Source organism: Streptomyces cinerochromogenes (assembly GCF_014648635.1).
Taxonomy (GTDB): Bacteria; Actinomycetota; Actinomycetes; order Streptomycetales; family Streptomycetaceae; genus Streptomyces; species Streptomyces cinerochromogenes.
Window position 1 is genome coordinate 281846 of sequence record NZ_BMRM01000004.1, and the last position, 114191, is coordinate 396036.

General features: G+C 72.4%; 102 protein-coding genes, 10 tRNA genes, 1 other RNA gene and 1 pseudogene (2 of these 114 running past the window's edge). 57 read left to right on the forward strand and 57 right to left on the reverse strand.

Features of this window, described 5'->3' with window-relative positions:
• A protein-coding gene (locus IEZ20_RS10325) for a M24 family metallopeptidase (protein WP_189296723.1) crosses the window boundary here: on the reverse strand, positions 1–769 show its 5' portion. The gene continues 74 nt to the left of window position 1, outside the view; 769 of the gene's 843 nt are visible here — the first part of the coding sequence; the start codon lies at positions 767–769; its stop codon lies beyond the left edge, outside the window.
• Positions 770–973: 204 nt separating this feature from the next.
• Here IEZ20_RS10325 and IEZ20_RS10330 point away from each other — a divergent pair, with 204 nt between their 5' ends.
• The 5 genes from IEZ20_RS10330 (at position 974) to IEZ20_RS10350 (ending at position 4844) form a co-directional block, all read left to right on the forward strand.
• Positions 974–1939: an ABC transporter ATP-binding protein gene (locus IEZ20_RS10330; protein WP_189297040.1), complete on the forward strand. Its 966-nt coding sequence runs from the start codon at positions 974–976 to the stop codon at positions 1937–1939.
• Positions 1929–2840: an ABC transporter permease subunit gene (locus IEZ20_RS10335; protein ID WP_189296725.1), complete on the forward strand. Its 912-nt coding sequence runs from the start codon at positions 1929–1931 to the stop codon at positions 2838–2840. Before IEZ20_RS10330 ends, IEZ20_RS10335 begins: the two co-directional genes overlap by 11 nt.
• On the forward strand, positions 2837–3748 hold the full coding sequence (locus IEZ20_RS10340) for an ABC transporter ATP-binding protein (RefSeq protein WP_189296727.1): 912 nt from the start codon (positions 2837–2839) through the stop codon (positions 3746–3748). The genes IEZ20_RS10335 and IEZ20_RS10340 overlap by 4 nt, the downstream gene beginning before the upstream one ends.
• A gap of 10 nt (positions 3749–3758) precedes the next feature.
• Positions 3759–4478, forward strand: a complete 720-nt coding sequence (locus IEZ20_RS10345) for an ABC transporter permease subunit (protein ID WP_103813629.1) — start codon at positions 3759–3761, stop codon at positions 4476–4478.
• Between the two features lie 279 nt (positions 4479–4757).
• A tRNA-Ser gene (locus IEZ20_RS10350) sits at positions 4758–4844 on the forward strand.
• A 66-nt stretch (positions 4845–4910) separates the two neighbouring features.
• Here the strand turns inward: IEZ20_RS10350 and IEZ20_RS10355 are convergent.
• The 10 genes from IEZ20_RS10355 to IEZ20_RS10400 all read right to left on the reverse strand — a co-directional run bounded on the left by IEZ20_RS10355 (position 4911) and on the right by IEZ20_RS10400 (position 15409).
• Entirely contained in the window at positions 4911–5324 is a 414-nt protein-coding gene (locus tag IEZ20_RS10355) for a hypothetical protein (protein ID WP_189296729.1), read from the reverse strand.
• A 68-nt stretch (positions 5325–5392) separates the two neighbouring features.
• Positions 5393–6190: an HAD family hydrolase gene (locus tag IEZ20_RS10360; RefSeq protein ID WP_189296730.1), complete on the reverse strand. Its 798-nt coding sequence runs from the start codon at positions 6188–6190 to the stop codon at positions 5393–5395.
• Entirely contained in the window at positions 6187–7464 is a 1278-nt protein-coding gene (serS, locus tag IEZ20_RS10365) for a serine--tRNA ligase (protein WP_189296733.1), read from the reverse strand. The genes IEZ20_RS10360 and serS overlap by 4 nt, the downstream gene beginning before the upstream one ends.
• A 614-nt stretch (positions 7465–8078) precedes the next feature.
• Positions 8079–9011, reverse strand: a complete 933-nt coding sequence (gene pheA, locus IEZ20_RS10370) for a prephenate dehydratase (RefSeq protein ID WP_189296735.1) — start codon at positions 9009–9011, stop codon at positions 8079–8081.
• A gap of 141 nt (positions 9012–9152) precedes the next feature.
• Positions 9153–10433, reverse strand: coding sequence for an iron uptake transporter deferrochelatase/peroxidase subunit (gene efeB / locus IEZ20_RS10375; RefSeq protein ID WP_189296737.1), 1281 nt, complete (start codon positions 10431–10433; stop codon positions 9153–9155).
• 8 nt (positions 10434–10441) lie between these two features.
• A complete protein-coding gene (locus tag IEZ20_RS10380; RefSeq protein ID WP_189296739.1) occupies positions 10442–12472 on the reverse strand; it encodes a copper resistance CopC/CopD family protein in 2031 nt (676 codons plus the stop codon).
• Positions 12473–12485: 13 nt separating this feature from the next.
• Positions 12486–12950: a copper chaperone PCu(A)C gene (locus IEZ20_RS10385; protein WP_189296741.1), complete on the reverse strand. Its 465-nt coding sequence runs from the start codon at positions 12948–12950 to the stop codon at positions 12486–12488.
• Entirely contained in the window at positions 12947–13600 is a 654-nt protein-coding gene (locus IEZ20_RS10390) for an SCO family protein (protein WP_189296743.1), read from the reverse strand. Before IEZ20_RS10390 ends, IEZ20_RS10385 begins: the two co-directional genes overlap by 4 nt.
• 104 nt (positions 13601–13704) lie before the next feature.
• Complete coding sequence (locus IEZ20_RS10395; RefSeq protein ID WP_189296745.1) at positions 13705–14424, reverse strand: YcnI family copper-binding membrane protein; 720 nt, start codon at positions 14422–14424, stop codon at positions 13705–13707.
• A gap of 130 nt (positions 14425–14554) precedes the next feature.
• A complete protein-coding gene (locus IEZ20_RS10400; RefSeq protein WP_189296747.1) occupies positions 14555–15409 on the reverse strand; it encodes a hypothetical protein in 855 nt (284 codons plus the stop codon).
• A gap of 200 nt (positions 15410–15609) precedes the next feature.
• Between IEZ20_RS10400 and IEZ20_RS10405 the strand changes: the two genes are divergently transcribed.
• A complete protein-coding gene (locus IEZ20_RS10405; RefSeq protein WP_189296749.1) occupies positions 15610–16053 on the forward strand; it encodes an ATP-binding protein in 444 nt (147 codons plus the stop codon).
• A 13-nt stretch (positions 16054–16066) separates the two neighbouring features.
• On the opposite strand, the gene pdxR is transcribed toward IEZ20_RS10405, so the two are convergent.
• The 3 genes from pdxR to IEZ20_RS10420 form a co-directional block, all read right to left on the reverse strand.
• On the reverse strand, positions 16067–17437 hold the full coding sequence (pdxR, locus tag IEZ20_RS10410; protein WP_189296751.1) for a MocR-like pyridoxine biosynthesis transcription factor PdxR: 1371 nt from the start codon (positions 17435–17437) through the stop codon (positions 16067–16069).
• A gap of 61 nt (positions 17438–17498) precedes the next feature.
• The gene (locus IEZ20_RS10415; RefSeq protein WP_189296753.1) at positions 17499–18983 is read right to left on the reverse strand and encodes an aminopeptidase P family protein; all 1485 of its coding nucleotides are present in this window, start codon (positions 18981–18983) and stop codon (positions 17499–17501) included.
• 258 nt (positions 18984–19241) lie between these two features.
• Positions 19242–20624 (reverse strand): PP2C family protein-serine/threonine phosphatase, encoded by a 1383-nt coding sequence (locus IEZ20_RS10420; protein ID WP_189296755.1) that lies wholly within the window; start codon positions 20622–20624, stop codon positions 19242–19244.
• A gap of 611 nt (positions 20625–21235) precedes the next feature.
• Here IEZ20_RS10420 and IEZ20_RS10425 point away from each other — a divergent pair.
• Together IEZ20_RS10425 and IEZ20_RS10430 are read left to right on the forward strand one after the other, a co-directional pair.
• On the forward strand, positions 21236–21901 hold the full coding sequence (locus IEZ20_RS10425) for a bifunctional DNA primase/polymerase (protein ID WP_189296757.1): 666 nt from the start codon (positions 21236–21238) through the stop codon (positions 21899–21901).
• Between the two features lie 199 nt (positions 21902–22100).
• Complete coding sequence (locus IEZ20_RS10430; RefSeq protein WP_229896002.1) at positions 22101–22604, forward strand: hypothetical protein; 504 nt, start codon at positions 22101–22103, stop codon at positions 22602–22604.
• 380 nt (positions 22605–22984) lie between these two features.
• Here IEZ20_RS10430 and IEZ20_RS10435 read toward each other — a convergent pair whose 3' ends face one another.
• The 3 genes from IEZ20_RS10435 to IEZ20_RS10445 all read right to left on the reverse strand — a co-directional run bounded on the left by IEZ20_RS10435 (position 22985) and on the right by IEZ20_RS10445 (position 25816).
• Entirely contained in the window at positions 22985–23947 is a 963-nt protein-coding gene (locus IEZ20_RS10435; protein WP_189296759.1) for a DUF5926 family protein, read from the reverse strand.
• Positions 23948–24082: 135 nt separating this feature from the next.
• Positions 24083–24751 carry an ATP-binding protein gene (locus tag IEZ20_RS40690; protein WP_373303921.1) on the reverse strand — a complete coding sequence of 223 codons (669 nt, stop codon included), beginning with the start codon at positions 24749–24751 and terminating at the stop codon, positions 24083–24085.
• A 237-nt stretch (positions 24752–24988) separates the two neighbouring features.
• Positions 24989–25816: a glycerophosphodiester phosphodiesterase gene (locus IEZ20_RS10445; RefSeq protein ID WP_189296761.1), complete on the reverse strand. Its 828-nt coding sequence runs from the start codon at positions 25814–25816 to the stop codon at positions 24989–24991.
• Between the two features lie 224 nt (positions 25817–26040).
• On the opposite strand from IEZ20_RS10445, the gene IEZ20_RS10450 reads away from it, so the two are divergent.
• Positions 26041–27468 carry a S1C family serine protease gene (locus tag IEZ20_RS10450; RefSeq protein ID WP_189296763.1) on the forward strand — a complete coding sequence of 476 codons (1428 nt, stop codon included), beginning with the start codon at positions 26041–26043 and terminating at the stop codon, positions 27466–27468.
• A 68-nt stretch (positions 27469–27536) separates the two neighbouring features.
• Positions 27537–27627, forward strand: a tRNA-Ser gene (locus IEZ20_RS10455).
• A 201-nt stretch (positions 27628–27828) separates the two neighbouring features.
• On the opposite strand, the gene IEZ20_RS40695 is transcribed toward IEZ20_RS10455, so the two are convergent.
• Together IEZ20_RS40695 and IEZ20_RS10465 are read right to left on the reverse strand one after the other, a co-directional pair.
• Complete coding sequence (locus IEZ20_RS40695; RefSeq protein WP_189297044.1) at positions 27829–28041, reverse strand: STAS domain-containing protein; 213 nt, start codon at positions 28039–28041, stop codon at positions 27829–27831.
• 299 nt (positions 28042–28340) lie between these two features.
• The gene (locus IEZ20_RS10465; protein WP_189296765.1) at positions 28341–28805 is read right to left on the reverse strand and encodes a site-specific integrase; all 465 of its coding nucleotides are present in this window, start codon (positions 28803–28805) and stop codon (positions 28341–28343) included.
• Between the two features lie 481 nt (positions 28806–29286).
• On the opposite strand from IEZ20_RS10465, the gene IEZ20_RS10470 reads away from it, so the two are divergent.
• From IEZ20_RS10470 to IEZ20_RS10490, 5 genes are all read left to right on the forward strand, one after another.
• The gene (locus tag IEZ20_RS10470; protein WP_189296767.1) at positions 29287–30657 is read left to right on the forward strand and encodes an ice-binding family protein; all 1371 of its coding nucleotides are present in this window, start codon (positions 29287–29289) and stop codon (positions 30655–30657) included.
• A gap of 162 nt (positions 30658–30819) precedes the next feature.
• The gene (locus IEZ20_RS10475) at positions 30820–31506 is read left to right on the forward strand and encodes a DUF5819 family protein (RefSeq protein ID WP_229896003.1); all 687 of its coding nucleotides are present in this window, start codon (positions 30820–30822) and stop codon (positions 31504–31506) included.
• Positions 31496–32689: an HTTM domain-containing protein gene (locus IEZ20_RS10480; protein ID WP_189296769.1), complete on the forward strand. Its 1194-nt coding sequence runs from the start codon at positions 31496–31498 to the stop codon at positions 32687–32689. The genes IEZ20_RS10475 and IEZ20_RS10480 overlap by 11 nt, the downstream gene beginning before the upstream one ends.
• Before the next feature lie 342 nt (positions 32690–33031).
• Positions 33032–33116, forward strand: a tRNA-Ser gene (locus tag IEZ20_RS10485).
• 216 nt (positions 33117–33332) lie between these two features.
• A complete protein-coding gene (locus IEZ20_RS10490; RefSeq protein ID WP_189296771.1) occupies positions 33333–34595 on the forward strand; it encodes a cell envelope integrity TolA family protein in 1263 nt (420 codons plus the stop codon).
• Between the two features lie 59 nt (positions 34596–34654).
• Here IEZ20_RS10490 and IEZ20_RS10495 read toward each other — a convergent pair whose 3' ends face one another.
• The gene (locus IEZ20_RS10495) at positions 34655–35539 is read right to left on the reverse strand and encodes a bifunctional DNA primase/polymerase (protein WP_189296773.1); all 885 of its coding nucleotides are present in this window, start codon (positions 35537–35539) and stop codon (positions 34655–34657) included.
• Between the two features lie 369 nt (positions 35540–35908).
• Here IEZ20_RS10495 and IEZ20_RS10500 point away from each other — a divergent pair, with 369 nt between their 5' ends.
• From IEZ20_RS10500 to IEZ20_RS10525, 6 genes are all read left to right on the forward strand, one after another.
• Positions 35909–36220 carry a hypothetical protein gene (locus tag IEZ20_RS10500; RefSeq protein ID WP_189296775.1) on the forward strand — a complete coding sequence of 104 codons (312 nt, stop codon included), beginning with the start codon at positions 35909–35911 and terminating at the stop codon, positions 36218–36220.
• A gap of 291 nt (positions 36221–36511) precedes the next feature.
• Positions 36512–37423 (forward strand): bifunctional MaoC family dehydratase N-terminal/OB-fold nucleic acid binding domain-containing protein, encoded by a 912-nt coding sequence (locus IEZ20_RS10505; protein ID WP_229896004.1) that lies wholly within the window; start codon positions 36512–36514, stop codon positions 37421–37423.
• On the forward strand, positions 37420–37812 hold the full coding sequence (locus IEZ20_RS10510; RefSeq protein ID WP_189296777.1) for a MaoC/PaaZ C-terminal domain-containing protein: 393 nt from the start codon (positions 37420–37422) through the stop codon (positions 37810–37812). Before IEZ20_RS10505 ends, IEZ20_RS10510 begins: the two co-directional genes overlap by 4 nt.
• Positions 37809–38975 (forward strand): lipid-transfer protein, encoded by a 1167-nt coding sequence (locus tag IEZ20_RS10515; RefSeq protein ID WP_189296779.1) that lies wholly within the window; start codon positions 37809–37811, stop codon positions 38973–38975. The genes IEZ20_RS10510 and IEZ20_RS10515 overlap by 4 nt, the downstream gene beginning before the upstream one ends.
• A 170-nt stretch (positions 38976–39145) precedes the next feature.
• Positions 39146–39706, forward strand: coding sequence for a SigE family RNA polymerase sigma factor (locus IEZ20_RS10520; protein WP_189296781.1), 561 nt, complete (start codon positions 39146–39148; stop codon positions 39704–39706).
• A 207-nt stretch (positions 39707–39913) separates the two neighbouring features.
• The gene (locus IEZ20_RS10525) at positions 39914–41569 is read left to right on the forward strand and encodes a long-chain fatty acid--CoA ligase (RefSeq protein WP_189296783.1); all 1656 of its coding nucleotides are present in this window, start codon (positions 39914–39916) and stop codon (positions 41567–41569) included.
• Here IEZ20_RS10525 and IEZ20_RS10530 read toward each other — a convergent pair.
• Positions 41556–42794: an MFS transporter gene (locus tag IEZ20_RS10530; protein ID WP_189296785.1), complete on the reverse strand. Its 1239-nt coding sequence runs from the start codon at positions 42792–42794 to the stop codon at positions 41556–41558. The two genes, IEZ20_RS10525 and IEZ20_RS10530, sit on opposite strands and share 14 nt — an antisense overlap.
• 137 nt (positions 42795–42931) lie before the next feature.
• On the opposite strand from IEZ20_RS10530, the gene IEZ20_RS10535 reads away from it, so the two are divergent.
• Positions 42932–43516, forward strand: a complete 585-nt coding sequence (locus IEZ20_RS10535; protein ID WP_189296787.1) for a TetR/AcrR family transcriptional regulator — start codon at positions 42932–42934, stop codon at positions 43514–43516.
• Positions 43517–43618: 102 nt separating this feature from the next.
• Here IEZ20_RS10535 and IEZ20_RS10540 read toward each other — a convergent pair whose 3' ends face one another.
• Positions 43619–48385 carry a hybrid sensor histidine kinase/response regulator gene (locus tag IEZ20_RS10540; RefSeq protein ID WP_444545256.1) on the reverse strand — a complete coding sequence of 1589 codons (4767 nt, stop codon included), beginning with the start codon at positions 48383–48385 and terminating at the stop codon, positions 43619–43621.
• Positions 48386–48734: 349 nt separating this feature from the next.
• Positions 48735–49205 (reverse strand): SSI family serine proteinase inhibitor, encoded by a 471-nt coding sequence (locus tag IEZ20_RS10545; protein ID WP_189296799.1) that lies wholly within the window; start codon positions 49203–49205, stop codon positions 48735–48737.
• Between the two features lie 387 nt (positions 49206–49592).
• Between IEZ20_RS10545 and IEZ20_RS10550 the strand changes: the two genes are divergently transcribed.
• The 5 genes from IEZ20_RS10550 to IEZ20_RS10570 all read left to right on the forward strand — a co-directional run bounded on the left by IEZ20_RS10550 (position 49593) and on the right by IEZ20_RS10570 (position 54155).
• A tRNA-Ser gene (locus tag IEZ20_RS10550) sits at positions 49593–49683 on the forward strand.
• Positions 49684–49888: 205 nt separating this feature from the next.
• Positions 49889–49961 (forward strand) — tRNA-Arg (locus tag IEZ20_RS10555).
• Positions 49962–50563: 602 nt separating this feature from the next.
• Positions 50564–51739 (forward strand): glutathione-independent formaldehyde dehydrogenase, encoded by a 1176-nt coding sequence (locus tag IEZ20_RS10560; RefSeq protein ID WP_189296800.1) that lies wholly within the window; start codon positions 50564–50566, stop codon positions 51737–51739.
• A gap of 305 nt (positions 51740–52044) precedes the next feature.
• On the forward strand, positions 52045–52983 hold the full coding sequence (locus tag IEZ20_RS10565) for an SRPBCC family protein (protein WP_189296803.1): 939 nt from the start codon (positions 52045–52047) through the stop codon (positions 52981–52983).
• On the forward strand, positions 52980–54155 hold the full coding sequence (locus IEZ20_RS10570) for a zinc-dependent alcohol dehydrogenase (RefSeq protein ID WP_189296804.1): 1176 nt from the start codon (positions 52980–52982) through the stop codon (positions 54153–54155). Before IEZ20_RS10565 ends, IEZ20_RS10570 begins: the two co-directional genes overlap by 4 nt.
• 106 nt (positions 54156–54261) lie before the next feature.
• Here the strand turns inward: IEZ20_RS10570 and IEZ20_RS10575 are convergent, their stop codons facing one another.
• From IEZ20_RS10575 to IEZ20_RS10585, 3 genes are all read right to left on the reverse strand, one after another.
• A complete protein-coding gene (locus IEZ20_RS10575; RefSeq protein WP_189296806.1) occupies positions 54262–55392 on the reverse strand; it encodes a catalase family protein in 1131 nt (376 codons plus the stop codon).
• Between the two features lie 52 nt (positions 55393–55444).
• Positions 55445–56797 (reverse strand): Dyp-type peroxidase, encoded by a 1353-nt coding sequence (locus tag IEZ20_RS10580; protein WP_189296808.1) that lies wholly within the window; start codon positions 56795–56797, stop codon positions 55445–55447.
• 152 nt (positions 56798–56949) lie between these two features.
• Complete coding sequence (locus IEZ20_RS10585) at positions 56950–57540, reverse strand: hypothetical protein (RefSeq protein ID WP_189296810.1); 591 nt, start codon at positions 57538–57540, stop codon at positions 56950–56952.
• A 402-nt stretch (positions 57541–57942) separates the two neighbouring features.
• Here IEZ20_RS10585 and IEZ20_RS10590 point away from each other — a divergent pair, with 402 nt between their 5' ends.
• The gene (locus IEZ20_RS10590; RefSeq protein WP_189296812.1) at positions 57943–58620 is read left to right on the forward strand and encodes a GAP family protein; all 678 of its coding nucleotides are present in this window, start codon (positions 57943–57945) and stop codon (positions 58618–58620) included.
• Positions 58621–58693: 73 nt separating this feature from the next.
• Here IEZ20_RS10590 and IEZ20_RS10595 read toward each other — a convergent pair whose 3' ends face one another.
• A complete protein-coding gene (locus IEZ20_RS10595; RefSeq protein ID WP_189296814.1) occupies positions 58694–59185 on the reverse strand; it encodes a MarR family winged helix-turn-helix transcriptional regulator in 492 nt (163 codons plus the stop codon).
• Between the two features lie 87 nt (positions 59186–59272).
• On the opposite strand from IEZ20_RS10595, the gene IEZ20_RS10600 reads away from it, so the two are divergent.
• From IEZ20_RS10600 to IEZ20_RS10640, 9 genes are all read left to right on the forward strand, one after another.
• Positions 59273–59638, forward strand: coding sequence for an HGxxPAAW family protein (locus IEZ20_RS10600; RefSeq protein ID WP_189296816.1), 366 nt, complete (start codon positions 59273–59275; stop codon positions 59636–59638).
• Positions 59639–59854: 216 nt separating this feature from the next.
• Complete coding sequence (locus tag IEZ20_RS10605; RefSeq protein WP_229896014.1) at positions 59855–60712, forward strand: BRO-N domain-containing protein; 858 nt, start codon at positions 59855–59857, stop codon at positions 60710–60712.
• A gap of 126 nt (positions 60713–60838) precedes the next feature.
• Positions 60839–61714, forward strand: coding sequence for a DUF2797 domain-containing protein (locus IEZ20_RS10610; RefSeq protein WP_189296820.1), 876 nt, complete (start codon positions 60839–60841; stop codon positions 61712–61714).
• A gap of 93 nt (positions 61715–61807) precedes the next feature.
• On the forward strand, positions 61808–62548 hold the full coding sequence (locus IEZ20_RS10615) for a response regulator transcription factor (RefSeq protein WP_305809402.1): 741 nt from the start codon (positions 61808–61810) through the stop codon (positions 62546–62548).
• A complete protein-coding gene (locus tag IEZ20_RS10620) occupies positions 62545–64197 on the forward strand; it encodes a sensor histidine kinase (protein ID WP_189296821.1) in 1653 nt (550 codons plus the stop codon). The genes IEZ20_RS10615 and IEZ20_RS10620 overlap by 4 nt, the downstream gene beginning before the upstream one ends.
• Before the next feature lie 14 nt (positions 64198–64211).
• Positions 64212–65660 carry a bifunctional glycosyltransferase family 2/GtrA family protein gene (locus IEZ20_RS10625; RefSeq protein WP_189296823.1) on the forward strand — a complete coding sequence of 483 codons (1449 nt, stop codon included), beginning with the start codon at positions 64212–64214 and terminating at the stop codon, positions 65658–65660.
• Entirely contained in the window at positions 65657–67846 is a 2190-nt protein-coding gene (locus IEZ20_RS10630) for an ArnT family glycosyltransferase (RefSeq protein WP_189296825.1), read from the forward strand. The genes IEZ20_RS10625 and IEZ20_RS10630 overlap by 4 nt, the downstream gene beginning before the upstream one ends.
• A 70-nt stretch (positions 67847–67916) precedes the next feature.
• A complete protein-coding gene (locus IEZ20_RS10635) occupies positions 67917–69323 on the forward strand; it encodes an MFS transporter (RefSeq protein ID WP_229896005.1) in 1407 nt (468 codons plus the stop codon).
• A gap of 37 nt (positions 69324–69360) precedes the next feature.
• Entirely contained in the window at positions 69361–70119 is a 759-nt protein-coding gene (locus IEZ20_RS10640; RefSeq protein WP_229896006.1) for a TetR/AcrR family transcriptional regulator, read from the forward strand.
• Positions 70120–70202: 83 nt separating this feature from the next.
• Here IEZ20_RS10640 and IEZ20_RS10645 read toward each other — a convergent pair whose 3' ends face one another.
• From IEZ20_RS10645 to IEZ20_RS10660, 4 genes are all read right to left on the reverse strand, one after another.
• The gene (locus IEZ20_RS10645; protein WP_189296829.1) at positions 70203–70673 is read right to left on the reverse strand and encodes a PPOX class F420-dependent oxidoreductase; all 471 of its coding nucleotides are present in this window, start codon (positions 70671–70673) and stop codon (positions 70203–70205) included.
• 49 nt (positions 70674–70722) lie between these two features.
• Positions 70723–71544, reverse strand: coding sequence for a YceI family protein (locus IEZ20_RS10650; protein ID WP_189296831.1), 822 nt, complete (start codon positions 71542–71544; stop codon positions 70723–70725).
• 100 nt (positions 71545–71644) lie between these two features.
• A complete protein-coding gene (locus IEZ20_RS10655) occupies positions 71645–74134 on the reverse strand; it encodes an MFS transporter (RefSeq protein WP_506004954.1) in 2490 nt (829 codons plus the stop codon).
• Between the two features lie 85 nt (positions 74135–74219).
• The gene (locus IEZ20_RS10660; protein WP_189296835.1) at positions 74220–74714 is read right to left on the reverse strand and encodes a MarR family winged helix-turn-helix transcriptional regulator; all 495 of its coding nucleotides are present in this window, start codon (positions 74712–74714) and stop codon (positions 74220–74222) included.
• A gap of 204 nt (positions 74715–74918) precedes the next feature.
• On the opposite strand from IEZ20_RS10660, the gene IEZ20_RS10665 reads away from it, so the two are divergent.
• Positions 74919–75113, forward strand: a complete 195-nt coding sequence (locus IEZ20_RS10665) for a hypothetical protein (protein ID WP_189296837.1) — start codon at positions 74919–74921, stop codon at positions 75111–75113.
• A 3-nt stretch (positions 75114–75116) separates the two neighbouring features.
• Here the strand turns inward: IEZ20_RS10665 and IEZ20_RS10670 are convergent, their stop codons facing one another.
• The 9 genes from IEZ20_RS10670 to IEZ20_RS10710 form a co-directional block, all read right to left on the reverse strand.
• Positions 75117–75830: a hypothetical protein gene (locus IEZ20_RS10670; protein WP_189296839.1), complete on the reverse strand. Its 714-nt coding sequence runs from the start codon at positions 75828–75830 to the stop codon at positions 75117–75119.
• 182 nt (positions 75831–76012) lie between these two features.
• The gene (locus IEZ20_RS10675; RefSeq protein ID WP_189296841.1) at positions 76013–76954 is read right to left on the reverse strand and encodes an RNA polymerase sigma factor SigF; all 942 of its coding nucleotides are present in this window, start codon (positions 76952–76954) and stop codon (positions 76013–76015) included.
• Positions 76955–77291: 337 nt separating this feature from the next.
• The gene (locus IEZ20_RS10680; protein WP_229896015.1) at positions 77292–78128 is read right to left on the reverse strand and encodes an RNA polymerase sigma factor SigF; all 837 of its coding nucleotides are present in this window, start codon (positions 78126–78128) and stop codon (positions 77292–77294) included.
• Positions 78129–78341: 213 nt separating this feature from the next.
• Positions 78342–78644 carry a Dabb family protein gene (locus tag IEZ20_RS10685; RefSeq protein ID WP_189296845.1) on the reverse strand — a complete coding sequence of 101 codons (303 nt, stop codon included), beginning with the start codon at positions 78642–78644 and terminating at the stop codon, positions 78342–78344.
• A 10-nt stretch (positions 78645–78654) separates the two neighbouring features.
• Complete coding sequence (locus IEZ20_RS10690; RefSeq protein ID WP_189296847.1) at positions 78655–78834, reverse strand: hypothetical protein; 180 nt, start codon at positions 78832–78834, stop codon at positions 78655–78657.
• A 156-nt stretch (positions 78835–78990) separates the two neighbouring features.
• A tRNA-Ser gene (locus tag IEZ20_RS10695) sits at positions 78991–79075 on the reverse strand.
• Between the two features lie 45 nt (positions 79076–79120).
• A complete protein-coding gene (gene tadA / locus IEZ20_RS10700) occupies positions 79121–79552 on the reverse strand; it encodes a tRNA adenosine(34) deaminase TadA (protein ID WP_229896016.1) in 432 nt (143 codons plus the stop codon).
• A gap of 95 nt (positions 79553–79647) precedes the next feature.
• Positions 79648–80178, reverse strand: a complete 531-nt coding sequence (locus IEZ20_RS10705) for a tRNA adenosine deaminase-associated protein (protein ID WP_189297061.1) — start codon at positions 80176–80178, stop codon at positions 79648–79650.
• A 314-nt stretch (positions 80179–80492) separates the two neighbouring features.
• On the reverse strand, positions 80493–80738 hold the full coding sequence (locus IEZ20_RS10710; RefSeq protein WP_189296851.1) for a hypothetical protein: 246 nt from the start codon (positions 80736–80738) through the stop codon (positions 80493–80495).
• A 97-nt stretch (positions 80739–80835) separates the two neighbouring features.
• Between IEZ20_RS10710 and upp the strand changes: the two genes are divergently transcribed.
• A complete protein-coding gene (gene upp / locus IEZ20_RS10715; RefSeq protein WP_103817752.1) occupies positions 80836–81471 on the forward strand; it encodes a uracil phosphoribosyltransferase in 636 nt (211 codons plus the stop codon).
• 170 nt (positions 81472–81641) lie between these two features.
• Here upp and IEZ20_RS10720 read toward each other — a convergent pair whose 3' ends face one another.
• Positions 81642–82286, reverse strand: coding sequence for a LytR C-terminal domain-containing protein (locus IEZ20_RS10720; RefSeq protein ID WP_229896007.1), 645 nt, complete (start codon positions 82284–82286; stop codon positions 81642–81644).
• 98 nt (positions 82287–82384) lie between these two features.
• Entirely contained in the window at positions 82385–82681 is a 297-nt protein-coding gene (locus tag IEZ20_RS10725; RefSeq protein WP_004943146.1) for a type II toxin-antitoxin system VapB family antitoxin, read from the reverse strand.
• A 113-nt stretch (positions 82682–82794) separates the two neighbouring features.
• Between IEZ20_RS10725 and IEZ20_RS10730 the strand changes: the two genes are divergently transcribed.
• Entirely contained in the window at positions 82795–84441 is a 1647-nt protein-coding gene (locus tag IEZ20_RS10730) for a helicase HerA-like domain-containing protein (RefSeq protein WP_189296853.1), read from the forward strand.
• Positions 84442–84460: 19 nt separating this feature from the next.
• On the opposite strand, the gene IEZ20_RS40340 is transcribed toward IEZ20_RS10730, so the two are convergent.
• The 5 genes from IEZ20_RS40340 to IEZ20_RS10750 all read right to left on the reverse strand — a co-directional run bounded on the left by IEZ20_RS40340 (position 84461) and on the right by IEZ20_RS10750 (position 87433).
• On the reverse strand, positions 84461–84586 hold the full coding sequence (locus IEZ20_RS40340; protein ID WP_256464691.1) for a hypothetical protein: 126 nt from the start codon (positions 84584–84586) through the stop codon (positions 84461–84463).
• A 53-nt stretch (positions 84587–84639) separates the two neighbouring features.
• Positions 84640–84960 (reverse strand): hypothetical protein, encoded by a 321-nt coding sequence (locus IEZ20_RS10735; RefSeq protein WP_189296855.1) that lies wholly within the window; start codon positions 84958–84960, stop codon positions 84640–84642.
• 94 nt (positions 84961–85054) lie between these two features.
• Positions 85055–85747, reverse strand: coding sequence for an HdeD family acid-resistance protein (locus IEZ20_RS10740; RefSeq protein ID WP_189296857.1), 693 nt, complete (start codon positions 85745–85747; stop codon positions 85055–85057).
• A gap of 134 nt (positions 85748–85881) precedes the next feature.
• Positions 85882–86502, reverse strand: coding sequence for an HhH-GPD-type base excision DNA repair protein (locus tag IEZ20_RS10745; protein WP_189296859.1), 621 nt, complete (start codon positions 86500–86502; stop codon positions 85882–85884).
• A 208-nt stretch (positions 86503–86710) separates the two neighbouring features.
• On the reverse strand, positions 86711–87433 hold the full coding sequence (locus IEZ20_RS10750) for a siderophore-interacting protein (RefSeq protein ID WP_189296861.1): 723 nt from the start codon (positions 87431–87433) through the stop codon (positions 86711–86713).
• 84 nt (positions 87434–87517) lie between these two features.
• Between IEZ20_RS10750 and IEZ20_RS10755 the strand changes: the two genes are divergently transcribed.
• The 9 genes from IEZ20_RS10755 to IEZ20_RS10795 all read left to right on the forward strand — a co-directional run bounded on the left by IEZ20_RS10755 (position 87518) and on the right by IEZ20_RS10795 (position 98270).
• Positions 87518–90034, forward strand: coding sequence for a penicillin acylase family protein (locus IEZ20_RS10755; RefSeq protein WP_189296863.1), 2517 nt, complete (start codon positions 87518–87520; stop codon positions 90032–90034).
• Positions 90027–90614, forward strand: a complete 588-nt coding sequence (locus IEZ20_RS10760) for a GNAT family N-acetyltransferase (protein ID WP_189296865.1) — start codon at positions 90027–90029, stop codon at positions 90612–90614. The genes IEZ20_RS10755 and IEZ20_RS10760 overlap by 8 nt, the downstream gene beginning before the upstream one ends.
• On the forward strand, positions 90611–91087 hold the full coding sequence (locus tag IEZ20_RS10765; RefSeq protein WP_189296866.1) for a cupin domain-containing protein: 477 nt from the start codon (positions 90611–90613) through the stop codon (positions 91085–91087). Before IEZ20_RS10760 ends, IEZ20_RS10765 begins: the two co-directional genes overlap by 4 nt.
• Entirely contained in the window at positions 91084–91848 is a 765-nt protein-coding gene (locus IEZ20_RS10770) for an SDR family NAD(P)-dependent oxidoreductase (RefSeq protein WP_189296868.1), read from the forward strand. The genes IEZ20_RS10765 and IEZ20_RS10770 overlap by 4 nt, the downstream gene beginning before the upstream one ends.
• 67 nt (positions 91849–91915) lie before the next feature.
• A complete protein-coding gene (locus IEZ20_RS10775) occupies positions 91916–93970 on the forward strand; it encodes a copper resistance CopC/CopD family protein (RefSeq protein ID WP_373303922.1) in 2055 nt (684 codons plus the stop codon).
• A 112-nt stretch (positions 93971–94082) separates the two neighbouring features.
• Positions 94083–94544, forward strand: coding sequence for a hypothetical protein (locus IEZ20_RS10780; protein WP_189296870.1), 462 nt, complete (start codon positions 94083–94085; stop codon positions 94542–94544).
• Positions 94545–94561: 17 nt separating this feature from the next.
• The gene (locus IEZ20_RS10785; protein ID WP_189296872.1) at positions 94562–96076 is read left to right on the forward strand and encodes a hypothetical protein; all 1515 of its coding nucleotides are present in this window, start codon (positions 94562–94564) and stop codon (positions 96074–96076) included.
• Between the two features lie 239 nt (positions 96077–96315).
• Positions 96316–96777 (forward strand): hypothetical protein, encoded by a 462-nt coding sequence (locus IEZ20_RS10790; RefSeq protein WP_229896008.1) that lies wholly within the window; start codon positions 96316–96318, stop codon positions 96775–96777.
• Positions 96778–97004: 227 nt separating this feature from the next.
• Positions 97005–98270 carry a S53 family peptidase gene (locus IEZ20_RS10795; protein ID WP_189296874.1) on the forward strand — a complete coding sequence of 422 codons (1266 nt, stop codon included), beginning with the start codon at positions 97005–97007 and terminating at the stop codon, positions 98268–98270.
• A 132-nt stretch (positions 98271–98402) separates the two neighbouring features.
• On the opposite strand, the gene IEZ20_RS10800 is transcribed toward IEZ20_RS10795, so the two are convergent.
• Complete coding sequence (locus IEZ20_RS10800; protein ID WP_229896009.1) at positions 98403–98780, reverse strand: STAS domain-containing protein; 378 nt, start codon at positions 98778–98780, stop codon at positions 98403–98405.
• Positions 98781–98934: 154 nt separating this feature from the next.
• Here IEZ20_RS10800 and IEZ20_RS10805 point away from each other — a divergent pair, with 154 nt between their 5' ends.
• A complete protein-coding gene (locus tag IEZ20_RS10805) occupies positions 98935–99414 on the forward strand; it encodes an ATP-binding protein (protein WP_189296876.1) in 480 nt (159 codons plus the stop codon).
• A 119-nt stretch (positions 99415–99533) separates the two neighbouring features.
• Positions 99534–99638: pseudogene (locus tag IEZ20_RS39595) on the forward strand (phosphotyrosine protein phosphatase); the annotation flags it as partial.
• 336 nt (positions 99639–99974) lie between these two features.
• On the opposite strand, the gene IEZ20_RS10810 reads toward IEZ20_RS39595, so the two are convergent.
• Positions 99975–100062 (reverse strand) — tRNA-Ser (locus tag IEZ20_RS10810).
• Between the two features lie 120 nt (positions 100063–100182).
• On the opposite strand from IEZ20_RS10810, the gene ffs reads away from it, so the two are divergent.
• From ffs to IEZ20_RS10840, 6 genes are all read left to right on the forward strand, one after another.
• An RNA gene (ffs, locus tag IEZ20_RS10815) (signal recognition particle sRNA small type) lies at positions 100183–100281 on the forward strand.
• Between the two features lie 54 nt (positions 100282–100335).
• Positions 100336–102588: a DNA polymerase III subunit gamma and tau gene (locus tag IEZ20_RS10820; RefSeq protein ID WP_189296878.1), complete on the forward strand. Its 2253-nt coding sequence runs from the start codon at positions 100336–100338 to the stop codon at positions 102586–102588.
• Positions 102589–102761: 173 nt separating this feature from the next.
• Positions 102762–104021 (forward strand): phosphoribosylamine--glycine ligase, encoded by a 1260-nt coding sequence (gene purD, locus IEZ20_RS10825; protein ID WP_189296880.1) that lies wholly within the window; start codon positions 102762–102764, stop codon positions 104019–104021.
• Between the two features lie 278 nt (positions 104022–104299).
• Complete coding sequence (locus IEZ20_RS10830; RefSeq protein WP_189296882.1) at positions 104300–106648, forward strand: hypothetical protein; 2349 nt, start codon at positions 104300–104302, stop codon at positions 106646–106648.
• Positions 106649–106923: 275 nt separating this feature from the next.
• Entirely contained in the window at positions 106924–108423 is a 1500-nt protein-coding gene (locus tag IEZ20_RS10835; RefSeq protein ID WP_189296884.1) for a N,N-dimethylformamidase beta subunit family domain-containing protein, read from the forward strand.
• A gap of 70 nt (positions 108424–108493) precedes the next feature.
• Positions 108494–109393, forward strand: a complete 900-nt coding sequence (locus IEZ20_RS10840; RefSeq protein ID WP_189296887.1) for a phosphoribosylaminoimidazolesuccinocarboxamide synthase — start codon at positions 108494–108496, stop codon at positions 109391–109393.
• Positions 109394–109599: 206 nt separating this feature from the next.
• Here the strand turns inward: IEZ20_RS10840 and IEZ20_RS10845 are convergent.
• From IEZ20_RS10845 to IEZ20_RS10880, 8 genes are all read right to left on the reverse strand, one after another.
• Positions 109600–109672: transfer RNA gene (locus IEZ20_RS10845), tRNA-Gly, on the reverse strand.
• Positions 109673–109695: 23 nt separating this feature from the next.
• Entirely contained in the window at positions 109696–110310 is a 615-nt protein-coding gene (locus IEZ20_RS10850) for a response regulator transcription factor (RefSeq protein WP_189296889.1), read from the reverse strand.
• Complete coding sequence (locus IEZ20_RS10855; protein ID WP_189296890.1) at positions 110307–111551, reverse strand: sensor histidine kinase; 1245 nt, start codon at positions 111549–111551, stop codon at positions 110307–110309. Before IEZ20_RS10855 ends, IEZ20_RS10850 begins: the two co-directional genes overlap by 4 nt.
• A gap of 16 nt (positions 111552–111567) precedes the next feature.
• Positions 111568–112356, reverse strand: coding sequence for an ABC transporter permease (locus tag IEZ20_RS10860; protein WP_189296892.1), 789 nt, complete (start codon positions 112354–112356; stop codon positions 111568–111570).
• A complete protein-coding gene (locus IEZ20_RS10865) occupies positions 112353–113291 on the reverse strand; it encodes an ABC transporter ATP-binding protein (RefSeq protein WP_189296894.1) in 939 nt (312 codons plus the stop codon). The genes IEZ20_RS10860 and IEZ20_RS10865 overlap by 4 nt, the downstream gene beginning before the upstream one ends.
• Positions 113292–113440: 149 nt before the next feature.
• A tRNA-Gly gene (locus tag IEZ20_RS10870) sits at positions 113441–113513 on the reverse strand.
• 80 nt (positions 113514–113593) lie between these two features.
• Positions 113594–113665: transfer RNA gene (locus tag IEZ20_RS10875), tRNA-Gly, on the reverse strand.
• A 218-nt stretch (positions 113666–113883) separates the two neighbouring features.
• A protein-coding gene (locus IEZ20_RS10880) for a histone-like nucleoid-structuring protein Lsr2 (RefSeq protein ID WP_189296896.1) crosses the window boundary here: on the reverse strand, positions 113884–114191 show its 3' portion. It continues 10 nt past the right edge of the window; the window shows 308 of its 318 coding nt (coding positions 11–318); the start codon falls outside the window, past its right edge; the stop codon is at positions 113884–113886.

Genomic DNA, 114191 nt, shown 5'->3' on the forward strand with positions numbered 1-114191 from the left:
GGGAGTCGGTGACCACCAGGATCTCCTCGAACTTCGCGCCCGTCCCCCGGAAGCCGAGGTGCGGTTCGACCGCCCACAGGCCCGGCTGCGGCGGATGGTCCGAGAAGCGGTACGGCGACCACAGCGGCGACCAGCCCTCGCGGTGGCCGTGCAGCGCGTCGGCGGCCAGCCCCTTCAGGGACTGCGTGCCGAACCCGAACAGGTGCGGTGACCAGCGGCGCTGCTTCACTCGGTCCACCTTGTGGGCGATCACCCCGAAGGGGTAGGCGCGGTGCCGGTTGGCGTAGCCCTGGCGGACCATGAGCCGGTCCACGTCCTGGTAGATCTTCCGCAGCGGGCGCCGCTCGCGGACCTCGCGCAGGATCAGCTCGCGGTGCGCCTCCAGGTCGGCCATCAGCCGGTCCTGCACCGGGTTCACGCCCAGCGAGCCCGAGTAGCCGATGTCGGCCGTGCACCCCTCGTACACCGGCGCCATGTCCAGGATGAACGGCATCCCGGGCTCCAGGGCGCGGTCGGTCGGGAAGAACTGCAGCGGGATGCGGAAGCCGGCGAACGCGGTGCGGTCCCCGAACCAGGCGAACGGGAGGTGGAACCAGTCCCGGACCCCGCGCTCGCGCAGCCACTCCCGCTGCATCCGAGCCGCCTCACGCTCCGTCACGCCGGGCTCCAGGCGGGCCGCGACCGCCTCCGCGCACTCGTAGGCGAGGCGCTGCACGGTCCGGAATCCCCGCAGCTCCGCCGAGCGCTCCCTGGTCGACGTCGTCGCCATGCCACCTCGCCCATCGTCGCCGTACGTGCTCGTAACTTGACATCGCCGAATCTCGCATTTGTTAGACCTGGCGTCAATAGGCCTGCCCGTACCTCTCAGGGAGGGGGTTCCTCAGGGAACCCCTACACCTGGAGTCTGATCCGAAGACGGCTCTCCGGTCTGACGACGGACGTGGTCCGGATCACTACCTTCGAAGGCGTGACTGTGATCGCGACCGAAAGCCTGAGCAAGCGGTTCCCCCGGGTGACCGCGCTCGACCGGCTGTCCGTGGACATCGGGCCCGGTGTGACCGGACTCGTCGGGGCCAACGGCGCCGGCAAGTCCACCCTGATCAAGATCCTGCTGGGGCTGTCCCCCGCCACGGAGGGCCGCGCCGAGGTGCTCGGCCTGGACGTCGCCGCCGAGGGCGCCGCCATCCGCGAGCGCGTCGGGTACATGCCGGAGCACGACTGCCTGCCGCCGGACGTCTCGGCCACCGAGTTCGTCGTCCACATGGCCCGCATGTCCGGCCTGCCGCCCGCCGCCGCCCGCGAGCGCACGGCCGACACCCTGCGCCATGTCGGGCTGTACGAGGAGCGCTACCGCCCCATCGGCGGCTACTCGACCGGTATGAAGCAGCGGGTCAAGCTCGCCCAGGCGCTGGTGCACGACCCCCAGCTGGTCTTCCTGGACGAGCCGACCAACGGCCTCGACCCGGTCGGCCGCGACGAGATGCTCGGCCTGATCCGCCGCATCCACACCGACTTCGGCATCTCGGTCCTGGTCACCTCGCACCTGCTGGGCGAGCTGGAGCGCACCTGCGACCACGTCGTCGTCATCGACGGCGGCAAGCTCCTGCGCTCCAGCTCCACCACCGACTTCACCCAGACCACGACGACCCTCGCCGTCGAGGTCACCGACAGCGACACCCACCCGGACGGCACCCGCGCGGTCCGCGACGCGCTCCACGCGCGCGGGGTGGACACGCACGCGGAGGCCGGCGGTCTGCCCGGCGCCGGACACATCCTGCTGCTGACCGCCACGGGCGAGGAGACCTACGACCTCGTCCGGGACGTGGTCGCCGACCTCGGCCTCGGCCTGGTGCGCATGGAACAGCGCCGGCACCACATCTCCGAGGTGTTCACCGGCAGCGACGAACAGCGGAAGGAGGCCGTCGGCCATGGCGGTTGACCAGCCCACGCCGGCGATGGCCGGCGCCGACCAGTCCCGCATCCACGACATCGGCTACCGCGGCTACGACGGCCCCCGCCTCGGCCGCGCCTATGCCCGCCGCTCCCTGTACTCGCAGTCCCTGCGCGGCGCCTACGGCCTCGGCCGCTCGGTGAAGTCCAAGGTGCTGCCGATGCTGCTCTTCGCGGTGATGTGCGTGCCCGCCGCCATCATGGTGGCCGTCGCCGTGGCCACGAAGGCCCACGAACTGCCCGTGTCCTACACCCGGTACGCGATCATCATGCAGGCCGTGATCAGCCTGTACGTCGCCTCGCAGGCACCCCAGGCGGTCTCCCGCGACCTGCGCTTCAAGACCGTACCGCTGTACTTCTCACGGCCCATCGAGACCGCCGACTACGTCCGCGCCAAGTTCGCGGCGCTCGCCTCGGCCCTGTTCGTCCTCACCGCCGCCCCGCTGCTCGTGATGTACGCGGGCGCGCTGCTGTCCAAGATGGGCTTCGCCCACCAGACCAAGGAATTCGCCCAGGGACTGGTCTCCGTGGCCCTGCTCTCGCTGCTCTTCGCCGGTATCGGACTGGTCATCGCCGCGTTCACCCCGCGCCGCGGCTTCGGCATCGCCGCCGTGATCGCCGTCCTCACCATCTCCTACGGCGCGGTCTCCACCCTCCAGGCCATCGCCTACACCCAGGACAGCACCGGCGCCATCCCGTGGATCGGTCTGTTCTCGCCGATCACGCTGATCGACGGCGTGCAGTCCGCGTTCCTCGGCGGCAGCTCGGCCTTCCCCGGCGGAGTCGGCCCGTCCCACGGCGAGGGCGCCGTCTACGTCCTGATCGTCCTCGGCCTGATCGCCGCCTGCTACGGCCTCCTGAACCGTCGCTACCAGAAGGTGGGACTGTGACGACCCTCAGCATCGACCACGTCTCCCGCTGGTTCGGCAACGTGGTCGCCGTCAACGACATCACCATGACCATCGGCCCCGGCGTCACCGGCCTGCTCGGCCCCAACGGCGCCGGGAAGTCCACCCTCATCAACATGATGGGCGGCTTCCTCGCCCCCTCCACCGGCACGGTCACCCTCGACGGGAAGCCGGTGTGGCGCAACGAGGCCATCTACCGGCACATCGGCATCGTCCCCGAGCGCGAGGCGATGTACGACTTCCTCACCGGCCGCGAGTTCGTCGTCGCCAACGCCGAACTGCACGGCCTCGGCGACAAGGCCGCGCAGCGCGCCCTCGCCACGGTCGAGATGGAGTACGCGCAGGACCGGAAGATCTCCACGTACTCCAAGGGCATGCGGCAGCGCGTGAAGATGGCGAGCGCCCTGGTCCACGACCCGTCGCTGCTCCTGCTGGACGAGCCGTTCAACGGCATGGACCCGCGCCAGCGGATGCAGTTGATGGACCTGCTGCGCAGGATGGGCGACGAGGGCCGCACGGTGCTGTTCTCCTCGCACATCCTGGAGGAGGTCGAGCAGCTCGCCCGGCACATCGAGGTCGTCGTCGCCGGACGGCACGCGGCCAGCGGCGACTTCCGCCGGATCCGCCGCCTGATGACCGACCGCCCGCACCGCTACCTGATCCGCTCCAGCGACGACCGCGCCCTCGCGGCGGCGCTGATCGCCGACCCCTCCACGGCCGGCATCGAGGTCGACGTGACCGAGGGCGCGCTGCGCATCCAGGCCGTCGACTTCGGCCGCTTCACCGCCCTGTTGCCGAAGGTCGCCAGGGACCACGGCATCCGGCTGCTCACGGTCTCGCCGTCCGACGAGTCCCTGGAGTCCGTCTTCTCGTACCTGGTCGCGGCGTAGGAGGCCGAAGATGTACGACCCCACCGTCGCCCGGCTCACCTACCGGGCCCTGCTCGGCCGCCGCCGGGCCCTCATCCTCGGCGCGCTGCCGCTGCTGCTCATCGTGATCTCCGTGGCCGTCCGCGCCCTGACCGGAGCCGACGACCAGACCGCCTCGGACGTCCTCGGCGGCTTCGCGCTCGCCACCATGGTGCCGATCATCGGTGTCATCGCGGGCACCGGCGCGATCGGCCCGGAGATCGACGACGGCTCCGTCGTCTACCTGCTGTCCAAGCCGCTCAAACGGCCCACGATCATCTTCACCAAGCTGATCGTCGCCATCGCCGTCACCATGGTCTTCTCGGCGGTGCCGACCCTGATCGCGGGCCTGATCCTGAACGGCAACGGCCAGCAGATCGCCGTCGCCTACACGGTCGCCGCGCTGGTCTCCTCCATCGCCTACTCGGCGCTGTTCCTGCTGCTGGGCACGGTCTCCCGGCACGCGGTGGTCTTCGGGCTCGTCTACGCGCTGGTCTGGGAGGCGCTGTTCGGCTCCCTGGTGCCGGGGGCACGCACGCTGAGCGTCCAGCAGTGGTCGCTGGCCGTCGCCCACAAGATGGCCGGCGGGGACCTGGTGACCTCCGAGGTGGGCCTGCCGACGGCCACCGTGCTGCTGGTCGCGGTCACCGTGCTGGCCACCTGGTACGCGGGGCAGAAGCTGCGGTCGCTGACACTCGCGGGCGAGGAGTGACGGGCGCCGGGTAGCGGTCGCCTGTCTGTTCGTTTTATTCGGTGGCGCCCAACTCCGGGGCCGGGCAGAGTGGTTGTGCACCATCCGCCGGGATCGTCCCGGCGTCACCGACTGGGAGCGGAGGTGGGCGATGTCCATGCACGGCAGTACGCCCAGCTCCCGACAGGGCAGTCCGAGGCCGGCTCCGGAGTGATCCGCTACCCCTCCGTGGAGCCATGGGAACTGCCCGGGGCGGTCGCTTCGAGCACGCGATGTCGCTCTCGCGTGGACCGCCCACCCGGAGGATTGGCCGAGTGGTAAGGCACCGGTTTGCTCAACCGTGGTCGGGTCGAAAGGCCCGCGCACGTTCGATCCGTGCATCCTCCGCGAGACGTTGTCCCTGAAACCCGGCAGGGCTGTCGTGGTCACCCCGGCCATCCCGACCCGCCCCGGTCACACCGTCCCGGTCACACCCCGCGCGTCGGCGATGGCGTCCAGTTCTCTCATGGCCTCCGCGTGAGCGCTCAGCGTGCGGTGGACCGTGCCCGTGGTGACGAGGACCGCACCGGCCACGGAGACCGGGAGCGAGAGGCCGAGGAGGGCCAGGGCCTCGGGCCAGTCGCGTTCGTCGGCGCAGTAGTCGCCCCGCAAGCGGCCCTCGTTGGCGGTGCCGCGGTCGGTGAAGAGGCGGGACTCGCACTGGACGGGGTACTCGTCGCCCGGCTTGCGCTCCACGTCGTACGGCGTGAGCAGCAGGACGGCGCACCAGGCCCACATCAGCCCCGCCACGGCGAGCAGGCCGATGCCCCAGGCGCGTATCCGGCTCGCGCGGTCGCGGAAGTCGAGGTCGTAGTCGCGTGATCGCATGGCCGCCGAATGTAGCAACCGGCGCGGACCGCGCTCGTCCGGGGAGCAAGCCCGGACGCGGCGGCCCGCTAGCCGAGGAGTCGCTCCAGGACCACGGCGATCCCGTCCTCCTCATGGGACGAGGTCACCTCGTCGGCCACGGCCTTCAGCTCCTCGTGGGCGTTGGCCATGGCCACTCCCCGGGCCGCCCAGGCGAACATCGGGATGTCGTTGGGCATGTCGCCGAAGGCGATCGTGTCGGCGGCCTTCAGACCCAGCCGGCGGGCGGCCAGCGACAGACCCGTGGCCTTGGACAGGCCGAGGGGCAGCAGTTCCACGATGCCCGCGCCCGCCATGGCCACCGAGACGAACCCGCCGGCCGTCTGCCGGGCCGCCTCGGCCAGCTCGTCGTCGCCGAGCGTCGGATGCTGGATGTAGATCTTGTTCAACGGGGCCGACCAGAGATCGGAGGCGTCCGTGAACGGGGTCGCGGGCAGCGTGCCGGTGACCGCGTAGCCCGGGCCCACCAGCACCTCGCCGTCGAGGCCGTCCCGGCTGGCCGCCAGGTACAGCGGACCCACCTCGGCCTCGATCTTGGCCAGGGCCACGCCCGCCAGCTGCCGGTCCAGGGTGACCGAGGTCAGCAGGCGGTGCGACCCGGCGTCGTAGACCTGGGCGCCCTGGCCGCAGACGGCGAGGCCGTCGTAGCCGAGGTCGTCCAGGATGTGCCGGGTCCAGGGGACCGCGCGGCCGGTGACGACGATGTGCGCGGCGCCCGCCGCGGTGGCCGCCGCGAGCGCGTCACGGGTGCGCCGCGAGATCGACTCGTCGGTGCGCAGCAGCGTTCCGTCGAGGTCGGTGGCGATGAGCCCGTAGGGGAAACTCACCGGGACACCGGCTCCAGGACCTCGCGGCCGCCCAGGTACGGGCGCAGCACCTCGGGGACCCGGACGGAGCCGTCGGCCTGCTGGTGGTTCTCCAGGATCGCCACGATCGTGCGCGGTACGGCGCACAGCGTGCCGTTGAGCGTGGCCAGCGGCTTGACCTGCTTGCCGTCGCGGACCCGGATGGACAGCCGGCGGGACTGGAACTCGGTGCAGTCCGAGGTCGAGGTCAGCTCGCGGTACTTGCCCTGGGTCGGGATCCACGCCTCGCAGTCGTACTTGCGGGCGGCCGAGGCGCCGAGGTCACCGGAGGCGACGTCGATGACGCGGAACGGCAGCTCCAGCGAGGTCAGCCACTGCTTCTCCCACTCCAGCAGGCGCTGGTGCTCGGCCCGGGAGTCCTCGGGGGCGACGTACGAGAACATCTCGACCTTGTCGAACTGGTGCACGCGGAAGATGCCCCGCGTGTCCTTGCCGTGCGAGCCGGCCTCGCGGCGGAAGCACGGGGAGAAGCCCGCGTACCGCAGCGGCAGCCGGTCGGCGTCGATGATCTCGTCCATGTGGTAGGCCGCCAGCGGGACCTCGGAGGTGCCGACCAGGTACAGGTCGTCCTTGTCGAGGTGGTAGACGTCCTGGGAGGCCTGGCCGAGGAAGCCGGTGCCGGCCATGGACTGCGGGCGGACCAGGGCCGGGGTGAGCATCGGCGTGAAGCCGGCGGCGGTGGCCTGGGCGATCGCGGCGTTCACCAGGGCCAGCTCCAGCAGGGCGCCGACACCGGTGAGGAAGTAGAAGCGGGAGCCGGAGACCTTCGCGCCGCGCTCGACGTCGATGGCGCCGAGCAGCTGGCCCAGCTCCAGGTGGTCCTTGGGCTCGAAGCCCTCCGCCCCGAAGTCGCGGATCGTGCCGTGCGTCTCCAGCGTGACGAAGTCCTCCTCGCCGCCGACGGGCACGTCGGGGTGGACGAGGTTGCCGAGCTTGAGGAGCAGCTCCTGGGTCTCGGCGTCGGCCGCGTCGCGCTCGGCGTCGGCGGCCTTGACGTCGGCCTTCAGCTGCTCGGCGCGCTTGAGCAGTTCGGCCTTCTCGTCGCCGGTGGCCTTGGGGATCTGCTTGCCGAGCTGCTTCTGTTCGGCGCGCAGCTCGTCGAAGCGGACGCCGGAGGACCTGCGCCGTTCGTCGGCAGACAGGAGGGCGTCGACGAGCGCGACGTCCTCTCCACGGGCGCGCTGGGACGCGCGCACACGGTCGGGGTCCTCACGGAGCAGGCGAAGGTCAATCACGTGACCAAGGCTACCGGTGCGGGGTCGCGGCTCACGAATCACTATTCCGGGGTGTTCGGATTCGCGACTTACGGTCCGTTATGCGCTAATTGCCGCGTGTACTGATCGTCAAGGCGGGACTCGCGACGGGACGCGTGGCGGGAGTCGCGTGGGCCCGGCGGCGGGCGTCAAGGGAAAAGTGTCTCACTCCCTGGGACGGAGCGGGCCCCGGGCGCCCGGTTGACCGGATTCCCTTGTGGGGAACGGGATTTGGCGGCCCGGTTGTCCACAGAAATCCACACCCTCCGAAGAGTTATCCACAGGCTGTGGGGACAGTCTGTGGACTTTGGAATTGATCACTCCGGAAAGCGTGAACAGACTGAAGAATTCCCGGGTCAAACCCGAGCGACACCCACGTTCGGGTGGAAAACGGTCGCCCCAAAAGATGAACCAAAGGAAACGGGTGGACGAAGGGTGGCCCAGGGGTCGGTGGCCGCAGCGGGGGGCTTCGGGGCGATTTGTCGACCGGATGACCCCGCCCTGTCGACTTGTCCCCAGGTCGAGAAGCGGACCTGTGGATAACTTCTGTGGATAACGTTCGTCTGCAGGTACGACCGGTTCCGACGGGCTTCTGGCTAGAAGCGGCCGTCCTGGCAGCGCGCCACCCAGTCCGCCGCCGCCATGAATTCCTCGTCCGAGGTCCCCGGCAGCGTGGGACGGGCCTCGCCCGGTGCGATGTCCGCGCGCGGGTAGGAGCCGAGGAAGCGCACCTGGAGACAGATCCGCCGCAGCCCCATCAGCGCCTCCGCCATCCGCCGGTCGGAGATGTGTCCCTCGGCGTCGATGCAGAAGCAGTAGTTGCCGATCCCGGCGCCGGTCGGCCGGGACTGCAGCAGCATGAGGTTGATGCCGCGTGAGGCGAACTCGCCGAGCAGGTCGCGCAGGGCGCCGGGGTGGTCGTCGCGCTGCCACAGCACCACCGAGGTCTTGTCGGCGCCGGTGGGCGCGGCCGGGCGGGCCGGGCGGCCGACCAGGACGAACCGGGTCTGCGCGTTCTCCGCGTCGTGGATCCCGGTCTCCAGCGCCTCCAGGCCGTACCGGGCGGCGGCGAACTCGCCCGCGAAGGCGGCGTCGTAGCGGCCCTCCTGGACCAGGCGGGCGGCGTCCGCGTTGGAGGCGGCCGACTCCCAGGTGGCGTCCGGGAGGTGGGCGCGCAGCCAGTTGCGCACCTGGGGCTGGGCCGCCGGGTGGGCGGAGACCGTCTTGATGTCCGTGAGCTTCGTGCCGGGGCGGACCAGCAGCGCGAAGGTGATCGACAGCAGCACCTCGCGGTAGATCGTCAGCGGTTCGCCCGCGACCAGTTCGTCCAGGGTGGTGGTGATGCCGCCCTCGACGGAGTTCTCGATCGGCACGAACGCGGCCTCGGCCTCGCCGGCCCGCACCGCGTCCAGCGCGGACTGCACCGACACGTACGGGATGAGTTCCCGGGTGGCCGCCTCCGGAAGCGTGCGCAGGGCGACCTCCGTGAAGGTGCCCTCCGGGCCGAGATAGGCATAGCTCGCTGGCATGTCCCTCACCCTAATGGCCGCGGGAGAGAGCGTCGCATGTGTCTCAGGAATGCCACTCGACCGGGTGGTTTGAAGCCGGTTCACCCTGCGGCGGCCGGCTTCACCCCTTCCCCGGTCGGGTCCCGCCTTCAGCAGCCGGCTTCAGCCCTCCAGCAGCCGCTGCCCCACGTACTCGCCCTCCGCCGCCCCGCCCGGGACGGCGAACAGGCCGCTCGACTCGTGCCGGGTGTACTTGGACAGCGCGTCGCCCCGGTCGAGCTTGCGCTGCACCGGGACGAAGCCGCGCAACGGGTCCGCCTGCCAGCAGATGAAGAGGAGACCGGCGTCCGGCGTACCGTCCGGGTCGATGCCGTCGTGGTAGGAGAAGGGGCGCCGCAGCATGGCGGCACCGCCGTTCTGGTCGGGCCGGGTGATCCGGGCGTGCGCGTCCAGCGGGACGACGTAGTTGCCCTTGGCGTCCGCCTTCTCCAGGTCCATCGGGGTCGTCTCGTCACCGCCGGACAGCGGCGCCCCGTCGGCCTTGCGGCGCCCGATGACCGCCTCCTGGGCCGGCTGCGACAGCTTCTCCCAGTCGTCCAGGAGCATGCGGATCCGGCGTACGACGGCGTAGGAGCCGTTCGCCATCCAGGCGGGCTCGCCCGAGGCGGGTACGAAGATCCGTCGGTCGAAGTCGGCGTCGGCGGGCTTCGGGTTGCGGGTGCCGTCGAGCTGGCCCATGAGGTTGCGGGCCGTCATGGGATGGGCGGTGGCGCCGGGGCTGCGGTTGAAGCCGTTCATCTGCCAGCGCACCCGTGCGGCCGAGCCGGCGTCCTTCTGGATCGCGCGCAGGGCGTGGAAGGCGACCAGGGCGTCGTTCGCGCCGATCTGCACCCACAGGTCACCGTCGCTGCGGGACTTGTCGAGCCGGTCGGAGGAGAAGTCCGGCAGCGGGTCGAGCGCGGCCGGCCGCTGCTTCTCCAGTCCGGTCCGGGTGAAGAAGCTGTGGCCGAAGCCGAAGGTGAGGGTCAGCGAGGACGGGCCCGCGTCCCGGGCCACATCGGTGTCGTCGTGCGGGGCCGCCTCGCCCGCCATCAGCCGCTCGGCCGTCGCCGACCAGCGGCGCAGCAGGGCCGCCGCCTCCTTGCGGCCCGAGCCCGCCGCCAGGTCGAAGGCGACGAGATGGCCGCGCGCCTGGAGGCCCTCGGTGATGCCGGGCTGATGTTTCCCGTGAAACATCGCCCGGTCGGAGCCCACCGAGGCCAGCGGGACGGCGCCGGCGGGTGCGGCCGCGTACCCCACGGCACCGCCGGCCGCGCCGAGCACGAGGCCGGTGGCGCCGGCGGTGCCGAGCAGGGCGCGCCGGGAGATGCCGCCCGGACCGGGGACGGGACGCGTCACCGGGGCCTCGGGCGTGCGGGCCTGGGGGAGGGACTTCTCGGGCATGGTGGGGTTCAGCCGATCTGCGCGTTCTTGGAGACGGTCGCCTGGTCGATGTCGGAGGTGCGGACCGTGACGGCGATCTTCCAGTCGCCGGCCATGGGGATCTGCACGTCGTTCGCCGACCAGTGGCCGGTGGCGATGTGGTCGGGGTTCACGGGGAGCGGGCCGATCTTCTTCGCCTCCAGGGTGAAGGCGACCTTCACCTCGGGGACGTCGAAGGCCCGGCCGTTGGGCCGCTGGACGTAGACGTGCATCTCGTTGCCGCCCACGCGTGCGGGGTCGAGGTCGATGCTGACGACGCCCTTGCCGTCGGTGCCGCCGGTGTCGAACGGCATGTCCAGGGTGAGCGCGCCGGAGGCCGCGGAGGTGCCGGAGCCGGTCGACGCGGAGGTGGCCGCCTTGGCCTCCTGCTCGGTGCGGCCCGGTTCGGTCTGGGTCAGCGCGGTGGTGACGGCGAGCAGCACGAGGGCGACGCCGGCCTCGGCGAGCACCGAGCGGCGCAGGCCGAAGCGGTTCGGGTCGGCGTCGCGCAGTCGCTTCTCCCGGGCGGCGTCGACGGCCGCGCGCTGCCGGGCGAGCTGGGCGGCACGCCGGGTGTCATCGGAGCCCGAGCCCGAGCCCGAGCCAGAACCGGAGCCCGAGCCAGAACCGGAGCCGGAAGCGGATCCGGTGCCGGTGCCGGGGCCTTTGCTCTTGCCCTCGCCCGTGTCGTCACCGGTCGCCTTCGAGACGGCGACCTGCTCCTTGCGTGCCTGCGCCTGCTCCCTCCGGTCCTGCGCCTGGGCCTTCTTCCCCTTCCCGGAGCGGGCGACCGGGTCCGTGAGCCGGCCCGTCCAGCGCCGGGACACGCCCGCGATGCCGACCAGCACCGCCACCAGCCCGATCTTGACCAGCAGCAGCTGTCCGTAGCGGGTCCCGGTGAACGCCGACCAGGAGCCGAGCTGCCGCCAGGACTGGTAGACGCCGGTGACGACGAGCGCGAGGACGGAGCCGAAGGCCACCCGGGAGAAGCGCTGTACGGCGGCGGCCTCGACCGGGGTGTCGGCGGGCGCCCGGTACAGCGCGGTCAGCAGGGCGGTGAGACCGCCCAGCCAGGCGGCGACGGCCAGCAGGTGGACGATGTCGACCGGCATGGCGAGGCCCGGCCGGAGCCCGGTGGAGGCGTGCTCGGCCATGGCCCAGCTGGCGGCGAGCCCCGCCGCGACGACGATCCCGCCGACGGCGAGCCCGAAGGTCAGGTCGCGCTTGTCCTGGCCCTCCTCCCGGCGGGTGTAGGCGCCGAAGAGGACGGCGACGAACAGCGCGGCGGCGGCGAGCAGCAGCAGCCGGGAGACCAGGGCGGCACCGGTCTTCGTCTGGAGCACCTGGCCGAGCAGGTCGAGGTCGAAGACGTCGGCGAACTTCCCCGAGGTCGTGTACGCGCCGCGCAGGAGCAGCAGCCACAGGGTGGCCGCGGTCAGCGCCACCCAGCCGCCGACGACGAGCCGCTGCAGGGGCCGTACCCCCGCGCCGCGCTGCCAGCAGGCGAGCACGAAGGCGGCGCCGCCGGCCAGGACGAGGAAGCCGGCGTACGACACGTACCGCCCGAAGGCGTAGAGCCCGCCCACGACTCCGCCGCCCGCGGCCGGCCCGGTGCCGGAGACGACCGTCTGCGAGGGCGCTCCGATGGAGAAGGTGTAGGCGCCGGCGACGGGGTGGCTGTCCGCCGAGACGACCTGGTAGGTCACCGTGTAGGTGCCCTTGGCCAGGCCGCTCTTGAGCTTCACGGCGTACGTCGTGCCGCTCACGTTGGCGGGGCTGCCCGTCTGGACCGGCTTGCCCCGGGGGTCGAGGACGCGCAGGGAGTCGTCGTTCATCGCCACCTTCTCGGAGAAGGTGAGCGACACCTGGGTGGGCGCCTTGTCGGCCACCACCCCCTGCGCGGGGTCGCTGCCGGTCAGTGCCGCGTGGGCGGAGGCCGGTCCGGCGCCCGCCAGCAGCGCGCCGGTGACGGCGAGGAACAGCAGCAGGGTCCGCAGGCGGGGGGTGATGGTCCGGGTCACGGTGGTCCCTCCCTCAGTGGCCGGTCGACGGGTTGTACGTGGTGGACTTCACCGGCATCTCGACGGTGAGGGGCCCGGACTTGGCGAAGTCGAGCTTCACGGTGACCGTCTGGCCCTGCTTCGGCGTGTGCTTCAGCTTCTCGAACATCAGATGGTTGCCACCGCTGCGGAACACGAGCTTCCCGTGGGCCGGTATGGCGAAGGAGGACTGCTCCGCCATGGCGCCGCCCGTCGTGCTGTGCATGGTGACCTCGCCGGCGACGTCACTGGTGACCGAGGTCAGCTCGTCCTCGGAGGTGCCCTTGTTGGTGATGGTCAGGAAACCGGCGGCCATGTCGGCGGAGACGGGCTGGGGCATGTAGGAGGCGCTGACGGACAGCTCGGCCTTCTCGGGCCCCGCGCCGGAACCGGAGCAGCCCGTGAGGGCGAGGGCACCGGTGAGCGCGCCCGCGGTCAGGGCGGCGGTACGACGCCTCACGGGGTGGCTCCCTCGACGAGCTTGGGCAGGTCCTTGGTGTAGTCGTCGACCGTGGCGTTCTCGCCGTAGAGGACGTATCCGGCGTCGGTCTTCGGGGAGAAGGCGATGACCTGGGTGCCGTGGACCGAGACGAGCTTGCCGTTCTTGTCCTTGCTCGTCGGCTCCACGGCGATGCCGACGGACTTGGCCCCGGCCTGGATCTTGGCGAAGTCGCCGGTCAGCCCGATGAACTGGGGGTCGATGCCCTTGAGCCACCGGCCCAGCTCGGCGGGGGTGTCACGGCCGGGATCGGTGGTGACGAACACGACCCGGAGGTCGTCCTGCTCGGCCTTGGGCAGCGCCTTCTTGGCGACGGCGATGTTGCTCATGGTCGTCGGGCAGACGTCGGGGCAGTGGGTGTAGCCGAAGTAGACGAGGGTCGGGTGGCCCTTGGTCTCCTTGCGGAGGTCGTACTTCTTGCCGTGCGTGTCGGTGAGGACCAGCTCCGGCTTGTCGAACGGCTGGTCGAGAACGGTGGCGGCCTTGCCCGCGTCCGACCCTCCCTCCACCACGGCGACCGGCGAGCCGGCGTCGTCTCCGGAGCCGCAGGCGGAGAGGGTCAGGGTGGCGGCGGCGAGCAGGACGGCCGCGGTGAACGTCTTCTTGCGCATAGAAAAATGTCCCAGATGTATGAACTCCGGCGCGCACCGGGGTCGTGCGGGCGTCACGACGACGGCCCCGCACGACGCCCGGTACGCGCGGCGGAACGAAGGGCTCAGGCGGTGGTGCGGCGGCGGCCCGCGAGGACGCCGTAGGCCACGCCGGCGACACCGATGACGATGCCGACCACGCCGAGCACGCGGGCGGTGGTGTCACTGCCGCTGCCGGAGTCGGCGGCGGCCGTCTTCTCGGTCTTCTCGGCCGTCTTCTCGGCGGCCCCCGAGCCGTGGTGGTCGTCGGTGGCGGCGGACAGCTCCAGGACGGGGGCCGGGTTCTCCGGCTCGTCCTGGCCCTCCTGCGGCACCTCGATCCAGCGCACGACCTCCTTGTTGGAGTACGTCTGAAGCGCCTTGAAGACCAGGCTGTCGGTGTTCTCGGGCAGCGCTCCCAGGGAGAGCGGGAACTTCTGGAAGTAGCCCGGCTCGATGCCCTTGCCGTCGGCGGTCCAGATGACCTTGGTGACGGCCTCGTCGATCTTCTCGCCGTGCATGGTCAGCGGCTTGTCCAGCTTGGCCTTGGTGACCTCGACCTTCCAGCCGGGGACCGCCTGGGGCATCACGGAGGCGATGGGGTGGTCGGCCGGGAGGCTGACCTCGACCTTGGTGGTCGAGGCGTCGTCGCGCTCGTTCGGGACCTTGAAGTCCACGACCGCGTAACCGCCCTTGGCCGCGGTGCCCTCCGGCTGCACGGAGACGTGCGCGAAGGCGGGGGCGGACAGCGTGAGGACGGCCGTACCCGCGACGGCAGCGGCGGCGGCGAAACGAGAAGCCTTCATGGAAGCAAGCACTCCACTCTGAGTCAGGTCCGGGGTGAGTCCGGTGGTGATGAGGAATACGCGCACCCGCGCGTGCCGCTCGACGGCGGCGCACCGGAGTCCCTGTTCGTGAGGTGGAGCGGTGACCGCGTCAGGCGGCGAGGAGGAAGGCGGCGGCGGGCGGGCCGCGGCGGATCACCGTGTGCTGGAGCACGGCGGTGTGCGGGGCCGGTGCCTCGTCCCGGTCGGCGCGCGGGCCGCGGGGGCCGGGCCCGGTGGCGGGCAGCAGCCCGGCGCACAGGGCGTGCGTCAGCGCGAGCGCGGCGCGCAGGGACCGTACGAGCGCCCCCTCCGCGACTCCATGCGCCGACAGCTTGATCAGCCGCAGCACGGCCAGGTCACCGCAGCGCAGCAGCCAGCCCACGGCGAGGGCCGCGAGCAGATGGCCGAGCAGCATCGGCAGCGAGGGCAGCAGGCCGGCCGATGCGCCGGTCGCGTCGTGCGCGTGCTCCATGGTGCCGAGGGCGGCCGTGGGCCGGCCGGCGCGGTCGATGAGACGCGCGTCGAGCAGCAGCCGGAAGGCGTGCCCCGGGGTGAGCGACGCCGGGGCCGACCCGCACACCAGCCGGGCTGCCCGTTCGACCAGCGCGCTGTCGCTCAGCACCCCGCCCGTCGTCCCGCCGCCCGTCATCGACGCCGCCGGCATCCCGCCGGAGGCCACCGCGGCCCCGTGCTGGCCCAGCCCGAACAGCGTGTGCAGCACGGTCTGGCCGAGGGCGAGGAGCGCGGCGATGCCCGGCAGCGAGCGGGCCCGCCCGGTGAGCGGTGCCACGAGCAGCAGGGAGCCGAGGAAGCCCGCGCAGAGCGTCCACAGCGGCACGCCCGCGCAGGAGGCCAGGGTGTGCCCGCACGCGGCCAGCGCGACGCAGACCGCGGCGAACACCGCGGCCCGCAGGATCCGGAGCCCGGCTCCGGGACGCGCCGTGCGCGGGTGGGGGGCAGTCATGGCGGCCTCATCATCGCACTGTCCGCGCCGGCGGCCCACGCCAGGTCGCCCGATCCGGCCCCGGTGCGCCGCCCCTCATACACCGATTCCTCCCGCCGCGCATCGGCCGGATGGGCTCAGTCACGGCGACGGAGTGCTTACGGAAACCTACGCGCGGCAATACGTAACGGTATGTCGAGCCGCGGCCAGGAGGCTGGAGCATGAGCATCTGGTGGTCACTCCATCTGCGGCGCGAGGCCGCCAGCGTGCCGCTCGCCCGGCGGCTGCTGATCGGCACGATGGAGACGGCGGGCGTCGACCCGGAGATCTCCTACGACCTGTCCGTCGCCCTGAGCGAGGCCTGCGCGAACGCCGTCGAACACGGCGGGGACGCCGGGCGCGGCGCTTCGGAGGCGTACCGGGTGACCGCGTACCTCGACGGCGAGAAGTGCCGCATCGAGGTGGCCGACTCCGGTCCCGGTCTCGCCCGCCCCCTCGACCCCCGGCCGGCCCGCCCGGACGCCGAGCACGGCCGCGGCCTCTGCCTGATCCGCGAACTCGCCGACCACGTCCACATCGGCGCCAGGCCCGGCCGGGGCGGAACGGTGGTCAGCTTCGACAAGATCCTCAAATGGAAGAAGGATCCTTCGCTGCTCACGGCGTGACGGGGGCGGGGGCTCAGCGGGGCGGCTCCAGCACCTTCGCCAGTGCCTCCAGGGCCTCCGGGTACGCCCGCTCCCGGGGCGTGCCGTAGCCGACGACCAGGCCCTGCGGCCGGCCGGCGTGCGGGGTGTGCCAGTGCTCGCCGAGGGCGCCCAGCGCCAGGCCCTCCGCCTCCGCCCGGGCCAGTACCTCGGCCTCGTCCGGCACCTCGATCAGCGCGTGCAGCCCGGCCGCGACCCCGCGCACGCTCCTGCGCGCCCCCAGCCGGCCCAGCAGCTGGTCACGGCGCCGCCGGTACCGCAGCCGGCACGCGCGCACGTGGCGGTCGTAGGCGTGGCTGTCGATCAGCTCGGCGAGGGCGAGCTGGCCGATGGTCTCGGTGTGGTGGTCGCTGTGCAGCTTGGCCTCGGCGACCGCGTCGACCAGGTGCGGGGGCAGCACCATCCAGCCGAGGCGGAGCGCGGGGCCGAGTGTCTTGGAGGCGGTGCCCAGGTAGACGACCTGGCCGGGTGCCATGCCCTGCACCGCGCCCACCGGCTGCCGGTCGTAGCGGAACTCGCCGTCGTAGTCGTCCTCGACGATGAGCCCGCCCCGCGCGCGGGCCCAGTCGGTGAGTGCCCGGCGCCGCTCGGGGTGGAGGGTCACCCCGGTCGGGTACTGGTGGGCCGGTGTGACCACCACGGCCGCAGCCTCGCCCAGCTCCTCCGGGCGCACCCCGCGCGTGTCGACCGGGACCGGCAGGACCGTTCCGCCGTTGTGCCGCACCACGTCCCGGTGGAACGGCAGCCCCGGGTCCTCCATGGCGACGGCGGCGCCGCCCAGGACGCGTGTGAGCAGCGCGAGGCCCTGCACGTACCCGGAGGTGACGACGATCCGCTCCGGCGGCGCGAGCACTCCGCGCGCCCGGCCCAGATAGCCGGAGAGCGCGGTGCGCAGCTCGATCCGGCCGCGCGGGTCGCCGTAGTCGTACGCCAGCGAGGGGGCCGTCGCTATGGCGCGGCGCAGCGCGCGCAGCCAGGCCGCCGCGGGGAACGCGCCGACGTCCGGGCCGCCCGGGCGCAGGTCGTGACGGGGGGCACGCGCGCGTGCGTGCGCCTGCGGCGTCTCGGCGTCCACGGCGGGCAGCTCGGCGACCCGGGTGCCGGAGCCCTGCCGGGCCGTCAGGTACCCCTCGGCCACCAGCTGGTCGTACGCCGCCTTGGCGGTGCCGCGCGAGATGCCCAGGTCGGTCGCGAGCCGCCGGGTGGCGGGGAGCCGGGTACCGGGCGTGAGCCGCCCGTCGCGTACCGCGTCCCTGAGCGCCCGTTCGAGCCCGACCCGGCGTCCGTCGGCCGAGTCGGGTTCCAGGCGCAGGTCGACGCCGACGCCGGACCAGAAGTCGTTCACGAATCCCCCCAACACGCGAAACGGCCGGGTACCCACCGGTACCCGGCCACTCAGTCTGACGTCAGCCCGTCAGCGAGGCCATCCACGCCTCCACCTCGTCGGAGCGACGCGGCAGCCCGGCGGAAAGGTTCCGGTTGCCGTCCTCCGTCACGAGGATGTCGTCCTCGATCCGGACGCCGATGCCCCGGTACTCCTCCGGCACGGTCAGGTCGTCGGCCTGGAAGTACAGCCCGGGCTCGACGGTGAGGACCATGCCCGGCTCCAGCGTGCCGTCCACGTAGGTCTCGGTCCGCGCGGCGGCGCAGTCGTGGACGTCCATGCCGAGCATGTGACCGGTGCCGTGCAGGGTCCAGCGGCGCTGGAGCCCCAGCTCCAGGACGCGCTCGACCGGGCCCTCGACCAGGCCCCACTCGACGAGCCGCTCGGCCAGCACGCGCTGCGACGCGTCGTGGAAGTCGCGGTACTTGGCGCCCGGCTTCACGGCCGCGATACCGGCCTCCTGGGCCTCGTACACGGCGTCGTAGATCTTCTTCTGGATCTCGCTGTACGTGCCGTTGACCGGCAGCGTGCGCGTGACGTCGGCGGTGTACAGGGTGTGCGTCTCCACGCCCGCGTCCAGCAGGAGCAGGTCGCCGGAGCGGACCGGGCCGTCGTTGCGGACCCAGTGCAGGGTGCAGGCGTGCGGGCCGGCCGCGCAGATGGAGCCGTAGCCGACGTCGTTGCCCTCCACGCGCGCGCGGAGGAAGAACGTGCCCTCGATGTAGCGCTCGGAGGTGGCCTCGGCCTTGTCGAGGACCTTCACGACGTCCTCGAAGCCGCGCACGGTGGAGTCGACGGCCTTCTGCAACTCGCCGACCTCGAACTCGTCCTTGACCAGGCGCATCTCGGAGAGGAAGACGCGCAGCTCCTCGTCGCGCTCGGCGGTGACCTTGTCGGTCAGGGCCGCCTCGATGCCGGCGTCGTAGCCGCGCACCACGCGGACCGGGCCGGTGGCCTCGCGGAGCTTGTCGGCCAGCTCGCGCACGTCGGCGGCCGGGATGCCGTAGAGCGCCTCGGACTCGGTGAGGGAGTGCCGGCGGCCGACCCACAGCTCGCCCTGGCCGGAGAGCCAGAACTCGCCGTTCTCACGGTTCGAGCGCGGCAGGAGGTAGATCGTCGCCTGGTGGCCGTCGCCCTTGGGCTCCAGGACCAGGACGCCGTCCTCGGTCTGGTTGCCGGTGAGGTACGCGTACTCGACGGAGGCGCGGAAGGGGTACTCGGTGTCGTTGGAGCGGGTCTTCAGGTTGCCCGCCGGGATCACCAGGCGCTCGCCGGGGAAGCGGGCGGAGAGCGCGGCGCGGCGGCGCGCGGTGTGTCCGGCCTGCTCGATCGGCTTCAGGTCACGCAGCTCCGTGTCGGCCCAGCCGGACTTCATGTTCTCGGCCAGCTCGTCGGAGACGCCCGGGTACAGGCCGTTCTTCCGCTGCTTGACGGTCTCCTCGGACTCGGTCTCCGGGCCCTCCGCGGTAGCGGAGTCGGGCACAGCCGGGTTGAGCTCGTCGGACACGTGATCCTCCTCGATACGCCATTGATCTCCCCCGGGGCCCGCGACGCTCCTGCTTGTGGCCGAGCGGGGACCTCCATCATCGTACGGTCGTACCGGGGCCGGGCGGGGGCGGATGACCTGTTATGCCCGGTCATGCCAGCCGCCGGGCGCGGTGCTCGGTCGAAGCGGCGCTCGGCGGAGCGCGGTGTTCGGTCGAAGCGGCGCCTCGGCGGGGGCGCGGCGCTCGGCGGAAGCGCGGCGCTCGGTGGAGGCCGGTGTTCAGTCGAAGCGGGCCGCGAGCAGGACCACGTCCTCCTCGCTGTCGGCGGTGTCCAGGCCGTCCGGCAGGACCGCGCGCAGGACGTGGTCGGCGACGGCCCCCGGATCGTGCCGCACCGCGCGCGGGAGGCCCGCCGCGGCGGCGTGCAGCCGGGCGAAGGCCCGGTCCATCGGGTCGCCGGTACGGTGCAGCAGCCCGTCGGTGTAGAGCAGGACCGTCTCCCCGGCCGCCGCCTGGATCTCCACGCTGGGCGCCTCCCAGCAGGCGAGCATGCCGAGCGGCGCGGAGACGGAGGTCTCGGCGAACTCGGTGCGCCGCTCCCCGATCAGCAGGGGCGGGCTGTGCCCGGCCCCGGCCAGGGTGATCTTGCGCAGGGCCGGCTCGCAGTACGCGAACAGGGCGGTGGCGGAGCGGGCCGGCTCGGTCAGCCGCAGCAGCAGTTCCAGGTCGGACAGGACGGCGACCGGGTCCTCGCCCTCCATCACGGCGTAGGCGCGCAGGGAAGCGCGCAGCCGGCCCATGGCGGCCACCGCGCTGGGTCCGGAGCCGGTGACCGAGCCGACGGACAGGCCGAGCGCCGCCTCCGGCAGCGGCAGGGCGTCGTACCAGTCGCCGCCGCCGCGCGGGCCGGTGCGGTGCCGGGCGGCGAGCTGGACGCCGGCCACCCGGGGCAGCCGGGAGGGCAGCAGCTCCTCGGTGAGGGTCGCCACGCACGCGCGCGTGCGTTCCACCTCCAGCAGCCGGGCCAGGTGCTCGGTGGCGTGCCGGACGTACAGCCCGGCGAGGTGGCGCCGTCGTTCGTCCGGCTCGGCCGGTTCGTCGTAGAGCCAGACGGCGGCGCCGAGGCGGCCGGCGGTCTCGGTGGCGAGCGGGAGGGCGTAGCTGGCGGCGTAACCGAGGCGGGCGGCGACCTCGCGGTGGCGCGGGTCCAGGCCGGCCTCGGCGAACAGGTCGGGGTGCACGATCTCGGCGGCGGCACGGGTGTCGTACGGCAGGGCGCCGGGCGGCACGGTCTCGATGTGGCCGAGGTCGGCGCGGCCGAGGCCGAGGCCGAGCGTGGTGCGGGGACCCGGGCCGTCGGCGGGCTCCAGGACGACCAGACCACGGCGGGCGCCGACCAGCGCGGCTCCGGCGCGCAGCAGTTCGTGCAGGGCGTGGTCGAGGGCGTGGGTGCGGGAGAGGCGCTCGGTGAGTTCGTGGAGGGTCGTCAGATCGGAGACCCAGCCGGCCAGCCGGTCCTGGAGGACGGCACCGGGAGCGGGGGCGTGGGGGGTGGGGACGGCGGCGGCGCCGGAGGCGGGCGGAGCGGGCGCGACAGTGTGGGCGGGGGTGGGAACCGTAGGATCGATTCCAGCCACTTTCGGAGGGTGCGGGGCGTTCATGGCGCCCGGCCTTCAGACCGGTGCGTATTGCTCAAAAGCATCGCAAACCCCCATGTCATTCTGCGCCGCTAGCAGTGTCTCCACATGTACACGCACTCGTGAGGGGATGTCCAGCATTGTCCTGCGAGGATTCCTGGTGTCCATGGGGCGGGGGAGGGTTTTTCCCGAACCCCTTGCCTTACTGCCAAGTTGGCTAAAAACTGCCTTAGGTATCGCCTCATTGCGGTCGACTGGCCTTGCTCCACGGAGCGTCACAGCGGTCGTGATGGGTACGTACTCGGTGAAGGCCAGGGGTGGTTGGGGGCCGCCCGGAACCTGGCGACGGACCCGGGCGTCATAGCCACCGACGGCCGAGCCCCATCCTCCCGTGGCGGAGGCGGAGAGAAATACGCGCGACGGCAAAACGCCAGACTTCGCCACCCCCACGCCGCAGCCGTGCTTTTGATAGACGCACTATGGACGCGGACGCGGCCAACGCTCGACCCCTTGGGGTTCCCCCTGCGTGCGCAGGGGTGTGATGCGCCAACAGGTACGCAGAGTGAAGTGATCGACACATGGTGTGATGTAGCCCACGGTGTTGCCAGCGGTGCAACGGAAAGGAACGAGCGCTCATGCGCGAGATCCTCGGAAGGCGACGCAGGCTTCTGTCCAGGCGGAACGGCGACAGGCCTGAGCTGATCGGCGCGGCCCTGACCTTCGCGACGGAATGGCAGTGGCCCGTACTGCCCGGTGTGGCACCGGACCCGCAGGGGCGGGCCCGCTGCGCCTGCCCCGATCCGGAGTGCACGGTGCCCGGCGCGCATCCCTTCGACCCCGGCCTGCTCGCGGCCACCACCGACGCGCGCATGGTGCGCTGGTGGTGGACCAACCGGCCGGCCGCCCCCATCATCCTGGCCACCGGAGGCACGGCGCCCTGCGCGGTCAGCCTGCCGGCGCTCGCCGCCTCCCGCGCCCTCGCCCTGCTCGACCGGCGCGGTATGCGGCTCGGACCGGTCATCGCCTCGTCGAGCCGCTGGGCGCTGCTCGTGAAGCCGTATTCCATGGAGCAGCTGGGCGAGCTGCTCTACGCCAAGGACTTCGTCCCCGGCTCGCTGCGCTTCCACGGCGAGGGCGGCTATCTCGCGCTGCCCCCGTCCGAGACCGGCCAGGGTGCCGTCCGCTGGGAGCGGGCCCCGCTGCCCGGCTCGGCCTCGCCGTGGGTGCCGGACGTGGAGGCCGTGGTCGACGCCGTGGTCGACGCCCTCACTCGTACGGGTGTGAGCGCGCCCGAGTTGTAGGGGTGTCGGGCGCGGGCGGGGCGGCCGAGCGCCGCTCGCTCGTTATCTTCCGCACATGCTGCGTCATTCCGGGCGTCATTCCGGGCGTCACTCCAGGCCTCGTTCCGGGGTTCGTTCGGGGGGCCGTTCCGGCGGCCACCGCGCTCCGTGGCCCCTGTGCGACCTGCGGGGCGCCCGACGGCTGCGTCTGTTCGCCCTCGTGGGCGTCGTGGTGGGCGTGGTCGCGCTGCCGCTGGCCGTGGCGTCCGCCGGGCAGGTGGGCGACGCCGGCCCGGCCGCGGCGCCGACCGCCGCGTCGGCCACCGCCCGCGGGAGCTCCGACGACCGCCCGGACACCGCCCGCCGCTCCCCCTTCCTGCTCGGCCTAGGGCTCGCCACCGCCGTCCGCTGCGGGCCGGAGCTGACCTCGCCCGACGGCATCGAGGCCCAGACCTGTGTGCTGACGCAGGGCGAGGACACCTGGGCGCGCACCTACTACCGCAACGCCACCGGCGAGTCGCTGGACTCCGTGCTGAGCCTGATGGGGCCGGGCGGCCGGAGCGTGCAGATGCGCTGCGTCACCGGGGCCGACGACGAGCCCGCCACCTGCGAGACCCCGCGCGAGCACAGGCGGGGCGGACCGGACGCCTACACGGCCGTCACGGAGTTCGCGGAGCGCGGGGCGGAGGGGGCGCTGCTGCTGCGGTCGGGGAGCAATTCCTGAGAGGAAGCGGGCGCGGGGCGCGCGGGGAGCCGACGCCAGGGGCGCAGGCGATGCGGCGCCGGGGCCGGGATGCGTCGGTGAGTCGCTGCCCGTGTCGCCGAGCGCGGGGTCTTCACGCGGGGCCGGCAGGGGGTGGCGACGCGGGTCGCTGTGCGGCGGCGGGCGCGGAGATGGAAAGACCCGGTTGCTGGCGACGGGGGATGCACCAGCAACCGGGCTACTGGAACGGTAACAAGAGATCGGCGGTTCGCAAATTCCGGGCTGCCTATTCGGACACCGATTTCCCTGCCCGAACCGGGAGTTGTGACAGGAGTCACCTGACCCGCCGCCGGGTGTCACGGCTGACCGACCGGTCAGCCGTGACACGGGCGCGCGGGGCGTCAGCTGAGCGTGACCTGCCGGTTGGTCAGCCCGCCGCGCGCCCGGCGCTCTTCCGGAGTGAGCGGCTCCTGGACGGCGAGGGCGGCGGCGAGACGCTCGGCGAACTCGGCGGCCGGCTTCTCCACTTCCTCGGCACCGACCCCGCTCGGCAGGTCCCAGACCGGCACGGTGAGCCCGTGAGCACGGAAGGAACCCACGAGCCGGGTGCCCTCGCCGAGGCTGGAGCGGCCCGCCGCGTGCAGTCGCGCGAGGGCGTCCAGAAGCTGCTCCTCCGGGTGCGGCATGACCCAGCGAAGGTGGTTCTTCTCCGGGGTCTCGCACCAGTACGCCGCGTCCACGCCGGCCAGCTTCACCGTCGGGATGGCGGCGGCGTTGGCCCGCTCCAGGGAGGCGGCCACCTCCGGGGTGGCGTTCTCCGCGTCCGGCACCCAGAACTCGAAGCCGCTGTGCACGACCGGCTCGAAGGCGGCCTCCGGGTCGAGCAGGTCCTGCAGCCGGGGTCCCTCGGCGGGGGCGCGGCGGCCCTGCACCGGGGTGCCGGGCTCCGCCTCCAGCGCCCGCTGCAGCGTGTCGGCGAGGTCGCGGCTGATGTCGCCGGACGCCGTGTCGTTCTGCAGGCCGATCAGGACCGAGCCGTCGTCGCGGCGCAGCGCGGGCCAGGCCATCGGCAGCACCGTGGCCAGGGTGACCGAGGGGACGCCCTCGGGCAGGCCGTCCTTCAGGGTCAGCCCGGCCGTCGCCGCCGGGACCAGCTCCCGCAGCGCCACCCAGTCGCACTCGCCGGGCAGCCCCTCGAACGGGCGATGCACCAGCTCGGTCGCGGCGTGCGCGGCGGCCCGGCCGTGGCAGGCCTTGTAGCGCCGGCCGCTGCCGCACGGGCAGGGTTCGCGGGCGCCGACAACCGGGATCTCCCCGTCGGTCGGCTGCGGCTTGGCCTTCGTCTGGGGTCGCTTCTTGGCCATGGTGGGTGTCTCCCGGTTACGGCGCTTCTCGTACGGCGGGAGCCTAGCCGTTCCTGACACAACCAACGGGAACCTGTGGACAACGCACGCGCGCTCGACGCCGGCGGTGTGGACGGGGGCCGCCGGCCGCCCCGGTCAGTCCAGGTCCTCGAAGGCGTCCGCGAAGTCCAGCCCGGAGAGACCGGAAAGACCGGAGAGTCCGGGCAGGTCGGGCAGTCCAGGCAGTCCGGGCAGCTCGGCCAGGCCGGGCGCGCCAGGAGTGCTCAGGTCGGGCACGCCGGGAGCGGTCAGGTCGGATACGCCCGGAGTGGTCAGGCCGGATACGCCCGGAGTGGTCAGTTCCGGGCGCGGGGAACGGGTGACGCGCGTAGCGAAAGCGTCGCGGCTGCACCGGGCGTCGGGATCGTGGACGTCCGCGTGGACCACCACCCAGACCGTCACCTCGCCGTGCACGTCGTCCCGGACGCCCCAGTCGTCGGCGAGCGCCGTGATGATGTTCAGCCCCCGGCCGCCGTGCGCGGTCACCGACGGAGTGGCCGGTGCCGGGCGGGTCGGGCCGCCACCGTCCGTGACCTCCACGATGAGCCGCCCGCGCGCGTCGACCCGCCAGGCGGCGCGAACATCCCCGTCCCCCGCCGACGCGTCCCCCAGAGGCCGCCCGTGTTTACAGGCGTTGCTCAAAAGTTCGGAAAGGATCAGTACGGCGTCGTCGATGACCGATTCCGATACGCCACCGCTGCGCAGCTGCGCCCGCATCCGGTGCCGCGCCTTCCCCACGCCCGCAGGGCCATGGGGTACGGCCATGCTCGACGACGTGGGCACCTCCTGTGCCACCACCAACGCCACCCCCGAGACCTCCTTCGCCCCACGCCACGGTGTGGATGCCCTCTTGGCCTGTACCGGAAACCGGCCAGTCCCCTTCCGGTGACGCATTCGACACGACCGAACACGTACCGAACGCGCCGGAGCACTCCCTGTGACGAAAGGTGCCGGACAGTGCCCGGTATTGACCGGAATCGGGTGGGTGGCGGACCGCCCCGCTCAGCGGCCCAGTTGCCGCAGCACCGCGCGCGGGCGGTTGGTGATGATGGCGTCGACACCCAGTTCGACGCAGAGTTCGACGTCCTCGGGCTCGTTCACGGTCCACACGTGGACCTGGTGGCCGGACCGCTTCAGCCGCTCCACGTAGGCGGGGTGGCTGCGCACGATGCGGACCGAGGGGCCCGCCACGCGCACGCCCGCGGGCAGCCGGCCGTCGCGCAGCCGGGGCGAGACGAACTGCATCAGATAGACCGTCGGCAGCGTCGGCGCCGCGGCGCGCACCCGGTGCAGCGAACGCGCCGAGAAGCTCATGATCCGGACCGGCGACTCGGCGGCGGAGGCCGGCGCGTCCAGGCCGAACCGCTTCAGCAGGGTCAGCAGTCGCTCCTCGACCTGGCCCGCCCACCGTGTGGGGTGCTTGGTCTCGATGGCCAGCTCCACGGGCCGCCCGGCGTCCGCGACCAGCTCCAGCAGCCGCTCCAGGGTGAGGACGGAGGTCTCCTCGCGGTCCTCCGGGCGGTGCTCCCAGTCGGGTTCCTCGTCCCGGCCGCGCCAGGCCTCGCGCGTCTTCCAGGAGCCGAAGTCCAGGGCGGCGAGATCGGCCAGTTCCAGCGCGGAGACCGCGCCGCGGCCGTTGGAGGTACGGTTCACCCGCCGGTCGTGGACGCAGACCAGATGTCCGTCCGCGGTCAGCCGTACGTCGCACTCCAGGGCGTCCGCGCCGTCCTCGATCGCCTTCCGGTAGGCGGCGAGGGTGTGCTCGGGGGCGTCTTCCGAAGCGCCCCGGTGGGCGACGACCTGGATGGCGTGCTGTCGTGCGTGGGTCACCGCGTCATGGTGCCACCGTCACCGGGTACACGGGACGGCACTGCGCTCATTGATAAGACCTTTGCGTGGAAGATCCTATATAAACCGATATAAAGAAGACCGTCGGACCCACAGCCACGGCTTATCGTGCTCTGACGGCCGGTGGGAAAAGCTGAGTGCAGACCAGTGCTTGACTGCAGACCAGTGTTATCGACGACAACAGGCGTGGACCGAGGAGAAGACCTGTGAGCACCGAGAACGAGGGCAACGCGGTACCCCCGGCGCCGTCCGCACCTCCCGTGCCGATGGCCTCTCCCGCCGTCTCCCCGCCGGGCCCCGCATCCGGGGGGAACGCGCCGACGGCTCCGCTTCCGCCCGTGCCCCCGACGGCCCCGACGGCCTCGACGGACCACGGTGCGGCGCACCAGCCCGGCCCGGCCCCCGACGGCTCCTGGCCGCCGCCCCCGCCGGCCACCCCGGCCTACGGCGACGGCGGCACCGGCGGCCCGGGCACCGGATGGGGCGCCTCGTACCAGCAGCCCGCTCCCAAGCCGCGCAGCGGACGCGGCGGACTGGTGGCGGCCGTCCTGGTGGCCGCGCTGGTCGCGGGCGGCCTGGGCGGCGGCCTCGGCTACACCCTGGCCAAGGACCGGGACGACCGCGGCTCCACCACCGTCTCCGCGGCGGACAGCGCCACGCAGGTCAAGCGTGCGCCGGGGACGATCGCGGGCGTGGCCGCCAGGGCGCTGCCCAGCACGGTGACCATCGAGGCGGAGAGCAACAACGGCGAGGGCGGCACGGGCACCGGGTTCGTCTTCGACACCCAGGGCCACATCGTCACCAACAACCACGTGGTGGCCGACGCCGTGGACGGCGGCAAGCTCACGGCCACGTTCCCGGACGGCAAGAAGTACAACGCCGAGATCGTCGGCCACGCGCAGGGCTACGACGTCGCGGTCATCAAGCTCAAGAACGCCCCCTCCGACCTCAAGCCGCTCGCCCTCGGCGACTCCGACAAGGTGGCCGTCGGCGACGAGACCATCGCCATCGGCGCCCCCTTCGGGCTCTCCAATACGGTGACCACGGGCATCATCAGCGCCAAGAACCGCCCGGTGGCCTCCAGCGACGGCAGCTCCACCAGCAAGGCGTCGTACATGAGCGCGCTGCAGACCGACGCGTCCATCAACCCGGGCAACTCCGGCGGCCCGCTGCTGGACGCCTCCGGTGCGGTCATCGGCATCAACTCCGCGATCCAGTCCAGCGGAAGCGGCGGCTTTGGCACCGGCCAGTCCGGCTCGATCGGCCTGGGTTTCGCCATCCCGATCAACCAGGCCAAGTACGTCGCCCAGCAGCTGATCAAGACCGGCAAGCCGGTGTACGCCAAGATCGGCGCCTCCGTCTCCCTGGAGGAGTCCACCGACGGCGCCCAGATCACCGACCAGGGCACGGGCGGCGCCGCCGCGGTCGAGGCGGGCGGCCCCGCCGACAAGGCCGGTCTCAAGCCCGGCGACGTCATCACCAAGCTCGACGACCACGTGATCGACAGCGGTCCGACCCTGATCGGCGAGATCTGGACGCACAAGCCGGGTGACAAGGTGACGATCACTTACAAGCGGGGCGGCCAGGAGCACACGGTGGACCTCACGCTGGGGTCGCGCCAGGGCGACAACTGACCCGCCCCGCCCCGCACACGCGAGGGAGCCCGGTACGCTGTACCCGCTCCGTCCCGGGCGGGCGGAGCGAGGTGGGTTGCCCGAGCGGCCTAAGGGAACGGTCTTGAAAACCGTAGTGACGTGAGAGCGTCACCGTGGGTTCGAATCCCACCGCCTCCGCAGGTCAGAGACGTGCTGGTCAGAAGGGGTGTCCCTTGATGGGGGCGCCCCTTCTGCATGGGGCCTGTCTCACCTTGATCCGGTCCTGTCGCGTTGTGGATCAGCGTGTGTGGACCAGGCGTGGACCAAGAGCGGGGAGGAAAGCGCAGCTCAGGGGCCTGCTACTGAGGCAGAGAGGGCCCCGGTCCACGAGGCCCACGATCATGCACCAAAGGCCGTCACAGCATCATCAACGGTGCCGTAGAGGGTAAGGACTTGGTCCGCGCCCGTGAGTTCGAGGATTCTACGCAGCGTCGGAGGCGCACACGCCAGGGCCAGGACCGTGTCTCTGGCCTTTGCAAGCCGTTGCGCGGCCAGGAGGGCACCGAGCCCTGCTGAGTCGCAGAAGGTCACGCCTGAAAGATCGAGAACCAGGGACGGGGGCGCGTGTCGACCAGGGCCTCAAAGAGTGCCAGGAAGTCGGTCCTGGTCAGGTAGTCCATCTCGCCGCTGACCCTGCCCACGAGACAGCCACCCAGCAAAGTCCTCTCGATCGAGGGAGTACCGGTCACAACGGTTCACCGTTTCTCAGGCAGGCTCAGGTGGGCGCTGTGGTCCCAACGCCCGCAGGGCGACTTCCCCGAGATCCGCTCTTCAATCACGGCATGAGCGGGAATGCAGAGTCCCGCTCACCCTAGACGCGGGTGAGCGGGACTGTGAGAGACGCTGTGAGGTCAGTCGTCTGTTTCCAAAGCGCGCTCGATCTGCTCGTTTGCGCGCTGCTGGTTGCGGTGGATGGCCTTGGCGTAGAAGCGGAACAGGACAGCGATGCTGTGGCCCGCTCGGCGTGCGACTTCTGCCGGGGAGACGCCGGACTCAAGCCAGAGCGAGACGCCTGCGTGGCGCAGGGAGTACGGCACGTCAGCCAAGGGTGAGGCTGCTTCGGTCTCGGTCAGCACGGCGAGTCGAGCTGCCTTCCATACCTCCCCGTACTCCTTGGACAGCAGGTGGCCGCCCTGGGCCGCGCGGAACAGCCGGCCATCTTCGGCGGTACCGAATTCCTTGATGTGCTCGCGGATCAGGCGAACGAGGACGGGGGGAATCGGTACCGGCCGGGTCGCCTTGCGGGCCCGCTTCTTCAGGCCGCGCGTGTCGAATGACTCGCCCGTGTCGGTCCAGCCGGAGCCGACGCGGGGCATGCTCGTGGACAGGAGCACTTCCCCCCCAGCCTTCTTCGGGGAGGGTGAGGTCGTCTTCGCGGAGGCCGGCCGCCTCACCGGGGCGGTTGGCCGCGTAGTAGAGGCAGCCGAAGAACGCTTGCAGGTGGCGCCCGCGTTCGCCCTGCTCTCCAACCGCGTCGATCAGTGCCTTCCTTGCCCGAACCGACTCAATCACGAAAACCGCACCCAACCGCCCGACCGACGAACCCGACTGGGCGGCGCCTGGCTCGGGCATCACCTTGCTGAGGTCTCTACCCTTTGAATATCTTGAGATAGTCAGATTTCTGAATCAAATTAATTCCCTGGCGCCGTGCGCCGTTCGAATGAGTGGGAATTTCTCCCTGTCCTGCCTGGGTCGGTTCAAAGATATTTCTGCGTAATATGCCGCGGAAGTAGCAGCAAGGCTTCCCGGGTTATCGGTAGCCCGGTACGCCACGGCCCCACAGGAAATGGCCTATCGATGAAGCTGAAGAACCCTCCGGCGGCTCGCCGTCGTTCTCTGTCCGGCGTTCTGGCCTCGGTCCTTGCCGCGACGGTTGCCGTCGTGATGGTCGCTCTGACGCCGACGCAGGCGCTGGCCATCGCTACGCAGGTGCCTCTGGCCACGGCCGCAAGTTTCTCCGTTCTGGCGGGTCAGGGAGTCACCAATACCGGCCCCTCGCTGATCAGTCACGACCTGGGTACGCACCCGAATCCGTCCATCACCGGGTTCCCGCCCGGCCAGGTACTCGGCGCCGTGCACGCTGCGGACGCTGTCGCGCTTCAGGCCAAGTCCGACCTGGTCACGGCGTACAACAATGCGGCCGGCCAGGCCACGGACTTCGCACTCGCGTCGGCAATTGGCAACGGCCAGACGCTGCTTCCGGGCGTCCATACCGCTGTCTCCGGTGTCGGGCTCACCGGTGACCTGATCCTGGACGCCGCGGGGAACCCGAACGCCGTCTGGGTGTTCCAGATTCCTGAAGCTCTGACGACTGCGTCCTCCAGCCGAGTGCTCCTCACCAATGGGGCTTCGGCGTGCAACGTCTTCTGGCAGATCGGGAGTTCGGCCACGCTCGGCACCAACTCCACATTCGTGGGCACCATCATGGCTCTGACCTCGATCAGCGTGACGACAGGGGCGGACATCGAGGGGCGGGCGCTGGCCCGTAACGGCTCCGTGACGCTCGACAACAACAGGATCTTCCTCGGCGGGTGCGCTACCTCCACCACTGGTGGAACGACGACGGGAACGACCACAGGCACCACGACGGGAACGACCACAGGCACCACGACGGGAACGACCACAGGCACCACGACGGGAACGACCACAGGCACCACGACAGGAACGATCGCAGGCGCCACGACCGGCGGGCTGCTCAGCGGCGGCCTCGTCACGGGTGGCGTCCTGGGCGGGCCGATCCTCTCGCCCGGTGCCACTTCGGGCAACGTCGCCGGCACCACTTCTGGGAACACCGAAGGCAACACCGCCGGGAACACCGCGGGCAACACCGCCGGGAACACCACCTCCGGGGCCACCATGGGCAACACGGCCGGGAACACCTCCGGCGGTAATGGCGGCGGACACGACCACGCGCCAGGCGGCCCGAACCACGGTGTCAAGCCTGGAAGGCCCGACCACGGGGGCAGGCCCGACCACGGCAAGTACGACCACGGCAAGTACGACCACGGCAAGTACGACCACGGCAAGTACGACCACGGCAAGTACGACCACGGCAAGTACGACCACGCCAAGGACGACCACGCCAAGCAGCCTGACGAGAACTACGGCTACGACGAGACGCCCAAGGGCTACGAGGGCGACGACCACTCCACGGGCTACGAGGACTAGACAGCCCACAGCGGTCAGTCCACTCACCGCATGACGACGCGCGGCGGAATTCTCATCGATTCCGCCGCGCGCTGTCCGGTGGCGTTCAGCGAAAAAGCCAGGTGCGAGCAGCTGACAAAGAAAGACAGGTAGGCGGTGTCGAGCGGAATTGACTCAGCGGACGTGGAGGAAATCGAGCAGTCCGACTCCGGTCCGGCCACGCACGAACGTCCTGACGCCACGGCCGCGCCGCATAAGTCGCCGAGGGGTGCCCGGGCCCTGAAATCCGGACTGCGCGCCACCGTGGTCCTATGCCTGGCGGCGAGCGTCGTCCACGTGATCCTCGTGTTCTTTCATGTGGCACCGGCCAACACCGTCTCCAAACGATACAGCCCGCTGATCAATGCATGGGTGTACCCCTTCTTCGAACAGAACTGGCGGCTCTTCGCCCCGGACCCCGAGTCCGTCAATCGGCAGATTCTGGCGAGAACCGCACACACCGGCTCCGACGGATCGGTCCGTGTAGGTCCCTGGTTCGACTTGACCGCCGTGGATGGTTCCGCAGTCGAGCATCAGCCATTCCCGAGCCACACGGCTCAGAACATGCTGCGCCGTGCCTGGTCCAGCTACGTCGACACGCACGGAGGAGACGACAAGGCGCGCACGGAACGCGCCCTGATGATGCAGAAGTACCTGACCAACATTGCTGCGGACCGCGTCGCCGCCCACAACAGCGGCACCTTCGACTTCATTCAGCTCCGCGTCGTCACCATGCCCATCGCGTCCGGCCCCCTCGCCGGCAATCGCCCGCCGATGCCGGCCGAGAACCGGCTCCTGCCCTGGTGGAAGGTGACCCGCCATGGAAAATGAAACGCAGAGGACCGCGTACACAGGCGCCGATCGGTGGCTCGCCGACCGGATCACCGCCGTGTGGGACCTCCTGACCGGCCGCCCGGTGTCCCTGTACGCCGCGTCGGTGCTGCGGATCGGCTACGGACTGCTCTACCTGCTCTTTCTGCTGCGCGAGTTCCCGCACCGTGCCGAGATCTGGGGTCCCGATTCCCCGTGGACGCCCGCCTTGGCGCGCCAGCTCTTCGAGCAGACGGGCTGGTTCAGCATCCTGACCCTGTCCGACGGCCGCACCTACTTCGAGCTCTGCTACGCACTGGCCCTGGTCACGTCCGCGCTGTTCATGCTGGGCTGGCGGACCCGCGTCCTGTCCGTCCTGTTCGCCGTCATGGTGACCTCGTTCCATGCCCGGGCGATCTTCATGACGGACGGGGGCGACAACCTGATCCTGCTGATGGCCTTCTACCTGGTCCTCACGGCCTGCGGTCGGCGCTGGTCGCTGGACGCGCGCAGGAACAGGCTGAAGACGATTCGCGCGGGGACCGCGCCGGAATCGGCGAGGAGTCCCTTCACGCTGCAACTCCGCGACGCCCGAACCGCCTTGATCACGGTGGTGCACAACTGCGGCATGCTCCTCATCGCGACACAGGTCTGCTTCCTCTACGGATCAGCCGGCCTGTACAAGGTCCAGGGACCTTCCTGGAGCAGCGGCACCGCACTCCACTACGTCCTCAACCTCGAACTCTTCCGGCCCTGGCCCGCGCTCTCCCACTTCGTGGACGAGCACACGCTTGCGGTCGCCATCGCCGGCTACATGACCGTGCTCTTGCAGGTGGCCTTCCCGTTCGTCCTCTTCGGCAGGCTCAAGTACCCCGTTCTCGCCATGCTGCTGGGCATGCACATCGGCATCGCCGTGCTTATGGGGCTGCCTCTGTTCTCCGGCGCGATGATCGTTGCGGACGCCGCGTTCCTTCCCGACCGCTTCTACACCTTCCTGCCTCACCTCTGCAGACGCGCGATGCGGCAGACGGACAGCTGGCATCCGGCACTCGGACGAGCGACAGCCAGAACCGTACCTGCGCAGGGCAGGCCCGGCGCACTCGGCTCGAAGAATCGAGTCACACTCCCTGCAGGGCGGAAGGACACCACGCTCGCCACCGAGCCAGCGTCCCCCCAGATGCCCCGAAGAGCAGTTGAGTCGTAACCGAGCCGGACAAGGTCGAAAGGCCCCACGCCGAGCAGTGGGGCCTTTCGACGGCAGGGGCCAGTTTGCTCAGGCTGGGACGGGCGCGGACATGAGGCTAGTCAAGATTTGACGGCAGACCTGACGGCAACGACGGCACACAGACGCACATGATGGCTAACCTGGGCGATCGAGGTCAGGGGCCCAGCCGTTCGATCGGCACCTTGCCCGATCCTACGGATCAGAAGGCGCAGGTCTTCGGGCGGAAAGCAGGGCCAGTGGACCCCGTGTGGACCACGGACCCCGCGCGAGGCCCGGGGCCGGTAGTCTGTACCCGCTCCGCCCCAGGTGGGACGGGGCCGAGGTGGGTTGCCCGAGCGGCCTAAGGGAACGGTCTTGAAAACCGTCGTGGCGCGAGCCACCGTGGGTTCAAATCCCACACCCACCGCGTGATCAACGGCCCCTGACCAGGAAAGACGGTCAGGGGCCGTTGTGCTGCGCTCTCCCAATAACCGTCGCTTTCCGCTCCGTCAAGTCCCGAATCCTCGGAGCGTGACCCTGTTGCCGGATTCCGGCCTACTTGAAGTGCGGGCCTCACCGGATACCCCCCACGAACACGAGGCACCGGGGCGTGAAAAGCGTCGTTCACTTCATGAGGAGAGCCATGATCCGCAACATCCGCAAGCAGAACCGAGTCCGCGGCAACCGTGCTCTGGCCCTGGCGACGATCACCGCTTCGGCCGCCATCGTCGGCGGCGTCGTGATCCCGGCCGGCGCGGCACTCGCGGCCCCGATGCCGGATTCCGCGGTGGTCGCCTCCGTGCCGGGCAAGGGAAGCCACCACAAGAACCTTTGCACGGACAAGAAGTGGCACAAGAAGCACTCCAGGGACTCCAGGTACTCCTGCTGGTACCAGAACCAGCAGTTCTTCTGGGACAAGCAGCACAAGGCCTTCTTCGTGGAGAAGGACGACAAGCCGCGCTTCCTCGCCCCGAGCCTGAACAACATCAACTTCTTCCAGACCGTCAACATCACGAACAACCAGACCAACAACATCACCAACAACGGAATCATCAACGGCGGCATCAACATCAACAACGGCAACCAGTTCAAGGACGAGAAGGGAATCGAGAAGCTGGCGGACCAGAAGAAGAAGGAAGAGGAGCAGAAGAAGCAGGAGGAGCAGCAGAAGAAGGCCGACGAGCAGAAGAAGCAGGAGGACGACCAGCAGAAGAAGGACGACCAGCAGAAGAAGGACGACCAGCAGAAGCAGCACGACGACGAGCAGAAGAAGGCCGACGAGCAGAAGCAGCAGGAGGACGAGCAGAAGAAGGCCGACGAGCAGAAGCAGCAGGAGGACGACGAGCAGAAGAAGGCCGACGAGCAGAAGCAGCAGGAGGACGAGCAGAAGAAGGCCGACGAGCAGAAGCAGCAGGACGAGCAGAAGAAGCAGCAGGACGAGCAGAAGAAGCAGGAGGACCAGCAGAAGAAGGACGACGAGCAGCAGAAGCAGGACGAGCAGCAGAAGCAGGAGGACCAGCAGAAGCAGGATCAGCAGGACCCGGCCCAGGACAAGGCCGACCAGCCGGCTGACCAGCCCGCCGACGCGCCGGCCGATCAGAACGCTGACCAGCCCGCCGACCAGAACGCCGACGCGCCGGCCGACCAGAACGCCGACGCGCCCGCTGACCAGAACGCTGACCAGCCTGCGGACCAGCCGGCCGATCAGAACGCTGACCAGCCCGCCGACGCGCCGGCCGACCAGAATGCCGACCAGCCGGCGGACCAGAACGCTGACCAGCCTGCCGACGCCCCTGCCGACGCCCCTGCCGACGCGCCGGCCGACCAGAACGCCGGCCAGCCCGCCGACCAGCCGGCTGCGGACGCCGGGGCCGGCGACACCGGGGCCGGCGCCGCCGGCGAGTGATCCGCCACGTGGTTCCCCGTGGGGTGAAGGTCTTCCCGGCCTTCACCCCACGGGCATGCTCACGGCCGGTTCCCCGTCAGCCGTGCCGCCGACGCGATGGTGGCGCGGGCCTCGCGTTCGGTCAGCCCCGTGTCGCGGGCCGCGGCCACGAGCGGGGCGACGAGGGCGGGCCCGATGCCGTTCTCGTAGGCCCGGCAAGCCGCCCAGAACAGGCGGGTGTTGCGCTGCCCCTCGTGCGCGGCGAGGACGAACTGGACGAGCCCCTGCCCGTGGCCGCCCGTCGGCGGATGGGCGGGATGCGGCGCGCGGGGCGGGGGGAGCAGCAGGCGGAGCAGGGACGGCGGGCAGGGGGCCGGGGCCAGGTGGGCGGTGCCGGGCGCGGCGGTGTAGACGCCGTGGTCGGTACGGGAGCCGGGGCCCACGAGATAGCCGCCGGCGCCCCGGATGTCGATGCCGGGGGCGAGCCGGCCGGCCGAGTTCGGTACGACGGTGTCCGGCGGGCCGGCCAGCCACAGGTGCCGTCCTCCGCTCGGGGTGAGGACGACGACCGTCTCCGGGATCGTGAACAGGTGGCGCAGGGCCAGCTCGCGCAGGGCGGCCGAGGAGTCCGTGCCGGACTTGGTGTCCAGGTCGACGCCGATCAGGTGGTACGGGGGGAGCCCGCAGGCGATGCCGTAGCCGGTGGCCCAGGGCGCCGCGGCGAAGAGTTCGCGGATGCGGACCGGATCGGTGGAGGCGTCGTACACACCGTGGCCGAAGCGTCCGCACTCGCCGTGGCAGGGGCGTCCGGCCGGCCCCGGGCCCGGGTCCGGGCCGGCGCGGTGCGGGGAGCGCAGGGCCGGGAGCTTCGTCCGGGACAGGGGGATGACGGCCAGACCGCGTTCGGCGGCTGACAGGGCATGTGCGAGGGCCAGCGTCCTGGCCTGCCGGTCGGTGGTGGCCATGGATCCATGTTCGTACGTACGTTCGAAAAAGGGAAGGGTGGCCCGGTGTGACGCGCCGGTGCGGGCGGGAATGGCCGGAACGGCGCCGAAACGATTCCTCCCTTGTGTCGCTTGGCGAGGCGGGTGCGTGTGTCCGGGCGTCTCCGGTGCCGAAGTGACCAAAGGGGGCGACAGGGGTTTGGCGACTTGTCATCACGCTTGCGTGCTAATCGGTGCTTCCGAGGGGGTTCGTCGGGGATTCGGTGGGCAACTCTGGTGGCGCGACGTCGTCCACGACTGTCAAGGCGGTCGGCCAACTGCCCTGACACCACCCACGGTTCACGAACTCCCGGCCCTCGGGTCGCTGAGTGCTTGGTTCTGGAGGAACACATGGCACGTATCCGTACCGCTCGCGTTCTCGCCGCCGTCTCCGCTCTCCCGCTCGCAGCCGCCCTCTTCGCCGGTGTCGCGTCGGCGGACAACGGCGCCATCGCGGACGACGGATCGAACGCGGGCGTGGCGTCCGTCCTCGGCAGCGGGGTCGTCGGCGACAACACCGGCAACTCGTCCACCACGAACCAGAACGCGGTCGGCTCCGGAGCCTCGAACCAGAGCAACACCGCGCAGGTCGACGGCTCCGCGTTCACGGCCGTCCAGCAGGGCAACAACAACGTCCACGTCGACTTCGTCAACCTGTGGTGATCCCACGGCGAGGGCCCTCGTGACGAGGGTGCTCGCGGGGTGTGCTTCAAGGTCGCAACACGTCTGCGCGGCGGTGCCTCGGCGCCGCCGCGTCGGCGTTCCCCCGGACGGGGGCGGACCGGCCCCGGACCGGAAGGCGGGCCGTCCGGGACGCGTGCGGTCCGGAAGGTGAGCCGTCCGGGACGCGTGCGGTTTCGGGAACGCGTGGTCCGGAGAGCGCGGGGCCCGGCGGTGACCTTGACACTCCCGGTGATCTGACGGACAGTCAGATACCGTTCCCGAGGTCAGGGGGTGGCGGTGCGCGAGGAGCGGACGCGCGACGAACTGGGCGCGCGGCTCAAGGAGTACGAGGGGCGGCCGGCGGCCGTCTCCGGGGCCGGGAAGGACCCGGTGAACGCGCCGATGATCCGGCACTGGTGCGAGGCGCTGGGCGACACCCACCCCGCCTACACCGGCCCGGACGCCATCGCCCCGCCCACCATGCTCCAGGTCTGGACGATGGGCGGCCTCAGCGGCCACCAGGGCCGCACCGGGGCGTACGACGAACTCCTCGGCCTGCTGGACGCGGCGGGCTGCACCGCGGTGGTGGCGACCGACTGCGAGCAGGAGTACCTGCGGCCCCTGCGGCCGGGCGACGAGATCGTGTTCGACACGGTCATCGAGGAGGTCTCCGGCCGCAAGACGACGAAGCTCGGCACGGGCTACTTCGTCACGACCCGGACGGAGGTCCGGGTGGACGGCGAGCCGGCCGGCATCCACCGCTTCCGCATCCTCAAGTACGCCCCCGCCGCCCGGGCGCCCCGGGCGCGCCGCCCCCGCCCGGTGGTCAACCGGGACAACGCGGGCTTCTGGCAGGGCGTGGCCGGACACCGGCTGCTCATCCAGCGCTGCACGGACTGCGGCACCCTGCGCCACCCGTGGCTGCCGGGCTGCAACGCCTGCGGAAGCCTCGAGTGGGACACGGTGGAGGCGAGCGGCGAGGGCACGGTCCACTCGTACGTCGTGCTGCACCACCCGCCGTTCCCCGCCTTCGACCCCCCGTACGCGGTGGGCCTGATCGAACTCGCCGAGGGCGTGCGGATGGTGAGCAACGTGGTGGGGGTGCCGTACGACAGGGTGCGCATCGGGCTGCCGGTGCGGCTGGAGTTCCGGGCGTACGACGAGGAGCTGACGCTGCCGGTGTTCCGGGTGGTGCAGCGATGAGGGCCGGGGACCGGCTGGCGCCGCTGGAGGTCCCGGTGACCCGCACCCTGATCGTGGCGGGCGCCATCGCCTCCCGCGACTACCAGGACGTGCACCACGATCCGGAGCTGGCCCGGCAGAAGGGCGCGCCGGACGTCTTCATGAACATCCTGACCACGAACGGCCTGGTCGGCCGGTACGTCACCGATCACTTCGGCCCGATGGCGGTGCTCCGCAAGGTCGCCATCAGGCTGGGGGCGCCCAACCACCCGGGGGACACCATGGTGCTGACCGGCAGCGTCGAGGAGGTCCACGGCGACACGGCCGTGGTCCGGGTCGTCGGGGCCAACGGCCTCGGCACCCATGTGACGGGCACGGTGACGGTCACGGTCCCGGAGGCCGGCCGATGAGCCTGCGCCGCCGCGACACCCTCGGCGGGCGCGCGGCGATCGCCGGCATCGGGGCCACCGAGTTCTCCAAGGACTCCGGCCGCAGCGAGCTGCGCCTCGCGGTGGAGGCGGTACGGGCCGCGCTCGACGACGCGGGGCTCACACCGGCCGACGTGGACGGGCTGGTCACCTTCACCATGGACACCAGCCCGGAGATCACCGTGGCCCAGGCCTGCGGAATGGGCGAGCTGTCCTTCTTCTCCCGGGTGCACTACGGCGGCGGGGCGGCCTGTGCCACCGTCCAGCAGGCGGCGCTCGCGGTGGCGACGGGCGTGGCCGAGGTGGTCGTCTGCTACCGGGCGTTCAACGAGCGGTCGGGCCGCCGGTTCGGCGCGGGGGTGCAACACCGGGAGCCGTCGGCGGAGGGCGCGGCGCTCGGCTGGGTGCTCCCGTTCGGGCTGCTCACCCCGGCCTCCTGGGTGGCGATGGCGGCCCGGCGCTATCTGCACGCCCACGGCCTGACGCCGGAGGCCTTCGGGCACGTGGCCGTGGTGGACCGGGCGTACGCGGCGACCAACCCGGCCGCGTACTTCCACGGCCGCCCGATCACCCTCGCCGACCATGCCGCGTCCCGCTGGATCGCCGAGCCGCTGCGGCTGCTGGACTGCTGCCAGGAGACCGACGGCGGACAGGCGGTCGTCGTCACCTCCGTGGAGCGGGCCCGGGACCTGCCGCACCCGCCCGCCGTGATCGCGGCGGCGGCCCAGGGCGCGGGCCGGGCCCAGGAGCAGATGACCGGCTTCCACCGGGACGATCTGACCGGCCTGCCGGAGATGGGCGCGGTGGCCCGCCAGCTGTGGCGCACCTGCGGTCTCGGCCCGGACGGCATCGACGTGGGGATCCTCTACGACCACTTCACCCCGTTCGTGCTGATGCAGCTGGAGGAGTTCGGGTTCTGCGGCAGGGGCGAGGCGGCGGACTTCGTGGCCGAGCGGAGGCTGCCGCTGAACACCCACGGGGGCCAGCTCGGGGAGGCGTACCTGCACGGCATGAACGGCATCGCCGAGGCGGTCCGCCAGTTGCGGGGCACGGCCGTGAACCAGGTCCCGGGCGCGTCCCGCACCCTGGTGACGGCCGGCACCGGCGTGCCGACGTCCGGCCTGGTCCTGACGGCGGACGGCTGACCTCCCCGGGGCCGCCCCCCGTGCCCCTCAGGGTCGTACCCCCAGACGGGACGAGCCCGTGCTCCACCTTCAGGAGGTGCAGCCAGCCCCACCCCTACAACCTGAGGGGGACTCCGCTTCGGGACCTGCGGCCGATCCCGGGCGGTGGGTCCCGCTCCTAGCGTGGAGCCATGACCACACCCGTCTGCACCAGCGCCTCGGCCGCCGCCGCACCCGCGCGGCAGACCCGCACCCACTACCCCTCGTTCGCGTCCTACGTGCGGGCCCGCCAGCAGGTCCTGCTGCGCACCGCCCGCTCCCTGACCGCGAACCCCAGCGATGCCGAGGACCTGCTGCAGACCGCGCTCGCCAAGACCTACGTGGCCTGGGAGCGCATCGAGGACCAGGGCGCGCTCGACGGCTATGTGCGCCGGGCGCTGCTGAACACCCGGACCTCGCAGTGGCGCAAGCGCAGAGTGGACGAGTTCGCCTGCGACGAACTGCCCGAGCCGGAGCCCGCGCCCGGCCACGACGACCCGGCCGAGCGGCAGGCGCTGCACGACGCGATGTGGCGGGCGGTCCTGCGGCTGCCGGCGCGCCAGCGGGCGATGGTCGTCCTGCGGTACTACGAGGACCTCAGCGAGGCCCAGACCGCCGAGGTGCTCGGCGTGTCCGTGGGCACGGTGAAGTCGGCCGTGTCGCGCGCGCTGGGCAAGCTGCGCGAGGACCCCGAGCTGGTGCCGGCCCGCTAGCCGGGGCTCCGGCCGGCCACGGTTCGGCGAGGGCTCCGGCAGGGCTCGGCGAGGGCTCCGGCAGGCGCCGGCAGGGCTCCGGCCAGGGTTCCCGTCACCTCAGTGACGTACCCCCTAGTGACATACCGCGTGGTATGTGCGCAGAATCAGCGCACCCCTACCCCCCCGTAGGACCACCGCGAAGGCAATGTCGCCCGGGAGGACGCCGTGCTGGCCACCATGCAGGACGTACCGCTGCTGATCTCCAGGATCCTGACCCACGGGTCGACGGTCCACGGCTCGTCGCAGGTGACCACCTGGACGGGGGAGCCCGAACCGCACCGGCGCAGCTTCGTCGAGATCGGGACCCGCGCCGCCCAGCTGGCGCACGCCCTGCGGGACGAGCTGGGAGTGAGCGGCGACGACCGGGTGGCCACCCTCATGTGGAACAACGCCGAGCACGTCGAGGCGTACTTCGCGATCCCCTCCATGGGCGCCGTCCTGCACACGCTGAACCTGCGGCTGCCCGCCGAGCAGCTGGTGTGGATCGTGGGCCACGCGGCCGACAAGGTCGTCATCGTCGACGGCTCCCTCGTCCCGCTGCTCGCGCCGCTGCTGCCGCAGCTGCCGACGGTCGAGCACATCGTCGTCTCCGGACCCGGCGACCGCGCACCGCTGGCGGGCGCCGGCGCCCGGGTGCACGAGTACGAGGAGCTGATCGCGGGCCGGCCCACCCACTACGACTGGCCCGAGCTGGACGAACGCCAGGCCGCCGCCATGTGCTACACCTCCGGCACCACCGGCGACCCCAAGGGCGTGGTGTACAGCCACCGTTCCGTCTACCTGCACTCGATGCAGGTCAACATGACCCAGTCCATGGGCCTGACCGACCAGGACACCTCGCTCGTCGTCGTACCGCAGTTCCACGTCAACGCCTGGGGGCTGCCGCACGCCACCTTCATGACCGGCGTCAACATGCTGATGCCGGACCGCTTCCTCCAGCCGGCCCCGCTCGCCGAGATGATCGAGCGCGAGCGGCCCACCCACGCCGCGGCCGTCCCGACCATCTGGCAGGGCCTGCTCGGCGAACTCCGGGCGCGGCCGCGTGACGTCTCCTCCCTCACCCAGGTCACCATCGGCGGCGCGGCCTGCCCGCCCTCGCTGATGGCGGCCTTCGACGAGCTGGGCATGCGGGTCTGTCACGCCTGGGGCATGACGGAGACCTCCCCGCTGGGCACGGTGGCCCGCCCGCCGGCCCACGCCGTCGGCACCGACGAGGAGTTCTCCTACCGCGTCACCCAGGGCCGCTTCCCCGCCTCCGTCGAGGCCCGGCTCACCGGACCCGACGGGGAGCACCTGCCCTGGGACGGCGAGTCGGCGGGTGAACTGGAGGTGCGCGGCCCGTGGATCGCGGGCGCCTACTACAACGGCCCGGACGCCGAACCGCTGCGCCCCGCGGACAAGTTCAGCGCGGACGGCTGGCTGCGGACCGGTGACGTCGGCACCATCTCCCCCGAGGGCTTCCTCACCCTCACCGACCGCGCCAAGGACGTCATCAAGTCCGGCGGCGAGTGGATCTCCTCGGTCGAGCTGGAGAACGCGCTGATGTCCCACCCGGACGTCGCCGAGGCCGCCGTGGTCGCCGTACCGGACGAGAAGTGGGGGGAGCGCCCGCTGGCCACGGTCGTGCTGCGGCCCGGCGCCACCGCCGACTTCGAGACCCTGCGTACCTTCCTCGCCGAGGAGGGCCGCATCGCCAAGTGGCAGCTGCCCGAGCGGTGGACGGTCATCGAGTCGGTCCCGAAGACCAGCGTGGGCAAGTTCGACAAGAAGGTGCTGCGCCGGGAGTACGCGGAGGGCCGGCTGGACGTCACCCGCCTCTGACGGCCCCCCGCCGGCACCGCCGTCCGCCCCGCACCGTCGTCGTCCACCCCAGCACCAGCCACACCCCCGCCACCGCGCACACCCCGCCCCAGCCCCAGTGGCCGAAGGCGGGGCCGGCGACGGCCGAGGCGAGGGCGCCGCCGGCGAAGCCGGAGACGACGTAGGCCGTGTTGGCGGTGGCCGGGGCGGACGTCGTGGTCAGCGCCAGGGTCTGGTTGGCGACGTGGGAGGCGACCAGGGCCGCGTGGATCGCGACCGCGGCGGCGAACAGCGCCGGCAGCACCTGCCCGCCGAGCCAGAACAGCGGTACGGCGACGGCGGCCAGCACATACGCGGCGCCGACGACCTTCGCCGCGCCGAACCGGTCCACCAGTCCGCCCGCCAGCGGCGCCACCGCGCTGGCGGTCAGCCCGAAGAGGCCGAAGAGGCCGGCGGTCGCGGTGGACAGGCCGTAGCCCGGCCCGGTCAGCAGCAGCGCCAGGGAGGTCCACAGGGCGCTCCACGCGCCGAACATCCCCGCCTGCCGCACGCACGCCCGCCACAGGTCGGGCGAGCGGCGCAGCAGCCCCGGCAGCTCGGCGATGCCGGAGAACAGCCCGCCCCGCCGCTCCCGCCGCTCGGCCGGCAGGGCCAGCGCGGTGGCCAGCCCCAGGGCGAGGGTCAGCACCGCGGACCCGGCGAACACCCAGCGCCAGCCGAAGGCCTGCCCGGCGAGACCGCCGACGACCCGGGCCGCGACGATGCCCGTGAACAGCCCGGCGATGACGGCCGCGACATGCCGGGCGCGCCGGTCGGCCGGGGCGCGCGCGGCGACCAGCGGCACGAGCAGCTGCGGTACGACGGTGGCCGCGGCGGCGACGAACACGGCGGCGGCGAGGGCCGCGGTGCCCGGGGCGACGGCCGCGACGAGCAGCGCCGCCGTGGTGGCCACGGAGAGCCAGCCGACGAGCCGGCGGCGGTCGACGCGGTCGCCGAGCGGGGCGAAGAAGAGCAGGCCGGCCGCGTAGCCGAGCTGGGCGACCGAGGCGATCCAGGCGACGGCCGCGGGGATGGTGCCGAAGTCGTGGGCGATCAGGGGCAGCAGCGGGGCCGCGAGATAGATGTTGGCGGCCGTGACGGCGGTGCAGACGGCTATGAGCAGGAGGAACAGGGAGCCGGAGGCGGACCGCGCGCGGGCGGCGGACCGGACCGCGGGCGTCTGGGGGGTGCGGGTGGCTGACGGCATGAGCGGGAGGTACTCCTTAGAGCCGACTCACACAACTAACTGGTTGGTTGCAATTTGGGGAACAGCCTGCACCGCGCCGGCATTCCTCATCAACCAAATAGTTGGTTACCACCCGGAGCGCGGCCTACGCTGTTCCCATGGCAGCAGTGAGGGACCCCGAGGCCACCAAGGCCCGCATCTTCGACGCGGCGGTCGCCGAGTTCGCCCGGCACGGCATCGCGGGCGCCCGCATCGACCGCATCGCCGCCTCGGCCAAGGCCAACAAGCAGCTGATCTACGCCTACTTCGGCAACAAGGCGGAGCTGTTCGGCAAGGTCCTCGCCAAGGCCATGCTCGACCTGGCCGCCGCGGTCCCCGTCGACCCGGACGACATCGAGGGCTGGATCGACCGCCTCATGGACTACCACGAGGCCCACCCGGAGGTGGTGCGCCTGCTCTTCTGGGAGGGCCTGGAGTACGGCGCCACCACCGAGCTGCCCGACGAGGCCGAACGCCAGGAGCACTACCGCCGGAAGGTCGCGACCCTCCAGGACGGCCAGGACCGCGGTGTGGTCACCGACGCCCTCCCGGCCCGCGACCTGCTGTTCCTGCTGATCGCCGTGGCCAACTGGGCGTCGGTCGTCCCGCAGATGAAGCGCATACTGGTGGGCGCGGAGCCCGCCGACCGCGACCGCCTGCGCGCCTCGGTGAAGGAGGCGGCGCGCAGGCTGGTCGCCCGCTAGGGCCTCTCTTCCGGCTCCGGCCGGGGCTCTTCCGGATCTCGCCGGGGCCGGCCGTCGGGCACCGCCGCCCGCGGCCGGCCCGATCCGGGGGAGAAGCCCCTCCTAGTTCGTGCCGATCCGGGCCAGCAGGTCCACGATCCTGCTCTGCACCTCACCGCTGGTGGACCGCTCGGCGAGGAACAGCACCGTCTCGCCCGAGGCCAGCCGCGGCAGGTCGGCCTGGTCGACGGCGGCCGTGTAGACGACCAGCGGCGTGCGGTTGAGCTGCCCGTTCGCGCGCAGCCAGTCCACGATCCCGGCCCGCCGGCGGTGCACCTGCATCAGGTCCATCACCACCAGGTTCGGCCGGAACTGCCCCGCCAGCGTCACCGCGTCGTTGTCGTTCGCGGCCCGCGCCACCTGCATCCCGCGCCGCTCCAGCGTCGCGGTCAGCGCCAGCGCGATCTCCGCGTGCTCCTCGATGAGCAGCACCCGCGGCGGGTGCTGCTCGCTGTCCCGCGGCGCCAGCGCCTTCAGCAGTACGGCGGGGTCGGCGCCGTACGCCGCCTCGCGCGTCGCCTGCCCCAGCCCGGCCGTGACCAGCACCGGCACCTCGGCGGCCACCGCGGCCTGGCGCAGCGACTGCAGCGCCGTCCGCGTGATCGGCCCGGTCAGCGGGTCCACGAACAGCGCGGCGGGGAAGGCCGCGATCTGCGCGTCGACCTCCTCGCGCGAGTGCACGATCACCGGCCGGTAGCCACGGTCGCTGAGCGCCTGCTGCGTCGTCACGTCCGGCGCGGGCCACACCAGCAGCCGGCGCGGGTTGTCCAGCGGCTCCGGGGGCAGCTCGTCGTCCATCGGCTGCGGAAGCGGCGTGTCCGCCACCTCCACGGCCCCACCGGGACCGTCGAGCGGCTCCGGCCCCTCGGCGGCGTCGGGCTCCGGGGCGCCTATGGCGTACGACCGCCCGGCCCCCTCGGTACCGGCGGCCGGCCGGGACTGCCCGCCGAGCGAGGGCTGCGGCACGGCCGCCGCGCCGGGCACGGGGGTGGTCTGTGCGACGGACGGCTGTGCGGCCGGCGACGGCTGTCCGGGCAGTGACGGCTGTCCGGGTGCCGGTTCGGCCTGCGGGTGCGGCCGGGCCGCCTGGTCCGGCCGCGGTTCCGGGCGGGTGGCCGGGTCGGGGGGCGTGCCCAGCTTGCGCCGCCGGCCGGAACCGCCCGGCGCGTGCGGCGGCGGAGTCGCCGTCGGCTGCTGCACCTGGGCGGCCTGCCGCGCGAACGGCACGCCCTGCCCGAGCGTACGGACGCTGATCGCCCGCCCCTGCGTCGAGTCCGGGTCGACCGGCACACCGCCCGCGGCCTCCGCGGGCAACGGCATCGCGGCCCGGGGAGAGCTGCCGGGCGTGGGAGTACCGGCCGCCGGAGCCGGGGTGGCCGCGGCACCGGCGGCCTCACCGGCACCGGGCCACTGCTGCGGGGCACCGGCCGCCTGGCCGCCGGCGGGAGGCACCTGCCCGGCCCCGGCCTCGGCCGGCAACGGAAGCGCACCGGGGGGCGGCACGGCGGTACCGGCGGGCGGGGTGCCCGGCTGGACGGCGGCCGGGGGCTGGGGCGCCTGGGCGGGTACGGCCGGCGGCTGCGGTGCCTGGGCGGATGCGGCCGGCGGCTGCTGGGCCGGTGGGGTGGGCGCGGGCTGCGCCACCGTGCCGTGCGGGGGCGTGGCGTGCGGGGCCTGCGCGGGTGCGGCCTGGGCGGCGGGTGCGGCCGGAGCGGGCGCCGGCGTGGTCTGCGCGGGTGCGGTCTGGGCGGGAACCGCGGGGTGGGCCACCGCCGCCTGCTGGTCCGCGGCGCCGGGCTGGGCACCGGGAACCGTCGGCCGGCCCGGGGCGGCCGGCTGTCCCACCGGTGGTACGGGACCGGCGGCCCGGACGGGGACGCCCTGCCCGGCCGCACCCGGCGCCGCGACACCGTGCGGCGCCGGGCCGGGAACCGGGGGTACGGCCGTGGCCTGCGGGGCCTGGCCGGGCGCGGCCGGTGCCGGAAGGGGCTGCGGCGCAGGGTGCGCGGGCGCGGTGCCCGGTGCCACCGGCTGGGCCACGGCCCGGCGCCGGCGGCCGGTCGGGGCACTGGTGGGATGCGGCTGCGGCGGGGTGTGGTCCTCGGCCTGGTCGAGCGGTACGGCGTCGTGCCGGCCCTCGTCACCCGGGACGGCCGCCACGGACACGGGCATCTGAGCGGGCACCTGCACCTGGCCGGGCATCTGACCGGGTGCCTGCACCTGGCCGGGCATCTGAGCGGGCGCCTGCCCCTGACCGGGCACCGGGGCCGTACCGGCCTGCGGTGAGCCGTCGGCAACGACCGGGTTTCCGGCGCCGGGAGCCACGGGAGCCATGGGAGCCACCGGGCCCCCGGCGTCCGGCGCCACGGGCGCGCTCGCACCCGGCGCCACCGGCACGGCCGCACCCATGGCGGGGGCCGCGGGGGCCGCGGGGGCCGCGGGGTCCGGGGACCGGTCGGCCTCGGCCGGCGGCAGGGCGAAGACCGTACGCGCACCGCCCGCCTCCTGGGCCGCGGCCCGCTCGGCCGCGGCGGCCAGCGCCCGACGACGCCGTCCGGTCGGCTGCGCGCCCTCGGCCGAGGACGCCTCGCCGGCCTGCGGGGGAACCACCGAGGCACCCTCGCCCGGAACGGCCTGCGCGCCCGGAACGGCCTGCGCGCCCGGAACGGCCTGCGCGCCCGGAACGGCCTGCGCACCCGCTGCCGGGAGTGCCGGCGGCAGTGCGGCCTGCGGGGCGTCGGCGGCGCGGCGGGCACGCCGGCCGGTCGGCGTGGGCACGCCCTGCGGCGGCACGGTGCCACCGAGCCCGGTGTTCGAGGCGGCGGCCCCCACGCCCTGCTCGGCCGAGGTCACCACGGCACCCTCGGCCACACCCTCGCCCTCGGCCGTCTCCGCACCGGCACCGGCGTTGTCGGCGGGCCGGCCGCGGCGCCGTCCGGTCCCGCCGGACCCGGCCTCCGCGCCCTCGGCCTCGGCCGCGGCACCCGCCTCGACGGGCGCGGCGGCACGCCGTCGGCGCCGCCCGGTCGGTACGGGGGCCTCCGCCTCACCGGCGTCAGCCGCGCCGGCCACGTCACTCTCCAGGAAGGCGTCCGTAGAGGCCCGCCGGCCCCGCCGCCGACCGCCACCCTGCCCCGCGGCCGTACCGGAGTCGTCCCCCGCGGCCTCACCGGTGTCGGCGACCTGCACGGCGGCGCCGGCCGGGGCACCGGCGACCGCGCCCGCCCCGCCGCCGAGCGGCACTTCGAGGACGTACGCGCTGCCGCTCATGCCCGGCACCTCGTGCGTCTGCAGCACACCGCCGTGGGCGCGCACGATCCCGCGCACGATCGGCTCGTGCACCGGGTCGCCGCCGGAGTACGGCCCGCGCACCTCGATGCGCGCGACCTCACCGCGCTGCGCCGCGGCCACGACGACGGTGTTGTCCAGGTAACCGCCCGCCGAGACGGGCGTGTTGCCGGTGGCGTCGACCCCGGCGACGTCCGCCACGAGATGCGCGAGCGCGGTGGCGAGCCGCTGCGGGTCGACCTCGGCCTCGATGGGCGGCGCGTGGACGGCGAACTGCACCCGCCCCGGCCCGATCAGCTCGACGGCCCCGTCCACACCGGCGGCGACGACGGCGTCCAGCATCACCTTCGTACGGGTGATGTCCTCGCTGCCCGCGTCCAGCCGCTGGTAGCCCAGGACGTTGTCGATGAGGGTCGTGATGCGGGAGTAGCCGGCCGAGAGGTGGTGGAGCACCTGGTTGGCCTCGGGCCACAGCTGCCCCGCGTCGTCGGCGGCGAGCGCGGACAGCTCGCGGCGCAGCTCGTCCAGCGGCCCGCGCAGCGACTCGCCGAGCAGCGTCAGCAGCTGCTCGTGCCGCCCGGCGAGGGCCTCGTAGCGGTCCTTCTCCCGCTCGCCGAGCGCGGCGTACCGCTCCTCGCCGGCCGCCAGCTCCTCCGCGTGCTTCTCGCGCAGCTCCTCGACCTCGGTGACGTGCTGCTGGCGCAGCGCGGTCAGGTCGGAGGCGTGCTCCTCGGAGAGCCGTTCCAGCTCCTCGGCGTGCGCCTTCTCCAGCGCGGCCTTCTCCTCGACCAGGGCGTCGTACGGCCGCCGGTCGGTGAAGGTCATCACGGCGCCGACGAGCTGGTCCCCGTCGCGCACCGGCGCCGTGGTCAGATCCACCGGCACCTGCTGGTCGCCCTTGGACCACAGCACCTGCCCGCGCACCCGGTGCTTGCGCCCGGAGCGCAGGGTGTCGGCGAGCGGCGACTCCTCGTACGGGAAGGGCGAGCCGTCGGCGCGGGAGTGCAGCACCAGCGTGTGCAGCTCCTTGCCGCCCAGCTCACCGGCCCGGTACCCCAGTATCTGGGCGGCGGCCGGATTGACGAGGACGATCCGCCCGTCGGTGTCGGTGCCCACGACACCTTCCGCGGCCGCCCGCAGGATCATCTCGGTCTGCCGCTGCGAGCGGGCCAGCTCCGCCTCGGTGTCGACGGTCCCGGACAGGTCCCGGACGACGATCATCAGCAGCTCGTCGCCGGTGTAGCCGTAACCGTCGTAGGCCTGCTGGCCGTTCTCCAGGTTCGCGCTGGTGACCTCGACCGGGAACTCGCTCCCGTCGGTCCGCCGGGCGACCATCCGGGTCGGCTTGGTCCGTCCCGTGGGGTCCATGTGATCGGGCCGCCGCATGGACCCGGGGATCAGCCGGGAGTCGAACTCGGGCAGCAGATCGAGCAGCCCGCGCCCCACGAGAGCCGTACCAGGCGCCTCGAAGGCCTCCAGCGCGATGGTGTTGGCGTTGACGACGGTTCCGTTGGCGTTGACCAGGACCAACGCGTCCGGCAGCGCGTCGAGTATGGCTGCGAGGCGAGCAGCGCCTCGGGATGGCCTGCTGCTCACGAGACGCCTTCCTCCCTGTTACCGCACCTTGCCGACCGCTCGGGCCATCTTGCCAACCGGCCCGCGACGTGTCACGCGAGGGAGTCTAAGGGCATGGGTTGCGCTCGCGGCGCCGGATGAGGGGGAGGTCCCACGACGAAGTGACGGCGAACGCATGACCGCATGCTCCGGCTCCCCGAGACCTCCCCCGGACCTTTACGGAACCAATGCGTCCGCCCGGGCGCGATTCCCTCGCCCGATCGCCCCGCCCGATCGCCCCGCCAGGTTCCCTCACCTGACCGTCTCGCGCGGCTCCCTACGCGGACGCCCCCATATCCGGCAGCAGCGGCACCATCCGGTCCCACCGCCCGATCTCGCAGCCGTTCCCCCGGTCGTACGACGCGTCGACCGGGCGTCCGGCCCAGGTCCCGGTGACCCGGGCGGTGGCCGGGCCGCCGTAGAGCATGGTGCAGGTGCTGCCGGGGGGCACCGGCGCGAAGGGGTCCCGCCCCCAGCGCGTCTGCGCGTCGAGCGCCCGGCAGGCCCCGGCGGCGTCCGGATGCCGGCCGGCGCTGGGGTGGCAGGACACCCGGTACGTCCCGTCCCGCCCCGCACCGGCGTGCCGGACCACGACGGTGAGGTGATCCCCCTGGTCCTCGGGCCGCACGGGCGGCGGCAGGGCGCCCGCAGCGGCGGCGGGTACGGCGGTGAGCGGGGCGAGGGACGCGACGGCGCACAGGGACGCCAGCAGAAGGCGCCGTCCGGCGCCCGGCAGCACAGAGACCATGCCCGGTCCAACGCGGATCCGGCGGAGACGTTGCGCCCAACCCCTCCCTCGGCCCTCCCTCGGCCGTCCCTCGTCCTTCGCGCCGGCTCCCGCCGGTCTCCGCCGGACCCCTCCGGCTCCCGCCGGTCCCCTCCGGCTCCCGCCCGCTGCCTCCCTGCTCCCCTGGCGTTCCCCGGCCGCCCGCCTGCCCCTCTCCTGCTCCTCCTGCCCTCTCCCCTCGCGACCCTGCCGCCCCTCTCGCCCCTCTTGCCCCTCTCGCCCCGCCGGGCGAAGCCCTTTGCCCTGCGGGGCGAGTGCCTAGTACCGTGGGGGGCGATTGGTGACGCGGTGCTCGACTGTGTCATCATCTGCACGCACCACTCGCGCGCTCGCGTGAGCGGTTGTGCTGGAGGCGTCGCCTAGTCCGGTCTATGGCGCCGCACTGCTAATGCGGTTTGGGCCTTAAAGCCCATCGAGGGTTCAAATCCCTCCGCCTCCGCCCCGATCCCGAAGCCCCGGTCCCCAGGACCGGGGCTTCGGCGTTCCCCGGCTTCGGGTGCCCTGACCGAGTGCTCTGGACGTTTTCGCAGGTCACAAGGGGTGTACGGATCGGATTTCACATGACGGCGGCAGTCATGTAATGTTCTTCCTGTCGCCGCGAGCGGGCCGAAAGGACCGGGAGCGGGGGCGAAACAAAAGAACAAGCACTCGTAGCTTAACGGATAGAGCATCTGACTACGGATCAGAAGGTTGCAGGTTCGAATCCTGCCGAGTGCACACGGACAAGAGGCCCCGGAGAAATCCGGGGCCTCTTGCGTTTCGGGGGCGTCACCAGTGACCTACCCACCGCTCGTACACCGCACAGGCAGACAACTTCCCTCCTGCGCTCACGACTTGCGGCCCCGCACGCCGGGGCCTCTCCGGCGGAGGAACAGGTCTGTCCATGTCCGCCGTCCGGCGGCGGGCGAGGCGGCGGTTCGACGTCGAGGTGGCGAGGCGACCCGGGCAGCCGCTGTTCCGAGCGCGGACAGGAGCGTCGCCGCATGCCGGCGGACGACCACGATGACCAGCTGGTGACCTGAGCCGGAGACGTGCCTCGGACGGTGGCCGTCCGAGTGCGAAAAATCCGCTGATCGATCGGTGAAGGGTCGTTTCGCGTCGAATGTCGGAGGGGACCCGCACCGCACGCCGCCGGAGTGCCGAAGCGCCGCCGACGCAGGCCGGCGGCGGAACCACCGTTCCGCCTGATCCGGGTGAGCGGCCCGCAGAGGCGTGCCGGAGCCACGGGCCCCGTCACAGCGGTTTCCGAGAGCCAGGCTCTTTGCGCCGTCTCGTCATCGCCGTGCCGCGGTCATGCCGCGACACCGAGAGAAGTCATCATGAAGGCAGCGGTATACGAAGGACCGCGATCGGTCACCGTGAAGAACGTGCCGGACGCGAAGATCGAGCACCCCTGCGACATCATCGTCAAGATCACCACGACCAACATCTGTGGTTCGGACCTGCACATGTACGAGGGCCGTACCTCGTTCGAGTCCGGCCGCACCCTGGGACACGAGAACCTGGGCCAGGTCGTGGAGGTCGGCCCGGCCGTCCGCAAGGTCCAGGTGGGCGAGTACGTGGTGCTGCCCTTCAACATCGCCTGCGGCTTCTGCAAGCAGTGCGAGCGGGGGCTGACCAACTACTGCCTGACCATGCAGCCGGAACCCGACCTCGCCGGAGCCGCCTACGGATTCGCCGACATGGGCCCCTACCAGGGCGGCCAGGCGGAGCTGCTGCGCGTGCCCTACGGCGACTTCAACGCGCTGCGTCTGGGCGAGGACGCCGCCGAGCGGCAGACCGACTACGTGATGCTCGCCGACATCTTCCCCACCGGCTATCACGCCACCGAGATGGCCCACGTCAAGCCGGGCGACCAGACCATCGTCTTCGGTGCCGGTCCGGTCGGGCTGATGGCGACCTACTCCGCCCTCCTCAAGGGGGCCGGCCGCGTCTGGACGGCCGACCACCAGCCCGACCGGCTGCGCAAGGCGGAGGAGATCGGGGCCATCCCGATCAACACCGCCGAACAGAACCCGGCGGAGGTCGTCAAGGAGGCCACCCTCGGTCTGGGTGCCGACAACGGCTGCGAATGCGTCGGCTACCAGGCACACGACCCCCAGGGACACGAGGACGCCAGCCTCACGCTCAACGGCCTGATCGACTCGGTCAGGTTCACCGGTGACATCGGCGTGGTGGGCGTCTTCCTGCCCCAGGACCCCGGCGGCGCGGAGGCCCAGGGCGAGCTGGAGGCCCAGGGCAAGGTCCCGATCGACTTCGGCCTGATGTGGTTCAAGGGCCAGCGGATGGGGACCGGGCAGGCACCGGTGAAGAAGTACAACCGGGCGCTGCGGGACCTGATCGCCGGCGGGAAGGCCAAGCCGAGCTTCGTCGTCTCCCACGAACTCGGCCTGGACGAGGCCCCCACCGCCTACGAGCACTTCGACGCCCGTGACGAGGGCTGGACCAAGGTCGTCCTGCACCCCGACGGACACGGCAACGGCCACAAGCGGTAGGGAGCACAGGGCCGCCGCCCGCCTGCCCCCCAGGGCCGGGCCGGCCGACGAGCGGCGTCCGACCCCGGCTCCGGCCGGGGTCGGACGCACCTGTCAGCTGCGCTCCTGTCGTACCCGGCAGCGCCGGTCAACCGTGTCCGGCTCACCACTGCGACGCCGGTAGGCGACGGAAGCCGAGGATTGGTTGCGGTCCACGCGGAAACTCCGCCTTTGTCCGCTCTGTGCCGTTCACCTTCTCGCTGGAGTTCACCTTCTCGCTCAAGCGGCCCGCCTTCCGTTCACCTCACCGCACGTGGGGAGCACTCATGAAGACAGACCCCCGTTCCACCTCCCGCCTCCAGCACGATCCGCTCGTCCGGGGCCTCGGCTGGGCCAGCGCGCTCCTGGGCGTGCCGCAGGTCGTCGCCCCGGCGGGCTTCGCCCGGGCCCTGGGCGTGGGCGACGCCTTCCGGCACCGCTCGGCCACGACCGCCGTCGGGGTGCGCGAGCTGGCGGCGGCGACCGGGCTGCTGGGGCGGCCGCACCCCGCCTGGCTCTGGGGCCGCGTCGGCGGCGACCTCATGGACCTGACGATGCTGACCCGGGCCCTGAAGAACCACAACGGCCGCGGCCTCGGCCGCACCGTTGCCGCGACCGCCGCGGTCACCGCCCTCACGGCCACGGACGTCTACGCGGCCGTGACCCGCACCCGTAGGAGCACCCCCATGGAACTGACCGCGACCACCACCGTCAGCCGGCCCCCGGACGAGGTCTACGCCCTCTGGAGGGACCTGGAGCGACTGCCGGACTTCATGGCGCACCTGGAGGAGGTGCGCGTCACCGGCCCGCGCACCAGTCACTGGCGGGCCGGCGCGCCGTTCGGCAAGGCGGTCGAATGGGACGCCGAGACCACGGAGGAAGTCGCCGGCCGGCTGATCGCCTGGCGGTCGGTGGACGGCGCCGACATCGACAACTCCGGCGAGGTCCACTTCGTCCCCGCCCCCGGCGGCCGGGGCACGGAGATCCGGGTGACCCTCCGCTACGACCTGCCCGGCGGGGCGCTGGGCAAGGCCGCGGCGCGCTACTTCGGCGAGGAACCGCACCAGCAGCTGGACGACGACCTGCGCCGCTTCAAGCAGATCGCGGAGACCGGCGAGGTCGTCCGCTCCGAGGGCGCCCCCGGCGGCAAGCGGGCCCGCGGCGAGTTCCCGCAGCACCCGGCCCGGCCGCTGACCGAGGACGAACTGAAGGAGGCCCTGGCATGAAGGCGAACTGCTGGACGGGACGCAACTCGGTCGAGGTGCAGGACGTCCCCGAACCCTCGATCCTGAACAGCCGCGACGCCATCGTGAAGATCACCTCGACGGCGATCTGCGGCTCCGACCTCCATCTGCTCGACGGCTACGTCCCCACCATGCAAAAGGGCGACATCATGGGCCACGAGTTCATGGGAGAGGTCGTCGAGGTCGGCCCCGGCATCACCGACGGCCGACTGCGTGTCGGGGACCGGGTCGTCGTGCCCTTCCCCATCGCCTGCGGCGCCTGCGCGTCCTGCCGCGCGGAGCTGTACTCGTGCTGCGAGAACACCAACCCCAACGCCGGCATCTCGGAGAAGTTCTTCGGTCACCCCACTGCCGGCATCTACGGCTACTCCCACCTCACCGGCGGCTTCGCCGGCGGCCAGGCCGAGTACGCCCGTGTGGTGCTCGCCGACGCCAACGCCCTGAAGATCGAGTCGGACCTCACCGACGAGCAGGTGCTGTTCCTGTCCGACATCCTGCCGACCGGGTACATGGGCGCCGACATGTGCGACATCCAGGAAGGTGACGTCGTCGCCGTCTGGGGCGCCGGTCCGGTCGGCCAGTTCGCCATGGACAGCGCCCGCGTCCTGGGTGCGGAGAAGGTCATCGCGATCGACAAGGAGACCTACCGGCTCGACATGGCCGCCGCCCAGGGCTACACCACCATCGACTTCGAGGACACCGACGTACGGTCCGCCCTGCTCGAACTCACCGGCGGCCGGGGCCCCGACAAGTGCATCGACGCGGTCGGGATGGAGGCCACCCACGGCGCCTCCCACGTCCACCTCTACGACCGCGCCAAGCAGGCGGTCCGCTCCGAGACCGACCGGCCACACGCCCTGCGCCAGGCCATCCTGTCCTGCCGCAGCGGCGGCGTGGTGTCGGTCATCGGCGTCTACGGCGGACTGATCGACAAGTTCCCGGCGGGTGCCTGGATGAACAGGTCCCTGACCCTGCGCACCGGGCAGTGCCACGTGCACACGTACATGAAGCCGCTGCTGGGCCTGATCGAGCAGGGCAAGATCGACCCCACCCGGATCATCACCCACCGGCTGCCCCTGACCGAGGCGCCGACCGGCTACGACCTGTTCAAGAACAAGAAGGACCACTGCGAGAAGGTCGTCCTCAAGCCGTGAGGGGCCCGCGCCTTGCTCGTTTCGAGGGCGTACGGGGTGAGGCGTACGGGGCGATGGGAATCGGTGGGCACGGGCGGTGGGCACGGGCCGCGTTCGGTGTGGCGTGTCAGGGAGCCGGGCCGAGTACCTCGTCGGCGCTGCGCGGCTCTGCTCGTGCCTGCTGGTTGAGCTTGTGGCGTGCGATGGAGGAGTGACGGTAGACCTCTTTGCGGGCCCGCATGATGTTGCCGAGGGGGGCGTGCTCGGCGGTGACCCTCCAGGGGGTGAAGGACAGTGAGTCCATCGTCGCCAGGTTCTCCGGGCCGGAGATGTCCTGCTGCGGGAGCCGCAGCCTGGCCACGGTGACGGACGGCGACAGCCGCTCGGGCCACTCCACGGTGGTGTCCTCCACCGGCATGCGTTCCAGGTCGGTGCAGAGCTGGACCTGGATGTCGAAGGCGTAGGGCCGCTCCTGCAGCTCGGCCTGGAGGGCCGGCCGGAAGACCTCCCGCGCGGAGGAGGGGTCGATGACGCGCCGGACCACCGCGGCGGCACAGTCGCGGTCGGGCGTGATGCGCACCTTGGCGATGTAGTCGCCGTGCCGGACCGCGCCCATCGTCCAGTAGGTCGACAGGAGCACGTTCAGCGGAGGGGTCTTCGACAGGCGGAGGAAGGCCAGGAACTCGTCCCATGCCCAGTCGTCCTGGTCCAGCGTCGCCTTGCCGGTCACGAACTCCGTGTAGAAGCGGTGCGCGCCGCGCCGGCCCTGGGAGAAGTAGGACGGCGCGTCCAGGAACAGTTCCTGGATGAAGAGGTAGTGCTCGACCGTGTTGCAGAAGAAGACCGGCCCGTTGATGTTGGCGTAGTCGAAGGTGCCCGTGTCCGGTTCGTCTTCCAGCAGGGTCGGGCCGGGGATGTCGAACATCTTCAGCGCCAGTCCGGTGGCGGCGCCCAGTCGAGCGTCGGCTCCGGCGTGCGGCGAGCCGTTGGAGAAGCGGATGAGTGCGTCGTGGGTCCCCGGCGTCGCGTAGATGCCCTGGGCGTACTCGGGGGGCAGCCCGTCCAGGATTTCCACCTCCCCGCGGACCAGTCCGTATCCCTTGGCGTGGGCGTCGCGCAGGGCCCGTCCCGTGCCACCGGCCCGGACGGACTCGGCGATGTACCTCTCGGTCCTCTCGATCACCGTCTGCACGTGCCGGTCGAAGTCCGGATCCTGCACCTCGACGTCAGGCGTGTAGGGGACGAACTGTGCTGCCATGACTTCGACCTCTCCTCGGACAGCGAGACCGGCCTTCGGGACGGGGTTCCCCTCAGTCCTCCAGTTCGGCGAGCCAGCGCAGGGCACGCAGCCCCGGTACGAAGCAGTACTCGCCGCCGCGGGTGACCACGAAGCTGGGCAGGTTCCGCAGGCGGCGCCGGACCGGCTTGCCGGGAATGGTGACGCTGCCGGTTCCGCCGTGGTGGCCGGCCACCGGGTCCTGCTCGCCGGGGTATCCGATGAAGTTGCCGTCGTTGACCCACTCGGACTTGATGAACTCGAACTGTCGTTCGATATGTGCTCCGATGAAGACACCCACCAGGCCCCGATCGGCGCCGTCGTCCTCCAGCACGCCCTCGGGCAGCGGCGGCCCGTAGGTGGTGCCGCGGCGGATGATCCGGTGCATCCGTGCGTTGCCGATGATGGTGGCATCACGGGGGTTGTTCCGGCGGATGTGTGCGCCGGCGGGGCACCGCAGGCCGCGGTCGTCGTGCTCCCGGTACAGGAAGTTGTTGACGCGGTCCGGGTCCGCGGCGAGCTCCGGGTCGTCGTGCTCCGGCGTCAGCGTCAGCGGCGCGCCGCTCGGCCAGCGTCCGACCATTTTGGCCGCCAGGAGTGCTTCCTCCTCGGCGCTGGAACTGTTGTCGCGCAGGTACCGGCGCCACGCCGCCACGTTCGTGTGGACCTTGCGGACGGCGACGTAGGTTCCGTTGCGTCCCAGCACGTCAGGGCTCGGCATGGGCGGCAGATTGCCGGTCTCGTCCGGATAGCCGAGGATGAACTCGCCCGCCTTGATGGGGGCCTCCTGCGGATTGGAGCCGGGCAGTCCGACACCCTCGATGTTCGGATGGCTGATGCCGTCCCGGAAGCCGAAGGTGGTGCGTCCGGTCGGAAGCTGGTGGACGTCCTGTTCCCAGATCACCTGGACGCCGGGGGTTCCCCGGTAGGCGGCCTGGGCCCGCCCCAGTTCACGGTTGAGCCGGCCCGCGTCCGAGGCGAGGGCGCTCAACGCGATGTGGACATCGCCCGACCCGAACGGTGCCTCCCAGTGGGCAGGGGCGTTCTCGCCCACGTCACCGATCAGTTCCGCCCGAGCGGCCATGCCCTCGCGGAACGCCTGCGGAAAACTGTCCAGCGACTCCTGGGGCACGCCCAGGGCCCTCAGTCCCTGATGGGTGAACGCCACGGCCACCCAGGCGTCCCGGCTCCGGTCCACGCTCGGCAGGCCGCCCGAGGTCAGGGGGAGCAGCCGCCGCAGCAGGGCACGCCCGGCGTGGCGGTCGTCGACGCGCAGGAAGATGAACTGTCCCTCGTAGGGAACGGGGCGCGGGCGCAGTGCCCCGCTCTGGACGTCCTCGATCTCGACGCGCACGCCGGCCGCGCTGCCGCTGTCTGCTGTGCTCATGTTCGTGTGGGCCTCCGCATGTCTGCCGTGCTCGTGTTCGTGCGGGCCTCCGCATCGGTTCGTGTCCGGCCGGTCCCGCAGAGGCCGGGGTACGTCCGCCGTCGCGGTGCACCGGCATGGGGCCGGTTCCGCGGGGCGGCTGTGTCCGGGGGCTAGGCCGAGGCCTCTTCCAGCAGTTTCTGGAAGGCGGGTGTGTTCACCAGCTCCGCGTTGGCCGGGTTCTCCAGAGCCGCGCGGAACTCGGGGGTGTCCAGAACCTCTTCGAACGCCTCCTCCACGCGGTGGTCCTTGTAGATCTGCTGCACGGTCAGGTCGGGGTAGGCGCTGACGAAGACATCCGCGGGCGCCTGGTGGGCGACGAACCAGTCCTTCGCCCCGGGATCCTTGACGCCGGGGAACCCCACGCTGTGCGAGAAGACCTTCTCGAAACGCTCCCCGACCACCGTCTTGGCGAAGTCGTCGATGTACGCGTCCCACGAGCCGTCGAAGACGCTGGCGAACATGAACCGGGTGTCGTTGTCGAAGATCACGTGCCGTGCGTCATGCAGGGTGCCGATCTGGCGCACCGCCGCATGGACCCGCTCGTCATCCGCGGCGTCGGCCATGTCGGCGAGGTCCTTGCGCAACGCGTCCGCATGGCCGGGCTTGATCTCGGTGAACACGGTGAACTCGCTGCAGACCCCGTCCGACCTGCCCGGGCGCTCGGGGTGAGCCGACTGGTTCGCTTGTGCCGTTGCAGTCATCGTGTGACTCCCTGCCGCGGATCGGGGTGAGGGTCACCACGCACCCGAAACCCAGGGCGCGCTCGCCCTCACCCGTCCATCCTCACCACGCACGGGCCGACCCGCATCCCGGCGCCGCTGGGGAGCGCGCCACAGGGGGAGGCAGGCCGATGCCGCCGTCCGTGTCCCGCGGAGTTCGCGAGGACAGACCGAGCCGGGCGCAGGAAGATGGGACGGGGCCGTGCGTGCCGAGCACGGCGCCGGCCTCTTCTCGGGCCGCCGTCTCCGCGCGGCTGTGAAGTCGTGGCGCAACCTTCCGCACCCGAGCCCCTCGCGCAGGGCAGGCGGCCGGGGCACTCGCCTCCCCCGCCGGACCACTGCTCAACGGGACCGCCACCCCGACCCCAGCTGGAGGAGGCAACCATGGGCGCAGTTCTGGGTGACGTGCTGGGTTTCGCGGCCGGTGTCGCGGTCAGCCCGCTTCCGGTCATCGCCGTCATCCTCGTCCTCGCCACGCCCCGGGGCCGTCTCAACGGAATCCTCTTCACCGTCGGCTGGATCCTCGGACTCTCGGCACTGGGTGCCGTGATGCTGGCGATCGCCTCCCCGGCGGGTGCCTCCGCGCACAAGCACCCGGCCACCTGGGTGGGGGCCCTCAAACTCGCTCTCGGCCTGGCCCTTCTCTTCTTCGGCGCCCGGCAGTGGCGGCGGCGCCCCAGGGATCCCTCGCAGGCGAAGCTGCCGAAGTGGATGGGCGCGATCGACCGCCTCACGCCGGTCAGGGTCTTCGGACTCGGAACGGCCCTGGCCGCGCTCAACGCCAAGAACGCCCCGCTGACCATCGCCGCCGGGGCCGCCATCGGTTCGGCCGGTCTTCCGGTCGGGCAGCAGATCGCAGCACTGGCGGTCTTCGTGGTGATCGCCACGCTCGGCCTGCTGGTCCCGCTCGGCGTCTTCCTCCTCGGCGGAGAACGGGCGAGGACCACGCTCGGAAACTGGAAGGACTGGGCAGCTCAGCACAACGTCGCCGTGATGGCCGTCCTGTTCTTCGTCCTCGGGCTGAAACTGCTCGGGGACGGCGTCTCCATCCTCACCTCCTGAATCCGCACCTCCCGACGGGCCCTGCCCGGCACCGCGCCTCCACGCCGGCGCAGCGGTGGCACACGGAGCGGGTTCAGCACTCCTCGTCCGGGTCGTTCCGGTTCAGCTTCTCCAGGTACTCGTGGGCCAGGTCCGTGGCGCGGGTGAACCAGTCGGTGATGATCGCCAGTTCCTCCGCGGAGAAGTCGGTGAACAGGGCCGTCAGGCGCTTGTAGTGACCCGCGTACACCGCCTCGACGCGGGTGACGGCGTCCGGTACGGCGGCCACGCGGACCCGGCGGCGGTCCGTGGGGTCGGGGCGGCGGGTGACGTAGCCGGCGCGTTCCAGGCGGTTGAGGACGCCGGTCACCGCGCCCGTGGTGACGTGGGCGCGGGCCGCGAGGTCGCCCGCCGTCAGCAGGTCGTCGCCGGCCTCTAGCACGAAGCCGAAACAGGTCAGGTCGGTGACGGTCAGTCCCAGCCGCCGGGCCAGCTCCTGCTGTCCGATGAGGTGGGCGGCGATGAGGTGGTCCATCGCCGACAGCGCCTGGGCCGGGGTGGCGGGCGGGCGCGGCGTGCCGTGCATCTTTCGTAATCCCTTAGCTCGTGAGATATTCGGCGATGTAACTTCTTAGCCCGTAAGAGAACTGGTTTCGTCCCTGGAGGCGGCTCCATGAGTCTGTACGACGAGGGTCACACGATCGCCGGCTGGACCGGCTTCGGCATCGCGGCCGTGGGCAGCGCCGTGATCGGATGGGGGGTGTGCGCGGCCTCGTTGCCGCTGGCCGCCGGCGGGCTGGCCGTCACCGCGGTGAGCGTTCTGGTCACCTGGACCCTCCATCTGGCCGGCTGGGGCAAGCCGCCCGGGGTGCGGCCGCGCGGGCAGTGGGGGATGCGGGTCCGTGATCCGCAGGCCCGGGAGGGCCACGCGGGATGCGTCAGCTGCCGGCTCGCGGGGCGGGAGCGGCGGGCCGGGGTGCCGGCCCCGGCGGCGGAGACGATTCCTGCCGAATCGATCCCTCTGTCCCCTATCGAGTGAACGAGCTTTTTTCGAACGGCAGTTGGTTCTCGCCGACCCTAGCTTCCGGTGTGGAGGTGATGCTCGGTGAACGAGCGGAACGACACCCCGCCGGAACGGCCGACGGGGCGCGGGCAGGACGCGATCGACATCAACGACTTCGTGTTCGCGGCCACGGGGGCGCGGGTGCGGAGGCTGACGCTGCCGGACGGGGAGCACTGGTTTCCGGCGGCGGACGTGGCGGCACGGCTGGGCTACTCAAACACGCGTGACGCTCTCAAGTCGCACGTGGACCGGAGTTTGCAAAAGAGCCTCGGTGAGATTTCACAAGGCGTCGGTACAGCCGACACCTTGCGCAAACTGGCAGGTCACAGGCTTCAACGCTCGATGAAGATGGTGAACCTCAAGGGACTCATCCAGCTCGTCAACGGCTGCACCAAGCCAGAGTGCGCCCCCTTCAAGGCATGGGTGAGCGAGGTCATCGAGACCGTCCAGCGCGACGGTTCCTACAGCCTCGACCCCGCCCCCGTGCAACCCGCCCGGGACGGCACCACCGCCTACCTCATGCCCCGGGAGGTCGCCGACGCGATCGTGCGGCTGGAGGAGCGGAACATCCGGGCGGACGAGGAACTGGTGGTCGCGCAGGCCGAGCGGATCGAGCAGATGCGCCGGACGAACGAGTTGCTCGGCCGGACCGGTGACCGCCTCGGCCGCATCGACGACCGTCTGGGAAGCCTGACCGAACGCGTCGGCGGTGTGCACGACGTGCTCGGCCGGATCGCCGACGCGCTCGATCTCATCGCCGACCGGCTGCAGCCGCCGGGCACCGCGCAGCCCTCGATGACCCCCCGGCAACTCCTCGCGACCTGGCGGGCGAAGAACCTCGTCGTCACCGACGACGTGCACGCCGTGGCGGCGTATCTCGCCCCGGCGCTGGTGCGCGGGCCGGTGCACTGCCGGATGGAGGAGGTCGCGGACCGCACGGGGCTCACGCTCGACCGGGTCCATGACTGCGTGCGCATGCTGATCAAGCGGGGCTGCGTGCGGCAGACGGGAGTCGGGGCGGGCGGCGTGCCGGTGTTCGTGCTCGCGTAGGCCCGGCAGGGACAGCAGGAAGGCCCGAAGTCGCAAAACAAGGTTGCGGCTTCGGGCCTTCCGTCACCGTACACCCGCCTCCGCCGCCCCGGCCGCTGTCAGACCCACGCTCTACCCTCACGAGTGATGGCTGAGGTGTGGAAGTGCTCCGGGCTGCGCTGGCCGGCCGAGGGCGGCCCGGTGCTGGAGTGGGACGGCGGGCGGCGCAGTGCGCTGCCCCGGGGGAAGCGGGTCGCCTTCGCCGTGCCGGAGGGGGGTGTGCGCGGCTGCGTGGGGGCGCGGGGGAACGCGTGTGCGGTGCGGGCGGTCGTGCCGGGCAGGAGTACGGGGGCCCGGTGCGAGGAGTGCGCGCGGCTGGACCGGGCGCATTCCGTGGCCGCCGACACGCTCGCCGACGATCCACGCCCGTACCGGGTGTATCTGGCGTGGTTCGGTCCGGGGATGGTGAAGGTCGGGATCACCGCCCGGGAGCGCGGGCCGGCCCGGCTGCTGGAGCAGGGCGCCGTCTGTTTCAGCTGGCTCGGCACCGGTCCGCTGATGGCCGCGCGGCGCACCGAGGAGCTGCTGCGGGCCGCGCTGCGGGTGCCGGACCGGATTCCGTACGCCGAGAAGCGCGCGGTGCGGTCGGCGCTGCCCGCGACGGCGGAGGAGCGCGCCGCCGAGGTGCGGGACCTGCACGCCAGGGCCGTCGCCCTCACCGGGTGGCCGGAGTCCCTGCGGCCGGAGCCCTGCCGAGTCGTCGACCACGTAAGGGATTTCGGGATCGGCGGCGGGCCCGCGGCGTTCGGTGAGGTGGCGGAGCTCGTTCCGGGCGGGGGTGTCGCCGGTGAGCTGCTCGCCGTCGCCGGGCCGGATCTGCATCTGGCGGTCGGCGGGCGCGGGGCCGTCGTGCTGGACACCCGGCTGATGACCGGCTGGGAGCTGGTGGCGGCGGGGCCGGCGACCGATGGATGCACCTTTCCCGTAAGGGAGTTGAGGAGGCGGCCGGACGGTTTGTTCTGACGGGGTGCCGCCTGGGAGGCGCCTGTGTGTTTCTCAGGGAAATCACAGACTGTGGAAAGCGTCTTCTCAGAGGACGCCGACATGGTGTCCACCATGACCACGACCTCGCCCCAGGGGCGCACCGAACTGCTGAGGCCGGACGGGAGCCCCGTCCGAGTGCTTGTGGTGGACGACGAGCTGTCGATCACCGAACTGCTGAGCATGGCCCTTCGCTACGAGGGCTGGCAGATCAGGAGCGCGGGGGACGGGCAGGGAGCCGTCCAGGCGGCCCGTGAGTTCCGGCCGGACGCCGTCGTGCTCGACATGATGCTGCCGGACATGGACGGGCTGACCGTCCTCGGCCGGCTGCGGCGCGAACTGCCGGACGTGCCGGTCCTGTTCCTCACCGCCAAGGACGCGGTGGAGGACCGTATCGCCGGGCTCACCGCCGGTGGAGACGACTACGTCACCAAGCCGTTCAGCCTGGAGGAGGTCGTGGCGCGGCTGCGCGGGCTGATCCGCAGGTCCGGGGCGGCCGACCGGCGGTCCGACTCCGTGCTGGTCGTCGGCGACCTGACCCTGGACGAGGACAGCCACGAGGTGTCCCGGGCCGGGGAGTCCATCCACCTCACCGCCACCGAGTTCGAGCTGCTGCGCTTCCTCATGCGCAACCCCCGGCGGGTGCTGAGCAAGGCGCAGATCCTGGACCGCGTGTGGTCGTACGACTTCGGCGGGCAGGCCAACGTCGTGGAGCTGTACATCTCCTACCTGCGGCGGAAGATCGACGCCGGGCGGGAGCCGATGATCCACACCCGCCGTGGGGCCGGTTACCTGATCAAGCCCGCCGTGTCATGAGCGGGCGGCGACGGCCGGATCCGCAGCGACGGCAGCAGCGGCAGAAGCGACGGGTACGGCAGCCGTGCACCCTGCGGACCCGGCTCGTCGTCGCGTCGGTGACGCTGATCGCCGTGGTGTGCGCGGTGATCGGCACGGTGACCACGCTGGCGCTGCGCACGCATCTCTACGACCAGTTGGAGGGCAAGGTCACGGAGATCGCCATGCGCGCGGTCGGCCACATGCAGGAGCCGGGCGGCGCGGGGAGCCCGGGCGCGCCCTTGCTGCCCGGCACCACCACCCCGAGCAGCAAGGTGGAGAGCCTGCTGACGAAGGGGCCGACCCCGTTCGGCGCCGTCGCCGCCTACGTGCGGAACACCTCGATCACCAGCGCGGCCGTCGCCCGGCAGCAGAACGACGACAACGGCTTCTTCAAGCGGTCCCGGGCCGACAGCCTGAACACCGCGCAGCAGACGGCGCTCGACACGGTGCCCAAGGACGGCGAGGCGCACACCGTGGAGCTCCCCGGGCTCGGGGACTACCTCGTGATGTACAAGGCGAGCCGGGACAGCAGCGACGCCTTCTACGTCGGGCTGCCCACCCGGGACACCGACGACAACATCAACACCCTGATCCTGGTCGAGGTCAGTGTCACCGCCGCCGGTCTCGTCGCCGCCGCCGTCGCCGGCTCCGTACTCGTCGGCGTGGCCACCCGCCCGCTGCGCAGGGTCGCCGCCACCGCGACCCGGGTCTCCGAGCTGCCGCTGCACACCGGCGAGGTGCGGCTGAGCGAGCGGGTCCCGGAGGCGGAGTGCGATCCGCACACCGAGGTCGGCCGGGTCGGCGCCGCGCTCAACCGCATGCTGGACCACGTCCACGGCGCCCTGCACGCCCGGCAGCAGAGCGAGACACGGGTCCGGCAGTTCGTCGCCGACGCCAGCCACGAGCTGCGCACGCCGCTCGCCTCCATCCGCGGGTACGCGGAACTCACCCGGCGCGGACGGGAGCAGGTCGGACCCGACACCCGGCACGCGCTCGGCCGGATCGAGTCCGAGGCGGGACGGATGACCCTGCTGGTCGAGGACCTGCTGCTGCTCGCCAGGCTCGACGCCGGGCGCCCGCTCCAGTTCGAGCACACCGACCTGGTCCCCCTGGTCGTGGACACGGTCAGCGACTCCCGTGCGGCCGGCATGGACCACACCTGGCGGCTCGACCTGCCCGACGAACCGGCCCTGGTCTCGGCGGACGCGGCCCGGATCCAGCAGGTGCTGGTCAACCTGCTGGGCAACGCCCGCAAGCACACCCCGCCCGGTACGACCGTCACCGCGCGGGTGCAGCGGCGCGGCCCGTGGATGTGCGTCGACGTGGAGGACAACGGGCCGGGCATCCCGGCGGAGCTGCTGCCGCACGTCTTCGAGCGGTTCGCGCGCGGGGACTCCGCGCGGTCCCGGGCCACCGGGTCGACGGGGCTCGGGCTCGCCATCGTGCAGGCCGTGGCCGCCGCGCACGGCGGTGCGGTGACCGTGGACAGCGTGCCGGGGCGGACGGTGTTCACCGTGCACCTGCCCGCGCTCGGCCCGGCCGTTCCCCGGCCGGAGCCCGCGATGGACTGGCAGTCGCACTCACAGGCACAGCACAGTGCCACCACATGGGTGCGACAGGGCGCCTGACGAAAGTCGGTGCCATGCGAACCGACTCTTCTCCCGGCACCCTGCCGGCGCGGGAGCACCTCCCGGCCGGAGACGCCGGAACGCCTGTCCTGGACGTAGTGGTCCCCGTCTACAACGAGGAGGAGGACCTCCAGCCGTGCGTCCGCAGACTGCACGAGCACCTCGCGCGCACCTTCCCGTACGCGTTCCGCATCACCATCGCGGACAACGCGTCCACGGACACCACCCCGCTGGTGGCGGCGCGGCTGGAGGCGGAGATCCCCGAGGTCACCAGCTTCCGCCTGGAACAGAAGGGCCGGGGGCGGGCCCTGCGGACCGTGTGGTCCGCGTCCGAGGCGCCGATCCTCGCCTACATGGACGTGGACCTGTCCACCGACCTCAACGCCCTGCTGCCGCTGGTGGCGCCGCTCATCTCCGGTCACTCCGACCTGGCGATCGGCTCCCGGCTCACCCGCGCCTCCCGGGTCGTACGCGGCCCGAAGCGGGAGTTCATCAGCCGGGCCTACAACCTGATCCTGCGCGGTTCGCTCCAGGCCCGCTTCTCGGACGCGCAGTGCGGGTTCAAGGCGATCCGGCGCGATGTGGCGCAGGTGCTGCTGCCGCTGGTGGAGGACACCGGCTGGTTCTTCGACACCGAGATGCTGGTGCTGGCCGAGCGGGCGGGGCTGCGGATCCACGAGGTGCCGGTCGACTGGGTCGACGATCCGGACTCCACCGTGCACCTCGTGAAGACGGCCACCGACGACCTCAGGGGCGTGTGGCGGGTCGGCAGGGCCCTGGCCACCGGTTCGCTGCCGCTGGACCGGCTGACCCGGCCCTTCGGTGACGACCCGCGCGACCGCGAACTGACCGACGTGCCCAAGGGGCTGGCCCGCCAGCTGGTCGGTTTCTGCGTGGTCGGCGTCCTGTCCACGCTGTTCTACCTGCTGCTGTACAGCGTCTTCCGGCAGTTCTGCGGCTCCCAGCTCGCCAACGCGCCGGCGCTGCTGGTCTCGGCCGTCGCCAACACGGCCGCCAACCGCCGGCTCACCTTCGGCGTGCGCGGCCGGGGCGGCGCGGTACGGCACCAGGCGCAGGGCCTGGTCGTCTTCGGGATCGGCCTGGCGCTGACCAGCGGTTCCCTCGCCGCCCTGGGCGCGGCCACCGACAGCCCGGCGCACTCGACCGAGCTGGCGGTGCTCATCGCGGCCAACCTCGCGGCCACCGTGCTGCGGTTCCTGCTCTTCCGCGCCTGGGTCTTCCCGGACCGCAGGGAGGCCGCCCCCGCCGCCCCCTGCACGGCTGCCGCGCACACCCCGGCCGGCCCGGCGCACCGCACGCCGGACCCGTACGCACCGCTGTCGCAGCGCCCGGTGCCGTACCAGCGGTCGCACGAGAACGGCGGCCGGTGGGGTGCCGGTGACGCGACCGTGCGGTTGCAGCCGGTACGCCCTGACGACACCGACCCGGAGGACGCCCGATGACCAGTACGACCGTCTGGGGACCGCCCCCGGCCGCACCCTCACGGGCCCCCGGGGCCGGCCGGCCCCGGCAGCCGTTCCCGCGCCGTCTGTGGCGCGGCCGGCCCGAGGACCCCCGCTGGGCCCGCCCGGCCCTCCTCGGCCTGCTGGCCGCCACCCTCCTGCTGTACCTGTACGACCTGAGCGCCTCCGGCTACGCCAACTCCTTCTACTCGGCGGCCGTCCAGGCGGGCAGCACGTCCTGGAAGGCGTTCTTCTTCGGTTCGCTGGACGCGGGCAACGCCATCACCGTCGACAAGCCCCCGGCCTCGCTGTGGCCGATGGAGCTGTCGGTGCGGATCTTCGGTCTCCGCTCCTGGGCGATCCTGGCGCCCGAGGTGCTGATGGGCGTGGCGACCGTCGCCGTCGTGTACGCGGCCGTGCGCCGCCGGTTCAGCCCGGTGGCCGGTCTGATCGCGGGTGCGGTGCTCGCGCTCACCCCGGTCGCGGCGCTGATGTTCCGGTTCAACAACCCGGACGCCATGCTGGCGCTGCTGATGTCCGCGGCCTGCTACCTGGTCGTCCGCGCGGTGGAGGACGGCCGTACGAAGTGGCTGGTGTGGGCCGGGGTCGCGATCGGTTTCGCGTTCCTCGCCAAGACGCTCCAGGCGTTCCTGATCCTGCCGCCGCTGGCGGTCGTGTACGCGGTGTGCGCCCCCGTCCCGTTGAGGAAGCGGTTCGGGCAGCTGGCCGCGGCGACGCTCGCGCTGGTGGTCTCCGGCGGCTGGTGGGTGGCGGTCGTCGAGCTGTGGCCGGCCTCGTCCCGCCCGTACATCGGCGGTTCGCAGAACAACAGCTTCCTGGAGCTGACCTTCGGCTACAACGGTCTCGGCCGGCTCAACGGCGAGGAGACCGGCAGCGTGGGCGGCGGTGGCGGCGGGGGCGGCACCGGCATGTGGGGTGAGACCGGCTGGGACCGGATGTTCAACTCCGAGGTCGGCGGCCAGATCTCGTGGCTCCTGCCCTCCGCCCTGATCCTGCTCGCCGCCGGCCTGGTGGCCACCCGCAGGCTGCGCAGGACGTCCGTCACCCGGGCCTCGTTCCTGGTCTGGGGCGGCTCGCTGCTGACGACCATGGTGGTCTTCAGCTACATGGCGGGCATCTTCCACCAGTACTACACGGTGGCCCTCGCCCCCTACCTCGCCGCCGTCGTCGGCATGGGCGCCGGTCTGCTGTGGGAGCGGCGGCGGGCGCCGTGGGCGTCGATCGCCCTCGCCGCGTCCGTGGTCGCGGCGGCGGCCTGGGGGTACGTCCTCCTCAACCGCACCCCGGACTACCTCCCGTGGCTGAAGTGGCCGGTGCTGGTCGGCGGGCTGACCGCCGCGCTCGGCCTGGTCTTCGCCGGCCGGCTCACCCGGCGGCCGGCCCTCGGGGCGGCGGCCGCCGGTCTCGTGGCCGCGCTGGCCGGACCGACGGCGTACACCCTGAGCACCCTTCAGGAGGGCCACACCGGCTCGATCGTCACGGCCGGCCCGGCGGGCGCGAGCGTGATGGGCGGCCGGGGCGGTGGTCCCGGCGGCGGTGGCGGTATGCGGGGCGGCTTCGGCGGCGCGACGCCCGGGCAGCAGGGCCGGCAGGGGCAGCAGGGGCAGCAGGGGCAGCAGGGTCAGCAGGGCGGGCAGAGTCCGCAGGGCGACGGTTTCCCGGGTGCCGGTGGCTTCGGGGGCGGCATGCCGGGGCAGAACGGTCAGCGGAACGGCGGACAGGGCCGGCAGAACGGCAACGGCTTCGGGTTCCCGGGTGGTGGTCGTGTGGGCGAGGGCGGCAGGGGCGGTGGCGCCGGTGGCGTCGGCGGCCTGCTGAACGGGGCGAGCGTGTCGTCCGAGGCGAAGAGGCTGCTGGAGCGGGACGCCGGGAAGTACACCTGGGCCGCCGCGTCCGTCGGCTCCCAGAACGCGGCCGGCTACCAGCTCGCCACGGGTGAACCGGTCATGGCGATCGGCGGCTTCAACGGCACCGACCCCTCCCCGACGCTCGCCCGGTTCAAGAAGTACGTCGAGGAAGGGAAGATCCACTACTTCATCGCCGGCGGCGGCATGGGCGGCGGCGACAGCGGGACCGCCTCCGCGATCAGCTCGTGGGTGCAGAGCACCTTCAAGAAGGTGACGGTGGGGTCGGCGACCTTCTACGACCTCACGCGGAAGGCCTGAGCCCCCGTCCGGAGGGCCTGGCCGGAAAGTGTGTTGTACACCGTATAGCAGCCGCTATACGGTGTACGGCATGTCCACACCCGCTCCCGCCCGCCAAGGCCACCCCCAACGCTGGCTGATCCTCGGCGTCATCTGTCTCGCACAACTCACCGTCGTGCTCGACAACACCGTCCTGAACGTGGCCATCCCCTCGCTCACCCGCGAGCTGCACGCGAAGACCTCCGACATCCAGTGGATGATCAACGCGTACTCCCTGGTCCAGTCCGGCCTGCTGCTCAGCGCGGGCAGCGCCGCGGACCGCTACGGCCGCAAGAAGATGCTGAGCGCCGGGCTCGCCCTGTTCGGTGCGGGGTCGCTGGTGGCCGGACTCGCCGGCAGCACCGGCCAGCTCATCGCCGCGCGGGCCGGCATGGGCATCGGCGGCGCCCTGCTGATGACCACCACGCTGGCCGTGGCGATGCAGATCTTCTCCCCCGAGGAGCAGCCGAAGGCGATCGGCATCTGGAGCGCGGTCAACGCGCTCGGCTTCGCCGGCGGCCCGCTGATCGGCGGTTTCGTGCTCGACCACTTCTGGTGGGGCGCGATCTTCCTGATCAACCTGCCGGTCGCGGTGCTGGCCCTGGTCGCGGTGGTCGTCCTCGTCCCCGAGTCGAAGAACCCGCGCGGCGACCGGCCGGACCTGCCGGGCGCGGTGCTGTCCACCATCGGCATGGCCTCGCTCGTCTACGCGATCATCTCCGGGCCGGGGCACGGCTGGACGTCGGGGCGGGTGCTGGGCACAGCGGCCGTCGCGGTGCTCGTGCTGGGCGCCTTCGCCTGGTGGGAGAGCAGGGTCGACGTGCCGATGCTCGACATGCACTTCTTCCGGGACCGGCGCTTCACGGGTGCGGTCGCCGGGGCCGTGCTCATCGTGTTCGGCATGGGCGGCGCGCTGTTCCTGCTGACGCAGCACCTCCAGTTCGTGCTCGGCTACGAGCCGTTGGAGGCCGGGCTGCGGACCGCTCCGCTGGCGCTGACGGTGGTCGTGCTCAACTTCAGCGGGCTGTCGGCGAAGTGGTCGACGCGGCTGGGCACGCCGGTGTCGATCGCGCTGGGGATGGTGTGCATGGCCGGTGGCCTGGTGTCCATCGCGGAGGTGGACAAGGGCGGCTACGCGGGGACGCTGCTCGGGCTGCTGCTGATCGGCGCCGGGTGCGCGGTGGCGAACCCGGCGATGGCGCACGCCATCATGAGCGCGATCCCTCCGGAGAAGGCCGGTGTCGGGGCCGGGATCAACGGCACGCTGGCGGAGTTCGGGAACGGGCTCGGTGTCGCCGTCCTGGGGGCCGTGCTCAGCTCTTCCGTGGCGTCGGGGGAGTCGTTCTCCGCCGGGCTGGGCACCGGGCAACTGGTCGGGGCCGTCGCGGTGCTGCTGGGCGGGTTCGTGGCGGCGGGGCTGTTGCGGCGGGCGGAGAGGGTGTCCGTCGGACAGCTCTAAGGTGGGGACGGTGGCCGGTATCGAGAAAGGTGCGCCGGTGACGAAGCAGGCAGGCCGGTCGGCGCGGGACAGCGTGTGGCGGGAGGGCAGGCCCCGCCGCGGGGGTCGCAGCGGGCAGCCGTCCGGGCTGGACCGGGAACGGATCACCGAGGCGTCGGTGCGGCTGCTGGACGCCGACGGGCTCGCCAAGTTCTCCATGCGGCGGCTGGCGGCCGAGCTGAACGTCACCGCGATGTCCCTGTACTGGTACGTCGACACCAAGGACGACCTGCTCGAACTCGCCCTGGACGCGGCCTTCGCCGAGCTGCGGCTGCCCGACCCGGAGAACGCGGACGAGGACTGGCGGGAGCAGCTGAGGACGCTGGCCACGGAGTACCGGCAGCTGCTGTTCCGGCACCCGTGGCTGTCCCCGCTGGCCGGCCGCTTCCTCAACATCGGCCCGAACGCGCTCGCGTTCTCCCGGGTGGTCCAGCGGGTCGTCCGCCGGGCGGGGCTGCCCGCGCACGGGGTGACCGGGGCGATCTCGGCCGTCTTCCAGTTCGTCTACGGCTTCGGGACGATCGAGGGGCACTTCTTCGCCCGGATCGCGGACACCGGGCTGAGCCCCGACGAGTACTTCGAGCAGGCCATGGCCGTCGTGGACGAGGTGCCGGGGTCCGGTGAGGTCATGAAGGAGTCCAAGGACCTGATGGCGGCGCGCGGCGGTGACACGGTGGCCGAGATGCTGGACCGCGACTTCGCCTTCGCCCTGGACCTGCTGGTCGCCGGGATCGAGGCGATGGTCGCCCGCGGCTGACCACCGTCCCGCCACCGGCCGCACCGGGCGCCGTCGGCCGGCCCGGTGCGCGGGGTCGTCAGCCGGCCGGGTGCGAGGCGTCGTCAGTCGCCGGTGGCCAGCCGGGACGGGAAGCCGCCGGTGGCCACCGGGCCCCACCGTTCGGGTGTCACCCGGATGATGGACTTGCCCTGCTTCACCATCGCCTGACGGTACTCGTCCCAGTCGGGGTGTTCGCCGGCGATGTTGCGGTAGTACTCGACCAGGGGTTCCACGGAGTCGGGGGTGTCGACGACCTCGGCCGTGCCGTCGATCTGGACCCAGGGACCGTTCCAGTCGTCGCTCAGGACGACCAGGCTGACCCGGGGGTCCCGCTTGGCGTTGCGGGTCTTGGCCCGCTCCGGGTAGGTGGAGACGACGATCCGGCCGGAGTCGTCCACCCCGCAGGTCAGCGGCGACGCCTGCGGGGAGCCGTCGGCCCGGCGGGTGATCAGCAGGGCGCGGTGGCGGGGTCGTACGAAGTCCAGCAGCTCGTCCAGCGACACACGGGTGTTGGTAGCGATGTTCGGTGCCATGGCAGCACCCTAGGGGCAGCGGCGGCCCCTGCGGGTGACCCTGCCGTGCCTACGCCTGGGGGAGTGAGTCCCCCTGGACCGCCTGGATGTCCAGCTCGACCTTCAGCGTGGTGCCGATGGCCGCGATGCCCGCCTGGAGGACCTGGTTGTAGTTCATCGCGAAGTCCTCGCGGTGCAGTTCGGCGGTGGCCCGGAACGCGGCGCGCGTGCCGCCCCAGGGGTCGGCGCCGGTGCCGAGGTAGGCCAGGTCGAGGTCGACCGGTCGTACGACCCCGTGCATGGACAGCTCGCCGTGGACCGTCCAGCGGTCCGAGCCGGCCGCCGTCACACCGGTGGAGCGGTACGTGATCTCCGGATGCCGCTCCACGTCGAGGAAGTCCCCGGACTTCAGGTGCGCGTCGCGCATGCCGTTGCCCGTGTCGATGGACGCGGCCCTGATCACCGCCTCGACCCGGGACTTGGTGACGTCGTCGGGAGCGATCTCGATCGTGCCGCCGAACTCCGTGAACCGGCCGTGCACGCTGGAGATCCCCAGGTGCTGGGCGACCGCGGCGACGGAGGAGTGCACCGGGTCGATGGTCCAGGGCCCGGGCGGCGGCAGTTCGGTGCCGCCCTGCCGGGCCAGTGTCACCGTGCCGACCTCGGCCCGGCCGCTCGCGGTGACGATCGCGCTGGACGCGGCCGGTGCGTAGCCCACGGCGGTCACGATCACGGTGTACGCGCCCGGTGCCAGCTCGGTGACGTCCCGTACGGCCCCCTCGGCGTCCGCCTCGGCCCGCAGCACCTGCGTCCCGGTCATGTCGGTCACCGTGACGACCGCGTGCGACACGGCCCACCCGTCCCGCGTACGGATCTTCGCGGTCAGTCCCATCCCGTTTTCTCCCTGCAAAGTCTTACAAATTGGTCGTATGAGACCGGCCCGTGGCGGGCGCCCTCCGCTCAGGGCGCGCCGCCACGGGCCGGGGTGCGGGCTACTCGCCGGGGTGGGCGAGTTCGATGTCGTGGCCGTCGACGCCGGGACCGGACACGGTCAGCGCGGTGGCCACCGGCGGGTAACCGGTCGCGATGACGGTGTACTCGCCGCCGTCCAGGTCGGTGAAGGCGTACGCCCCGTCCGCACCGGTGGTGGCGGTGCCGACCACGTTGCCCGCCTGGTCGACGAGGGTCACGCGGGCGTCGGCCAGCGGGCCGTGCGGGGCCCGGACGACGCCCTGGAGCCGGGCGCCGGCGTCCAGGTCGACCTCGACGCGGGTGACGCCGGTGGTGCCGACCTCGACCGGCAGGGCGCGCGGCCGGAAGCCGCTCGCGTTGACCGCGACGGTCACCGTGCCCGGCACCAGGTCGGTGAGGGCGAAGTCGCCCTGCTCGCCGGTGGCGGCGGTGGCCAGCAGGTCACCGCGCACGTCGGTGACGATCACCATCGCGTCCTTGACCGGCAGCGCGCTCCCGGCGGCCCGGACCACACCGGTCAGCCCGCTGGTGCCGCTGAGCAGGATGTCGTACGACAGCGGTTCCCCGCCCACCACGATGGTGGAGGCCTGCGGCTGGTAGCCGTCGGCGGAGGCGATCAGGACGTACGACCCGGTGCCGGGGGCATCGAGGTGGTAGGAGCCGTCGGCCTGGGCGACCGAGCGGCCCAGCTGGCGGCCGGACAGCGAGATCAGCGTGACCGCGGCCTGCGGGACCGGGGCGCTCTCGGCGCCGCGGACGTAGCCGTGCACCGGGGTGCCGCCGGTGGTGCCGGGCTCGGCGACCGTGGCGACGGCGCCGAGCTGCGTGGCCGCGGTGGCCGAGGTGCCGTCCTCGCCGAGGACGGGGGCGGCCCAGGCGGGCACCTGCTGCGGGGCCGGAGCCTCGCCGGCCGTCTCGGCGGCGGCCGGGGCCTGGGCCTCGGCGACGGCCGGCGCGGCGGCCGGGTCGGTCACGGGGGCCTCGCCCTCGGCGGCCTGGGCGAGCGCGCCCTTGGTCTTCAGCGGGACCTCCTTGATGAACAGCGTGATCAGGAAGGCGACGCCGGCGAGGCAGGCCGCGATCAGGAAGACGTCGGCGATGCCGTGGCCGTAGGAGCTCTCCATCAGCGTCCGGATGGGCGCCGGGAGCTTGTCCATGTCCGGGATGCTGTCGGTCGAGCCCGAGCTGTGCGCCAGCGCGGCCTGGTACTTCGGGCTCAGCGCGGAGACGCCGTCCTCGACGTAGTGGGTGATCCGGCGGGACATCACGGCACCCAGCGCGGAGACGCCGACCGCACCGCCGAGGGAGCGGAAGAAGGTGACCGTGGAGCTGGCCGAGCCGAGGTCGGAGGGCGCCACCTGGTTCTGCGTGGCGAGCACCAGGTTCTGCATCATCATGCCGATGCCGAGACCCAGCAGGGCCATGAAGATGGCCATCTTCCAGTAGTCGGTGTCGTACCGGATGCCGCCCAGCAGGGCCAGGCCGGCCGTGACCAGGACGCCACCGCTGACCAGCCACGCCTTCCAGCGGCCGGTGCGGGTGATGAGCTGACCGGAGACGGTCGAGGAGACGAACAGACCACCGATCATCGGGATGGTCATGACGCCGGACATGGTCGGCGACTTGTCGCGGGCCAGCTGGAAGTACTGGCTGAAGAACACGGTGCCGGTGAACATCGCGACACCGACGAACAGCGAGGCCAGCGAGGCCAGGGTGATGGTGCGGTTCCTGAACAGGCGCAGCGGGATGATCGGCTCGCTCGCCTTGGACTCGATGAGCACGAAGAGCGCGCCGAGGACGATCGAACCGCCGACCATCGCGTAGGTCTGCCAGGACACCCAGTCGTACTTGTCACCGGCGAAGGTGACCCAGATCAGCAGCAGGGAGACGGCGGCGGAGATGAAGAGCGCGCCGGCCCAGTCGACCTTGACCTCCCGCTTGACCACGGGCAGGTGCAGGGTCTTCTGCAGCACGATCAGGGCGATGACCGCGAAGGGGACACCGACGTAGAAGCACCAGCGCCAGCCCAGCCAGGAGGTGTCGGTGATGACACCGCCGAGCAGCGGGCCGCCGACGGTGGCGACGGCGAAGGTGGCACCCAGGTAGCCGGAGTACCGGCCGCGCTCACGCGGGGAGATCATCGCGGCCATGACGATCTGCGCCAGGGCGGACAGACCGCCGACGCCGATGCCCTGGAAGACCCGGAAGGTGATGAGCATGCCCGGGTTCTGCGACAGGCCGGCCGCCATCGAGGCGACCACGTAGATGACCAGGGCTATCTGGACGAGCGCCTTCTTGCTGTACAGGTCGGCGAGCTTGCCCCACAGGGGAGTGGCCGCGGTCATCGACAGCAGGGCCGCGGTGACCACCCAGGTGTAGGCGGACTGGCCGCCACCGAGGTCGCCGATGATCTCCGGGAGGGCGTTGGAGACGATCGTGGACGACAGGATCGCCACGAACATGCCGAGCAGCAGCCCGGACAGGGCCTCCATGATCTGCCGGTGCGTCATCGGGGCGTCGCCGTGGGAGCCTCCCCCGTGCTTGGCGTGAGCCCGCACACCGGCTGGTGTGGTCGTTGCCATGGGCTTCCTTCTCTTACGTGCTTGCGGGTGTACGGGTGGTCTCTTCGGATACGGGTGCGGGGAGCCGGAGCGGGGCCGAGCGGCAGTCGCCGAAGGACGCGCGCAGGCGTGTCATCAGCCGGATCAGCTCGCCGACGTCCTCGTCGGTCCAGTCCGCGAGCCGCTCGGCGAGCAGATGCGTGGTCCGCCGGGACAGCTCGTCGAGCCGGTCCAGGCCCGCGGGCGTCAGGCGCAGGATGCGCGAGCGCTTGTCCGCGGGGTCCGGGTGCCGCTCGATCCAGCCGCGTGCGGCGACGTGCGCGACATGCCGGCTGGTGACCGACATGTCCACGGCGAGCAGCTCCGCGAGCTTGCTCATGCGCATGTCGCCGTGGCGGCCGAGCAGGGTCAGCACGGCGGCGGATCCGGCCGGGCAGTCGGGTGGCAGGATCCGCCCCATGTCCCGTTTCACGGCTCCGACGGCACTGAGCTGACGCGCCAGCTCTTCGAACTGCGTCCGCTCGGCCATCACACCTCCCGTATCGTTGCTTAGGGCAACCATAAGCCTGCTTGGTTGCTGCAGGCAAACAAATCGGGTGGGGGTGGCGCAAAAACTTGGCAAAGGCAAGTATTGCGATCGTAAATATGCAGGTGAGTGCGGGTGTCGTGCCCCCGTCTGTCCCGGTGGCCCCGCACTTGGGTCGCCCGGCGGGATTCGCTAGGGTCTCGGGGCATGGCTAACACCCAGGGCCCCCAGGGCAATTACGACCCCGCAGGCAGCACCCAGATGTTCCGCGCGTTCGTCGACGAGGCCCCCCAGGGGCGGCAGCAGCAGGCGGCCTCCTCCGGCCCCCGGGTCGGTCTGATCATCGGCGTCATCGTGGCGCTCGCGGTGGTCGCCGGCGTCGCCTGGCTGGCGGTGAAGTAGGGCTCAGGCCCACTCGACGGAGACGTCCCGCGTCTCGATGTGCATGCCGAGCGGCACCCTCCAGGCATCGACGCACACCGTCCACGCGGGGCTCCGGCGTGCCCCCGGCGCCAGGGGCACCGGCAGTTCCACGGTCGACTCGACCGTCCCCCAGTCGACGCCGAGCGCGCCGATGATGTGCGTCCCGAACGTCACCGACCCCGACCGCACCGCCGTACCGCCCGCGTTGCGGAAGCCGACGGTCACCTTCTGGCACCAGCGCTCGCCGGTGTCCTCGGTCGCCGGGTCGCCCCAGGAGAGGTCGGCGGGCGCCGGCGCGGGCGTCGTACGGCTCGGCGCGGGGCTCGGTGAGGCGGCGGGCGGTGTCGTACGACCGCCCGGGCCGCCACGGGGTCGCGGGGTGCCCCAGGTCGTCTCCCCGGTCGGCGCCGGAGCCGGTGCCGACGCCGTTTCCGATGCCGAGGGCGGCGGTGATGCCGGCCCGGCCGAACGGGGGGTGCCGGGGTGGGCCGGTGTCGCGGGGCCGGCCCCGCGCGGCCGCCGGTCGAGTGGCACCAGGGTCACCGACCCGGACGGCGCCACGGCCCTCGGACCGCCCTGGCCCGCGCCGACCGCGGTGTAACCACCGCCCGGACCGCCGCCCCCGCACGCGACCAGCACCCCGCCCAGACAGACGACGGCCGCCGACACCGCTGTGAGCATCCCGGTACGCAGCATCCGCTCATGGTGACTGACGCTGCGTCAGATGAGAACCCCGGTGCGGCCCCGTGCCCCCGAAGGGGCGCGGGGCCGTGTCGGTGTGCCGCTGCGCCGAGCGGGTGCGACCGGCCACGACGGACCCGCGGCCGCCGGACGGCGTGACGCGGTGCTCCCGAAGGCGTCGCCCCTCGGCGGAGCGCCTAGTCGGAGATCAGCCCGTCCCGCAACTGCGCCAGCGTCCGGGTCAGCAGCCGGGAGACGTGCATCTGGGAGATGCCGACCTCCTCGCCGATCTGTGACTGGGTCATGTTGGCGAAGAAGCGCAGCATGATGATCCGCCGTTCCCGGGGCGGGAGTTTGGCCAGCAGCGGCTTGAGGGACTCGCGGTACTCCACGCCCTCCAGGGCCGCGTCCTCGTAGCCGAGCCGGTCGGCGAGCGAGCCCTCGCCGCCGTCGTCCTCGGGGGCCGGCGAGTCGAGGGAGGAGGCGGTGTAGGCGTTGCCGACCGCGAGGCCGTCGACCACGTCCTCCTCGGAGACGCCGAGCACGGCGGCCAGCTCCGTCACCGTGGGGGAGCGGTCCAGCTTCTGCGACAGCTCGTCGCTGGCCTTGGTGAGGGCCAGGCGCAGCTCCTGGAGCCGGCGCGGGACCCGCACGGACCACGAGGTGTCGCGGAAGAACCGCTTGATCTCGCCGACCACGGTGGGCATCGCGAAGGTCGGGAACTCCACGCCCCGTTCGCAGTCGAACCGGTCGATCGCCTTGATCAGGCCGATGGTGCCGACCTGGACGATGTCCTCCATCGGTTCGTTGCGCGAGCGGAACCGCGCCGCCGCGTAGCGGACCAGCGGCAGGTTCAGCTCGATCAGGGTGTCCCGGACGTAGGCCCGCTCGGGGCTGTCCTGGTCCAGCGCGGCCAGGCGCAGGAACAGTGAGCGGGACAGGGTCCGGGTGTCGAGGTTCGCCGTGGCCTGAGCGGCCGGGACAGCTTCGGCGGCCGTGTCGGCGGCCGGGGACGGCACGGCTTCGAGGGCCGTGACACCCTCGAAGCCGTCGAGGACGTCGAGAGCGTCGAGCTCCTTGGGCGCTGCCTCGCTCAGCGTGGGCGTCAGCACCTTCGAGCTGCCCTGGTCTGCGGACATGCCACCCCCTTTGGGTCGCGGGACGGTCGCGGCGGCGCCGTCTCTTTCCGAGCAACGCAGCCCTCACCTGAATACCGGAGCCGGAGCCACGGCAAACGCGCTTCCCGCAGAATGTCACATGTCGGCAACGCGCTGTACCGACATGTCGACATGTGAGATCCGAATCGCCCCTGGAAACAAAGGGTCTGACGGTCTTTCGGGGGCCAACTGTCGGCAACCGCCCTGGTGAGCGAATCGCTCGCGCCGGTTACCGCTCGATCGGGTTTGCGATGCAGTGGCGTTCGGGCCGTGCTTCCGTGCGCCCGCTATGCATCAGGAGACAGGGTGTCTGCTGCCGCTATGCGTCGATCCGATTTGCGGAACGCAGCCGTTGGAAGCTACGGGCGAGCAGCCGTGAGACATGCATCTGGGAGACGCCGAGTTCCGCGCTGATCTGTGACTGGGTGAGATTGCTGTAGTAGCGCAGAAGAAGGATTCGCTGTTCTCTCTCGGGGAGCTGGACGAGGAGATGGCGGACCAGGTCGCGGTGTTCCACGCCGTCCAGTGCCGGGTCCTCGTAGCCGATCCGGTCCAGCAGGCCGGGCAGCCCGTCGCCCTCCTGGGCGGCCTCCAGCGAGGTGGCGTGGTACGACCGTCCCGCCTCGATGCAGCTGAGCACCTCGTCCTCGCTGATCCGGAGCCGGTCGGCGATCTCGGCGGTGGACGGGGAGCGGCCGTAGAGCGTGGTCAGGTCCTCGGTCGCGCTGTTGACCTGCACCCACAGCTCGTGCAGCCGGCGCGGGACGTGGACGGTGCGGACGTTGTCCCGGAAGTACCGCTTGATCTCGCCGACCACGGTGGGCATCGCGAAGGTCGGGAACTGCACGCCCCGGTCCGGGTCGAAGCGGTCGATGGCGTTGATCAGGCCGATGGTGCCGACCTGGACGACGTCCTCCATCGGCTCGTTGCGGGAGCGGAAGCGGGCGGCGGCGTAGCGCACGAGCGGGAGGTTCGCCTCGATCAGCGCTCCCCGCACCCGGTTGTGCTCCGGCGTGCCGGGGGTGAGTTCCTTCAGCTCGGCGAAGAGCACCTGGGTCAGGGCCCGGGTGTCGGCGCCGCGGCGCTTCTCGGGGGCCGGCGGGGTCGGAGTGGGCGCCTCTTCCTGGGGCGGCGCAGTACTGGCCGACACGGTCAACGCCACCTCTTCATCGGTCAATCATCCGTCAAAAGCGGTCATAGCATCACAAGACATGTGCACTGTGTGCAAGCACCCAATAACCCCGTGTTGTGTTCAAACTCCGATGATTTGGGGTAGCAGTGGCGAAAAAGCGACCAGCCGACGCCCCGCCGGAACGACAGAGCCCCCCGCCGGAGGGCGGGGGGCTGCTGTGTTCGCGGGGGTGCGGGGCTACCGGCCGTCGGTCTCGTAGTCGGCGATCACCCAGGTGGAGAACTCGCGCCAGAGCGCGACGCCCGCCTGGTGGGCCGGGTGCTCCAGGTAGCGCTGGAGGGCGTCGGCGTCCTCGACTGCCGAGTTGATCGCGAAGTCGTAGGCGATCGGCCGGTCGCTGATGTTCCAGGCGCACTCCCAGAAGCGCAGCTCCTCGATCCGGCCGCCGAGCGCCCGGAAGGCCTCCACGCCCGCCACGACCCGGGGATCGTCGCGCTCGACACCCTCGTTGAGCTTGAAGAGGACCAGGTGGCGGATCATGGGGTGTACCTCAGCTCTTTCCTCCGTTGGCGACCCAGGTCATGAAGTCGCCGACGGCCTTGGCCGCGTCCGATATGCCCTCGAAGCCTATCTGGACGTAGTCGGCCGCCTTGGCCGGGTCCGTGATGATCACGTACAGCGCGAAGACCACGAGCACGTACACGGCGATCTTCTTGGCGTTCACCGCCACCGCGGCCTCCCCTGTGCCATTGCCCCGAGGGCCCCCTGCTGCCGGCCGCGAGTGTAACCTCCGGACCTCCTCGCGGGGCCGACAGCCCGCCGCGGCCGGGGTGTTGTGTCCGGAACACGCGAAAGGCCCCGCCGGTCGGCGGGGCCTTTCTGCAAGCGGTAGCGGAGGGATTTGAACCCTCGGTGACTTGCGCCACACTCGCTTTCGAGGCGAGCTCCTTCGGCCGCTCGGACACGCTACCGAGGGAGACCTTACAGCACGGTGGCCCGAGGTTTGAAATCGGTATTCACCGGTTCCGGAAGAACTCCGTGAGGAGGCGGGCGCAGTCCGTCGCGAGCACGCCCTCGATGACCTCCGGGCGGTGGTTGAGCCGCCGGTCGCGCACCACGTCCCACAGGGAGCCGGTCGCGCCCGCCTTCTCGTCCCGGGCGCCGTAGACCACCCGGTCCACCCGGGACTGGACGAGGGCGCCCGCGCACATCGTGCAGGGCTCCAGGGTCACGACCAGCGTGCAGCCGGTCAGCCGCCACTCCCCGAGCCGGGCCGCCGCCCGCCGGATCGCGAGGACCTCCGCGTGGGCCGTGGGATCGCCGGTGGCCTCGCGCTCGTTGTGCCCGGCACCGAGCACCGTCGTACCGTCCGGGGACAGCACGACGGCGCCGACGGGGACGTCCCCGCCCCGGACGGCCAGCTCGGCCTCCGTGAGGGCGAGCCGCATCGCGGCCCGCCAGGGGTCCCTCACCGGGTCCGGCGCGCCCTGCTGCGGCAGCTGCTCCGGGAGCCGTTCCGGGAGCAGCGGGTCCTGTGGCGTGGTCAGCGGACGGTCTCCAGCACCTCCGAGGCGCCCAGGGCCTCGGCGATCGTGTTCAGCGCGTCCTCGGCGTCCAGGGCGCGCAGCTCCTTCTCGCTGATGCCCAGGTCGTCCAGGATCTGGCTGTCGCCCACCGGGCTGTGCGGCACCGCGTCGGCGTCGGCGCCCTCCTCCTCGTCGTCCTCGGACTCCCCGTCCTCGGTGCCGTCGAGGTCCAGGGCGTCCAGGTCCGGACCTTCGTCCGAGCCGGGCTCCCGGCCGAGCAGTTCGTCGGTGAGCAGCAGCTCCCCGTAGGCGCTGCGCTGGGCGGCGGCGGCGTCCGAGACGTAGATGCGAGGGTCGTCCTCGCCGTCCACGCGGACGACGCCGAACCAGGCGTCCTCCTGCTCGATCAGGACGAGCACCGTGTCCTCGTCGGGAGAGGCTTCCCGGGCCAGGTCGGCCAGATCCGACAGGGTCTCCACATCGTCGAGCTCCGTGTCGCTCGCTTCCCACCCGTCTTCGGTGCGCGCGAGCAGTGCGGCGAAGTACACCGTGACTCTCCCACTGGTCATAGGCGTGCCGGTTGGGGGTCCCCCCGGCGGAGGTACATGGGCGGAGAGAGCTGGGCTCCGAGCCCCACCCACTCGGAATCGTGGCAGAAACAAGGCGTCCAGGGGACGTCTTCGGCTCCCTGTGTCTGGCTGTTTCGATCGTGGATCCGAGATCGGCTCACCAGCGCGCTCATTGCCGCCACCTGCGGATCGTACGCGGCTTTCCCTCAGGCTCACGCACGCCCCACCTCGCCGACACCGGTGCCGTCGGGGAACTTCCGCGGCGCGGCGGCGGCCCGCCGGGCGGGCCGGAGCTACCAGCGGAACGTCCGCATGCGCATCGCGTGGCGCAGCCGGGCGGCCTTGGCGCGCCGGGGCTGGACCCGGGCGCGCAGCTCCCGGGCCTCGGCGAGATCGCGCAGGAACTGGGCGCGGCGTCGCCGGCGTTCCGTCTCGGTCTCGGGCTTGTCGGGGTCGGGCCGCGCGGACCGCGCGGCGGGGCCGGCCCTGTCACCGGTGGCCCCGGAGGCGTCCGCGGGCGGGTCTGGCAGGTCGGACACGTCGCACCACCCCACTCACGTCCCCTCCCACTTTCCCCCGGATGGCCGGTTTGACGCCAGCACGAGAGCGGGGTCCGGCGCAGGTACCGTTAGGGGCATGCGTCTCCATGTCGTCGACCACCCCCTGGTCGCTCACAAGCTCACCACGCTGCGCGACCAGCGCACCGACTCCGCGACCTTCCGGCGGCTCGCCGACGAGCTGGTCACCCTGCTCGCCTACGAGGCGACACGGGACGTGCGGACCGAGGCCGTCGACATCCAGACGCCGGTCGCGCGCACCACGGGCGTCAAGCTGGCCCGTCCGCGTCCGCTGGTGGTGCCGATCCTGCGGGCCGGTCTCGGCATGCTGGACGGCATGGTCCGGCTGCTGCCGACCGCCGAGGTGGGCTTCCTGGGCATGATCCGCAACGAGGAGACGCTGCAGGCGTCCACGTACGCCTCGCGCATGCCGGAGGACCTCTCGGGCCGCCAGGTGTACGTCCTCGACCCGATGCTGGCCACGGGCGGCACGCTGGTCGCGGCCATCCAGGAGCTGATCAAGCGCGGTGCGGACGACGTGACGGCCGTGGTGCTGCTGGCCGCGCCCGAGGGCGTCGAGGTCATGGAGCGGGAGCTGGCGGGGACGCCGGTCACCGTGGTCACGGCGGCGGTGGACGACCACCTCAACGAGCTGGGGTACATCGTGCCGGGGCTGGGGGACGCGGGGGACCGGCTCTACGGCGCCGCCGAGTAGCCTTCCGCGCCCGGGGAGGGCACCTGGGCGCCGTGCGCGTGCACGGGTGCGGGTGCATGCACGGCTGCGGGTGCGTGCACGGGTGCGCGTGCGGGTGCTTCGTGGTGGGGCGCGCCCAGGTGGCGGAGCCGCACGTCGAACGCAGCCCCGCGCCCCTTGCGGCGCGCTCCTCAGCAGCTCTTCTTCGTCGTGGCCGTCGGCTGCGGCTTCGGGTCCCTCAGGGTCGTCAGGGCCCGGTCGGCCGTCGCCCGGTCGGCCAGGCCCTTGAAGGCGTCGCCGATGACGAGGTCCACGTCGGTGCCCTTGCGGGTGTCGGCGCGCAGGCCCGCGCCGGTGAGCTGGGTGGCGAGGACGCGGAGGGCCGTGTCCTGGGCCGCGGGGGAGCCGAGGAGCATCCCGGTGCCCTTGACCTTCTTGTCGTACTGCTTCGACGCGTTGCCCACGTCGCCGATCCGGAAGCCGCGCTTGCGCAGTTCGTCCGCGGTGCTCTTGGCGAGGCCGGTGCGCTTGGTGGCGTTGTAGACGTTGACGGTGATCCGGCCGGGCTCGGGGAGGGGCTCGGCGCGGGTCGCCGCGGCCGCCGCGGCCTTGGTGCGGCAGCGGGCCGCCGGGCCGGTCGCCGTGGAGTCGCCGGCGCCGCCGGTGAAGACGTCGATGAGCTGCAGGGTGCCCCAGCCGATCAGACCGAGCACGGCGACGGACGCCACCACGGCGGCCACGAGCCTGCTGTGTCGCCGGGGCGGACGCATCCGCGGGTATTTGTCCCCCGTGATCCGGTACTGGCCGCCCATGCCAGGGGGAGTGAGCATGCTCATGGGCGCAGCGTAGTGCGCCCGAGCGGCGATGCCTATCAGATGATCAGTCGATGCCGCTCAGCGGAACCCGAAAGGGCCAACGGCCGTGTCGCGCCGGGTCAGTCGAGTTCGAGCACGCGCGCGTGCAGCACCTGGCGCTGCTGGAGGGCGGCGCGGACCGCGCGGTGCAGGCCGTCCTCCAGGTACAGGTCGCCCTGCCACTTCACGACGTGCGCGAAGAGGTCGCCGTAGAACGTCGAGTCCTCCGCCAGCAGGGTCTCCAGATCGAGCTGCTGCTTGGTGGTCACGAGCTGATCGAGGCGGACCGGGCGCGGCGCGACGTCCGCCCACTGCCGGGTGCTCTCCCGGCCGTGGTCGGGGTACGGCCGGCCGTTTCCGATGCGCTTGAAGATCACACGGAAAGCCTACCGGTCAAGACGTTCCGGGCGCAGCCATGGCGGGGCAGTGCGACGCTTGAAAAGATGGAGCAATTCGGACATACGGGTTACTACGGGAACGGGGGCCGGGGATGAGCGACAGCGAGACCGTGCCGCCCGCCGGGCCCCGGGGTGCTTCCGCGGCGCCCCGGGACGCGCCCCAGGACACCTCAGCAGGGCCCCAGGACGCTTCCGGACTGCCCGCCGAGGCGCGGAAGATCGCCTCCGGGTACGTCTTCACCGGGCCCGCGCTCGACCTCGGCGCCCTCCTGTGGGACGGGCAGTGCCACGCCGGCGCGCCGGTCCGCGTCCCGCTGTCCGTGCTCAGCCGGCACGGCCTGGTCGCGGGCGCCACCGGCACCGGCAAGACCAAGACCCTCCAGCTGATCGCCGAGCAGCTGTCGGCGCAGGGCGTACCGGTGTTCCTCGCGGACATCAAGGGCGACCTGTCCGGCATCGCACGGCCGGGACAGCGGAACGACCGGGTGCGCAAGCGGTCCGCGGAGGTCGGCCGGGCCTGGACCCCGGCCGGCTTCCCGGCGGAGTTCCTCGCCCTCGGCGGCCTCGGCCACGGCGTCCCGGTCCGGGCCACCGTCACCAGCTTCGGCCCGGTGCTGCTGGCCAAGGCGCTCCGGCTGAACCAGACGCAGGAGCAGTCCCTCGGCCTGATCTTCCACTACGCCGACACCAAGGGCCTGGAGCTGATCGACCTCAAGGACCTGCGCGCGGTCGTCGCCTTCCTCGCCTCCGACGAGGGCAGGGCCGAACTCCGGGACATCGGCGGTCTCTCCGGTGCGACGGCCGGGGTGATCCTGCGCTCGCTGACGGCCTTCGAGGCGCAGGGCATGGCGGACTTCTTCGGCGAGCCGGAGTTCGACACCGCGGACCTGCTGCGCACGGCGGAGGACGGCCGGGGCGTCGTCTCGGTCCTGGAACTCCCGGCGGTGCAGGACAAACCCCTGCTCTTCTCGACGTTCCTGATGTGGCTGCTCGCCGACCTCTTCCACGACCTGCCCGAGATCGGCGACGTCGACAAGCCGAAACTGGTCTTCTTCTTCGACGAGGCCCACTTGCTGTTCCACGGCGCCTCCCGGGCGTTCCTGGACTCGATCACGCAGACCGTCCGGCTCATCCGGTCCAAGGGCGTCGGCGTCTTCTTCGTCACCCAGACCCCGAAGGACGTGCCCGGTGACGTCCTCGCCCAGCTCGGCAACCGCGTCCAGCACGCCCTGCGCGCCTTCACCCCCGACGACGACAAGGCCCTGCGGGCGACCGTGCAGACCTTCCCCAGGTCGGCGTACGACCTGGAGGAACTGCTCACCGGTCTGGGCACCGGGGAGGCCGTGGTGACCGTGCTCGGCGAGAGCGGCGCCCCGACCCCGGTCGCCGCCACCCGGCTGCGCGCCCCCGAGTCCCTGATGGGCCCGGTGGACGCGGCCGAACTGGACCGGGCGGTGCGCGACTCCGCGCTCCACGACCGTTATGCACAGGCTGTGGACCGAGAGTCGGCGTACGAGCGGCTGAGCGCGGCACGCGCGGAGCCGGCCCGGGAGCCGGAGCCGGCCGCCCGGCGGGCGCCGCGGACCCAGCGGGCGCCGCGGGCTGCCGAAGAGGAGCCGTCGCTGGTCGAACAGGTCGTGCACAGCCCGATGTTCAGGTCCCTGGCCCGTTCGGTCGGCACCCAGCTCGGCCGCGAGATCACCCGTTCGCTGTTCGGCACCGCCCGGCGGAGGCGGTAGCCGCCTCCGCCGGTGCCGGTCAGCGGTCCCGTTCCTCCGTCGACCGCTGGGGTTCCGGTGTCCGCTGCTCCGGCCTGGGGGCCGTACCGCGCCGGGCCTCCGCGCGCAGCAGGGCGCGCAGGACGGCGTAGGGATCCTTGGGCATGGCTGTGCTGCTCCTTGCGTCGAGCCGACTGACCTTGCGGGGACGCGGGCCGGTCAGCAGCGCAGCACCACCGTGCGCAGCAGGGGCGTGGTGTCCGGCACCCGCGCGGCGGCGGGGCTCGGGCGGGCCGCCGGGCGGGCGGGCGCCGGGCCGGGCAGGGGCGCGCGGCGCTCGGGTACGTCGGCCCGGTGGAGGACACGGGCGGGCGGCCGCAGTGCCGTGTCGAGGAGGTCCTGCTCGGCGGTCTCGGCGGCCACGACGAGGTCGGTGACGGCCGGGGCCGGTACGTGGGCACCGGGCACCCACAGGGCGAGGACCAGCACGAGCACGCGGAGCCAGGTACGGCTCCGGGGTGTGCTCCTGATCCTGCTCATGGCTGCTGTCTGCCCGGAGCGGACGGCCGGGGCAGCACACCGGGCGCGAGAACCGCCCGCTCGGCGTACCTGCGGGGCGCGGGGTTGACGGCCCTCACAGGGTCTTCGGCACCCGGCGGGTCCGGCCGCGGATGCCGAACGCCGTGACGATCTCCACGATGCCCACCGCGACCAGCCAGATGCCGCCGACGAGCGTCAGCACCTTGACCGACTCGAACGGCGAGTCGATGAGGACGATCCCGGCGACGAAGGTCAGGATCCCGAGGAAGATCTGCCAGCCCCGGGCGGGCATCCGGGAGTCGTGCAGGGCGGCCAGGGTCTGCGTGATCCCGCGGAACAACCAGCCGATGCCGATCCACAGGGCGAGCAGCAGGATCGACTGCATGGGCCCGCGGAAGCAGAACAGGCCGAGCAGGATCGACAGCGCGCCGCTGATGAAGGCCAGTACGCGCAGCGAGGTCGCCCGGTGCGTGCCGAACGCGGAGACCAGCTGGAGGATCCCGCTGTACAGCAGGTAGACGCCGAACAGCACTCCCGCGGCGAGCAGGGAGGGGCCCGGCCACACCAGCACCAGGACGCCGAGCACCAGCGAGCCGATGCCGGTGACGAGGACGACCTGCCAGGCGGCCCGGGACAGGGCGTGCAGGGGGCCCTCGAACGGCGGCTCCGGCTCGTGCCGGGCACGGGGTTCCGCCGTGGGGTGGCCGTGGGCGGTCTCCGCCGCGTGGACGCGCCGGTCGTCGTACGCGCGGTCCCGCTCCGGACCGCTGCCGGGTATGTCGGTCATGCCCCATGGTCGGACCGGCTGGAGAGCGGCGACCAGCGGGGTGGCCCGAAGGGGTGAGGGCAGCGCGCCGGCGTCCCTACTTCACTTCTTCGCGGGCTTCGCGGACTCGGTGGACTTCGCGGAGGCCGCGGAGGTCACGGGGTCGCGGACTTCGCCTGGGTCGCGGATTTCGCCGACTTGGCCGCCTTGGCCGCCGCCTTCAGCTCCTGCTTGTGGGCGCGCACCTTGGCCAGGGACTCCGGGCCGGTGATGTCGGCGACGGACCGGAAGGAGCCGGGTTCGCCGTAGGCGCCGGCGGCCTCCCGCCAGCCGGCGGGGGCGACCCCGAGCTGCTTGCCGAGCAGGGCCAGGAAGATCTGCGCCTTCTGCTTGCCGAATCCCGGCAGCTCCTCCAGCCGCCGCAGCAGCTCGGCCCCGCTGCCCACGCCCCGCCAGACCGCCTCCGCGTCACCGTCGTAGTGCTCGGCGAGGTACTGGCACAGCTGCTGGATCCGCTTCGCCATCGAGCCGGGGTAGCGGTGCACCGCGGGCTTCTCGGAGAGCAGCGCGGCGAACGCCTCCGGGTCCATCGCCGCGATGTCGTGCGCGTCCAGGTCCGCGGCGCCGAGCCGGTCGGCGATGGTCCGGGGCCCCTTGAACGCCCACTCCATCGGGATCTGCTGGTCCAGCAGCATCCCGGTCAGCGCGGCGAGCGGGGAGCGTCCGAGCAGCGCGTCGGCCTCGGCGTCCTGGGCGAGGTGCAGGGTGACGTCCATGCGTCGATGATCCCGCGCACGAGACGGCTCCGCCCGCTCAGCCACCGGGGGCGGTTTGCTCGGTCCGCGCCCGCGTCTGCCCGCCCCGCTCCCGCTCGGCCTGCCGGAGGTGCCCCGCTCGGCCTGCCGGAGGTGCCCCGCTCAGTCCGCCGGAGACGCCCCGCTCAGCCCGCCGAGGCGGGGCGCTCAGCCCGTCCGAGGCGCTCGTTCAGTCCGCGCGCCAGTACCCCAGCGCGTGCACCCGCTGCTTCGGCACGCCCAGGTCCGTGCGGACGTAGGAGGCGAGGGCGCGGGTGGTCGCCGTGTCGCAGGCGATCCAGACGTACGGGTGCGGGGTGCCGGCGAGGACGGCGGGCAGTTCCGTGCGGACCCGTTCCAGGAGGCGGGCGCCCGCGTCCTCGCGCGGTACCGCCCGGATCTCGTGCCGGTCCGGTTCGGCGCGGCTGGGCAGCCCCGCCGGATCGCCCTCGAACCAGACGGTCGCCGGGGCCGGACCCAGCGCGTCGAGCAGGGAGTTGATCGCGGGCAGCGAGGCCGGGTCGCCGATCGCGACGAGGTGGGAGGGTGCGGGGGCGGGATGCCGGAAGCCGGTGCCCTGGACGGTGGCCTCGACGGTGTCGCCGGGCCGCGCCGCCCGCGCCCAGCCGGAAGCCACGCCCTCGTGCAGGGCGAACTCCAGCGCGAAGGTGCCGGCGGCCGGATCGGGGTCGACCAGGGTGTAGGCGCGCTGGTGCGGGCGGCCGTCGGCGGAGAACCACAGCCGGACCCACATGGTGGGGTGGACGCCGGTCGCGGCGAGCAGTCCGCCGTCACGGACCCGGAGCCGCCGGTAGTGCGGGGTCACGTCCTCGGCTTCGAGCACCGTGAGCACGAAGTCCTTGGCGCGCAGCAGTCTGAGGACCGCTCCTTCCCAACCCCGCCCCTGCCCCATGACCCCTCCACCGTTCGCGTACGATTCCGCCACAGAAAACTTAGGCAAGGCTAACCTAAAGCTCAGAGCGCAGGAGATTCCCGGGTGACCATCGAGACGTACCGCGACGCCTGGGGCATCCCCCATCTGAGGGCGTCCGGCGCCCGCGAACTCGCCCGCGCCCAGGGCCGGGTCACCGCCCACGACCGGGCCTGGCAGCTGGAGGTCGAGCGCCACCGCGCCCAGGGCACCTCCGCCTCCTTCCTCGGCGCCGACGCCCTCTCCTGGGACGTCTTCGCCCGCCGCGCACGGCTCGACGACACCGCCCGCCGCTGCTTCGCCGCGCTGGAGAACCGGGATCCGGAGACGGCCGACTGGGTGCGGGCGTACGTCGACGGGGTCAACGAGGGCCTGCCGGCGGGTGCCCGCCGCGCACCCGAGTTCGCCCGCACCGGGCTGGCCCCCGGACGCTGGCAGCCCTGGACACCGCTCGGCGTCTGGCTCGCCACGCACATCCTGTTCGCCGGCTTCCCGGCCAAGCTCTGGCGCGAGCAGGCGATACGGCACCTCGGTCCCGGGGCCGTCGGCCTGTTCGCCACCGACGGGCCCGGTACGGCGGGCAGCAACGGCTGGCTGCTGACCGGCGACCGCACCGCCACCGGCCACGCCCTCATCGCCGGCGACCCGCACCGCTTCATCGAAGACCCCGGTGTCTACCAGCAGATCCACCTCTCCTGCCCCGAGTTCGACGTCGTCGGCCTGGCCGTGCCCGGCGTCCCCGGCATCGCCCACTTCGGCCACACCGGCACGGCGGCCTGGGCCATCACCAACGCCATGGCCGACTACCAGGACCTCTACCGTGAGCGCCTGCGCCGCACCGGCGCCGGCATCGAGGCCCTCGGCCCCGACGGCACCTGGCACCGGGCCGCCCGCCACACGGAGACCGTGGAGATCGCGGGCGAGCCCCCCATCGAGATCGAGGTCCTGGAAACGCTCCGCGGCCCGGTGATAGCCGGCGGCCCGGAGGGCCTCGAAGCCACCACCGTCGGCCCACCCGACCGGCCGCAGACCCCGGGCGGGACCCCGGGCGGGACCTTGGGCGGGACCCCGGGCGGGACCTTGGGCAGGACCCCGGTCGAGACCTTGGGCAGGATCTCCGGCAGGACGCCGGTCGAGACCTTGGGCGGGACCTCCGGCAGGACGCCGGTCGAGACCTTGGGCGGGACCTCCGGCAGGACGCCGGGCGACCCCCCGGGCGAGACCTCGCGCACGACCCCGGACGAGACCGCGGACGCGATCGCCGCACGCGGCTTGCGCGGGCCGTACGCCGGGGCACCCGGACACCGGCGGGCAGATCCGGCCCGAGACGGGGCCGAGGCGCTCGCCCTCCGCTACCCGCCCCGCGTCACGGAAGACCTCGGCTTCAGCGCCCTCCTCCCCCTCCTCCGCTCCCGCACCGTCGCCGACATCGACCGCGCCCTGGACGCCTGGACCGAGCCGGTCAACGTCGTACAGGCCGCCGACACCGCCGGAGGCACCCTGCACCGGGTCGCCGGCCACGTCCCCGTCCGCGCCGAGGCCAACCGCCTCGCCCCGGTCCCCGCCTGGGAACCCGGCCACGAGTGGCACGGCGCACACGAGACGCCGTACGCCCGCCCGGCCCACGACGACGGCATCGCGGTGATGGCCAACGCCCGCGGCCTGGCCACCCCCCTCGGCGTCGAGTTCGCCCCGCCCCACCGCGCCGCCCGCATCCGCGCCCTGCTCGACGCGCGCCGCACCTGGACCGCCGACGGCATGCCCGCGATCCACACCGACACCCACCTCGGCTCCGCCGCACCCCTCCTGGACCACCTGGCCGCCCTGACCGGCCTCACCCCCGCCGCCGCGGCCCTCCGGGACCGCCTGCTGGCCTGGGACCGCCGCATGGAGGCCGACAGCACCGACGCGGCGGCGTACGCGGCGGTGCGCGGGGCGGTCGTACGCCACCTCGCCGCGCACCCCGTCCTCGCCCCGCTCGCCGAACCCCCGGCCTACCCGGACCTCCTGCTCCCCTGGCTGGCCCTCGTACCGCGTGTCGGCTACGCCCTCGAACACCTGCTGCGCGCCGAGGACCTGTACGGCATCGACCGCGCGGCAGCCGTCCGCGCCGCCCTGGAGGAGACGGCCGCCGCACCCCCGGCCGGCCCCTGGTCGGCCACCCACCGCCTGGCCCCCTGGAGGGCGCTCCCCGCGGGCCCCGGGAGCCTGGCGGATCCCACGGACCCGCCGGTCCCGGCGGGTCCCGCGGACCCGGACACGGACGGACCCGGCCTCGCCGGTGACCACGACTGCGTGCTGTGCGCGTCGGCCGTCCCCGGCCTCACCGACCGCGCCGCCCGCGGCCCGGCCGCCCGCTACGTCTGGGACCTCGCCGACCGCCGGAACAGCCGCTGGGTGGTCCCCTTCGGCGCCGACGGCGTACCCGGCGCCGCCCACCACCGCGACCAGCTCTCCCTGTGGCTCAGGGGAGAACTGGCCCCGGTGATCACCGACTGGGACCGGCTCACCCCCGAGCACCCCGGCCCGGTCACCACCGAACCCGCCGACCCCACCCGGGAATCCGAGGAATCCGATGACTGACCTGCACGTCCAGCACGTCGACGGCTACGGCACCGTCCGTATCCGCGCCCTCGACCCGGAGGGCGACGCCGACCTGGTCCACGCCTGGGTGAGCGACGAACGCGCCTCCTTCTGGGGCATGAACGGCCTCACCAGGGCCCAGGTCACCGAGGTCTACGCCCACATGGCCACCCTCGACACCCACCACGCCCACCTCGTCACCAAGGACGGCGAACCGGCCGCCCTGTTCCAGACGTACGAGCCCGCCGCCGACCGGGTCGGCGCGTGCTACGACGTCCGCCCCGGCGACCTCGGCGTGCACCTCCTCCTCGCCCCCGCCGGCCCCGGCGGCGCGCACCCCGGCTGGACCTCCGCGCTGCTGAAGGCGGTCACGGCGTACGCCCTGCTGGTCCTGGACCGCCGGCGGATCGTCATCGACCCGGACGTCCGCAACGCCAAGGCGATCGCCCGCTTCGAACGCCAGGGCTTCCGGCGCGGCCCCGCCGTCGTCCTCCCCGAGGTCGACCTGCCCGATGTGTACCTCCCGGAGAAGCACGCCCAACTGGCCTTCCTGGAGCGGGCGGTAGCCTTCCCCGGGTGACGACGCCCGACGAGCTGATCGCCCATTACGGCCTCGAACCCATCCCCCGCGAGGGCGGCCTGTTCCGGCGTACCTGGGCCGGGCCCGAGCGGCCCGACGGCCGCCCCGAGGGCACCGCCATCGTGGCGCTGCTCACCGCCGGCGACTTCTCCGCCCTGCACCGCCTGCCCTCCGCCGAGACCTGGCACTTCTACCTCGGCGACCCGCTCCGCCTGCTGCTCCTCGCCCCCGACGGCACGACCCGCACCCCCGTCCTCGGCCCCGACCTGCGCGCCGGACAGCAGCCCCAGCTGACCGTGCCGGCCCGCACCTGGATGGGGGCGCGGGTGGCCCGGGGCGGCGCGTGGACGTTCTTCGGCTGCACCATGGCCCCCGGATTCACCTACGCGGACTACGAACACGGCGACGCGGCCGGCCTCACGGCGCGTTACCCGTCCGAGGCCGCCCTGATCACGGAACTCTGCCGCCCATGACTCCCCTGCTGAAAGGGCAGACCGCCCTGGTGACCGGCGCGGGCGGCGGCATCGGCCGCGCCATCGCCCTGCGGTTCGCGGAGCACGGCGCGGCGGTGGCCGTGCACTGCCGTACGGCGCTCACCGCGGCCACCGAAGTCGCCGAGCGGATCCGGGCGGCGGGCGGCAGGGCGGTCGTACTCCGAGCGGACCTGAGGGACGAGGCCGCCTGCCACCGCCTGATCGAGGAGACGACGGCCTGGTCGGCCGGCCGCCTCACCGCGCTCGTCAACAACGCGGCCGTCCAGCCCGTCCAGCCGCTGGCGGAGATGACGGCGGGGGACTGGCGGACGGTCGTCGACACCGACCTCACCACCGTTTTCGCCTGCACCCAGGCGGCCGCCGCCCACATGCGCGCCCACGGCGGCGGCACCATCACCCACATCGCCTCCATCGAGGCCGGCCACCCGGCCCCGGGCCACGCCCACTACAGCGCGGCCAAGGCCGCGGTGGTCATGCACGCCCGCGCGGCGGCCCTGGAGTACGGCCCGGACGGCATCCGCGTCAACACGGTCTCGCCCGGCCTCGTCGACCGGCCCGGCCTGGCGGAGGCCTGGCCGGACGGCGTACGGCGCTGGCTCGCCGCCGCCCCCGCCGGCCGGCTGGGCCGCCCCGAGGACGTCGCCGACGCCTGCGTCTTCCTGGCCTCCCCGCTCGCCTCCTGGATCAGCGGCCACGACCTGGTAGTGGACGGCGGAGTGACGGCCCGTCCGACCTGGTGAGCACACCGGCGTTCTCCGCCGTATCCATACGGAGGACGCGTGCGGGCGGAGACGGAGGCTGACGACGGTGCTGCAGGCGGAACACCGAGGACCCCTACGACCGCGCGGCGGAAAGCCCACCGCACTCCTGTTCCGCCCCCCTGCCCGCTTCCCCGTTCGCCTCCCGGTCCGCCTTCCTGTCCGCCTTTCCGTCCGCCTCTCCGCCCTGCTCCCCGTCCTCCTGCTCGGTCTCCTCCTCGGCACGGCGGCACCCGCCTCGGCCCACGCCGTCCTGCGCGCGTCGGACCCCGCCGACGGCACCGTCCTGCGCACCGCCCCCCGCCAGGTCACCCTCACCTTCACCGAGTCCGTCGGCCTGCTGACCGACTCCTTCCGCATCTACGACCCCGACAACCACCGCCTGCGTACCGGCCCCGCCGGCCACGCCCCCGGCCGCTCCGACACGGCCCGCGTCACCCTCCCGGCCCGGCTCGCCACCGGCACGTACACGGTCGCCTGGCGGGTCGTGTCGGCCGACAGCCACCCCGTGTCCGGTGCCCTCACCTTCTCGGTCGGCGAACGCACGGCCGCCCCGGCGGCCCCGCCCGCGGACCGTGCGGAGAACCACGCCACCACGGCCCTGCACACCATCGCGCGCTACCTCGCCTACCTCTCCCTGGCCCTGCTCCTCGGCACCGCCGCGTTCGTGGCGTACTGCCGCCCGCCGGCCACGGCCCACCTGCGCACCCCCGCCCTGGCCGCCACGGCCGCGCTCCTCGTCTCCACCACCGCCCTGTACGTGCTGCGCGCGCCCTACGAGGAGGCCGCCGCCCCCACCACCGGCTTCTCCCTCTCCGCCCTCACCCACACGGCGGCCACCCGCCCCGGCCGGCTCCTGCTGCTCCGCCTGGCGCTGCTGCTCCTGGCCGCGGCCGCCGCGACCGTCCTGCGCGGGCGCCGGACCAGGCTGCCGCGCCGCGTCACCCTCGCGGCCGCCGGAGTCCTCGCCGTGGCGCTGTCCCTGACCTGGTCGGCGTCCGACCACGCCTCGGCGGGCATCCAGGTCCCGGTGGCGATCGTCTCGTCCACCCTGCACCTGCTGGCCATGGGGGCCTGGCTGGGCGGTCTGGCCGCGCTCCTGTGGACCCTGCGGCGCGCCCCGGAACCGGCGGGCCTGCCGGCCTCCGTCCCGGCCCGCTTCTCCCGCCTGGCGTCCGTCTCGGTCGCGGTCCTGGTGCTGACCGGCGTCTACCAGTCCTGGCGCGGCCTCGGCTCCTGGCAGGCGCTGACGGACACGACGTACGGCCGTACCCTCCTGGCCAAGCTGGCGGCGGTCACCGCGCTGCTCCTGGCGGCGGCCTGCTCCCGCACCTGGACCGCCCGCCTGGCCCGGCCCACCACCCCCGCCGCTGCCCGTGTCCCCGGTCCGGCCGGCGCCACTGCCTCCGCCCACGTTCCCGACCCGGCCTCCGCCTCCGTCTCCGCCCGTGTCCCCGACCCGGCCTCCGCCTCCGTCTCCGCCCGCGTTCCCGGTCCGGCCTCCGCCTCCGCCCGTGTACCCGACCCGGCCCCCGGCCCCCGCCCCCCCGACCGCTCCCCGCAGCCACCCGCCACCCCCGCCACCCCGGCCATCCCGGCCATCCCCGCCGTCCCCCTGCGCCTCCTGCGCCGCTCGGTCGTGCTGGAGGCGACGGCCGCGGTCGTGGTCCTGGCCCTGACCACGCTCCTCACCGGCACCGTGCCCGGCCGCGCGGCGACGGAGTCCGCCCAGCCCGTGGCCTCCGCGGCGACGGGCATCCCGACCGCGTCCGTCACCACGATCCCCTTCGACACCGGCGCCTCCGGCGGCCACGGCAGGATCCAGATCACCCTGGATCCCGGACGGGTCGGCACCAACTCCGTCGAGGCGGTGATCTACGGCCCCGACGGCGGCCTCTCCACCGTCCCCGAAGTCCGCGTCACCCTCACCCTCCCCACCCGGCACGTGGGCCCCCTGGACACCAGGGTCACCGACCGCGGCGGCTACTGGTCCGCCCCTTCCTTCACCCTCCCCCTCCCCGGCACCTGGACGATGAAGGCCACCATCCGGATCTCGGACCTGGACCAGGTGACGGTGTCCGCACCGGTGCGGGTGACGCGATAGGCAGGTCAAGCCATCCCCCGGTCATCCCCCGGTTCAGGTAAAGGGAGTTGGTACATTCGCGAGTGCGCGGGCCGAGCGGCCGGCGCCCGATCGACCGGAGGACGGGGGTCCCATGGCGTGGGAAGAGTGGGAGAGGGCCAAGGCAGCGGCGGCGGGCGGGGACACACGGATGCGGCTCAACCAGGCCGGATCCAGTGGCGCCTCGGCCGCGGATCTCGTCGTCCACCAGGACGACCTGGGGGCCGTCGGCCATGAGGCGTTCGTTCTCCACGGCGAACTGAGCAAGAAGGCCGACATCGCGGCCGCGGGCGCGGGAAACGAGGCTTCGGGGTCCACCATGCGGGCCGCCGCCGCACTCAAGAGCCACCACCTCGGGCTCGGCTCGGAACTCGAGACGACCGTCGAGATGTGGACCTCGCAGGTCAAGTCCGTCCTCCAGGCGTGCGCGCACATCTCCAACCACCTCGACTACAGCAAGAAGACGCACGCACACGACGACACCCGTATCGCCGCGGACCTCAGTGGCCGTACCGGACCGGTGCCCGTCTCCGTGCTGAACGAGTACTTCAAGTAGGGCAGGTAGGAGAGGACATGGGGGACTTCACCTACTCGGATCTCATGGCTCTGGACCTCGGCAAGCTGGGCACGGCGGTGTCCGACTGGAAGTCGATGGCCGAGGGCCTGGCCGAACTGGCCACCGATGCGCGGGACGGCATGCTCAAGAAGTCCGAAGGGGCCCGCTGGAAAGGTGTCAACGCGGACGTCACACGGGAGTTCGTGCGCAAGACGGCCAAAGAGGTCGCCGATCTCCAGGCGGAGGCGGAGAGCATCGCCGCCGTACTCGCGGACGCACACGCGGAGCTGACGACGTACCAGAGGCAGGCCAAGAGCCTCACGGACGCGGCGCGCAAGGGCAACCCCGCCCACAACCCCCCGGACCCCGCTCTCTTCGTCACGGACGGGCCGGGCGGCACGGTCCGCGTGATGGAGGCGATGTGCACACCGGAGGGCCCGAACCAGCGCACCAAGGACTACATCCAGTGGTACGCCGACACGCTCACCGGAATCGTCCAGCACGCCGCCGAGGTCGACGCCGCGGCGGTACGGGCACTGCGCAAGAGCCACGGCAACGACCCGCACAACGCCGGGCACGCCAGGTACACCTCCCTCGACGAGGAGCAGCTGCCCCGCGCCGAGGAACTCGCCGCGCTGGGCGGTGACGCCGACGCGAAGCAACGCGCGGAGCTGAAACGCCTGTGGGAGTCGCTGAGCCCCCAGGCGCGGGCGCGCCTCTGGCTCGCGAAGAAGGACGACCTCATGGCGGCCGGCGTTCTGAGCCCGACCATGCCGCAGGTCGCGGCCGACGCCGGGGCGGGGGCGCACGGATCGGAGTCGCCCGGGTTCGACGAGTGGGCCACTAAACGGAAGATGGAACTGCTCGCCGAGGGCGCCGACTGGCAGGGCATGACGGACGCCTCCCGCAACATGGCGCACTACCTCGGCAACAGCGGCTCCCCGATGGTCCTGCCCGTGGACAAGATGATGGCGGACGTCCCGGAGTTCAAGACGTACGTCGACGACATCGTCCGGCACCACCAGAACGGCTGGCGCCAGCAGGCCCTGCAGCAGTTCCGGGAGAACGGCGGCAAACCGGTCGCCATACCGGTGGAGGCGAAGCTGCCCGACGGCTTCTACTTCAGCAAGGAGATCAACGAGAACTGGTTCTACGCGGTCGGCGGCGCCAACACCAACGTCACCGGCGTCGTGACGGCCGTACCGGATGCGCACGGCAACCCGAAGATCTCCGTCGACTACCAGGCGAACGTCTGGGACCGCTACAACTGGGACGAGGGCAAGGGCGTCAACGTGGGCCCGATGAAGATCCCCGACGGCCAGATGGCCAAGCTCCACCGGGTGGGTCTCGCCCAGGAGTACGACATGGCCGGGAGCAGCGGCACCCACCACTACGATCTCGGCTCCTCGCAGCCCAACCAGTCCCCGCTGCCGGGTCCCGACGAAAGCAGGGACGGACGCACGGACCCGGGCAGAGAGCAACAGCAGGGCCGCACGACGCACAGGTCACCCGGGAGGACGGCCGTCCGATGAACGACGCCCACGACAACGCAGGCGACCCCCGCCGGACACACCCCGCCGATACGGTCCGAGGCCCCCGCCGGACGCGCGCAGCCGGGACGGCTCTCGTCGCGCTGGCCCTCCTGGGCGCCCTGACCGCGACAGGCTGCTCTGCCCCTGACTCCGGCTCCGGTACCGGCCGCCCGGCCGGTGACCGCGCCGCCGGGCAGACCGCGGACGACAGGTGGGTCGAGGGCGTCACGCCGGGGTGGATGAGCGGGCACATGGGCGTCGACATCCCGGCGGGGGCCCGGGACGCGCGGGCCGGCTACCAGGTGACCTCCCGCTTCGACACCGGTGTGCTCACCTTCACACTGACCAGGTCCCAGACGCGGACCTTCCTGGCCGCCTACCCGCCGCGGGGCGAGCTGCTGGAGCCCACGGCGGCCGCGACCGACGTACGGACCCACGACTTCAGGCACCTGGGCGTGCCGGAACCGGAGTCGTTCAAGAAGGGCATGCGCTACGGCTCCGTCTGCCCCGGCACCGACCCCGAGCCCACCGCCGGCCCGGACCCGCTCACCGACCCGTACGGCACCTCGGACGCCGGCTGCGTCAGCCTCTACGCCCACGACTACGCCCCGGACCGCACCCGCATCTACCTCCGCGACCACTACGAGCCGGGCATCAGCCCCCTCCCGACAGCCCCACCCACTTCCTCAGGGACCCGCTGACCCCATCTGCCGTACGGGTGGATCAGTGCGTGATTCGACGGGGCGTCAAGTGCCGTTCGGACCAACTGCTCGTCCCGTCCCCCGACAGTGGAGCCCGCGGCAGAGGCCGTGACGGGATTCGCGGACGGGTGGTGACACCGCGAAGGGACGGGTAGCGCCGCGGCCCCGGATATCTGGCGGCGACACGCTGCCGCAGAAAGGGGTTCCGTCCGCCCCGGAGGAGTGCCATGCACGGTGTCCGCATGCTCCGGGCGCTGGTGACCGCAGCGCTGATCGTGACGGGCCTGGCGGCCGCACCGGCGACCGCGCACGTCCGCCCGTCAGCCAGAGGTTCCCAGCCGCCTTCCCTGCGCGTCTGCCCGCAGACCCCCATCTTCAGCCAGGCGGCCTGCCTGGCGAGGCTCCGCACGGGGCTGCAACTGCTCCCGTCCCTCCCACCAGGCGCCAAGCCCCCCGGCCTCGGCGCTGACGACATCCGCAGCGCCTACGAACTGCGCGGATCGAACGGTCAGCGCCGTACCGTGGCGATCACCATCGCCCACCACGACCCCAACCTGGAGAGCGATCTGGCCGTCTACCGCCGCCAGTTCCATCTGCCGGCGTGCACCAAGGCCAACGGCTGCCTCCGTGTGATCAACCAGCGCGGCGGAACCACCCCGCCGCCCACCACGGACCCGGGTTGGGCGTTCGAGGAGTCCATCGACGTGGACGCGGTGAGCGCCGCATGCCCGGTCTGCCGCATCCTGGTCGTGGAAAACGACAGCGCCTTCGCCTCCGACATGTTCGCGGGTGTCGACCAGGCCGTCGCGCAGGGCGCGAAGTTCATCTCGAACAGCTGGGTCTTCCCCGAGGCCCCGTTCGAGACGAACTTCGACTTCCACTTCAACCACCCCGGCGTCGCCTTCACCTTCGGCTCGGGCGACAACGGAGGCGTGACGCAGTATCCGCCCGCGTCCCCCTATGTCACCGCGGTGGGCGGCACCACGCTGAGCCGTGCGAACAACCAGCGCGGCTGGACGGAAAGCGCGTGGCCGGGCACCGGGTGCGGGTGCTCTCTGTACGAGCCCAAGCCGCCGTTCCAGCACGACACCATCTGCCCCCACAGCCGCACCATCGCCGACGTCTCCGCAGTCGCCGCGGGCTTCGCGGTGTACGACACGGTCCCCTTCGCGGCCTCCACCGGCTGGCTCGTCGCCGACGGCACCAGCATCGCCGCCCCCCTGGTCGCCGGCATGTACGCCCTGGCCGGCAACCCCGCCCCCGGCACCTTCCCCAACAGCTACCCCTACGCCCACCCCGGGGACTTCCACGACATCACCACCGGCAGCGCGGGCTCCTTCTCCGCGGGCCCGGGCTACGACGCCCCCACCGGCGTCGGCACCCCCGACGGCGTCAACGGGCTGCGGTCGAGTGATCCCTACGGCTCGCACCGGCGCGTTCCAGCGCCGCTCCGGAAGGTGGAAACGGCAGGCCGGCCACGTACACCGGCGTAGCGGCCTTGGGCTGGAGCCCCCATGCCTCGATCCGAGGCCGCTGTTGCCGGACGGCGAGGATCCGACTCACCGTCCGCCGCGGCACGGCAGGCAGCCCCGTGGACTGGCCGAACTGCCAGGAACTGCGACCGGTCAGGCGGTGAGTGCCTGGGTGAGGGTTTCGTGGCAGTCGATGACGGTGTCGATGCCGACGAGGTACAGGACGCGTCGCACGGCGGGGCGGGGCTGGGCCAGGCGGAGCCAGCCGCCGGCCTCGGTGAGGGTGTTGTGGGCGGTGATGAGGATGTTGATGCCGCTGGAATCCATGAACGTGACGTGCCCCAGGTCCACCACGACGCGGGGCCGGGTCGCACCGGAGACCTCGAGGGCGTGCGCCAGGATGTCGCCGGTCTGGTGGTCGATCTCCCCGGCGGCGGCCAGCACGTGGATACCGTCGGTGACGGACGCCGTGATCGACAGTTCGCCCGCCGATATCGCGTGTTCGGCGTCCGCCATTTCTCCCTCGACCATGTCGGCGATCCTGGCACAGCCTTTCCCCCGCGGGTATCGCTGCCCTGCACGCGGAGCGACTTCTGGGTGACGAAGGCAACGCGGGTCGCATGCGTCACCTTCCCCGGTGCGGGTATACGCGCGTGAGGTGAAGGGGGTAGTGAGGATGGCCGCGATGGAATCAGTCCCTGTAGCGCAGGACGGCACCACACCGGGTGAAAAGGTCATCCAGACCACGATGGCCCTGGACGGGACCGGCAGGGTCATCGCCGAGGCCCGTCATCTGGCCGCCGATTTCCTCACCCGTGTCCAGGCCGAGCACGGTCTGCCGGTCTCGGAGCGCGCCATGGACCTGACCCGGCTGGTGGTGAGCGAGCTGGTCACCAACGCCATCAAGTACGCCCCGGGCCCGGTGCTGCTGGACCTGCGGATCGCGGGTGACATGGTCGAGGTCATGGTGTGGGACTCCGACCCGGTGCTACCCATGGCGCGGACCGGGGACGTCGGCCGGGTGGGCCAGCACGGCCTGGAAATCGTCATGGCGGTCTGCCAGGGCTTCGAAGCGCAGCGGGAACCGGTCGGCAAGCGCATCACCGCCCGCATCGCCCTCCTGGACGACCCGGACGGTGCGGTCACCGGGCGCCGCCCCCTTTAAGGCTCCGCACCCACCGCCTCACAAACCACCGGCGCATCCACCTCGCCGCTGCGATCGTCTGCTCCGTACTGGCCGGCGTTTTCGCGCTGGCCGCGGCCCTGGCCGCAGCGCTCCAGCCCATGTCCGACACCGCCACGCCGTCCGTGCTCTTCGTCTGCGTCCACGACGCCGGACGCCCACAGACGGCCGCCGCCTTCCTCGCCCACCTCGCGGGCGACCGCGTGCCAAGGCTTCCCGCCTCGAAGAGGAGGACACCGAGCCGTTCACATCGAGGAGGTGCGGAGCCTCCTCGTGGAGGCGGCCGAGCTTCGCGACAGTGCACGCTGGGTCGTCGCACTTGCCCTCGGCCTCCCGGACTGGCGGAGCCGCAAGGACGCGCACCCGGTGCATGCATGTGACGGGAGTCACGCTCCGGGAAGTCGCTCAGCAAGTCGGAGACGCGCTCTGGGTGCCGCCCGGCACCGAAGGAAAAGCCGACCGAGACGGAAACTGAGACGGACAACGTCGAAGGGCCCCACTGCGAACAGTGGGGCCCTTCGACATCGTGCCCGGTGAGGCACTGGCGGAGGATACGAGATTCGAACTCGTGAGGGGTTGCCCCCAACACGCTTTCCAAGCGTGCGCCCTAGGCCTCTAGGCGAATCCTCCGCCGGAAACATTACATGACCGAGGGGAGTGCTCGCGAACTCGTTCCCGCAGGCCGTTCGCCGGGTGGGGGTGTGACCCCGATCGGGTACAGACCGCGGCCCGCTATCGGGTACTGTGGGACACAGCCCCTCACGCGGCGCTATCTGACTGAACTCCCCCAGGGCCGGAAGGCAGCAAGGGTAGGTCGGCTCTGGCGGGTGCGTGGGGGGCGCTTGCGTTCCCGGGGGCTTCGGCCGGGCCCGGTTGTCAGTGGGCGCCTATAACCTCGTATGCGTGTCGTCTCTCGCTCTGTACCGCCGCTACCGCCCGGAGACCTTTGCGGAGGTCATCGGGCAGGGGCATGTCACCGACCCGCTGCAGCAGGCGCTGCGGAACAACCGGGTCAACCACGCGTACCTGTTCAGCGGGCCGCGCGGCTGTGGCAAGACGACCAGCGCGCGCATCCTGGCCCGCTGCCTGAACTGTGAACAAGGCCCCACCCCGACCCCCTGCGGCGTGTGCCAGTCCTGCCGCGACCTGGCCAGGAACGGACCGGGGTCGATCGACGTCATCGAGATCGACGCGGCCTCTCACGGTGGTGTGGACGACGCCCGTGAGCTGCGTGAGAAGGCCTTCTTCGGCCCCGCGAGCAGCCGGTACAAGATCTACATCATCGACGAGGCCCACATGGTCACGTCGGCGGGCTTCAACGCCCTGCTCAAGGTGGTCGAGGAGCCGCCGGAGCACCTGAAGTTCATCTTCGCGACCACCGAGCCCGAGAAGGTCATCGGGACCATCCGGTCGCGGACCCATCACTACCCCTTCCGGCTCGTGCCGCCCGGCACCCTCCGGGAGTACCTCGCCGAGGTGTGCCAGAAGGAGGACATCCCGGTCGAGGAGGGCGTGCTGCCCCTCGTCGTCCGTGCGGGCGCCGGGTCCGTGCGTGACTCCATGTCCGTCATGGACCAGCTCCTCGCCGGCGCCGGCGAGGAAGGTGTGACATACGCCATGGCGACGTCCCTCCTCGGCTACACCGACGGCTCCCTGCTCGACTCCGTCGTGGAGGCCTTCGCCACGGGTGACGGCGCCGCCGCCTTCGAGGTCGTCGACCGCGTCATCGAGGGCGGGAACGACCCGCGCCGCTTCGTCGCCGACCTGCTGGAGCGGCTGCGGGACCTCGTCATCCTCGCCGCCGTGCCGGACGCCGTGGAGAAGGGGCTCCTCGACGCCCCGGCCGACGTCCTGGAGCGGATGCAGGCCCAGGCCGAGACCTTCGGCGCCGCCGAGCTGAGCCGCGCCGCCGACCTGGTCAACGAGGGCCTGACCGAGATGCGCGGTGCCACTTCCCCGCGCCTCCAGCTGGAACTGATCTGCGCCCGTGTCATGCTCCCCGCCGCCTACGGCGACGAGCGGTCCGTGATGGCCCGCCTCGACCGCCTGGAACGCGGCATCAGCTTCTCCAGCGGCGCGGGCGCCCCCGCCATGGGGTACGTCCCCGGTCCGGACGCGCATGGCGGCGCCGCCTTCCCCCCGGGCATGGGCGCCGGCGCCGGTGCGGTGTCCGTGCCGTCCGGTGGCGGTCCTGCGGCGGCCCGGGCGGCCGTGCGGGCGCCGGGTGCGCCCGGTGCTCCGGCCGGTCCCGCCATTCCGGCTGTTCCGGCTGTCCCGGCTGGTCCTGGTGTCGCTGCCGAGGCGGCTCCGGCTGCCGCTCCCGCCGCCCCTTCCGCTCCGGCGCCCGCGGAGCCTGCCCCTGCCCCTGCGCCCGCGGCCGCCCCAGCCACCCCCGCCCCCGGTGCCTGGCCCACCGCCGCCCCCGTCGGCGGCGGCAGGCGTCCCGGTGGCTGGCCCACGGCCGCCGCTCCGGCGGGGGGCCGTCAGGGCGCCGGCCAGGTGCCTGAGCGCGCGGCCCCGCAGCAGCCCGCCCCCGCCGCCCCCTCGGCGCAGTCCGCGGCGCCCGCCCCGGCCGCGCCCGCCGGTGGTCTCGACCCCCGCGTGCTCTGGCCGAACATCCTGGAGGCCGTGAAGGACAAGCGCCGCTTCACCTGGGCCCTGCTGAACGCCCCCAACGCCCAGGTGACGGGCTTCGACGGCACCACCCTCCAGCTCGGGTTCGTCAACGCGGGCGCCCTGGACCGCTTCATGGCCAGCGGCAGCGAGGACGTCCTCAAGGCGGTCCTGACCGAGAGCTTCAACGTCCACTGGAAGATCGACGCGGCCCTCGACCCGTCCGGCGGCTCGTCCGGCTACGGCGGCGCCCCCGGCGGTGGCTACGGCGCCCCGGCGGCGTCCCGCCCAGCGGCCCCCCAGCCGTCACCGCAGGCGACCCCCGCCCGGCACCAGTCCGCCGCTCCCGCCGCGTCCGCGGCCCCCACCGCACCCGCCCCGGCCCCCAGACCGGCCGCCGCGCCCGAGCCGCCGCCCGTCGCCCCCGAGGACGACATCCCGGAGGACGACGACCCGGATCTGGACGAGTCGGCGCTCTCCGGCCACGAGCTGATCGTGCGGGAGCTGGGGGCGACGGTGGTGGAGGAGTTCACCAACGAGTAGCGAGGCGGACGGCCGGTCGGGCGGCCCGTCGGACCGGCCGGGCGGCCGGGTGGGTCGGGGCCCCGGAACGGCCCGCGAGGCGGGGCACGGAGCGGCCCTCGAACCGTCTTCGGAGGAACGTCCAACAAACCCGGGCCCCGGGCTTCGGCAACCTTGCCATTAGGCTGGCCCCCGTGAAGGTCCTCGTCATCGGCAGCGGCGCCCGCGAACACGCCCTGTGCCGCTCCCTGTCCCTCGACCCCGACGTCAACGCGCTGCACTGCGCCCCCGGCAACGCCGGCATCGCCGAGGTCGCCGAGCTGCACCAGGTCGACGCGCTCGACGGCAAGGCGGTCGCCGAGCTGGCCGCCGGCCTCGGTGCCGACCTGGTCGTCGTCGGCCCGGAGGCCCCGCTGGTGGCCGGCGTCGCCGACGCCGTCCGCGCGGCGGGCATCCCGGTCTTCGGCCCCTCGCGGGAGGCCGCGCAGCTGGAGGGGTCCAAGGCCTTCGCCAAGGACGTCATGGCGGCGGCCGGCGTGCCGACCGCCCGCTCCTACGTCTGCACCACCGCCGAGGAGGTCGCCGAGGCCCTCGACGCCTTCGGTGCCCCCTACGTCGTCAAGGACGACGGCCTCGCCGCCGGCAAGGGCGTCGTCGTCACCGCCGACCTGGACGCCGCCAAGGCGCACGCCGCCGCCTGCGAGCGGGTGGTCATCGAGGAGTTCCTCGACGGCCCCGAGGTGTCCCTCTTCGCGATCACCGACGGCGAGGCCGTCGTGCCGCTCCAGCCCGCCCAGGACTTCAAGCGCGCCCTGGACGGCGACGAGGGCCCGAACACCGGCGGCATGGGCGCGTACTCGCCGCTGCCGTGGGCCGACCCGAAGCTGGTCGACGAGGTGCTGCAGACCGTGCTGCAGCCCACCGTGGACGAGATGCGCCGCCGGGGCACGCCGTTCTCCGGGCTGCTCTACGCCGGTCTCGCGATCACCTCGCGCGGGGTCCGGGTCATCGAGTTCAACGCCCGCTTCGGCGACCCGGAGACCCAGGTCGTGCTGGCCCGCCTGAGGACCCCGCTGGCCGGCGTGTTGCTGGCCGCCGCCACCGGCCGCCTCGCCGACCTGCCGCCGCTGCGCTGGAGCGAGGACGCGGCCGTCACCGTCGTCGTCGCCTCCCACAACTACCCGGGCACCCCGCGGACCGGCGACCCGATCACGGGGCTGGACGAGGTGGCCGCCGAGGACGCCCCGCACGCCTACGTGCTGCACGCCGGCACGAAGCAGGACGGCGACGCGGTCGTCAGCGCGGGCGGTCGCGTGCTGTCCGTCACGGCCACCGGCGAGGACCTGGCCGAGGCGCGCGAGCGGGCGTACCGGGCGGTGGGCCGGATCCGGCTCGACGGTTCGCAGCACCGCACCGACATCGCGGCGAAGGCGGCGCAGAGCGCGGGCGCCTGAGCCCGGCCCGCTGACCTGCACGTCCACACCCCCAGGCCCCGGACCCACAATCCGGGGCCTGATCTTTGCTGTCTGTCACCCAGCTCTGACCAAAGCCATTCCATCGAGTGAGCAATCGCCCATATGGCTGACGGGGGCCGGGGCCCCAACTAGGGTGCCGCGCAAGCGTTCCGGCACTTGGCCCACCGGCATTGCGATGTCAGCGGCGGGTGCCACAGTGGGGGAGTGAGCAAGACCAGGGCAGCACGCGATCGGCAGAGAGGGGGCGAGGTCGGCACGTGACCGGAATCGGTGTGGAGGCGGGCGCGCAGGCCGCGCGTTCCCGGGCCCTCGCCGTACTGCGGGTCCGGGGCCGGGCGCTGGCCGTGGCCCTGCTGCCCGCGGGCGCCGCGGTGATCCTGCTGACCGGTGCCTCCACCGGCCATCTCGTCGGCCCGGGCTGGGACAGGGCGCGGTGGGTCGTCGGTGTCCTCGCGGTGCTGGTGCTGCTGGCCGCGGCCGGCATCTCCGTGGTCGTGGCCCGGGCCCGCCCCGCGATGAGCCCCACGGTGCCGATCCCGGAGGAGTCCGCCCCGGACCTGTACCGGATGGTGCGCGACCTCGCCGACCGCCTGGACGTGCCGGCCCCGTCGGCCATAGCGCTCACCCCGGACTGCGACAGCTGGCTGGAGGACCGTGCCCACTCGGCCCACGGCCCGCCCCCGCGTCCGGCGCCCGACGAGATAGCGGGCCCCGGCCGCCGCCGGACGCCCGTGGCGCCGGTCCTCGTCATCGGCTCACCGTTCCTGTGGTGGATGCGCGTCGGCGAGCTGCGCGCGGTCCTCGCCCCCGTCATCGCGGGTACGGGCCCCTCGGCGCACCCGGACATAGCCGCCGCCCGCCGCTTCGTGCGCGGGCTGGACGCGGCCGTGGCGGTCGCCTCGCACCCGGGCCGCTGCCCGCTGACCCGCGGGGTGTGCGCGGCCCTCGGCTGGGTGGCCCGGCTGCTGCTGCGCGGCTGCCGGGAGCACGCGACACAGATGGAGCGCGGGGTCGCCGCGGCGGCGGCCGAGCGCGCCCAGGCGGTGGACTACGGCCTGCGTATCGTCGCCCAGGAGCAGGTGGGGCTCGCCTACGCCGGCTGGGACCGGCTGCTGACCAGGGTGGCGCTGCCCGCCTGGCGCATGGGCCGCTGGCCGTCCCGGCTGGACGCGGGCGTGGTGGCGGCGCTGACCGAGCTGTCCCGCCGCGACCGCCTCGCCGAGGGCTTCGCCTCCCGGCTGGGCGAGCGCCCCGCCTGCGACCTGCTGGAGGAGCCCGGTGCGGTGGACGAGGCCGCCTCCCTCCTCGCCGCCCGCCTCTTCCACGGCGGCCCCGCCGACCCCGGCCCGGACTGGGCTCCCGTGGACTGGCAGGCGTACCCGGAGGAGGTCGTGGACCGCACCTGGCGCACCGACGCGGCCCGGCTGCACCGAGTCCTGGACTCCCTGGGCGTCCGCCCGTCCCCGAACCCCACGGCCCCCGACCCCGGCGGCCCGACGCTGGCACGAGTCCTGGACCATCTGTCGGAACCGACACACCAGAAACTCCCACCGGACCACCCCCAAGGGACCCCTCTTCAGGCCCACCCGCAGGCGAAGCCCGCACAAGACCCCCCACAAGGGGAGCCCCCACACGCCTCCCCACAGACCGTCGACGGCGAGCACCCTGCCCGGCCGCAGGACCTGCCTCAGGCCGTCGACGGCGGGCACTCCGCCCGGCCGCAGGACCTGCCGCAGGCCGTCGACGGCGGGCACCCTGCCCGGCCGCAGGACCTGCCTCAGGCCGTCGACGGCGAGCAGCCCGCCCGGCCGCAGGACCTGCCGCAGGCCGTCGACGGCGGGCACCCTGCCCGGCAGCAGGATCTGCCTCAGGCCGTCGACGGCGGGCACCCTGCCCGGCAGCAGGATCTGCCTCAGGCCGTCGACGGCGAGCAGCCCGCCCGGCCGAAGGACCTGCCTCAGGCCGTCGACGGCGGACACTCCGCCCGGCCGTACGACCTCCCGCAGGTCGCCGACGGCGGGCACCCCGCTCCGCCGCACGACCTCCCGCAAGCCGCCGACGGCGAGCACCACCCGCAGGGGCCACCCGCACCCGACGACGAATCCCGCACGGGTGGTGCGGGTGGGAACCCGGACGCCGAAGGCGAAGCCGAGGCGCCCCTGGCCGAACCCCCCGGGACGGAACCCGGCACGGAACCCGGCACGGAACGCAGCGCAGCCCTGGCCGCCGGCATCACCGCCGAGCTGGCCCGCGAGGAGGCCCGCGCCCAGCGCAACGCGGCCGCCGCCGGCCAGGACCCCGAGCGCGCCGCATGGGAGCACCTCGACTGCGTGCTGCCCCCCTTCCCGCTGCAACCCCAGCGCACGGCCCGCGAACTGCTTGCCGACCACGTCACGGCAATGGTGTGCTGCGCGGCCGTCGACACCGCCGGGGCGGTCCCCGCCCTGGACTGGCTGGACGGCCCCTCCCTGCTGCTGGGCGGCGAGCGCGCCGCCGATCTCGCGCCCAGGGTCCGCAGCCTGATCGAGGAGGGGGACCCGGGCCCGTTGCGGCGCTGGCTGGCCGCGTCGGGGATACGTCCCGAGAAGCCCGTGAGACTCGTCTGACCCTCGCGTGACCCTCGCGCCCCACGCCGGATCCACCGCCGTAACGGAAAAACGTCTTCCACTTCAGGTCAATTCGCAACGACTAGTGACCGGGCCCGTGCGTTATGTGATGTGCTGGGACCGACCACGCCTTTGGCAAAGGCACGCGACATAAGACAGCGCGGCCGGGCACCAAGAGCACCAAGAGCACAAAAAGCACCTTCAGCACGCCGAGCACACCGAGAACAGCGACTACCACCGAGACAGGCACGGGGGCATGAGGGAGGGGAGCGACCATGGCCTCGGACCACATCCGCCGCTGGGAGTCCGGAGCACTCGCGCACGCCGTCACGGACCCCTTCGGTCAGGGCCCGGTGCCCTGGCTGCGCGGCAGTGAGACGTACTTCGACGACACCGGCCATGTCGTGCCGTGGTACGTCGACCCCAGCCCGCAGCAGACGGCCGGCGGTGCCGGTGCGCGGGTCCCGGCGCCGCGCGCGGCCGGTGCCGGCCCCCGCTCGGCCGACGACGTGCACCGGCAGATCAAGGGCTTCACGTCCACCGGCGCGGTCGCGCCCGGCGAGGCGATCGACTTCCACATCACGGTCGACCCGCCGCAGGAGTTCAGCGTCGACATCTACCGCATCGGCCATTACGGCGGCGACGGCGCCGCCAAGATCACCACGAGTCCCCGGCTCTCCGGCATCGTCCAGCCCACGCCGCTGGCCGCCGACCGCACGGTCTCCTGCCACCACTGGTGGCTGTCCTGGCGCCTCCAGGTGCCCTCCTACTGGAGCATCGGCGCCTATGTGGCCGTCCTGACCACCGTCGACGGCTACCGCTCCCACGTGCCCTTCACGGTCCGCGACGACCACCCCGCCGACCTGCTCCTGCTGCTGCCGGACATCACCTGGCAGGCGTACAACCTGTACCCGGAGGACGGCCACACCGGCGCCAGCCTCTACCACGCCTGGGACGAGAAGGGCCGCCTCCTCGGCGAGGCCGACGCCGCCACCACGGTCTCCTTCGACCGCCCGTACGCGGGCGCGGGCCTGCCCCTGCACGTCGGCCACGCCTACGACTTCATCCGCTGGGCCGAGCGGTACGGCTACGACCTCGCCTACGCCGACGCCCGCGACCTGCACGCCGGCCGGATCGACCCCACCCGCTACCGGGGCCTGGTGTTCCCCGGCCACGACGAGTACTGGTCGGTGCCGATGCGCCGGGCCGTCGAGGACGCCCGCGACCGGGGCACCTCCCTGGTCTTCCTCTCCGCCAACACCATGTACTGGCAGGTGGAGCTGGGGCCCTCCCCGTCGGGCGTCCCGGACCGGCTGCTGACCTGCCGCAAGCGCAAGGGCCCGGGCCGGCCGGTGCTGTGGCGGGAGATCGACCGGCCCGAGCAGCAGCTGGTCGGCATCCAGTACGCGGGGCGGGTCCCGGAGCCGTACCCGCTGATCGTCCGCAACGGCGGCCACTGGCTGTGGGAGGCGACCGGCGCGCACGAGGGCGACGAGATCGAGGGCCTGGTCGCCGGTGAGGCGGACCGTTACTTCCCGCGCACCCCGCTGCCCGAGCACGACGAGCGCATCCTGCTCGCCCACTCCCCCTACACCGACAACGACGGCGTCCTGCGCCACCAGGAGACGTCCCTCTACCGCGCCCCCTCCGGCGCCTGGGTGTTCGCCTCCGGAACGTTCGCCTGGTCCCCGTCCCTGGACCGCCCGGGGCACGTCGACACCCGTATCCAGCGGGCCACGGCGAACCTGCTCGACCGCATCTGCAAACGCGACTGACCCCCGGGCGCGCCCCCTCGCCCGCATACGGGAGAATCGAGGCACTTGGACAGAGCCACGGGGAGGAACCGTGTCCGGATTCGTAGAAAAGCCCGAGCCGATCGAGGTTCCGGGCCTGGTGCACCTGCACACCGGGAAGGTGCGCGAGCTGTACCAGAACGAGGCGGGCGACCTCGTGATGGTCGCCAGCGACCGCATGTCCGCCTACGACTGGGTGCTGCCGACGGAGATCCCCGACAAGGGCCGCGTCCTCACCCAGCTCTCCCTGTGGTGGTTCGACCAGCTGCGCGACCTGGCCGTCAACCATGTGATCAGCACGGAGCTGCCCGAGGGCGCCCCCGCCGACTGGGCGGGCCGCACCCTGGTCTGCAAGTCCCTGAAGATGGTCCCGGTGGAGTGCGTGGCCCGCGGCTACCTCACCGGCTCCGGTCTGGTCGAGTACAACGCGTCCCGTACGGTCTGCGGCCTCGCCCTCCCCGAAGGCCTCGTCGACGGCTCGGAACTCCCCGCCCCGATCTTCACCCCGGCCACCAAGGCCGAGGTCGGCGAGCACGACGAGAACGTCTCCTACGAGGAGGTGGCCCGCCAGGTCGGCGCCGAGACCGCCGCCCAGCTGCGCCAGGCCACCCTCGCCGTGTACTCGCGCGCCCGGGACATCGCCCGCGACCGGGGGATCATCCTGGCCGACACCAAGTTCGAGTTCGGCTACGACGGCGACACCCTGGTCCTCGCCGACGAGGTCCTCACCCCGGACTCCTCCCGCTTCTGGCCGGCCGACCAGTGGCAGCCGGGCCGAGCCCAGCCGTCGTACGACAAGCAGTTCGTGCGTGACTGGCTGACCTCCGCCGAGTCCGGCTGGGACCGCAGGAGCGAGCAGCCCCCGCCGGCGCTGCCGGAGGAGGTCGTGGCGGCTACCCGGCAGAAGTACGTGGAGGCGTACGAGCGGCTGACGGGCATGAGCTGGAGCTAGGGGGTTTCGTTTGGATCAGCCCGGGTCCGCGACGCCCGGCACGGCACCTCGCCGCGTTGTCGGACCACCCGAGTACGCCCAGTACGCGGGTGATCCTCCGCCTTGCGATGCACCGCACCGGACGCCGCGGCCTGATCCGACCTGATCCCAAGGCCCCCCGGGGACACGAAAAGACCCCGGTCCGATGGACCGGGGTCTTTCTCCCGAGCGGACGACGAGGCTCGAACTCGCGACCTCAACCTTGGCAAGGTTGCGCTCTACCAACTGAGCTACGTCCGCCTTGCGCCGTGGCGCGAGAGCAACTATACCCAACCTCGCTCGCGTGCGAGACGCACTGCCGCATGACGGTTCTCGGCGCCGAGCTTCGTGACGGCCGAGGAGAGGTAGTTCCGCACGGTCCCGGGCGACAGCGCGGCCCGCTCGGCGATCTCCGCGACCGGCGCCCCGTCGGCGGCCAGCTCCAGCACCTCGGTCTCCCGCGCGGTCAGCGGCGAGTCCCCGGCGGAGATCGCGTCGGCCGCCAACTCCGGGTCGACGTAACGGCTTCCGGCGTGCACGGTCCGGATGATCTCGGCGAGCCGCTGGGCGCTGACGGTCTTCGGGACGAACCCGCGCACACCGGCCGCGAGTGCCCGTTTCAGGTGCCCGGGCCTGCCGTGCCCGGTGACGATCAGCACCTGGCAGCCGGGCAGTTCGGCACGCAGGGATGTGGCGACCCTCACGCCGTCGGCGCCCGGCATCTGCAGATCGAGCACGGCCACGTCGGGTTCGTGCGCCCGGGCCATGGCCAGCGCCTCGGGCCCGCTCGCCGCCTCCGCGACGACCAGCAAGTCGTCCTCCAGCGACAGCAGCGCGGCCAGCGCGCCCCGGATCAGGTGTTCGTCGTCGGCGAGCAACAGCCGTACCGGAGCGCTCACGAGGTGACTCCTCTCACAGTCCGCAGGGGTACGTCCGCCACCAGCCGGAACCGGTCCCGGCCCGCGCCCACGACCCCCGCCTCCAGGGTCCCGTCCACGGCGGAGAGCCGTTCCCGCAGCCCGGCGAGCCCGGAGCCGCCGCCCCCGCCGGGCGACGCGACCCCGTCGTTCTCCACCGTCAGCACCACATGCCCCTCACGCACCATCAGTTCCACGTCGCACCGGCCCGCGTCGCCGTGACGCAGCACGTTGGTGGTCGCCTCGCGCACCACCCAGCCGAGCGCGGACTGCACCTCGGCGGGCAGCCCGCCGGTCTCCGCGCGCACCGCGCAGTCGATCCCGGCGGCCGTCAGCACCCCCTGCGCACCGGCGAGTTCGACCCCGAGGTCGGCCTCCCGGTAGCCGCGTACGACGTCCCTCACCTCCCGCTGGGACTCCTGCGCGATGCGCTGCACCTCGATCATCTGCTCCACGGCCTCCGGCCGCCCCCGCCGGGCCAGTTGCACCGCCAGTTCGCTCTTCAGGGAGATCACCGACAGGTTCCGGCCCAGGACGTCGTGCAGGTCCCGTCCGAACCGCAGCCGCTCCTCGGCGACGGCGAGCCGGGCCTCCGCCTCGCGGGCCCGTTCGGCCTCCCACAGCACGGCCAGGGTCCAGGCGCCGCAGCGGCAGGCGAGCAGCGAGAACACCGTCTGGAAGGCGACCAGCGAACCGGTCACGAGGATCCCGGCCCCGTCGGGATCGGCGAGCCCGACGGCCCCCATGAGCAGCACCGCGAGCAGGGCCGCCGACCGCAGGAACACCCGTACCGGAACGGTGAGTCCGTAGAGCACGCCGAACGGCAGCAGGGCGGCGCCGATCGCCAGCCGGACCACCGGCTGGTCGGCCGCGTCCAGCGCGGCGAGGGCCAGGAGCAGCGCCAGCACCAGCCCCAGCAGGACGGCCGGGACGCGGTGGGCCCCGGCCGGCAGCCGGGCGCGCCCCAGGTAGTGGTCGAGCGCGGGCCGGGTCAGCCGGTTCGAGGCCGCGCACTGCAGGGCCGTCAGCAGCAGGACGAGGGCGCCGAGGACGAGGGCCACGGGCCGGTGGTGCAGCCCGCCGACCAGCGGGAGCAGCAGCCAGCCGAGGGAGAAGAACCAGGTCGTGACGTACCAGGTGACGACCGTGTACAGCTCGACCCGTTCCGCCTTGCTCCGCTCGCGCCAGTGCCGCTGCTGCCACCGCCGTATCCGCCCCACCACGCACGCCCCCCGTTCCTCAGCGCCGGGGTTCCCAGCGGAACCACCGCCGTACAGCAAACACCGCCAGCACGGTCCAGGCCAGCGCGGTGGCGAGGGCGCCGAGCGCCTCGTGCGCGCTCATATGGCCGGTCCAGCCCGCCCGGACCAGCCGGATCGCGGGGGACAGCGGGAGCAGCTCGCAGACGGAGGCGAGCTTCTCCGGCATGACCTCGGTGGGGAACATGATTCCCGAGCCCGTCATCGACACGAACACCAGCGGCAGCCCGGTGACCTGACCGCTCTCCACGGTCCGGGTGACGGACGCGGTGAGCGCGGCCAGCGCGGCGCTCAGCACCAGCCCGGACACCAGCCCCAGCAGGGTCAGGTACGGCGCCCGGGGCGCCCCGGCGTGCAGCAGCACCGCGCATCCGACGCCCAGCACCAGGGCCTGCGCGAGGCCCAGGGCGAGGGCGGGCAGCGCGGTGCCGGCGAGGATCTCGGTGTCGGTGAGTTCGCCGGTGCGCAGCCGTTTGAGGACGAGTTCCTCGCGGCGGGCGACGTAGGCGTTGACGAGGGCGGAGTAGACGGCGAACAGGAAGGCGAAGCCGACCGAGGCGGTGAACATGGCCGCGCCGACGCTGATGCCCTGTTTCTCCAGGTCCAGCTGGTCGAGGGCCGGGCGCACGCTGAACGGCAGCGCGAGCGGCGCGAGGAGCGCGGTGGACACGACCCCGCGGTTGCGGCCGAGGAGGGTCAGTTCGGCCCGGGCCAGCGCCCGCAGCCGCCGCAGGGAGGGCGTGAGGGGGCGCGGGGCGAGGCTGCTCATGCCGTCGCCTCCTCTGCGCGGGCGATCCCGAGGAAGGCTTCCTCCAGCGAGGCGGATCGCACGTCCAGGGCACGCAGTTCGACACCGGTCCGCTCGGCCCAGGCGAGGACGGCGGTGGCGGTGCGCTGGAGCTCACGGGTGCGCAGCCGCACCACCCGGCCGTCGCTCTCGTGCCCGCAGACGCCGAGGTCCGCGAGGGGCGGCAGATCGCCGAGGAAGTAGCCCTCGGGCAGTTCGAAGGACATCCGGGAGGGCCGGCCGGCGGTGACCTCGGCGGGGGTTCCGGAGGCGGCGATCCGGCCTTCGTGCAGGATCGCGAGCCGGTCGGCGAGGTCCTCGGCCTCCTCCAGGTAGTGCGTGGTGAGCAGCACGGTGGTGCCGGCGTCGCGCAGACCGCGCACCAGTTCCCAGGTGTCCCGGCGGCCCTCCGCGTCGAGCCCGGTCGTCGGCTCGTCGAGGAACAGCACCTCCGGGTCGCCGAGCAGCGCGAGCGCCAGGTCCAGGCGCCTGCGCTCCCCGCCGGACAGCTGCTTGACCCGCACGCCGGCCTTGCTCGTGAGCCCCACCAGGTCCAGTACCTCGTCCCGCGGCCGGGCGTGGCTGGTGCAGCCGGCCCACATCCGGGCGGTCTCGGCGACGGTCAGCTCGGCGGGGAAGCCGCCCTCCTGGAGCATCACGCCGGTACGGGGCCGTACGGCGGCCCGTTCGCGGTGGGGGTCGTGGCCGAGCACCCGGACCCGGCCGCCGGCCGGTGCCGCGAGTCCCTCCAGCAGTTCGACCGTCGAGGTCTTTCCGGCGCCGTTGGTGCCCAGCAGGGCGAAGACCTCCCCGCGCGCCACGGAGAAGGTGATTCCGCGTACGGCCTCGAACCCGCCCCCGTAGACCCGCCTGAGGTCGGTGACCTCGATCGCGTTCTCGTGTCCGTCGGTGTGCATGACCCCAGCGTTCCGGCGGCCGGGCCGGGTCGGCAGTGCGCGGTGTCATCACCGGGCATGACATATGTCAGAACCCGTTCCGGACAACTGGCGGACAACCGGCGGACAACGAGAAGACCCCGGTCCAGTGGACCGGGGTCTTCTTCCCGAGCGGACGACGAGGCTCGAACTCGCGACCTCAACCTTGGCAAGGTTGCGCTCTACCAACTGAGCTACGTCCGCACTGCTCCCGATCGGCTCCCACCGATCGGTGCGAACACCAGCCTACCTGATCCACAGCAGTGGTCGTGTCGGCGGTGCAGAGCGGGTGACAGGAATCGCACACTGCGCCTTCCCCCTGGAAGGGGGATGTTCTGCTACTGAACTACACCCGCACGGTCCTAGGGATTCGGCCTTTCGGCCTCGCCCCTCGGCGTGTCCCAGACATTAGCTGATCAGCAGGGGGGTAGCGCAAGTCGGCTCCCCCGCGGGCGCCGGACGGCCCCCTTTCGGGCCCGATATGCCCCAGGACGGTCCCGGTATGTCCCAAGTGCACGACCCCCAGGGCCCCCTGACGGTTGCCGGGGCCCTGAGGGCTCGCCCCTTCGCGGGCTCACTGCGCGGCGCTGAACGCCTCGTAGACCTTCTTCGGGATGCGCCCCCGGGCCGGGACGTCCATCTTGTTCGCCTGGGCCCAGGCGCGGACGGCCACCGGGTCGGGGGCGACCTCCGTCTGCTTGTACGCCTTGCCGGACCGCGACCGCTTGCGGCCGGCCTCCACGTAGGGCGCGAGCACCTTGCGCAGTTTCTCGGCGTTGGTTTCGTTCAGGTCGATCTCGTACGACTTGCCGTCGAGTCCGAAGGCGATCGTCTCCGCCGCTTCCGAGCCGTCGATGTCGTCAAAGAGAGTGACCACGACCT

Coding starts and splice junctions, on each gene's coding strand:
- IEZ20_RS10615 (WP_305809402.1), top strand. CDS start 61,808: ATGACCACGACCTCGCCCCAGGGGCGCACCGAACTGCTGAGGCCGGAC.
- IEZ20_RS10545 (WP_189296799.1), bottom strand. CDS start 49,205: ATGGTCTCTGTGCTGCCGGGCGCCGGACGGCGCCTTCTGCTGGCGTCC.
- IEZ20_RS10780 (WP_189296870.1), top strand. CDS start 94,083: ATGGCGTGGGAAGAGTGGGAGAGGGCCAAGGCAGCGGCGGCGGGCGGG.
- IEZ20_RS10480 (WP_189296769.1), top strand. CDS start 31,496: ATGGAAAATGAAACGCAGAGGACCGCGTACACAGGCGCCGATCGGTGG.
- IEZ20_RS10760 (WP_189296865.1), top strand. CDS start 90,027: ATGACTGACCTGCACGTCCAGCACGTCGACGGCTACGGCACCGTCCGT.
- efeB (WP_189296737.1), bottom strand. CDS start 10,433: ATGCCCGAGAAGTCCCTCCCCCAGGCCCGCACGCCCGAGGCCCCGGTG.
- IEZ20_RS10625 (WP_189296823.1), top strand. CDS start 64,212: ATGCGAACCGACTCTTCTCCCGGCACCCTGCCGGCGCGGGAGCACCTC.
- IEZ20_RS10560 (WP_189296800.1), top strand. CDS start 50,564: ATGAAGGCAGCGGTATACGAAGGACCGCGATCGGTCACCGTGAAGAAC.
- IEZ20_RS10565 (WP_189296803.1), top strand. CDS start 52,045: ATGAAGACAGACCCCCGTTCCACCTCCCGCCTCCAGCACGATCCGCTC.
- IEZ20_RS10595 (WP_189296814.1), bottom strand. CDS start 59,185: ATGCACGGCACGCCGCGCCCGCCCGCCACCCCGGCCCAGGCGCTGTCG.
- IEZ20_RS10575 (WP_189296806.1), bottom strand. CDS start 55,392: ATGGCAGCACAGTTCGTCCCCTACACGCCTGACGTCGAGGTGCAGGAT.
- IEZ20_RS10835 (WP_189296884.1), top strand. CDS start 106,924: ATGGCCTCGGACCACATCCGCCGCTGGGAGTCCGGAGCACTCGCGCAC.
- IEZ20_RS10405 (WP_189296749.1), top strand. CDS start 15,610: ATGAGCATCTGGTGGTCACTCCATCTGCGGCGCGAGGCCGCCAGCGTG.
- IEZ20_RS10630 (WP_189296825.1), top strand. CDS start 65,657: ATGACCAGTACGACCGTCTGGGGACCGCCCCCGGCCGCACCCTCACGG.
- IEZ20_RS10785 (WP_189296872.1), top strand. CDS start 94,562: ATGGGGGACTTCACCTACTCGGATCTCATGGCTCTGGACCTCGGCAAG.
- IEZ20_RS10395 (WP_189296745.1), bottom strand. CDS start 14,424: ATGAAGGCTTCTCGTTTCGCCGCCGCCGCTGCCGTCGCGGGTACGGCC.
- IEZ20_RS10675 (WP_189296841.1), bottom strand. CDS start 76,954: ATGTCCGCAGACCAGGGCAGCTCGAAGGTGCTGACGCCCACGCTGAGC.
- IEZ20_RS10665 (WP_189296837.1), top strand. CDS start 74,919: ATGGCTAACACCCAGGGCCCCCAGGGCAATTACGACCCCGCAGGCAGC.
- IEZ20_RS10400 (WP_189296747.1), bottom strand. CDS start 15,409: ATGACTGCCCCCCACCCGCGCACGGCGCGTCCCGGAGCCGGGCTCCGG.
- IEZ20_RS10770 (WP_189296868.1), top strand. CDS start 91,084: ATGACTCCCCTGCTGAAAGGGCAGACCGCCCTGGTGACCGGCGCGGGC.
- IEZ20_RS10660 (WP_189296835.1), bottom strand. CDS start 74,714: ATGGCCGAGCGGACGCAGTTCGAAGAGCTGGCGCGTCAGCTCAGTGCC.
- IEZ20_RS10730 (WP_189296853.1), top strand. CDS start 82,795: ATGAGCGACAGCGAGACCGTGCCGCCCGCCGGGCCCCGGGGTGCTTCC.
- IEZ20_RS10795 (WP_189296874.1), top strand. CDS start 97,005: ATGCACGGTGTCCGCATGCTCCGGGCGCTGGTGACCGCAGCGCTGATC.
- IEZ20_RS40340 (WP_256464691.1), bottom strand. CDS start 84,586: ATGCCCAAGGATCCCTACGCCGTCCTGCGCGCCCTGCTGCGCGCGGAG.
- IEZ20_RS10465 (WP_189296765.1), bottom strand. CDS start 28,805: ATGCCCCGCGTCGGCTCCGGCTGGACCGACACGGGCGAGTCATTCGAC.
- IEZ20_RS10435 (WP_189296759.1), bottom strand. CDS start 23,947: ATGGCCAAGAAGCGACCCCAGACGAAGGCCAAGCCGCAGCCGACCGAC.
- IEZ20_RS10335 (WP_189296725.1), top strand. CDS start 1,929: ATGGCGGTTGACCAGCCCACGCCGGCGATGGCCGGCGCCGACCAGTCC.
- IEZ20_RS10800 (WP_229896009.1), bottom strand. CDS start 98,780: ATGGTCGAGGGAGAAATGGCGGACGCCGAACACGCGATATCGGCGGGC.
- IEZ20_RS10585 (WP_189296810.1), bottom strand. CDS start 57,540: ATGACTGCAACGGCACAAGCGAACCAGTCGGCTCACCCCGAGCGCCCG.
- IEZ20_RS10490 (WP_189296771.1), top strand. CDS start 33,333: ATGATCCGCAACATCCGCAAGCAGAACCGAGTCCGCGGCAACCGTGCT.
- IEZ20_RS10390 (WP_189296743.1), bottom strand. CDS start 13,600: ATGCGCAAGAAGACGTTCACCGCGGCCGTCCTGCTCGCCGCCGCCACC.
- IEZ20_RS10685 (WP_189296845.1), bottom strand. CDS start 78,644: ATGATCCGCCACCTGGTCCTCTTCAAGCTCAACGAGGGTGTCGAGCGC.
- IEZ20_RS10650 (WP_189296831.1), bottom strand. CDS start 71,544: ATGGGACTGACCGCGAAGATCCGTACGCGGGACGGGTGGGCCGTGTCG.
- IEZ20_RS10590 (WP_189296812.1), top strand. CDS start 57,943: ATGGGCGCAGTTCTGGGTGACGTGCTGGGTTTCGCGGCCGGTGTCGCG.
- IEZ20_RS10570 (WP_189296804.1), top strand. CDS start 52,980: ATGAAGGCGAACTGCTGGACGGGACGCAACTCGGTCGAGGTGCAGGAC.
- IEZ20_RS40690 (WP_373303921.1), bottom strand. CDS start 24,751: ATGGCCGTACCCCATGGCCCTGCGGGCGTGGGGAAGGCGCGGCACCGG.
- IEZ20_RS10420 (WP_189296755.1), bottom strand. CDS start 20,624: ATGAACGCCCCGCACCCTCCGAAAGTGGCTGGAATCGATCCTACGGTT.
- IEZ20_RS10495 (WP_189296773.1), bottom strand. CDS start 35,539: ATGGCCACCACCGACCGGCAGGCCAGGACGCTGGCCCTCGCACATGCC.
- IEZ20_RS10515 (WP_189296779.1), top strand. CDS start 37,809: ATGAGCCTGCGCCGCCGCGACACCCTCGGCGGGCGCGCGGCGATCGCC.
- pheA (WP_189296735.1), bottom strand. CDS start 9,011: ATGCCAGCGAGCTATGCCTATCTCGGCCCGGAGGGCACCTTCACGGAG.
- IEZ20_RS10865 (WP_189296894.1), bottom strand. CDS start 113,291: ATGCACACCGACGGACACGAGAACGCGATCGAGGTCACCGACCTCAGG.
- IEZ20_RS10610 (WP_189296820.1), top strand. CDS start 60,839: ATGGCTGAGGTGTGGAAGTGCTCCGGGCTGCGCTGGCCGGCCGAGGGC.
- IEZ20_RS10720 (WP_229896007.1), bottom strand. CDS start 82,286: ATGAGCATGCTCACTCCCCCTGGCATGGGCGGCCAGTACCGGATCACG.
- upp (WP_103817752.1), top strand. CDS start 80,836: ATGCGTCTCCATGTCGTCGACCACCCCCTGGTCGCTCACAAGCTCACC.
- tadA (WP_229896016.1), bottom strand. CDS start 79,552: ATGCGGCTCGCCCTCACGGAGGCCGAGCTGGCCGTCCGGGGCGGGGAC.
- IEZ20_RS10670 (WP_189296839.1), bottom strand. CDS start 75,830: ATGCTGCGTACCGGGATGCTCACAGCGGTGTCGGCGGCCGTCGTCTGT.
- IEZ20_RS10620 (WP_189296821.1), top strand. CDS start 62,545: ATGAGCGGGCGGCGACGGCCGGATCCGCAGCGACGGCAGCAGCGGCAG.
- IEZ20_RS10860 (WP_189296892.1), bottom strand. CDS start 112,356: ATGAGCAGCCTCGCCCCGCGCCCCCTCACGCCCTCCCTGCGGCGGCTG.
- IEZ20_RS10535 (WP_189296787.1), top strand. CDS start 42,932: ATGGCAGCAGTGAGGGACCCCGAGGCCACCAAGGCCCGCATCTTCGAC.
- IEZ20_RS10355 (WP_189296729.1), bottom strand. CDS start 5,324: ATGCGATCACGCGACTACGACCTCGACTTCCGCGACCGCGCGAGCCGG.
- IEZ20_RS10500 (WP_189296775.1), top strand. CDS start 35,909: ATGGCACGTATCCGTACCGCTCGCGTTCTCGCCGCCGTCTCCGCTCTC.
- IEZ20_RS10805 (WP_189296876.1), top strand. CDS start 98,935: ATGGAATCAGTCCCTGTAGCGCAGGACGGCACCACACCGGGTGAAAAG.
- IEZ20_RS10345 (WP_103813629.1), top strand. CDS start 3,759: ATGTACGACCCCACCGTCGCCCGGCTCACCTACCGGGCCCTGCTCGGC.
- IEZ20_RS10635 (WP_229896005.1), top strand. CDS start 67,917: ATGTCCACACCCGCTCCCGCCCGCCAAGGCCACCCCCAACGCTGGCTG.
- IEZ20_RS10790 (WP_229896008.1), top strand. CDS start 96,316: ATGAGCGGGCACATGGGCGTCGACATCCCGGCGGGGGCCCGGGACGCG.
- IEZ20_RS10530 (WP_189296785.1), bottom strand. CDS start 42,794: ATGCCGTCAGCCACCCGCACCCCCCAGACGCCCGCGGTCCGGTCCGCC.
- IEZ20_RS10745 (WP_189296859.1), bottom strand. CDS start 86,502: ATGGACGTCACCCTGCACCTCGCCCAGGACGCCGAGGCCGACGCGCTG.
- IEZ20_RS10655 (WP_506004954.1), bottom strand. CDS start 74,134: ATGACGCACCGGCAGATCATGGAGGCCCTGTCCGGGCTGCTGCTCGGC.
- IEZ20_RS10520 (WP_189296781.1), top strand. CDS start 39,146: ATGACCACACCCGTCTGCACCAGCGCCTCGGCCGCCGCCGCACCCGCG.
- IEZ20_RS10750 (WP_189296861.1), bottom strand. CDS start 87,433: ATGGGGCAGGGGCGGGGTTGGGAAGGAGCGGTCCTCAGACTGCTGCGC.
- IEZ20_RS10740 (WP_189296857.1), bottom strand. CDS start 85,747: ATGACCGACATACCCGGCAGCGGTCCGGAGCGGGACCGCGCGTACGAC.
- IEZ20_RS10735 (WP_189296855.1), bottom strand. CDS start 84,960: ATGAGCAGGATCAGGAGCACACCCCGGAGCCGTACCTGGCTCCGCGTG.
- IEZ20_RS10580 (WP_189296808.1), bottom strand. CDS start 56,797: ATGAGCACAGCAGACAGCGGCAGCGCGGCCGGCGTGCGCGTCGAGATC.
- IEZ20_RS10470 (WP_189296767.1), top strand. CDS start 29,287: ATGAAGCTGAAGAACCCTCCGGCGGCTCGCCGTCGTTCTCTGTCCGGC.
- IEZ20_RS10510 (WP_189296777.1), top strand. CDS start 37,420: ATGAGGGCCGGGGACCGGCTGGCGCCGCTGGAGGTCCCGGTGACCCGC.
- IEZ20_RS10645 (WP_189296829.1), bottom strand. CDS start 70,673: ATGGCACCGAACATCGCTACCAACACCCGTGTGTCGCTGGACGAGCTG.
- IEZ20_RS10600 (WP_189296816.1), top strand. CDS start 59,273: ATGAGTCTGTACGACGAGGGTCACACGATCGCCGGCTGGACCGGCTTC.
- IEZ20_RS10425 (WP_189296757.1), top strand. CDS start 21,236: ATGCGCGAGATCCTCGGAAGGCGACGCAGGCTTCTGTCCAGGCGGAAC.